Source organism: Polyangium sp. y55x31 (genome assembly GCF_029946505.1).
In the GTDB taxonomy this organism is placed as follows: Bacteria; Myxococcota_A; Polyangia; order Polyangiales; family Polyangiaceae; genus Polyangium.
Genome location: NZ_JARZHG010000003.1, coordinates 461,372 through 576,714, shown reverse-complemented (window position 1 = coordinate 576,714; position 115,343 = coordinate 461,372). Strand labels below are relative to the sequence as shown.

Annotated in this window: 89 protein-coding genes and 1 other RNA gene (1 of these 90 cut by a window edge); 47 read left to right on the top strand and 43 right to left on the bottom strand. The window is 68.8% G+C overall.

The genetic code is table 11. The features are described 5' to 3' along the window. Nucleotides 1-742 precede the first annotated feature (742 nt). From QHF84_RS08590 to QHF84_RS08565, 6 genes are all read left to right on the top strand, one after another. Complete coding sequence (locus QHF84_RS08590) at nucleotides 743-1,258, top strand: hypothetical protein (RefSeq protein WP_281312709.1); 516 nt, start codon at nucleotides 743-745, stop codon at nucleotides 1,256-1,258. Between the two features lie 257 nt (nucleotides 1,259-1,515). Further along, nucleotides 1,516-3,807: a bifunctional UDP-sugar hydrolase/5'-nucleotidase gene (locus QHF84_RS08585; protein ID WP_281312708.1), complete on the top strand. Its 2,292-nt coding sequence runs from the start codon at nucleotides 1,516-1,518 to the stop codon at nucleotides 3,805-3,807. Continuing rightward, nucleotides 3,804-5,234, top strand: coding sequence for a hypothetical protein (locus tag QHF84_RS08580; RefSeq protein WP_281312707.1), 1,431 nt, complete (start codon nucleotides 3,804-3,806; stop codon nucleotides 5,232-5,234). Before QHF84_RS08585 ends, QHF84_RS08580 begins: the two co-directional genes overlap by 4 nt. Before the next feature lie 29 nt (nucleotides 5,235-5,263). Beyond that, the gene (locus tag QHF84_RS08575) at nucleotides 5,264-7,087 is read left to right on the top strand and encodes a hypothetical protein (RefSeq protein ID WP_281312706.1); all 1,824 of its coding nucleotides are present in this window, start codon (nucleotides 5,264-5,266) and stop codon (nucleotides 7,085-7,087) included. Between the two features lie 19 nt (nucleotides 7,088-7,106). After that, nucleotides 7,107-8,171: a hypothetical protein gene (locus QHF84_RS08570; RefSeq protein WP_281312705.1), complete on the top strand. Its 1,065-nt coding sequence runs from the start codon at nucleotides 7,107-7,109 to the stop codon at nucleotides 8,169-8,171. A gap of 96 nt (nucleotides 8,172-8,267) precedes the next feature. After that, nucleotides 8,268-8,948, top strand: coding sequence for a hypothetical protein (locus QHF84_RS08565; protein WP_281312704.1), 681 nt, complete (start codon nucleotides 8,268-8,270; stop codon nucleotides 8,946-8,948). Here the strand turns inward: QHF84_RS08565 and QHF84_RS08560 are convergent. Next, nucleotides 8,945-12,544, bottom strand: a complete 3,600-nt coding sequence (locus QHF84_RS08560; RefSeq protein ID WP_281312703.1) for a PilC/PilY family type IV pilus protein — start codon at nucleotides 12,542-12,544, stop codon at nucleotides 8,945-8,947. The two genes, QHF84_RS08565 and QHF84_RS08560, sit on opposite strands and share 4 nt — an antisense overlap. Before the next feature lie 244 nt (nucleotides 12,545-12,788). Between QHF84_RS08560 and QHF84_RS08555 the strand changes: the two genes are divergently transcribed. From QHF84_RS08555 to QHF84_RS08545, 3 genes are read left to right on the top strand one after another with little or no spacing between them, the layout of a single operon-like run. Further along, nucleotides 12,789-14,135, top strand: a complete 1,347-nt coding sequence (locus QHF84_RS08555) for a DUF4215 domain-containing protein (protein ID WP_281312702.1) — start codon at nucleotides 12,789-12,791, stop codon at nucleotides 14,133-14,135. Then, nucleotides 14,132-15,850, top strand: a complete 1,719-nt coding sequence (locus tag QHF84_RS08550) for a prolipoprotein diacylglyceryl transferase family protein (RefSeq protein WP_281312701.1) — start codon at nucleotides 14,132-14,134, stop codon at nucleotides 15,848-15,850. The genes QHF84_RS08555 and QHF84_RS08550 overlap by 4 nt, the downstream gene beginning before the upstream one ends. A gap of 7 nt (nucleotides 15,851-15,857) precedes the next feature. Then, nucleotides 15,858-17,234, top strand: a complete 1,377-nt coding sequence (locus tag QHF84_RS08545) for a S28 family serine protease (RefSeq protein ID WP_281312700.1) — start codon at nucleotides 15,858-15,860, stop codon at nucleotides 17,232-17,234. 1 nt (nucleotide 17,235) lies between these two features. Here the strand turns inward: QHF84_RS08545 and QHF84_RS08540 are convergent, their stop codons facing one another. Both QHF84_RS08540 and QHF84_RS08535 read right to left on the bottom strand, forming a co-directional pair. Then, nucleotides 17,236-18,570, bottom strand: a complete 1,335-nt coding sequence (locus tag QHF84_RS08540) for a hypothetical protein (protein ID WP_281312699.1) — start codon at nucleotides 18,568-18,570, stop codon at nucleotides 17,236-17,238. A 54-nt stretch (nucleotides 18,571-18,624) separates the two neighbouring features. Then, the gene (locus tag QHF84_RS08535) at nucleotides 18,625-20,244 is read right to left on the bottom strand and encodes a peptide chain release factor 3 (protein ID WP_281312698.1); all 1,620 of its coding nucleotides are present in this window, start codon (nucleotides 20,242-20,244) and stop codon (nucleotides 18,625-18,627) included. Between the two features lie 528 nt (nucleotides 20,245-20,772). Between QHF84_RS08535 and QHF84_RS08530 the strand changes: the two genes are divergently transcribed. Next, complete coding sequence (locus tag QHF84_RS08530; protein WP_281312697.1) at nucleotides 20,773-21,015, top strand: hypothetical protein; 243 nt, start codon at nucleotides 20,773-20,775, stop codon at nucleotides 21,013-21,015. A 23-nt stretch (nucleotides 21,016-21,038) separates the two neighbouring features. Here the strand turns inward: QHF84_RS08530 and QHF84_RS08525 are convergent, their stop codons facing one another. From QHF84_RS08525 to pilM, 10 genes are all read right to left on the bottom strand, one after another. Further along, on the bottom strand, nucleotides 21,039-21,479 hold the full coding sequence (locus QHF84_RS08525; RefSeq protein ID WP_281312696.1) for a hypothetical protein: 441 nt from the start codon (nucleotides 21,477-21,479) through the stop codon (nucleotides 21,039-21,041). Then, complete coding sequence (locus tag QHF84_RS08520; protein ID WP_281312695.1) at nucleotides 21,476-24,292, bottom strand: MYXO-CTERM sorting domain-containing protein; 2,817 nt, start codon at nucleotides 24,290-24,292, stop codon at nucleotides 21,476-21,478. Before QHF84_RS08520 ends, QHF84_RS08525 begins: the two co-directional genes overlap by 4 nt. Before the next feature lie 18 nt (nucleotides 24,293-24,310). Beyond that, entirely contained in the window at nucleotides 24,311-25,036 is a 726-nt protein-coding gene (locus QHF84_RS08515) for a hypothetical protein (protein WP_281312694.1), read from the bottom strand. Nucleotides 25,037-25,159: 123 nt separating this feature from the next. After that, nucleotides 25,160-26,890 carry a MopE-related protein gene (locus QHF84_RS08510; RefSeq protein ID WP_281312693.1) on the bottom strand — a complete coding sequence of 577 codons (1,731 nt, stop codon included), beginning with the start codon at nucleotides 26,888-26,890 and terminating at the stop codon, nucleotides 25,160-25,162. A gap of 441 nt (nucleotides 26,891-27,331) precedes the next feature. After that, complete coding sequence (locus QHF84_RS08505) at nucleotides 27,332-29,110, bottom strand: hypothetical protein (protein ID WP_281312692.1); 1,779 nt, start codon at nucleotides 29,108-29,110, stop codon at nucleotides 27,332-27,334. 44 nt (nucleotides 29,111-29,154) lie between these two features. Next, the gene (pilQ, locus tag QHF84_RS08500) at nucleotides 29,155-31,506 is read right to left on the bottom strand and encodes a type IV pilus secretin PilQ (protein ID WP_281312691.1); all 2,352 of its coding nucleotides are present in this window, start codon (nucleotides 31,504-31,506) and stop codon (nucleotides 29,155-29,157) included. Nucleotides 31,507-31,551: 45 nt separating this feature from the next. After that, nucleotides 31,552-32,184 (bottom strand): pilus assembly protein PilP, encoded by a 633-nt coding sequence (locus QHF84_RS08495; RefSeq protein ID WP_281312690.1) that lies wholly within the window; start codon nucleotides 32,182-32,184, stop codon nucleotides 31,552-31,554. Beyond that, the gene (gene pilO / locus QHF84_RS08490) at nucleotides 32,181-32,825 is read right to left on the bottom strand and encodes a type 4a pilus biogenesis protein PilO (protein ID WP_281312689.1); all 645 of its coding nucleotides are present in this window, start codon (nucleotides 32,823-32,825) and stop codon (nucleotides 32,181-32,183) included. The genes QHF84_RS08495 and pilO overlap by 4 nt, the downstream gene beginning before the upstream one ends. Continuing rightward, on the bottom strand, nucleotides 32,825-33,463 hold the full coding sequence (locus QHF84_RS08485) for a PilN domain-containing protein (RefSeq protein WP_281312688.1): 639 nt from the start codon (nucleotides 33,461-33,463) through the stop codon (nucleotides 32,825-32,827). The genes pilO and QHF84_RS08485 overlap by 1 nt, the downstream gene beginning before the upstream one ends. Continuing rightward, nucleotides 33,460-34,518 carry a type IV pilus assembly protein PilM gene (gene pilM, locus QHF84_RS08480; RefSeq protein ID WP_281312687.1) on the bottom strand — a complete coding sequence of 353 codons (1,059 nt, stop codon included), beginning with the start codon at nucleotides 34,516-34,518 and terminating at the stop codon, nucleotides 33,460-33,462. Before pilM ends, QHF84_RS08485 begins: the two co-directional genes overlap by 4 nt. 261 nt (nucleotides 34,519-34,779) lie before the next feature. Between pilM and QHF84_RS08475 the strand changes: the two genes are divergently transcribed. Next, a complete protein-coding gene (locus QHF84_RS08475; protein ID WP_281312790.1) occupies nucleotides 34,780-35,820 on the top strand; it encodes a DUF882 domain-containing protein in 1,041 nt (346 codons plus the stop codon). A gap of 153 nt (nucleotides 35,821-35,973) precedes the next feature. Then, entirely contained in the window at nucleotides 35,974-36,819 is an 846-nt protein-coding gene (locus QHF84_RS08470) for a sigma-70 family RNA polymerase sigma factor (protein WP_348652847.1), read from the top strand. A 45-nt stretch (nucleotides 36,820-36,864) separates the two neighbouring features. Here QHF84_RS08470 and QHF84_RS08465 read toward each other — a convergent pair whose 3' ends face one another. Together QHF84_RS08465 and QHF84_RS08460 are read right to left on the bottom strand one after the other, a co-directional pair. Continuing rightward, nucleotides 36,865-39,423: a hypothetical protein gene (locus QHF84_RS08465; protein ID WP_281312685.1), complete on the bottom strand. Its 2,559-nt coding sequence runs from the start codon at nucleotides 39,421-39,423 to the stop codon at nucleotides 36,865-36,867. Next, nucleotides 39,420-40,757, bottom strand: coding sequence for a 3-keto-5-aminohexanoate cleavage protein (locus QHF84_RS08460; RefSeq protein ID WP_281312684.1), 1,338 nt, complete (start codon nucleotides 40,755-40,757; stop codon nucleotides 39,420-39,422). The genes QHF84_RS08465 and QHF84_RS08460 overlap by 4 nt, the downstream gene beginning before the upstream one ends. 77 nt (nucleotides 40,758-40,834) lie before the next feature. Between QHF84_RS08460 and uppS the strand changes: the two genes are divergently transcribed. The 3 genes from uppS to QHF84_RS08445 all read left to right on the top strand — a co-directional run bounded on the left by uppS (nucleotide 40,835) and on the right by QHF84_RS08445 (nucleotide 43,941). Continuing rightward, nucleotides 40,835-41,611, top strand: a complete 777-nt coding sequence (gene uppS / locus QHF84_RS08455) for a polyprenyl diphosphate synthase (RefSeq protein ID WP_281312683.1) — start codon at nucleotides 40,835-40,837, stop codon at nucleotides 41,609-41,611. Nucleotides 41,612-41,634: 23 nt separating this feature from the next. Continuing rightward, nucleotides 41,635-42,432: a phosphatidate cytidylyltransferase gene (locus QHF84_RS08450; protein WP_281312682.1), complete on the top strand. Its 798-nt coding sequence runs from the start codon at nucleotides 41,635-41,637 to the stop codon at nucleotides 42,430-42,432. A gap of 183 nt (nucleotides 42,433-42,615) precedes the next feature. Then, complete coding sequence (locus QHF84_RS08445) at nucleotides 42,616-43,941, top strand: Glu/Leu/Phe/Val dehydrogenase (protein WP_281312681.1); 1,326 nt, start codon at nucleotides 42,616-42,618, stop codon at nucleotides 43,939-43,941. A gap of 71 nt (nucleotides 43,942-44,012) precedes the next feature. Here the strand turns inward: QHF84_RS08445 and QHF84_RS08440 are convergent, their stop codons facing one another. Then, the gene (locus QHF84_RS08440) at nucleotides 44,013-44,933 is read right to left on the bottom strand and encodes a folate-binding protein YgfZ (RefSeq protein ID WP_281312680.1); all 921 of its coding nucleotides are present in this window, start codon (nucleotides 44,931-44,933) and stop codon (nucleotides 44,013-44,015) included. A 179-nt stretch (nucleotides 44,934-45,112) separates the two neighbouring features. Between QHF84_RS08440 and QHF84_RS08435 the strand changes: the two genes are divergently transcribed. The 4 genes from QHF84_RS08435 to QHF84_RS08420 all read left to right on the top strand — a co-directional run bounded on the left by QHF84_RS08435 (nucleotide 45,113) and on the right by QHF84_RS08420 (nucleotide 50,992). Beyond that, entirely contained in the window at nucleotides 45,113-47,101 is a 1,989-nt protein-coding gene (locus QHF84_RS08435; RefSeq protein WP_281312679.1) for a DUF4215 domain-containing protein, read from the top strand. 96 nt (nucleotides 47,102-47,197) lie between these two features. Next, nucleotides 47,198-48,499 carry a serine/threonine-protein kinase gene (locus tag QHF84_RS08430; protein ID WP_281312678.1) on the top strand — a complete coding sequence of 434 codons (1,302 nt, stop codon included), beginning with the start codon at nucleotides 47,198-47,200 and terminating at the stop codon, nucleotides 48,497-48,499. Nucleotides 48,500-48,578: 79 nt separating this feature from the next. Next, a complete protein-coding gene (locus QHF84_RS08425) occupies nucleotides 48,579-49,478 on the top strand; it encodes a tetratricopeptide repeat protein (protein WP_281312677.1) in 900 nt (299 codons plus the stop codon). Further along, complete coding sequence (locus tag QHF84_RS08420) at nucleotides 49,475-50,992, top strand: hypothetical protein (RefSeq protein WP_281312676.1); 1,518 nt, start codon at nucleotides 49,475-49,477, stop codon at nucleotides 50,990-50,992. The genes QHF84_RS08425 and QHF84_RS08420 overlap by 4 nt, the downstream gene beginning before the upstream one ends. 275 nt (nucleotides 50,993-51,267) lie before the next feature. Here the strand turns inward: QHF84_RS08420 and QHF84_RS08415 are convergent, their stop codons facing one another. Together QHF84_RS08415 and QHF84_RS08410 are read right to left on the bottom strand one after the other, a co-directional pair. After that, complete coding sequence (locus QHF84_RS08415; RefSeq protein WP_281312675.1) at nucleotides 51,268-51,777, bottom strand: hotdog fold domain-containing protein; 510 nt, start codon at nucleotides 51,775-51,777, stop codon at nucleotides 51,268-51,270. A 34-nt stretch (nucleotides 51,778-51,811) separates the two neighbouring features. Next, nucleotides 51,812-52,603 (bottom strand): EF-hand domain-containing protein, encoded by a 792-nt coding sequence (locus QHF84_RS08410; protein ID WP_281312674.1) that lies wholly within the window; start codon nucleotides 52,601-52,603, stop codon nucleotides 51,812-51,814. 177 nt (nucleotides 52,604-52,780) lie between these two features. Between QHF84_RS08410 and QHF84_RS08405 the strand changes: the two genes are divergently transcribed. After that, the gene (locus QHF84_RS08405; RefSeq protein ID WP_281312673.1) at nucleotides 52,781-52,966 is read left to right on the top strand and encodes a hypothetical protein; all 186 of its coding nucleotides are present in this window, start codon (nucleotides 52,781-52,783) and stop codon (nucleotides 52,964-52,966) included. 158 nt (nucleotides 52,967-53,124) lie between these two features. Here the strand turns inward: QHF84_RS08405 and QHF84_RS08400 are convergent, their stop codons facing one another. Continuing rightward, nucleotides 53,125-53,556: a hypothetical protein gene (locus tag QHF84_RS08400; protein WP_281312672.1), complete on the bottom strand. Its 432-nt coding sequence runs from the start codon at nucleotides 53,554-53,556 to the stop codon at nucleotides 53,125-53,127. Nucleotides 53,557-53,822: 266 nt separating this feature from the next. Here QHF84_RS08400 and QHF84_RS08395 point away from each other — a divergent pair, with 266 nt between their 5' ends. The 8 genes from QHF84_RS08395 to QHF84_RS08360 all read left to right on the top strand — a co-directional run bounded on the left by QHF84_RS08395 (nucleotide 53,823) and on the right by QHF84_RS08360 (nucleotide 60,215). Continuing rightward, nucleotides 53,823-55,082 (top strand): vitamin K epoxide reductase family protein, encoded by a 1,260-nt coding sequence (locus tag QHF84_RS08395; RefSeq protein ID WP_281312671.1) that lies wholly within the window; start codon nucleotides 53,823-53,825, stop codon nucleotides 55,080-55,082. Further along, nucleotides 55,079-55,777 (top strand): hypothetical protein, encoded by a 699-nt coding sequence (locus tag QHF84_RS08390; RefSeq protein ID WP_281312670.1) that lies wholly within the window; start codon nucleotides 55,079-55,081, stop codon nucleotides 55,775-55,777. The genes QHF84_RS08395 and QHF84_RS08390 overlap by 4 nt, the downstream gene beginning before the upstream one ends. Nucleotides 55,778-55,845: 68 nt before the next feature. Then, complete coding sequence (locus QHF84_RS08385; protein ID WP_281312669.1) at nucleotides 55,846-56,499, top strand: TlpA family protein disulfide reductase; 654 nt, start codon at nucleotides 55,846-55,848, stop codon at nucleotides 56,497-56,499. Between the two features lie 35 nt (nucleotides 56,500-56,534). Further along, on the top strand, nucleotides 56,535-58,925 hold the full coding sequence (locus QHF84_RS08380) for a bifunctional serine/threonine-protein kinase/formylglycine-generating enzyme family protein (RefSeq protein ID WP_281312668.1): 2,391 nt from the start codon (nucleotides 56,535-56,537) through the stop codon (nucleotides 58,923-58,925). A 167-nt stretch (nucleotides 58,926-59,092) separates the two neighbouring features. Then, nucleotides 59,093-59,314, top strand: coding sequence for a hypothetical protein (locus QHF84_RS08375; protein WP_281312667.1), 222 nt, complete (start codon nucleotides 59,093-59,095; stop codon nucleotides 59,312-59,314). Nucleotides 59,315-59,325: 11 nt separating this feature from the next. Continuing rightward, complete coding sequence (locus QHF84_RS08370; protein WP_281312666.1) at nucleotides 59,326-59,616, top strand: hypothetical protein; 291 nt, start codon at nucleotides 59,326-59,328, stop codon at nucleotides 59,614-59,616. Nucleotides 59,617-59,631: 15 nt separating this feature from the next. Continuing rightward, on the top strand, nucleotides 59,632-59,901 hold the full coding sequence (locus tag QHF84_RS08365) for a hypothetical protein (RefSeq protein ID WP_136932474.1): 270 nt from the start codon (nucleotides 59,632-59,634) through the stop codon (nucleotides 59,899-59,901). 17 nt (nucleotides 59,902-59,918) lie between these two features. Beyond that, entirely contained in the window at nucleotides 59,919-60,215 is a 297-nt protein-coding gene (locus QHF84_RS08360; RefSeq protein ID WP_281312665.1) for a hypothetical protein, read from the top strand. Nucleotides 60,216-60,226: 11 nt separating this feature from the next. Here QHF84_RS08360 and QHF84_RS08355 read toward each other — a convergent pair whose 3' ends face one another. Then, on the bottom strand, nucleotides 60,227-60,907 hold the full coding sequence (locus QHF84_RS08355; protein WP_281312664.1) for a YkgJ family cysteine cluster protein: 681 nt from the start codon (nucleotides 60,905-60,907) through the stop codon (nucleotides 60,227-60,229). 69 nt (nucleotides 60,908-60,976) lie between these two features. Between QHF84_RS08355 and QHF84_RS08350 the strand changes: the two genes are divergently transcribed. Beyond that, nucleotides 60,977-61,720 (top strand): glutamine amidotransferase, encoded by a 744-nt coding sequence (locus tag QHF84_RS08350; RefSeq protein ID WP_281312663.1) that lies wholly within the window; start codon nucleotides 60,977-60,979, stop codon nucleotides 61,718-61,720. 110 nt (nucleotides 61,721-61,830) lie between these two features. On the opposite strand, the gene QHF84_RS08345 is transcribed toward QHF84_RS08350, so the two are convergent. Next, complete coding sequence (locus QHF84_RS08345; RefSeq protein WP_281312662.1) at nucleotides 61,831-62,493, bottom strand: TetR/AcrR family transcriptional regulator; 663 nt, start codon at nucleotides 62,491-62,493, stop codon at nucleotides 61,831-61,833. A gap of 152 nt (nucleotides 62,494-62,645) precedes the next feature. Between QHF84_RS08345 and QHF84_RS08340 the strand changes: the two genes are divergently transcribed. The 3 genes from QHF84_RS08340 to QHF84_RS08330 are packed head-to-tail and all read left to right on the top strand — an operon-like array spanning nucleotide 62,646 to nucleotide 69,060. Continuing rightward, nucleotides 62,646-66,242 carry a BadF/BadG/BcrA/BcrD ATPase family protein gene (locus tag QHF84_RS08340; RefSeq protein ID WP_281312661.1) on the top strand — a complete coding sequence of 1,199 codons (3,597 nt, stop codon included), beginning with the start codon at nucleotides 62,646-62,648 and terminating at the stop codon, nucleotides 66,240-66,242. A gap of 26 nt (nucleotides 66,243-66,268) precedes the next feature. Next, nucleotides 66,269-68,194 (top strand): 2-hydroxyglutaryl-CoA dehydratase, encoded by a 1,926-nt coding sequence (locus QHF84_RS08335; protein ID WP_281312660.1) that lies wholly within the window; start codon nucleotides 66,269-66,271, stop codon nucleotides 68,192-68,194. Between the two features lie 41 nt (nucleotides 68,195-68,235). Then, on the top strand, nucleotides 68,236-69,060 hold the full coding sequence (locus tag QHF84_RS08330; RefSeq protein ID WP_281312659.1) for a PhnD/SsuA/transferrin family substrate-binding protein: 825 nt from the start codon (nucleotides 68,236-68,238) through the stop codon (nucleotides 69,058-69,060). Here QHF84_RS08330 and QHF84_RS08325 read toward each other — a convergent pair. From QHF84_RS08325 to QHF84_RS08315, 3 genes are read right to left on the bottom strand one after another with little or no spacing between them, the layout of a single operon-like run. Beyond that, complete coding sequence (locus tag QHF84_RS08325; protein WP_281312658.1) at nucleotides 69,057-69,611, bottom strand: TlpA family protein disulfide reductase; 555 nt, start codon at nucleotides 69,609-69,611, stop codon at nucleotides 69,057-69,059. The genes QHF84_RS08330 and QHF84_RS08325 overlap by 4 nt on opposite strands. Next, nucleotides 69,598-70,242, bottom strand: a complete 645-nt coding sequence (locus tag QHF84_RS08320) for a hypothetical protein (protein WP_281312657.1) — start codon at nucleotides 70,240-70,242, stop codon at nucleotides 69,598-69,600. The genes QHF84_RS08325 and QHF84_RS08320 overlap by 14 nt, the downstream gene beginning before the upstream one ends. Further along, the gene (locus QHF84_RS08315; RefSeq protein ID WP_281312656.1) at nucleotides 70,239-70,463 is read right to left on the bottom strand and encodes a DUF4911 domain-containing protein; all 225 of its coding nucleotides are present in this window, start codon (nucleotides 70,461-70,463) and stop codon (nucleotides 70,239-70,241) included. The genes QHF84_RS08320 and QHF84_RS08315 overlap by 4 nt, the downstream gene beginning before the upstream one ends. Nucleotides 70,464-70,753: 290 nt before the next feature. Between QHF84_RS08315 and QHF84_RS08310 the strand changes: the two genes are divergently transcribed. Then, the gene (locus QHF84_RS08310) at nucleotides 70,754-72,295 is read left to right on the top strand and encodes a hypothetical protein (protein ID WP_281312655.1); all 1,542 of its coding nucleotides are present in this window, start codon (nucleotides 70,754-70,756) and stop codon (nucleotides 72,293-72,295) included. Between the two features lie 9 nt (nucleotides 72,296-72,304). On the opposite strand, the gene QHF84_RS08305 is transcribed toward QHF84_RS08310, so the two are convergent. The 3 genes from QHF84_RS08305 to QHF84_RS08295 form a co-directional block, all read right to left on the bottom strand. Next, on the bottom strand, nucleotides 72,305-73,540 hold the full coding sequence (locus tag QHF84_RS08305; protein WP_281312654.1) for an aspartate kinase: 1,236 nt from the start codon (nucleotides 73,538-73,540) through the stop codon (nucleotides 72,305-72,307). Between the two features lie 88 nt (nucleotides 73,541-73,628). Continuing rightward, complete coding sequence (locus QHF84_RS08300) at nucleotides 73,629-75,974, bottom strand: hypothetical protein (RefSeq protein WP_281312653.1); 2,346 nt, start codon at nucleotides 75,972-75,974, stop codon at nucleotides 73,629-73,631. Nucleotides 75,975-76,106: 132 nt separating this feature from the next. Next, entirely contained in the window at nucleotides 76,107-76,703 is a 597-nt protein-coding gene (locus QHF84_RS08295; RefSeq protein ID WP_281312652.1) for an ABC transporter substrate-binding protein, read from the bottom strand. A 198-nt stretch (nucleotides 76,704-76,901) separates the two neighbouring features. On the opposite strand from QHF84_RS08295, the gene QHF84_RS08290 reads away from it, so the two are divergent. Continuing rightward, a complete protein-coding gene (locus QHF84_RS08290; RefSeq protein ID WP_281312651.1) occupies nucleotides 76,902-77,153 on the top strand; it encodes a hypothetical protein in 252 nt (83 codons plus the stop codon). 4 nt (nucleotides 77,154-77,157) lie between these two features. Here the strand turns inward: QHF84_RS08290 and QHF84_RS08285 are convergent, their stop codons facing one another. Beyond that, a complete protein-coding gene (locus tag QHF84_RS08285) occupies nucleotides 77,158-78,465 on the bottom strand; it encodes an ATP-binding protein (protein ID WP_281312650.1) in 1,308 nt (435 codons plus the stop codon). Beyond that, nucleotides 78,465-79,685 carry a type II secretion system F family protein gene (locus QHF84_RS08280; RefSeq protein ID WP_281312649.1) on the bottom strand — a complete coding sequence of 407 codons (1,221 nt, stop codon included), beginning with the start codon at nucleotides 79,683-79,685 and terminating at the stop codon, nucleotides 78,465-78,467. Before QHF84_RS08280 ends, QHF84_RS08285 begins: the two co-directional genes overlap by 1 nt. Nucleotides 79,686-79,814: 129 nt before the next feature. Between QHF84_RS08280 and QHF84_RS08275 the strand changes: the two genes are divergently transcribed. Genes QHF84_RS08275 through QHF84_RS08265 form a run of 3 tightly spaced genes read left to right on the top strand, consistent with a single transcriptional unit; the run spans nucleotide 79,815 to nucleotide 83,308 of the window. Beyond that, entirely contained in the window at nucleotides 79,815-80,951 is a 1,137-nt protein-coding gene (locus QHF84_RS08275) for a serine hydrolase domain-containing protein (protein WP_281312648.1), read from the top strand. Nucleotides 80,952-80,960: 9 nt separating this feature from the next. Further along, nucleotides 80,961-82,727, top strand: a complete 1,767-nt coding sequence (locus QHF84_RS08270) for an AarF/UbiB family protein (protein ID WP_281312647.1) — start codon at nucleotides 80,961-80,963, stop codon at nucleotides 82,725-82,727. Nucleotides 82,728-82,783: 56 nt separating this feature from the next. Further along, nucleotides 82,784-83,308 (top strand): hypothetical protein, encoded by a 525-nt coding sequence (locus QHF84_RS08265; protein ID WP_281312646.1) that lies wholly within the window; start codon nucleotides 82,784-82,786, stop codon nucleotides 83,306-83,308. A gap of 3 nt (nucleotides 83,309-83,311) precedes the next feature. Here QHF84_RS08265 and QHF84_RS08260 read toward each other — a convergent pair whose 3' ends face one another. Further along, on the bottom strand, nucleotides 83,312-84,049 hold the full coding sequence (locus QHF84_RS08260; RefSeq protein ID WP_281312645.1) for a M48 family metallopeptidase: 738 nt from the start codon (nucleotides 84,047-84,049) through the stop codon (nucleotides 83,312-83,314). A gap of 180 nt (nucleotides 84,050-84,229) precedes the next feature. On the opposite strand from QHF84_RS08260, the gene QHF84_RS08255 reads away from it, so the two are divergent. Genes QHF84_RS08255 through QHF84_RS08245 form a run of 3 tightly spaced genes read left to right on the top strand, consistent with a single transcriptional unit; the run spans nucleotide 84,230 to nucleotide 86,334 of the window. Beyond that, entirely contained in the window at nucleotides 84,230-84,925 is a 696-nt protein-coding gene (locus QHF84_RS08255; RefSeq protein ID WP_281312644.1) for a TIGR00266 family protein, read from the top strand. Nucleotides 84,926-84,959: 34 nt separating this feature from the next. After that, a complete protein-coding gene (locus tag QHF84_RS08250) occupies nucleotides 84,960-85,628 on the top strand; it encodes a TIGR00266 family protein (protein WP_281312643.1) in 669 nt (222 codons plus the stop codon). Between the two features lie 13 nt (nucleotides 85,629-85,641). Next, nucleotides 85,642-86,334: a TIGR00266 family protein gene (locus tag QHF84_RS08245; protein WP_136967734.1), complete on the top strand. Its 693-nt coding sequence runs from the start codon at nucleotides 85,642-85,644 to the stop codon at nucleotides 86,332-86,334. Here the strand turns inward: QHF84_RS08245 and QHF84_RS08240 are convergent. Beyond that, a complete protein-coding gene (locus QHF84_RS08240) occupies nucleotides 86,312-86,440 on the bottom strand; it encodes a hypothetical protein (protein ID WP_281312642.1) in 129 nt (42 codons plus the stop codon). The two genes, QHF84_RS08245 and QHF84_RS08240, sit on opposite strands and share 23 nt — an antisense overlap. 48 nt (nucleotides 86,441-86,488) lie before the next feature. Between QHF84_RS08240 and QHF84_RS08235 the strand changes: the two genes are divergently transcribed. Both QHF84_RS08235 and QHF84_RS08230 read left to right on the top strand, forming a co-directional pair. Continuing rightward, nucleotides 86,489-88,003, top strand: coding sequence for an FHA domain-containing protein (locus QHF84_RS08235; RefSeq protein ID WP_281312641.1), 1,515 nt, complete (start codon nucleotides 86,489-86,491; stop codon nucleotides 88,001-88,003). Nucleotides 88,004-88,013: 10 nt separating this feature from the next. Beyond that, a complete protein-coding gene (locus QHF84_RS08230; protein ID WP_281312640.1) occupies nucleotides 88,014-89,708 on the top strand; it encodes a hypothetical protein in 1,695 nt (564 codons plus the stop codon). 131 nt (nucleotides 89,709-89,839) lie between these two features. On the opposite strand, the gene QHF84_RS08225 is transcribed toward QHF84_RS08230, so the two are convergent. The 6 genes from QHF84_RS08225 to QHF84_RS08200 form a co-directional block, all read right to left on the bottom strand. After that, on the bottom strand, nucleotides 89,840-90,349 hold the full coding sequence (locus tag QHF84_RS08225) for an ATP-binding protein (protein WP_281312639.1): 510 nt from the start codon (nucleotides 90,347-90,349) through the stop codon (nucleotides 89,840-89,842). Continuing rightward, entirely contained in the window at nucleotides 90,349-90,918 is a 570-nt protein-coding gene (locus tag QHF84_RS08220; protein ID WP_272420719.1) for a SpoIIE family protein phosphatase, read from the bottom strand. Before QHF84_RS08220 ends, QHF84_RS08225 begins: the two co-directional genes overlap by 1 nt. 3 nt (nucleotides 90,919-90,921) lie before the next feature. Further along, nucleotides 90,922-91,602, bottom strand: coding sequence for an anti-sigma regulatory factor (locus tag QHF84_RS08215; protein WP_281312638.1), 681 nt, complete (start codon nucleotides 91,600-91,602; stop codon nucleotides 90,922-90,924). A 46-nt stretch (nucleotides 91,603-91,648) separates the two neighbouring features. Continuing rightward, the gene (locus QHF84_RS08210; RefSeq protein ID WP_170319789.1) at nucleotides 91,649-92,071 is read right to left on the bottom strand and encodes an STAS domain-containing protein; all 423 of its coding nucleotides are present in this window, start codon (nucleotides 92,069-92,071) and stop codon (nucleotides 91,649-91,651) included. Further along, nucleotides 92,068-93,075 carry an STAS domain-containing protein gene (locus QHF84_RS08205; protein WP_281312637.1) on the bottom strand — a complete coding sequence of 336 codons (1,008 nt, stop codon included), beginning with the start codon at nucleotides 93,073-93,075 and terminating at the stop codon, nucleotides 92,068-92,070. The genes QHF84_RS08210 and QHF84_RS08205 overlap by 4 nt, the downstream gene beginning before the upstream one ends. A gap of 316 nt (nucleotides 93,076-93,391) precedes the next feature. Continuing rightward, nucleotides 93,392-94,525 (bottom strand): alpha/beta fold hydrolase, encoded by a 1,134-nt coding sequence (locus QHF84_RS08200; RefSeq protein ID WP_281312636.1) that lies wholly within the window; start codon nucleotides 94,523-94,525, stop codon nucleotides 93,392-93,394. Between the two features lie 150 nt (nucleotides 94,526-94,675). On the opposite strand from QHF84_RS08200, the gene QHF84_RS08195 reads away from it, so the two are divergent. The 3 genes from QHF84_RS08195 to QHF84_RS08185 all read left to right on the top strand — a co-directional run bounded on the left by QHF84_RS08195 (nucleotide 94,676) and on the right by QHF84_RS08185 (nucleotide 99,243). Continuing rightward, nucleotides 94,676-95,458 carry a hypothetical protein gene (locus tag QHF84_RS08195; protein WP_281312635.1) on the top strand — a complete coding sequence of 261 codons (783 nt, stop codon included), beginning with the start codon at nucleotides 94,676-94,678 and terminating at the stop codon, nucleotides 95,456-95,458. A 20-nt stretch (nucleotides 95,459-95,478) separates the two neighbouring features. Continuing rightward, nucleotides 95,479-95,946 (top strand): hypothetical protein, encoded by a 468-nt coding sequence (locus QHF84_RS08190; protein ID WP_281312634.1) that lies wholly within the window; start codon nucleotides 95,479-95,481, stop codon nucleotides 95,944-95,946. 96 nt (nucleotides 95,947-96,042) lie between these two features. After that, entirely contained in the window at nucleotides 96,043-99,243 is a 3,201-nt protein-coding gene (locus QHF84_RS08185) for a DUF4215 domain-containing protein (RefSeq protein ID WP_281312633.1), read from the top strand. Nucleotides 99,244-99,264: 21 nt separating this feature from the next. Here QHF84_RS08185 and QHF84_RS08180 read toward each other — a convergent pair whose 3' ends face one another. Beyond that, a complete protein-coding gene (locus QHF84_RS08180) occupies nucleotides 99,265-99,540 on the bottom strand; it encodes an oxidative damage protection protein (protein WP_348652854.1) in 276 nt (91 codons plus the stop codon). A gap of 294 nt (nucleotides 99,541-99,834) precedes the next feature. Between QHF84_RS08180 and ssrA the strand changes: the two genes are divergently transcribed. Further along, nucleotides 99,835-100,182: a transfer-messenger RNA gene (gene ssrA / locus QHF84_RS08175) on the top strand. 12 nt (nucleotides 100,183-100,194) lie between these two features. Here ssrA and QHF84_RS08170 read toward each other — a convergent pair. The 3 genes from QHF84_RS08170 to QHF84_RS08160 form a co-directional block, all read right to left on the bottom strand. Continuing rightward, on the bottom strand, nucleotides 100,195-100,371 hold the full coding sequence (locus QHF84_RS08170) for a hypothetical protein (RefSeq protein ID WP_281312631.1): 177 nt from the start codon (nucleotides 100,369-100,371) through the stop codon (nucleotides 100,195-100,197). 743 nt (nucleotides 100,372-101,114) lie between these two features. Next, nucleotides 101,115-103,133: an ATP-binding protein gene (locus QHF84_RS08165; protein WP_281312630.1), complete on the bottom strand. Its 2,019-nt coding sequence runs from the start codon at nucleotides 103,131-103,133 to the stop codon at nucleotides 101,115-101,117. A 20-nt stretch (nucleotides 103,134-103,153) separates the two neighbouring features. Then, a complete protein-coding gene (locus tag QHF84_RS08160) occupies nucleotides 103,154-104,110 on the bottom strand; it encodes a hypothetical protein (RefSeq protein WP_281312629.1) in 957 nt (318 codons plus the stop codon). Between the two features lie 68 nt (nucleotides 104,111-104,178). Between QHF84_RS08160 and QHF84_RS08155 the strand changes: the two genes are divergently transcribed. Beyond that, nucleotides 104,179-105,099 carry a pentapeptide repeat-containing protein gene (locus tag QHF84_RS08155; RefSeq protein ID WP_281312628.1) on the top strand — a complete coding sequence of 307 codons (921 nt, stop codon included), beginning with the start codon at nucleotides 104,179-104,181 and terminating at the stop codon, nucleotides 105,097-105,099. Between the two features lie 29 nt (nucleotides 105,100-105,128). Here the strand turns inward: QHF84_RS08155 and QHF84_RS08150 are convergent, their stop codons facing one another. After that, complete coding sequence (locus QHF84_RS08150) at nucleotides 105,129-106,139, bottom strand: hypothetical protein (protein WP_281312627.1); 1,011 nt, start codon at nucleotides 106,137-106,139, stop codon at nucleotides 105,129-105,131. Next, a protein-coding gene (locus QHF84_RS08145) for a hypothetical protein (protein WP_281312626.1) crosses the window boundary here: on the bottom strand, nucleotides 106,130-115,343 show its 3' portion. It continues 1,517 nt past the right edge of the window; the window shows 9,214 of its 10,731 coding nt (coding positions 1,518-10,731); its start codon lies beyond the right edge, outside the window — the gene reads right to left on this strand; the stop codon is at nucleotides 106,130-106,132. The genes QHF84_RS08150 and QHF84_RS08145 overlap by 10 nt, the downstream gene beginning before the upstream one ends.

Sequence of the window (115,343 nt, the reverse complement as noted above, 5' to 3'; positions counted from 1 at the left end):
GTCGTCCGCACCATTCTTTGGGGGTGACTGCCGGCGCTCGCGCTATATCGCATGGGCGATCCTGGTTGACAACACAGATCCAGCCCCCTCGGGGAGCACAAATGCGGAGTGCGAGCCGTGCGAGTGCGAGGCGTCGGGCGCGTGTACCGGGTTGCCGCCCGCGTTACCTCGCTTGGCGCGCCAGCATTGTTTGTCCGACGGGCGAACGGGCGAAGTGATGGTGAGCGCCTTCCCCCCACCGCGCCCACGCCCTCCCCTCCTCCCGCCCTCACCCTCGCAACGCGCGTCCGCGCCTTCCCCCCACCGCGTCCGAACCATCTGCAACCACACCCGAGCGGTTCCCCCACCGCGCCCACGCCCTCCCCTCCTCCCTCCGTCACCCTCGCAACGCGCGTCCGCGCCTTCCCACCACCGCGCCCGAGAGTTTCACCGACCGCATCCGAACGGGACCCCGACGGCGCATGAGCCCTCGGCAACCGCGTCCGAGCCCTCCCCCAATCCCGTCCTGGCCCTCGGCAACCACGCCCGAGCGGTTCCCCCACCGCGCCCACGCCCTCCCCTCCTCCCTCCCTCGCCCTCGCAACGCGCGTCCGCGCCTTCCCCCCATCGCGTCCACGACCCTGACGCGACACCAACACAGCAATTTTCCGTCGAATCGCAGCGCGCCCTCGGGCGTCTCAGCACCGCCCTCACCCCAGTACGTCTCGCTCCTTGCCATCGAGGTGCGGGCATGGAGGTTTTCGTGAACGACATCATCGCTCCCTATACAGGCCCCGACATCATCGACCTCTCCAAGATCCGCCCGCGGCTCGTGGATCTGATCAATGGCACGCTCGCCGGCGCGCAGCGCGAGAAGCCCGGCTTTTCGGACGTCTTCGACGAGCTTTCGAAGGCCCTCCCGCAGTACGGCGAGACGCTCGGCATTCACCCGGGCATCTGGCCGAAGATCGTCGACAAGACCGCCACGCTCGACGAGATACGCGCCCTCAAGAAGGTCGTCCTCAAGCTCGCGGAGGTCCTCGAGGAGAGCGAGGTCTACTACGAGGACGCGCGCGAGGCCGACATCAGCCGCGTCGGCGGATTCGTCGACACGACCATCCGGCACGGCGACCCGTCCGTGGAGGCGGCGTTCCACAAGACGCTGGCGTATCGCTCGCAGTACGCCAGGAAGGCCGCCGACCAGCGCCGCAAGAACAAGCAGGCGCGGGACGAGCCGCCCGCCGAGCCAGGCACGGAGACCACGCCGAGCCGCACCTGAGCCCTCCCCCCGCCTCCCCTCCCCCCGTCCGCGAGATCCAAACCGCCCCGTTTGTCAAGCACTCCCGGGTGACGGTTCCGTGACGTCCCCTCCTCCTCACGACGCACAGCGGCGTGGCTCCGTCCTGGCACCTCGAAGCGCGCCGTTTTTCGCGGGCGTTCGGGCGAACCCTGGATCCTTTGCGCCTGTGGTGTGTTCTCCTACCACGTTTTTCCCTTGAGCCACGCGGGGCATCCTGCCTAGGTTACGCCCGCTCGATGCGCTTCCGACGTTTCTTGGCTCCCCTCTTGGCCGCGCCTCTGGTCGCGACTTTGGCCCTGGGCTCGGGCTGTGAGACGTCCGCGCCCACGCCGCGCCTCAAGGGTCAGACCCACCTGACCCTGATCCACACCTCCGACATCCACTCGCGCCTGTATCCGTACAACCTCCAGCTCGGCCAGGTCGACTCCGGCCTCGGGCTCGGGGAGGCGCTGAGCATCGCCAACGTCGGCGGTGCCGCTCGGATCTCGCATATCGTCGGCAGAGAGCGGGCCCGCGCCTCGCGCGTCCTGCACGTCGACGGCGGCGACTGCTTCCAGGGCGCTCCCATCTTCAACTTCTTCTCCGGCGAGGCCGAGATTCGCGCGCTCAGCGCCATGGGCACCGACGCGATGCTCGTGGCCAACCACGAGTTCGATCGTGGCGCCTTGAACCTCGGCCTCCAGCTCCAGAACTGGGCGAGCTTCCCGGTCCTCGCGGCCAATTACATGCTCGAGGATCCCTCGATGCCCGGCGCCTCGCCGCTCGGCGCGCAGCTCCAGCCCTACACCGTATTCAACCTCGACGGGCTGCGCGTCGGCCTCATCGGCATGGGCAACCTGTCGAGCATGACCTCGATCTTCGACGCGCCGAACCGCCTCGGGATCACGCCGCTCAACACCGTCGAGGTCGCGCAGTTCTACACCGATCTCCTCCGGCCCATCGTCGACGTCGTCGTCTTCGTCACGCACCTCGGCCTCGAGGTCGACGAGCGCATGATCCAGAATACGACGGGCATCGACGTCGTGCTCGGCGGGCACAACCACATCGTGCTCCAGCCGCCGAAGCGCGTGCGTGATTGCTCGGCGAATTTCGACGCCGAGGTGAACAGCTACTACATCGAGCTGAACGATCCGAACGCGGGCGGCGGCAAGGTCCGCAGGTACTGCCGGCCGCGCGACGTCGTCCTCGCCCATTCCGGCGCGTTCGCGAAGTACGTGGGCCGCCTCGACCTCGTCCTGTCGAACGAGCCGGCGGATTTCCCGGGCGAGACGAACGGCGTCTCGGACTACGATCCGGCGAACGGATTCGAGGTCATCTCCAGCGATTATCGCCTCTTCCCGGTGACGGAGGACGTCCCGGAGGATCCGATCGTGCTCGCGACGCTCGAGCCGTATGCGCAGAGCCTCGACGCGCTGGCGAACCTCGATTTGCTGGTGGGGTATGCGCGCGACGGGTCGCGGCGCTTCTCCACGAGCGGCGGCGATTCTCCGCTCGGCAACATGATCTCCACCGCGATGTGGCTGCGCCTCGGCGTGCAGACCGATTTCTCGATGACGAACACCACGGGCATCCGCGCCGATCTCGTGCCCGGGCCGGTGACCGTCGAGCAGATGTACAACATCTTCCCGTTCGACAACTCGATCTCGAAGATGCAGCTCTCGGGCGTCGAGGTGCAGGACCTCTTCGATTTCGTGGCGCGCAGGTCGGCCGGCCGCGGCTGCGTCTCGCAGGTGCAGATCGCGGGCGCCCGCATCGTGATCGATTGCACGCAGCAGAAGACGCCCGACAGCCCGCCCGGCGTCGCGACGAACATCTACATCGGCGCGCGAAACCCCAAGGTCGCTTGCACGAGCGACGCGCAATGCCCCGACCAGGGCCTCGGGAGCTGCGACGTCGAGGGCGGCGTCTGCTGGCAGCCGTTCGATCCGCTCGCGAGCTACGAGCTCGCCACGTCGAACTACCTCGCGGCCGGCGGCAGCGGCTTCCGCGTCCTGCAGCGCAACACGACCCAGTTCGACACGCAGATCCAGCAGCGCGACGCGCTCATCGATTACATCCGCGCCGGCACGCCGTGTACCATCCGTCCCCCCTGCCCCGCCGATCAGAATGGGAGCGGGAGCCAATCCGACGAGTGCTCCGCGCTCCTCGGCATGGCCGCCACGTGCACGAACGACGGCGTGTGCAACCACGACGAGCCCATCGGCTGCAAGGTCGACGCCGATTGCCAGAAGCTCGACAAGGACTTCGTCTGCGCCTGCCCCGAGTCCGTCATCGAGGGCGACGTCTGCGCCTCCGACGCGACCCGCCCCTGCGCGGCCGGGACGTGCGTGCTCCGGACGTGCCGTGACGACATCGCGGCGTTCCAGCGGACGGTCTGCGAGAATGCGCCGTCCGCCGCGATCGAGCGCGAATGCGAGCAGGAGCTCGCGCCCTGCAGGACCGCGGGCGAGACCTGCAAGTACCTCGCATGCGTGGATCGTTACATCGGAAACTTCTCCGATGGTCGCATCCGGATGGTCGGGCAATGAAAAGGACGGCAACTCTCGGGCTCGCCTCGCTCCTCGCGCTCGCCGCGTGCACCGATCAGGTCCCGCTGCCGGGCGGCGCGTCGACGTTTCGCGTGGTGATCACGCAGGTGAACGGCGCGGACGCGCCCTCCGAGGACGCGCCGCTGCCTGCGAACCGCGGGGATCGCGAGGACACGTGGGCGTTCGAGATCGAGACGCGCTCGCCTTATGGGGAGCCCGTCGATTTCGATGGCACGGTGCGGCTCAGCGTCGAGCCGGGCACGGTCCTCGGCGTCACGGGCGAAGGCGCGGCGGGGCGTAACATCAAGGTCGTCGGCGGCAAGGCGAAGGGCATTGCCACGGTCTCGGCCGTGTATGGCCCGGCGCGGCTCTGGGTCGAGGATCTCGGGTATTCGCCCGTGCCGCTCTCCGAAAAACCGGCCTGCTCGAACGGCAAGGACGACGACGGCGACGTGCTCATCGATTTCCCCGCCGATCCCGGCTGCGCGTTCGCCGACGACGACAACGAGGACGTGGGCACGTTCGCGGCCGGCATCTCGCCGCCCGTGCATTACGAGCTCCCGCGGATCAGCGACATCCAGGGCCTCGGCGCGACGACGCCGTTCCCGTACGAGGCCATCGAGATCAACACGCACCGGCCGAAGCCGCTCGTCGTGACGCGTATCGCGAGCGACGGGTTTTACGTGACGGACCTGTCGGAGCAGGCGACGGGGTACAACCACATCTTCGCGTTCAATTTCTCCACGCCGCCCGGGATGCGCGTCTGCGACCGCGTGACGTTCCTGACGGGCACCGTCGTCGAGTTCTTCGGCTTCACGGAGCTCTCGTTCCCCTCGTACGTGGTGAGTTACCCGCTCGAGGGGGAAGACACGTGTGAGGTGCCCGAGCCGGCCGTGCTCGAAGACGCCACGATCGGGAACTCGGACGCGATGGAAAAGCTCGAATCCGGCCTCGTGCGGATCGAGGGGTTCCGCGTGGCCACGAAGTTCGGCCCGAAGCCCGTGGTCGACAACATTCCGGACGCGGATCACTCGAATTGCGACCTCAACGGCGACGGGCAGGTCGATTTCGAGAGCCAGGCCGAGGGCGCGTGTTCGGACGCCTGCGCCGCGGATCCCGAATGTACGGAGTGGACCTCGTACTCGGCGCGCGGCAATTACAAGGTCTTCAAAGGCAACACGCAGATCCAGATCCAGACGGGCACCGCGGCGGGCTTTGATCCGACGGGGCACAAGGGCGAGGTGCTCGACGCGGTCACCGGCACGCTCCGCAATTTCTCCGGGGGTTCGCTCAACTGGACCGTCGAGACGCGCTGCTCGGACGATCTCGTATGCCAGACGCAGGGGTGCGTGAAAGCGACCGTGCCGTCCACGAAAGCCTGCGTACGCCTCCGGACCATCGACGACAACGATCAAGGCTCGAACTGAAGGACCCTCGATTGCTCATGCATTCCCGCATGCGACTCCGCAAGGCCGCCGCCGGCGCTCCCCTGGCCCTGATCCCTGCCCTCCTCCTCGCGGCCGCCGGCGCATCTGCCCAGCCGGTCCCGCCGACGGATCCGGCGGCACAGCCTGGCGGGACGAACCCCCCGTCCGCGGAGACGAACCCTGACGGGACGACGCCTCCGACGCCTCCGCCGACGACCGAGGCGCCTCCGCCGCCCCCCGCTGCGCCTCCCGCGCAGGAGCCCATCGTACCGTCCGTCGCGCCCATCGTGGCGACGCCTCCGCCGGTGAAGACGGTCGACAACGACCCGCCGGCGGTGCGTATCGGCGATTTCATGGATACGCGCCTGACGTGGGTCATGGGCGACGACGACGTGCTGCACCAGACGGGGCAGGCGCTGCCGCTCTCGCCCGATACCGCGATCGGCGATCGAAAGGCGTACCGCCTCTTCTTCGACAACCTGAACTCGCGCTTCGCCGGCCGCGAGAACCTGACGCACCTCGCGCTCTACAAGAAGCTGCCGGGGTTCATCAAGGGCCTCGACACCGAGGCGTCGATGGTCCTGCGCTTCGACCTCGCGTCGCTCGCGCGCGCGACGAACAACCTGAATCAATCGCTCTACGACGCCGGTTCGTACATCCGCGCCTTCTATCACACGGACGGCGACAAGAATGGGAAGCGCGGCCTTTCGGTCACGCTCTGGCCGCTCGACACCGACCGGTTCCGCCTCGGCTACCTCTACGACATCTCCTGGGGCGGCACGAACCCGTTCATCAATCAATCGATCTTCCCGCGCGTGCAGGGCGGCGCGCCCGGCGGAAAGGTCGAGTACACGGGCGAGAAGTGGAGCGTGTTCTTCGGCCTGAAGACCGCGACGATCGTGCAGGTCGAGCAGACGCTGACGCCGGGCACGAGCGAGGTCGAGGAGATCCGCATCGGCCAGACGAACTACGGCGTGCTCGGCGGCGGCAGCGTCGACGCGAACGATTACATCCACATCGACGTCGGCGGCGGTTATTTCCAGCAGGGCAAGTTCGATCTGCCCGACGTCGCGGGCCAGAGCGTCTACACGGCCGGCGCCTCGATGCGCATCCTGCTCCACGACAAGAGCACGCCGGTGCCGCAGTCGATCGATTTCGCGCTCTATCGGAACGACCCGAACAAGCCGATGATCATCTTCAAGCCGGAGACGTACAGCCCCGGCAAGACGTCGTGGTCGCTCGCGCTCGAAGGGACGAACCTCTGGCAGCGCCTCAAGGACTTCGACGTGGCCGGCGGGACCGCGATCCAGCAGGCGCGCGCCGCGGCGCTCCAGGCAAACGTGAAATCGGGCTTCTTGCGCGGCAGCTTCACGGCGATCTATCGCGATTTGCCGTACGTCCTGCGCAACCAGCCGAGCTTCATTCCCTTCCAGACGCTCCCGCGCGACGCCGCGACCTCGAACGAGTTCTTCCTGGCGCTCGCCTCCGATTATTACCTCCCGGCGCCGCGGCTCACGGTGGGTTTCGGCGCGGGCCTCCAGTTCCCGGCGACGTTCTCCACGTCGACGGTGGACAGCTCCAACGCCCCGATCGAGCGCACCGTCGTCATCCGCGAGCAGGGCAACATCGCCATTCTGCCCGTGAACCAGGGCGCGGTGCCGATCTTCCAGGCGCGCGCGAGCCTGAAATGGGACCTCTCGTCGATCATGTCGGCGCTCGTCTGGCTCCAGTACGTGCGCGACAACAACGGCACGTTCGTCGAGCGCGACCCGAGCGAAGGCACGCTGGCGCTCCGCACCTTCATCAGCCCGAACTTCCTCGGCTTCGGCGCCAGCGTCTCGGCGCGCTTCTGAGGCAAACGAGGGCCACGCCGTGTCGCCCCGGCTGTCCCTCCACCTCGACCGTCGCGACGCCGTCCACAGGCCCGGGGAGCTCATCACCGGGCGCGTGGAGATCGTTTGTCCGGAGAGCCGTCGTTGCGACGAGCTCGTGGCCTCGCTCGATTGGGACGTCGAGAGCCGCGGCGAGCCGTATGCCGTGAAAGGCGCGCCGATCGCCCTCGCCGCGGGCCTCGCGCTCGCGGCCGGCGAGCCGAAGGCCGTGCCCTTCGAGATCCCCGCGCCGTCCGGCCCGCTTACGTATCACGGGCACATTCTCACGGTGAGCTGGACCTTGCGGATCGAGGCGAAGCTCGGCTGGGCGTCACGCGAGCGCGTCGAGGCGCGTATTCTGCTCCTGCCGTGGACCGAGGAGGCGCGCGCGCTCACGGCGAAGAGTTATCGAACGGCGCCGTCGCGTCATGCGCTCGTGTACAACCCCGGGCCCTTGCCGGAGGCCACGCTCGGCAAGCGTGAAGAGCCGAAGACCATCGAGCATCCCATCGTGGGCGTGGCGCTCGCGGCGGCGAGCGCGGCGCTGCTCGTCCTGCGCGCGGGGGCCTTCGCGCGGATCCTCGCGCTCCTCCTGCTCGTCGGTGGGCTCTCGGCGCTGTTCGCGCACCTCCGGCGGCGCACGCTGCGCGAGCGGCTCGGCCCGCCCGAGCTCGCGGTGCATCCGGAGATCGTGCGAGCGGGCGAGACGATCACGGTCTCGGTCTCGTTCAAGCCGAGCCGGCCGGAGGTGCTGAAGGAGCTCATTTTTTCGCTCTCGGCGCAGGAGGTCGTGGTGCGCCCGTCGAGCGAGCCCGACGAGCCGCGCCATTATCGTCATTCGCTCCACGGGGAGCGGCGGCCGGTGGTCGATCGGGCGCGGCTGCGGCTGCCGCCGGACCACGTGACCGTGGTGCAGGAGAGCTTTCAGATTCCGCTGCGCGCGCCGCCCTCGTTTGGCGCGCCGAACAACGAGCTCTGCTGGGAGGTCTCAGCGACCGTGCGTACGTCCGACCTCGTGTCGTGGAAGCAGACCCAGCGGATCCTCGTGCACCCGCCTGCGCCCTGAGCGCCCGGAACGGCTCGACCGTCGCCTGGCTGCTTTCCCCGCGACAACGGGAAAGACGAGCCTTATGTTCGGCCGCCAGGAGCCGGAGCCCGAACGATGAGATGCCCGAACTGCCGCCAGGATGCGCCCACCATCGTGCGAGGAGCGCGCGCGTATTGCACGGCCTGCGGCGCGCCTCGCTCGCTTCTGGAGGACACGCCCGTCAACGTCGCGGGCCAGCCGTCGAAGATCGGCGGCGGCGTGGCGAGCGTGGCCGGATGGATCATCCTGATCACGGGTGTCCTCCTGGCGCTCACGCTCGGCGCGCTGATCGGGCTCCTGAGTCCGGCGGTCGCGTGGATCGTCGGCGGGTTTCTGGGCGCCATGAGCGTGCTGTTCGGCCTCGTGTTCATCCTGGGCGGGCGGCTGCTCTGGAAGACGGGCAAGGAGCGCGAGCGCGGGGCGCAGGAGCAAGCGGTCTTCGCGGTGGCGCGGCGTAATGCTGGATCGGTCACGCCGGCCGAGCTCGCGCGCGCGGTGAACGTCACCGAGGCGGAGGCCGACGCGTTGCTCACGGAAATGGCGAAACGCCCGGACGCGCGGGTGACGCTGGAGGTCGACGACGACGGGACGCTCCGGTATTACGTGAAGGACATCGCGGGCCCGCGTATCGGCGCGCCGCGGGTTCGTGTGGGGATGGCGGCGCAGGTGCCTTCGCATGCGGCCGAGGAGGAGGCGCTCGCCGAGGCGGAGGTGGGCGAGGAAGAGGCGCACGCGCGGGCCGAGCGGCGGCGTTAATCGAGCACGACGCCCCACGAATCGACCTTCACGGCCCCGCGCGGGCGCGGCAATGGTTTCGTGGTCGTGCGGGTCTTCGAGCCCTCGCTCGCCTCGCCGCCGCGCCCGGTCTGGAAAACGAGCTGGAAATCACCGCCCGTGGAGGGGCCGATCGCCGTGGTGGATCCGAGCCACGGATCGGGCACGGTCACGGGGGCATGACAGCTCGGGGTCCGCTCGACGGCGACGCCGAAGACGACGGTGCCCGGCGGCCGATCCTCGAAATAGCTGGTTTGGCCGGGCGCGAGGGCGGGGTCTTTCACGTACCGGGGGCAAGGCCATCCGGGCGGCGGGGTCGGGCCGTTTGGGCTGCAAGCGGTTTTGCGGAGGTAATCGACGCCCCAGACGGTGCCGTGTCCGTCGGAGCAGGCGGCGCCGGGGTTTCCTTCGGGCGTGAAGGTCGCGAAATAGGCGACGCCGTCGAAGAGGGAGATCGGACCCGTGACGCGCACGCCATTCTCGAAGGGGATCGTCCAGTTGTGCCGGGTCACGAGGCCTGCCTGCGAGGCGTCCTCCAGGATCGAGGTGACGCGCGCCCGGACACCTGCGCTTTTCGTGAACGTCTCTTGATCACCGGTGGAGAAAAGCACGACGGGGCGGCCGAGCGGATCGACGCTGACGACGGGCGGGGTATCGATGGGCTGGCGCGCCGAGGCCGTGTCGCCGGGGAGCGAATACGCGTCCCAGGCGAGGCGCGTGGTCCATTTCGACGGGTCGGGGCTCGCGAGGTCGATCCGATAGAGGTTTCCATCGGCATCCCCGACGTAAACGCGATCCGCGATTTGGCCGGGCATCGATGGGAACGGGGTCGGGATGCCGGTGACGGGTGCATCGAAGGAGAAGGGACGAACCTTTTCCGGTGCAATGGCGGGGCCATCCGTGGGCAAACCGCGGAAGGTGGCGAGGATCTCGCCGGTGTCGAGCCGCGCGATGGTCAAGGAGCGCGCGGGCAGGGCTTCGTTGCTGGCAGCGCCGTGGCATCGCACGGCGAGCGGGTCGAGCGGGGGCTGCGCGGGTTCGTCCGGCGCGACGAGTGAGCCCTGCACGAGGCGCGGGCAGGCCTTTCCGCTCGGCGGGCCGGCGTGTCCGCCCGGGAGCAGCGCGACCGCGACCTCCTCGATGTCGCCTTTGCCGTCGTCGATCGCGACCGTGGCAATGGCCGGGCGTGGCGTCTCGGCGCCGAAGAGCGGCGCGCCCGCGGCGTCCGTCGAGAGTTGCCAGAGGAAGTGCGGGGTTTCCGGGTCGGTCACGTCGAGCGCATAATAAAACCCGCCGCCCATGCCCCCGCCCGCGAGGAGCACGGTGCGCCATTCCGTGGCCGCCGCGCCTCCTTGGGCGTCTGCGCGCGTGCGGGAGAAAACGACGTCGCGGACGACGGGGCTTCCGTCGAGGAGGAAGGCCTGCTGCCGGTACGTCGGGAGGATGCCGGGGAGGACGTGCGGCGGGAAAAACGCCCACAGCTCGTTGTTCGCGAGCGAATCGACGCGCAAGGGATCGGCGGGGTCGTTCGCGGCGATCTTGAAGGCGTGGAGCTGCCCGTCGGTGGTGGCGACGAAGAGGACGGGCGGTCGTTTTTGCGAGGCGGGGTCGGAGGCGAATGCGGCATACGCTTCGTCGCGGAGGAACGAGCGCGGCGGGGTCATGACGGCGGGGATCGCGTGATAAATGCTGCCGAGCTCGTGGCCGCCGCGTGCATGCGGGACGAGGGGATCGCCGATTTCCCAGCGCATCACGGCCTCGGCGCAGGCGTTTGCCATGGGGGACGGGAGCGCGAGGGCCTTGCACGTCTCCGGGAGCGATCCCGGATCGATTCCGAGCGCGGCGGGCGAGAGGGCGAGGGCCACGGCGAAGCTCGTGCCTTCGAGCAGCCCCGTGGAAATGCCGCCCGTGGAGCCGAGGCCGTCGGTTTTCTGGAGGTGGGGTCGGATGCTGCCGCGCGACGGAATGGTTTGTCCGGCAGGATCGGCGAGGACCGTGAAGAAGCGCCGGGCGGGCAAACCCGTGGCGAGGTTGGCCGCGAAGTCGTCGCCTTTTTGCGGGTCGACGGAGGCGAGGACGGGCACCTCGATGCCGCCTTGTTTTTCGCAGACGTATCGTTTTCGTTCGAGGTTGCCGCTCCAGGGCTCGCCGGGCGGAGCATCGAACGACGTGACGAATTGATACCCCGCGGCGAGCGCGTCCCCCTGGGCCGTGGCGGCGCCGGCGGACGCGAAGACGGGGATCGTGCGGCTCGTGGAGCTCGACGAGACGAACGCGAGGACGGCGTCGAGGGCATTGCGGAGGGAGGGCAGATCCGAGGCGAAATACGCGCGCTCGGTGCCGCCCTCGTGCGCGATGCGCGCGAGGGTGCAGCAGGCCGCGAGGCTCCCGTCCGCATCCGCGCAAGGGCCGCTCGGATCGAGCAGAGCCGCGGGCGAGAGGGACGCGCAATCGACGCCACCAGCGCCGGAGAGGCCGAATCCAATGGCGAAGGTCGGAATGGGGTTCGCCGCGGTGGCGAGCTCGTGGGCGATCTCCCAGGGTTTGAGATAGGGGCATTTTCCGTCACCCGCAGCGCAGGCGTCACGCAGGTCGAGGTTCGGCTCGCCGTCGGAGAGGACGAGGACGAACTGCAGTCGACAGCCTCCTTTCGAATAAGGATCGTCGGCCGGGCCGAGAGGGACGCCGGTCGCGGGGTTTTTCGTGGTGTCATGAAGCAAGAAGTCCCGGGCGTCGGCCAGCATGCCGGCGAGCGGGGTCGCGCCGAAGGGGCGGAGCGCGAGGAGCGTGCTCTGGATTCGCGCATTCTGAGCCCGGACCTCGGCGATCGGCGCGTCGTACCCGCCAAACCCGAGGAGTGCACCCTCCCACGGCGGAGCGGCAGGGTTTTTCGCGCCGACCTCGAACGGCTGATCCGCGCAGCCCGCAGGATGGCCATGGGCGGGCGCGCCGCCGTCGTTCCAGCCGAGGAAATAGCTGTATCCGCCCTCCGCATCCGCGCCGGGGTGCGGGAGCGAATCGAAGGTCATGAGCCCGAACCGCACACGATCCCGGTAGGTATCGAGCAAGCCGTCCGCGTCTTGCCGGAATCCGGGCGCGTCGCAGGGCTTTTGTCGATGGTTCCATGCGTGCGTGCGGATCGCATCGTCGGAGACCGTGTACCAGGGCGAAGGCAAGACGCCGGGGCCGTGGGTGCAGCCGTTCGAGAGAATGCGGTGGAACGGGAGATGATATTTCGCGTCGGCGGGTGGGGTGCCGCCGATCGAATACTCGTCGAGGAACGCGGCGGAGCTCCGATCCTGCGAGGAGCACGAAAACTCCTGGATCGTGCCCGTCAGGACGGAAGCTAGCGTGGCCCAGCGATTCATGGGCGTTTTCGTGCCGGGAAGACACGCGGCGCCCGCCTCCTCGGGCGTCCGGCCGTCGGCCATGTTCTCCATCGAGCCGGAGGTGTCGATGAGCAAAAGGACATTGGGCAAGGGCGGGTTCACGTCGATCTGCGCGCGTGCGCCGCCGGCCACGAGACAAAAAGCGAGCGCGAGGCCCGAAGGGCCCAGAAAAGAAGGAAGCGAGCGCATCGGTCCTCCTCGAAAGGCGACTGCAATGGGCATGCCGCTCGAATGGCCCGCCATTTCCGAGGTGCGGGCAAGCGGGGGTCGATACGGATTGCGTAGCCTCGCAAAAACGTGCGTGGTCCGGCTGCCGCCATCACTCTGACTTGACGCGGGGCAGCAGGTAGGAGGAATCACGATTTCGCGAGGGGCTTGGCGCGTGGAAAAGGGTCTGATATTCGTGGATCGCCCGGGAATGAGGAAGGGGGCGGTGATGGTGCGGTTGGGGAGGTTCTGGGGGAGGTGCGGGGCGCTGGCCGCAGCCGCGTTGCTCGCTGCGGGGTGCGGAGAGGAGGCGCCGCCTTATGACGCGCTTCCGCTGCGAGACGCGCTCCGCGCAGCACCCGAAGTGATGGCGTCGTTGCCCAAGGAGACGCGACGCGAAGTGGCGCAGCGGCTGGAAGAGGCCGGGATCGCTCCCGCAGAGGAGCGGCTCGTGATCCCGCCGCGCGACGTCACGACGATCGACGCGCTCGCGAGCGCCGCGGACGAGGAGCGCGAGGAGCAAGGAAAGGACGCGCTCGTGCTCGGCGCGATCGAGCGAGAGGGCGCGGAGCTGCTGCTCGCGACGCGTGAAGCGAAGGAGACCGGCGACACGAACGAGGGGCCGCCGAAGATGCGGGGGCGGCCGGGGAACACGACGGCGGCGCTCGAAGAGGCGGCGCTCGAAGGGCGCGCTGGGCGCTGGGTGCGGGACCTCGCGAAACGCGCCGAGGCGAAGGAGATCGTGCGGACCACGGGCCTGCCGATGGGCGCCTGGGCCTTCGAGGACAAGGTCTACGTGAATGCGTCGTGGCTCGTCGCGCTCGCGGCGCTGGAGGAGGAGGGCGCGCAGATCGTTCCCGTCCCAGCGGTCGTGCCGATGCCGGAGCTGCCGGGATCGAAGCCTTTGTCGGTCGATTTCAATCCGTACAAGCTGCCCGACAGCGTGGAGGAGTGCTCGCTCGAGGTACAGACGACGTGCGGCTGCGCGGCGAGCGGGACGTGTGATCACGACGTGACGGATCCGACGTTCGCCGACGCGAATGCGGAGTGCACGTGGGTGAACCAGGCCGCGGCGAACGCGGCGGCGCTCTGCGTGCTCGCGCTCATGAACATCGATGGAGTGCGGGCGTGCGTGGAGTCGGGCGGGTCGCTCTGCGCGGCGCTGCCGGTGACGACGCGGGACGACGCGCTCGCGTTCCTGGCGAGCGAGAGCTGCATGGGCTTGCTCCAGCAATGCCTCTCGGACGGGAGGCTCTCGGGCGATTCGTCGGGCAGCGGCAGCTCGTCGAGCTGCGGGGGTTGCTCGGGCGGCTCGTGCGGCGGTTGCAACGACGATTGCTCGGCGTGCAACGACAATTGCTCGAAATGCAATGACAACTGCGCTGATTGCAACCAGAACTGCGCGGACTGCAACCAGAACTCGCAGGACTGCAACAACAACTGCAAGAACAGCCAGTGCGCCGTCGCGCGGCGGCCCGGGCGGTCTCCCCTGCCCGCGCCGGTCGGGACGGCATTCTGGCTCGCGTTGCCCGTCGCGTATCTGTATCTCCTGTCGCGGCGGAGGCGGCCATGAGGAGCCTCATCGTGGCTTGGCTCGAGCGCCACGGGCTCCCCGGGTGGCTCGCGCCCGATTACATGGTGATGGTCGGGCTCGCCGCGCTGCTCGGCGCAGTCGTGACGCAAAAGCTGTCGCGGCGCGATGGGGCCGACGCGGGGCTCGAAGGGCGGGCGCTCCTCGCGGCCTATGCCGGGGCGCTCATGGGGGGATACGTCTTCGAATGGCTGCGGGCCGTGCCGGAGGCGATCGTCGCGGGATCGCTGAATCCACTGGTGCACGCGGGGCGCGCGGCGTATGGCGGGCTCTTGATGGGGGCGCTCGGGGCGGCCTGGGTGCTGCGCCGCGGGGGCGCGAAGGCGCTTCCGTTCCTGGATCGGGCGGTCCCGCTTTGCGGGATCTCGTACGGGTTCGTACGGACGGGCTGTTTCCTCGCGGGGTGTGATTACGGCAAACCCACGGCGGGGCTGTTCGGGGTGCGTTTCCCGGCCTCGAGCCCGGCGGCGCTCGATCACGCGTCGCTCGGCTGGATTCCGCGCGGCGCGCCGAGCCTGCCCGTGCACCCGACGCAGCTCTACGAGGCCGCGGTGGGGCTCGTGGCGGCCGCCATCGCGTCGCTGTGGCTTCTCGGGCCCCGACGCGACGGGCGGGCGTTCGGGACGTGGATCGCGCTGTATGCAATCGGGCGGTTTTTCCTGGAAATGCTGCGCGGCGATGCGTCGCGCGGGACGTACGGGCCGTTGAGCTCGGCGCAGGTCGTGTCGATCGTGCTGCTCCTCGCGGTGGGCGCGGCGGTCCTGCTCGCGCGGAAGGGTCCGCGGTTGTCTCTGGCCTCGGCGATGCTGGCGGCAGCGGCGCTCGTCGTGCCGGAGGAAGCCGCGGCACAGCCGATGAAGACCACGCAGGCGCCCTCCGTGCAGTCGCCCAAGCAGCCGGCGGGACAAACCACGCCCGGGGCAGGGCAAAAAGCCGGCGCGGCGACGCCTTCGAATGTCCCGCCGCCGCCGCCCGTGCAGCAGGCGCAGCCGTATCCGCCGCCGCAGGGCTCGGCGTATCCTCATCCGTATCCGCCGCCGCCGCAGGGCGCTGCGCCCTATCCGTACCCCTATCCGCCGCCTCCGCAGGGCGCCGCGCCGTATCCGTACCCTTATCCGTATCCGTACCCGTATCCGCCGCCTCCGCAGGGCGCCACGCCGAACACGGGCGTGAAGTCGGTGCCGGCCGACGAGCTTCCGCCGGAGGAGAAGCCCGCGGATCCGCAGAAGGATTACAACAAGCTGCGCTTGGGCTTCGGCCTCGCGGGCGGAGGGTATTTCGCGCCGGGCAGGTTCGCGGTGAAGGACGGGGCGCTCGTGGATCTCGAAGCGACGTACCGCATCTCGACAGGGCCCCGGCAGCGCTTCGAGATCGGCCTCGAAGGGCGCTTCGTGGGGACGAGCGACGCGACGCAGTGGGGAATCGGGGTGCCGATCCGGTTCGTCACGGGGCTCGGCAGGTACTCGGAGATCGAGTTCACGGCCCTCCCGTTTTATTCGCGCGTGGTGTTCGACTCGGCCTATTTCGAGCCCGCGAACGGGTTCGGCTCGCGATTCCAGCTCGGCTTCGGCTTCCCGCTCACCTCGCATTTCGCGATCGGATTCACGCCGCTCGGCTTCGGGGTCATGGGGTCGGGCAGCGTGAACACGCTCTTCACGTACGAGCCGCGATTCTGGGTGAAGGTCGCGCCGCTTTGAGGGAACGATGATGTCTCGAACGATGCGGGGCGCGTTTTGCCTCGTCGCCCCGCTCACGCTCGTTTTTCTCCCCGCCTGCTCGGACGAGCCCACGAGCCCGCCGCCGGAGGTCGATGTCTTCGACCGGCTCCAGGCCATTCCGGGGATGGTGGTGACGGAGGAGAACTCGGGCGTCGAAGGATATCGTTACTTCGTGATGGAGTACGAGCAGCCGGCGGATCACGGCGCGGCGGGTGGGCCGGTCTTCCGGCAGCGGTTGCTGCTTCATCACAGGGACGAGGCCGCGCCTTTCGTGCTCGGCACGTCGGGGTACAACGTCAATCCCACGCGGCAGAGGATCAGGGAGCCGGCCAGTTTCCTCGGCGCGAATCAGCTCTTCGTGGAACAGCGGTTCTTCACGCCCTCGCGGCCGGAGCCGGCCGACTGGTCGCTCCTGACGATCGAGCAAGCCGCGGCGGATCACCATCGCATCGTGGAGGCGCTGAAGCCGATCTACACGGGGAAATGGATCTCGTCCGGCGCGAGCAAAGGCGGGATGACGTCGGTGTATCACCGGCGGTTTTTCCCGGACGACGTGGACGGGACGGTCGCGTACGTGGCGCCGCACAGCTTCGGCACGGCGGATTCACGGTACATCGATTTCGTGGGGGCGCTCGGGAGTCCGACCTGCAAGGACACGTTGCGATATTTCCAGCGGGAGGTGCTCGCGCGGCGCGAGGCGATGCTCGCGCGGATCGATGAGCAGGCCGCGATGAACGGGCTCAGTTACGAGCTGCTCGGGCGGGAGAAGGCGCTCGAAGTGGCCACGTTGCAGCTCATCTTCACGTTCTGGCAGTATTACGACGAGAGCGTTTGTCCCGAGATGGGACTCGTGCCGACGGACGATGACGTGTGGACGTTCCTCGACGAGATCGCTTCGCCGAGCCTGTGGTCCGACGAGGAGTTCCTCACGTACGAGCCTTATTACTGGCAAGCCGCCACGGAGCTCGGGTACCCGGCGGTCGAGGAGTCGAACGTCGCCGATCTCTTGCAGTTCCCCGGGATCGACGTGCCGGAGACGTACATCACGCCCGGCAAGACGCCGGTCTTCGATGCGTCGGCGATGCAGGACATTTCCACCTGGATCTCGGCGGAGGGAGAGCGGCTCCTTTTCGTGTACGGAGAAAATGATCCCTACACGGCGGCAGCCTTCGAGCTCGGGAATGCGAAGGACAGCTACCGGTTCCTCGCGCCTGCGCAGAACCATTCCGCGACGATCGTCGATCTGACGGAGGGGGACCGCGCGCAAGCGCTCGATGCGCTGGAAGCGTGGACGGGCGTCACGCCGGTCCTGCCGCCGGAGACGGCGATCCGGGCGCGGAGGACGCGGCGCGATCCCGATTGATTCACCAAACCCGCGTGGCGTCGGTCATGTTGATGTAGACGACCGGGCCCTCGCCCTTCGAGGCGAGGAACTGGTCGACGTACGTGAAGAACGCGTCGAGGCGCTCGAATTCGTACGGAGAGTAAAACTGCGTGGTCGCGGGGTGGAAGCCCGTCGAGACCTGCGTGGGCGTGGTGAGCGCATCGCCGCTCCAGTTCGCATCGAAGATGTTTTGTATCTCCTCCACGGCCCAGTAATCGACCATGCAGCCGTTGTCCGGGACTTCGAGCAATCCGAGCGCGGGGCCCTTGCCTCCGGCGACGATGCTGTCCTCCGTCGGAAAATATGGCTGGCTCGTGTCGCCGATGGGCGCCCATTGCGTTTTGTTGAACTCGTAGATGTCGTAGCCGATCCACTCGTCCATGAGCTTCCAGTTGTTCGCGGAGGAGTCGACCAAAAAGCCCGTGTCGACGAGGGCCTGCGCCACGTGTGTCTCCAGCGTCCAGGCGCCGGCGCGGAAGGAGGTAGGCTTGCCGAAGCCGACCTGCTCCCAGATCTCGTTGGCCTTGCCGAAGAGCGTTTTCCATTCGTCGCGGGTATAGGCCCCGAGGCGCACGGTGTAGCCGGTGGGATCACCGGCGGGATCGGCGACCGAGGGCGAGGTTTTACAAGCCACCCCCGCCGCCTCGACGAAGTTGCAATACGGGTGGATGTGGAGGCCGATCTCGTCGCGGTAGTCGTAGACCATGCTCTGGGCCCAGCTCACGAGGTAATCACGGCGCGCCTGGGGGACGGCCGGATCCGTGAACGTGTACGGGCCGATGAGGTGCGTGATCTTGAGCTCGGGGTGCGCCGCGTGGAGCTCGGTGTGGTGGTCGAGGACGCGGTCGTCGACGTCGGAAAAGTCCCAGTCGGTCGAGATGATCATGTAAAGGGCGTGGCCTTTGATGAACTCGGCGCGAAAAAAGGCCTCCTTCGAGCCGTGCACGGAGAGCATGAGGCCATGGGTGCCGATCGGGAGGTCGAGCGTCGGAATCTCGCCGAACGACTGGTTGGTGTCGGCGTCGAAGACGAGCGGGACGGGCTCCGCAGCGCCGTCGATCCAGGCGTCGACGAAGACGACGTCCTTGGGGGCCGTGACGCGGACCTCGAAGCCCTTCGTGGGCTCGGTGAGGCCATCACCGGCGAGGACGTAGCGCGGGACGCCGGTCACGGTGAATGCAGGGTCGTTTTGCGCCGGCGGATTCGGTCGGACGGAGGCGACGGGCGGGGGCGTCTCCGCGTCCGGGCCGCAGGCCGGCGCCGCAAGGAGCGAGAGTGCCGCGAGGAGAAGGAAAGAGGGAGATCGAAGGCGCATGATCCCTTGTATCATGCGCCGGCCGCGCCCCGAAGGGCGTCATGAGGCGCGCCTTCAGTCCGCCGTGGGCAATTTGAGCGCGCCCGCGCCGAGCTCGACGAAGCGGGTCTTCGGGAAGGCCTTCGCGCAGGTCTCGAGCTGCCAGTCGCCCTTGAAAAGGACGACGGGCTGGCCGTGGACGTCGAGCGCGCCATAACCATAAAGCTGCGATTCGAGCTCCGCGAGCGGCACGGGCTCGCCCTCGACCCAGCGCGCGATGTTCCACGAGAGGCGCTCGATCCGAACGTCCGCGCCGTATTCGTTGAGGAGGCGGTGCTTGACGACGTCGAACTGGAGCTCGCCGACGGCGCCGAGGATGGACTCGCCCTCGCGGCCCTCCGGCGGCCGGAAGAGCTGCACGCTGCCCTCCTGCGCGAGCTGCTCGAGGCCCTTCTTGAGCTGCTTGCGTTTCATTGGATCGACCATCACCACGCGGCCGAAATGCTCGGGCGGGAACTGCGGGAGCGGCGCATACTTGACGTTCGCGCCGTCCGTGAGGGTGTCGCCGATGAGGAAGATGCCCGGATCGAAGACGCCGATGATGTCGCCCGCGAATCCATCGTCGACGACCGTGCGCTCCTGGGCGAGGAATTGCACGGGGTTCGTGAGGCGAATGTCGCGATCGAGCCGGACATGGCGGACCTTCATGCCGCGCTCGTACCGGCCGGAGCAGACGCGGACGAACGCAATGCGGTCGCGGTGAGCGCGATCCATGTTCGCCTGGATCTTGAAGACGAACGCGGTGAATCGCTCGTCGTCGGGGGTGATCGCGCCCTTGTCGCTCGCGCGCGGGGCCGGCTGGGGCATCATCTCCACGAAGGAATCGAGGAGCTGCGGGAGGCCGAAATTCGTCAATGCGCTGCCGAAGAACATCGGCGTGACCTCGCCACGCGCGAGCTTGCCCATGTCGAGGGCGTCGCCCGCCGCGTCGAGGAGCTCGACGTCCTCGCGGAGCTGCTTGACACCTTCCTCTTCCACAGCCTGTTCGAGCTCGGGCGCGTAGAGATCGTGGGCCTGCATGGGCGCGATCTCGGCGCCGTGGGCGACCTGCTGAAAAAGAAAGACCTGCCGGAGGACGCGGTGGTAGACGCCCTTGAACTGGCCGCGGACGGTGATGGGCCAGGTGATCGGGTAGACGCCGATGCCGAGGACCTCCTCGACCTCGCCGATGAGCTCGAACGGATCACGGCCGGGCCGGTCCATCTTGTTGACGAAGCTGAAGATGGGCATCGAGCGGAGCTTGCAGACGCGGAAGAGCTTCTTCGTCTGCGCCTCGACGCCCTTGGCCGAGTCGAGGAGCATGATGGCCGCGTCGGTGGCCATGAGCGCGCGGTAGGTGTCCTCGCTGAAGTCGGCGTGGCCCGGGGTGTCGACGAGCGAGAGCAGGCGGCCCTTGTACGGGAACTGCAGGACGCTCGACTGGATGGAGATGCCACGCTCGCGCTCCATCTCGAGGTAGTCGCTGACGGCGTGCGCGCGCGCGCGCTTGGCCTTGACCGCGCCCGCGAGCTGGATGGCCCCGCCGTAGAGCAGGAGCTTCTCGGTGAGCGTGGTCTTGCCCGCGTCGGGGTGGGAGATGATGGCGAAGGTCTTGCGGCGAGCGATCTCGCGCTGGAGGAGTTGAGGGTCGGACACGGCGGCGCGCGCACCTTAGCACCGGTTCCGCCCAGGGCTACGCTCGCGAGGGCCCGCGGTCGGGGCCGAGGGGTCGCTTGGGCGCGAGCCTGGCGGGCGCCTGGCGAAAAACGGCGTCGCCACCCCGGAAGGCCACGGTTCGCGGGGAATTGCAGGGGTTTTGCCTGGCACGAGGCTCGCTCTGGCGACCACGCGTGCAAGCGACCGAGCGAAGAGCGGGGCGAGCCGCGGCGGGGGACGACATCGATCTGATCCTCCGTCATGTCTCGCGAAAGCTGCCCCACGCGGTCGCGCGGGCGCTGCTCGATTGCGAGGGGCCCAGGAAGTCCGTTCTGGTTGATCTTCGCGCCGCTGACCCGGGACGTGGACGCGGACAAACTGGCGGAGGTCTTGGGGATTTTGCGCGCGCAGTGCTCAGCCACGGAGTTCGAGGAGCTCTGCGCGGCCATGAGCGTCCTCGCGGAGACAAACCATCGTGTGAAAGGGCTCAAGGATGTGGTAGCTTCTGTGGGGTCCGGGAGGTTGGTCATGCAAAACTGGATCTTCAGGGAAGGACGCAAAGAGGGACGCAAGGAGGGGCGCCTGCAGGGACGCCTCGAAACCCTCGCCCACCAGTTCGAACGGCGCCTCGGGCGCCCCTTGACCACGCCGGAACGACAAACCCTGGCCGACCGACTCGCCAAGCTCGGCGCCGTTCGCGTCGGCGACGTCGTGCTCGATCGGTCGCCGGAGGAGCTCGCACGCTGGCTCGCGCCGCGGAACGAGGGGTGAGCACGCGTCGTTGCGTGGAAGGGTTACGCCTTCGCCTCGCCTGCGAGCTTCGGGCGCATGTCCGTGAGCCACGCGCGTGCTGCGGCCTCGTCGTGGCCGTGGAAGAAGTACCGGTCGCGGGCCCCGAGCGCGGCCGTCGCGCGCATGAGCATTTCGACGGACATGCGTAATGCAAAACCTCCCCCATAAAGAGCGAGGGCGCGAGGCGGGAGGCGAATGCGGTGCGACGACAATGCGACCTTCCGCGCACCGGCGGTCCAGGTCGTGACGCCCGAGACCGAGGCGAGCGTGAGCATGTAGGGGCGGCCCACGCACCAGGCCTCGAGCGCCTCGACCATCGGCTGGAGCTCCTCGCCGAGCTCGCCGCGAAGCTCGACATGAACCGTGTCCGGCGCCTCGAACACGAGCCTGTGCGCGCCGAAACGTAGCTCCGTGCCCACCGATGGATCCCCCGCCGTCGTCACGCGGACCGGAGTTTACGCTCGATCCGGCGTCTCCGCAGGAGAAAAAGCGCGGCAAGCGAGAGGAGGGCCGGCGAGGTCCCCGGAGCGTCGTCGGTCATCCGGCATCCACAGCCTCCATCGTCGAGGATCGGGCCCGAGGGTCGAGCACCACCGCCCGACGAGGCGCCGCCGCCCATTCCGCCAAGGCCGCCCGCACCGGCGCTGCCGCCAGCACCGCCGTTTCCAGCGATACCGCCCGCGCCTCCGCTTCCGCCTGCGCCACCGGCTCCGCCTGCGCCTCCGCTTCCGCCTGCGCCCCCGCTTCCGCCTACGCCCCCGCTTCCGCCGCCGCTTCCGCCTGCGCCGCCGCTTCCGCCTCCGCTTCCGCTTCCGCCTCCGCTTCCGCCTGCGCCTCCGCTTCCGCCTCCGGCTCCGCCCGCGCCTCCGCTTCCGCCTGCGCCTCCCGCACCGCCGGCCCCGCTTCCATCGTCGGTCACGATCCTCGCCCGGACGCGAATTCGATCCGTCGCGTCGTCCTGCGCCCCGTATGCGACGAGCACACTTCCAGGCGGCCCCGCACAAGCGATCGATGGATTTTCCTCCTCCGGCTGCGCGCTGATCACGAAAGGCATTGCATCCACGGGCGTGCCGTCGGCGTGCAGCCGAAGCCCCACGATGTCGTTCGCGCCGTCCGAGGGAATCGAATACGTGACGACGTGCCCCGCGCCGTCGAAGGCTACCGAAGGCGCACGCTCGGCGCCGGGCGTCGCCGCGAGCACGAGGCCGTTCGGATCGAGGACGACGCCCGCGGCCGTGACCCGCGCGGCGTGGATGTCGGGCGCCGTGGCGGCTCGGTCGTCGGACCAGACGACCAGGAAATCGTTGCCGTCGAAGCTGACCGTGGGGTTCGTCTGTGCATTCGGCGCGACCGATACGGCAATGCCCGCGCCGTCGAGGACCGCGCCGTTCGGGTCGATCCGGAAGGCGTAGATGTCGCCTTTCGTGTCAGAGCGAAGATCGGAGGCCACGGCGAGGTAGAGCGAGCCATTCGAGGCGAGGTCCGAGAGGAACTGGGAGCCCGGCGCGGTCGTGATCGGAAAGCCCTGGGGATCCTGCACCGCGCCGAAGGACGAGACGCGCGCGCCGTAGATGTCCCAGGCCGTGGCGCCATTGCGATCGTCGAGCCAGGCGACGAGCCAGGCGCTGCCCGTGGACGCGACGGACGGCGACTCCTGCGACGAGGTGCCCGTGGCGACGGGAAAACCGCCGGGATCGAGGACGCCGCCGGCAGGGGTCACGCGCGCCGCGTAGACGTCGGACTGGTTCTGGGTCGTGCGCCGGTCGGTCCAGACGACGAGGTGGTTTTTCCCGTCGAACGCGACGCGCGGATTCGAGACGGGGCCCTGCCCCGAAGCGACGAGGATCGCCGAGGCATCGAGGACCTGGCCCGCAGGGCTCACGCGGGCGCCGGCAATGGTGGTGCCTCCATTTCGCGCGTCCGCCCAGACGACGAACCAGTTCGTCCCGTCGAACGCCGCGTCGCCGATGCGCTCCTCGTTCGGCGCCGTGGAGAGGAGCGCCGGGGGCGTGTCGACGGCCGTGCCGCCCTGGATGATACGCGCGCCGACGATGTCGCGACCATCCCGGTCGGCATCCCAGACCGCGAGGGTATGGTTCGCGCCGGGGGCGAGCGCGACGGAGAGGTCGTCCGCGCCGCCTTTCATCACGGCGAACCCGGCCGGATCGAGGACCGTGCCCTGTGAATCGACGCGAGCGCCATAAAGATCGTATACGCCGCCGCCATTGCGCAGGTCTTCCCAGACGGCGACGAAGTTCACGCCGTCCCACGCGACCGACGGATATCGCTGGGCGCCCGCCGCGGCCGAGACGAGCACGCCCGCCGCGTCGAGGACGGCGCCGTTCGGATCGACACGCGCGCCGTAGATGTCGTACGAGCTTCCGCTGCGGTAATCACGCCAGACGAGGAGCGAGCTCATGCCATTGCTGGCGACGGCCGGGTACATCTGGCTCCCATTGACCGCGGAGACGGCGATGCCCGCAGGATCGAGGACGACGCCCGCGGGCGTCACGCGCGCCGCGTACACATCCTGGTTCGTGCCGCTGCGATAGTCCTGCCAGGCGACGACGAAGCTCGTGCCGTCCCAGGCGACCGCGGGGCGGCTCTGCTCGTTCGTGGCGGAGCCGATGGGAAGGCCGAGCGGGTCGAGCAGGACGCCATTCGAAAGGATACGCGCGCCGAAGACGTCGTTCGAGGTGCCATTGCGGAGATCCTCCCAGACGACGAGGACACGACTGTTTGCCGCGGCCATGGCCGGGGCGCGTTGCGCATTCGCAGCGCCGCCGACGACGAACGAGTCGCCGAGCGGAGTGCCGGTCGGTCCGAAGCGCCGCGCGCGAATGTCCCAGCTCGTATCGTCGCCCGGGACGCCGTTTTCCCACGCGACGACCCAGTTCGCGCCGTCCCACGCGGCGACGGGCGCGAAGTTGTACCCGACGGAGGGCTCGATCTCGAAGCCCTGCGGGTCGAGCGGCGCGCCCGAGGGGCCCACGAGGACGCCGCGCAGGCCCGACGCAGCGGCGTCCGCCGCGTGGTCTTCCCACACGACGAGCCAGTTCGTTCCGTCATAGGCGACCGCGGGGGTCGCCTGTTTTCCCTTGGAAGGACCATACACCGGCGCGTCGAGCGGGATCCCGGGCGAGACGACGCGGGCCGCGCTCGGGCCGACGTCGGGGAGGCGCGCGCCCGCGCCGAAAAAGGCGAGCAGGAGGGCGCCCGTGCCGCAGGACAAGGAGAGGAAGCGCTGCCGTGCCATGCCGGCAGGATACGATCGTCAGCGAGGTCGTTCGAGCGAGAAGGTCACCGTGACGCCGACGGGATCCGAGCTCGGGGCGCCGACGGCGCGGTTCTTGAGGAGCAAGCGGATGCAGGACGCCGCCTCCTCGGTGATGCCCTTCTTGCTCTCGATCTCGACGCCCTCGGCGCGGCCGCGCGCGCGGACGAGGAAGCTCACCTTGAGCGAGCCCTTCGCCGCCTCCAGGCCACCATTGTCGGCGATGCACTTGGCAATGCCTTCGAGGTTCGACGTGATGAACTTCTCGGCGCGCGGCACGTCGCCGCCCTCGAATTTGGGCGTGGAGATCGTGACGACCGGCGGAGGCCCGGGCTTGGGTTTTTCCGCGGGCTTCTCCGGCGGCGGCGGCGGAGGCGGAGGCGGTGGAGGCGGAGGCGGCGTCGTTTCGGGCGGCGGGGCCGCGTCCGCGCCGGCGTCCGGGGAAGGCGGCTCCGGTTGCGGGGACGGCGGGAGCCAGCCGGCGTCACGCTCGTCGGGGCGCAAGCAACGGACGAACCCGCGGTGCGGATCTTCGAGGGCGCCGTGGGGGCATTTCGACGGATCGTCTTCCGCCTTGCGGCCGAGCGCATCCGCCTCCGTGTCGGTCGAGGCGTGGCTCCGTCCCACCGGTTCGGCCTCCGGCATGGCCGCGCCGCACGCGCCCGCCGAAGCGAGGCCGAGGAGGGCCGCCGTGGCCGCGCGAAACCAGTTCGAGTGCGGACTCATCGGGGGGAACCTAGCCGCCGATGGGCGGGAGGCAAAGAAATCGGAGGCGGATTCTTGGCCCGGCGCGCGTAGACGCGGGGGGCGGGCCTCACGAGGCGCCGGCGGAAGGAGAGGAATGACGCCTCAAGGCGAGAGCTTGGCGACGAAAACGTCGTGCTCGCCCTGGTCCCCCGACGAGATCGTCCCGGTGCCGAAGTCGATGTTCGCCTCGAAATCGCCGGTGAGCACGACGTTGCCCATGGGATCCGTCGCCACCCCGGCACATCCGTCGCTCTCGGTCCCCGGGTCGCCGTATTGCTTGCTCCACAGGTGGGCGCCCGTGGGGCTCAGCTTCAGCACGAAGACGTCGGTCGTCGAGGTCCCGCTCGCCATCGCGCCGCCGCCGAGGTCCATGGTGCCCAAAAAAGCGCCGGCCACGAGGACGTTGCCAGCCGGATCCAGCGCGAGGCTCGGCGAGAAGCCCATCTTGGCGGGGGTCGTCGTGCCGTAGGTCCTGGTCCAGACGCACGCGCCGCTCGGATCGAGCTTCGCCACGTAGAAGCCGACGTAGTTCGGCGGCGACACGGGCCCGCACCCGAAATCGATGGGATTTACGTGGCTGCCGGAGATCAGGATGTTCCCTTGCGCATCAAAGGCCACCTCGTTGATGTTCTGCATCGCCGCGGTGCCGTACGCCTTGCTCCAGAGGTGGGTCCCGTCCGCGGAGAACTTCGCGAGCGCGACGTCGATGTCGCCCGCCGACGTGAGCACGCCGCCGCCGAAATCAACCGCGCCGTGGAGGTCGACGCCGAGCACGACCTCGCCCGCCGCATTGACGGCGACGGTCCGGCCGATCTGGGCCAGGTCGTCCCCGAATCGTTTGCTGAAGACGTGGGCGCCCGCGGCGTCGTAGACGGCGAGGTAGGCATCGGCGTACGAACCCTTCAAAGCGCCGCCGCCGAGATTCACCGTGTCTCCAAACACGGTCCCGGTGATCACGAGGCCGCCCGCCGGGGTCGGGGCGATGTCTTGCAGGTTCTCCGGCTCGGTGGATTCGCCGAGGACCTTCCTCCAGAGCACCACGCCCGTGGAAGCGTCGTGCTCGAGGATGAAGATGTCTTTGCTGGTGCCGCTGGGGACGAGGGATGTGCCCCCCACGGTCATGTTGCTGGAGAAGTATCCGGCCGTGAACACGTTGCCGGCCGGATCGAAGGCGACGGAAGTGAGACTGCCGTACGGATCGCCGTAGCTGAATTGCTGCTGCCATAAAAAGCCGCCGCTCGGGTCGAGCTTGACGAGGAACGAATCGGCCGTGCCCGTCACCGTCATCGGGCCGCCGCCGAAATCGATGTCGCCGCCCTCGAGCTGGCCGATGACGGCGATGTTCCCTGCCGAATCCGTGGCGATGCCTCGTGCGGACTGCCAATCCGCGTCGCTCCCGTATCCCTTGGCCCAGAGCCCGTTCCCGAGGGAAAGGCCGTCGTCGACCTGACCATTGCAGTCGTTGTCGAGCCCATCCGGCGCCTCGGGGCTCGGCTTCACGTTCGGCTCGCAGGTCATCACGGCGTTCGTGCAGGTCGAGGTGCCGGCCGCGCAAACGCCGGGGAGCGCGGTGTCGCACACCATGCCGGCGTCGGGGACGTCCTCGTCGACGCTGCCGTCGCAGTCGTCGTCGAGGCCGTTGCAGATCTCGGGGACGCAACCCTGCCCGCCGGCCCCGCCCGTGCCGCCGGCCTGCCCGCTGCTTGACGTGGACGCCGTGCTCCCGCCGTCGCCGCAGCCGATCGCGACGATCGCAGCCGTGCCGCACAGGCCGAGGAATAGGTGCTGGAGAGAAAAGGACGAGCGCTTGGGACGGTGATCATGCAAGGGCATGAGCCTCACGGTATCGAGCTTTCGGGAGATTTGCCAAGGCGGTTACCTGCCCAGCGCTTCCCGGCGGTGGACTCGTCGGATCGAGACGCGCTCCCCCGCTTGCAACGCGTGCAAACCGCTCTTTGCGTGTACCGGATGCCGCCTGCACGCGGTGCAAACGGCTCCATGACCATACAAAGTGCCGCCTGCACGCGATGCAAACGGCTCCATGACCATACAAAGTGCCGCTTGCACGCGGTGCAAACGGCTCCATGACCGTACCAAGTGCCGCTTGCACGCGGTGCAAACGGCTCCATGACCATACAAAGTGCCGCTTGCACGCGGTGCAGGCGGCTCCCGGACGTGTCGATCGGCGCTTGCACGCGTTGCAAGCGCCCCCTGGTCCACGCAAACTGCGATTTTCCGAGCGCTTCCGCTTGGTTGCCGATGCGCGTCAACCCCTCACGGCGAGAGCTTCGCCACGAACACGTCCTGCGTGTTCAGGTCGCCGGACGAGAGCGTCCCGAGGCCGAAGTCGATCGTGCCGCCGTACTCGCCCGTGAGCACGATGTTCCCCATCGGGTCCGTCGCCACGCCGTTGCATACGTCGGTCTCGTACACGAGCGGGTCGCCGTAGTGCTTGCTCCACAGGTAGTCGCCCGCGGGGCTCAGCTTGAGCACGAAGATGTCGGGCGACGAGGCGACGGCGTTCATCACGCCGCCGCCGAGGTCCATGCTGCCCAGGAACGTACCCGCCACGATGACGTTGCCGGCAGGATCCACGGCGAGGGTTGGCGCGTAAAACGCCTTGGCGGGCGTCGTGCCGTAGGTCTTCGTCCAGAGGCACGCGCCGTTCGGATCGAACTTCGCCACGAAGAACCCGGCGTCGTTCGGCGGAAACACGGGCCCGCAGCCGAATTCGAGGGCATTCTGGTGCGTGCCCGCGACCAGGATGTTGCCCTGCGGATCGAAGGCCACCCGGCTGACCTCCTGCGCGTACGAGGAGCCGTAGACATTGCTCCAGATGTGCGTCCCATCCGCGGCGAACTTCGCGAGCGCGACGTCGGTCAGACCCGTCGACACGAGCACGCCGCCGCCGAAATCGATCGTGTTCTGGACCTCGGCGGCGAGGACGATCTCGCCCGCCGCATTCACGGCGACGCCGCGGCCGTACTGGAACGCGCTGTCCACGAATCGCTTGCTGAACACGTGGGCGCCGGTCGCGTCGTACATGGCAAGGAAGGCGTCGGCGTGCGAGCCGTTCAAGCCGCCGCCGCCGAAATCGACGGCGCCGCCGTTGACGGTCCCGGTGACCACGACGCCGCCCGCCTTCGTGGCGGCGATGTCAACCGCATTTTGCGAATTGGTGGATTCGCCGAGGACCTTGCTCCAGAGCACCACGCCCGTGGCGCCGTCGTGCTTGAGGAGGAAGATGTCCCCGCCGCCGCCGATGGGGGTGAGGGACGCGCCTCCGACGGTCATGCCACTGACGAAGTAGCCGGCGGTGAAGACATGGCCGGCCGGATCGAAGGCGAGGGCATTGACGTGGCCGAGCTCGTTCGTCGCGCTGAATTGCTGTTGCCACAAGAAGCCGCCGTTCGGGTCGAGCTTGACGAGGAACGCGTCGGCCGAGCCCGTGACGGTCATGGTGTCGCCGCCGAAATGGATGTTGCCGCCCGTCATCGTGCCGATGACGCCGATGTTCCCCGCCGAATCCGTGGCGATGCGGAACCCGCTCTGCGAGGCCGCGTCACTCCCGTACCCCTTGGCCCAGAGCCCGTTGCCGAGCGCGAGGCCGTCGTCGACGAGGCCATTGCAGTCGTTGTCGAGCCCATCCGCGATTTCGGGGCTCGGGAGGACGAGCGATTGGCAGATGATGACACCGTGGTGGCAGGTCGTGGCGCCTTCCGCGCAGACGCCCAGATAGCCGGGGCTGCAACCGTCGCCGACGTCGGTGCCCTCCTCGTCGATGTCACCATCACAATCGTCGTCGACGCTGTTGCACGTCTCGGGGACGCAGTTCTGCCCGCCGACGCCGCCGGTCCCGCCGATGCCACCGGTCGGCATCGAGCCGCCCGCGCCGCCGCTCGGGCCCTCGGAGGACGTGCCCGAAGCGGCCCACGTGCCGGTGCCGTCGTCACAGCCGGCGATCGCGACGATCGCAGCCGTGCCCCAGATGCCGAGGAAGACGCGAGGAAGGGAAAAGGACGAGCGTCTGGTTCGGAGGGCGTTCGTGGTCATCCTGGTCGCCAGTTTTCTGGCTTCCCAGCGACCCGTCAACGGCCTTACTTCCCGAGCGCTTCTGCGCGGTTGACGATGCGCGGGGTGATGAAGATCACGAGCTCGCTGCGGCTGTCGCTCGACCTGCGGCGCTGGAAGAGGACGCCGAGGATCGGGATGTCGCCGAGGACGGGGACCTGATCGAGGTTTCGGCCGGTGTTGCGCGTGAAGATGCCGCCGATGACCGCGGTGTGGCCGTCCATGATGAGCAGATCGGTCTCGGCCTCGCGCTTCAAGATGGTGGGATCGCCGCGCGCCGAGGTCTGGTTGAAGTCGGGCTCGTCGCGGTTGATCTTGACGTGCATCGAGACGCTGCCGTCGCTCGTGACGTGCGGCTTGACGAGGAGCTGGAGCTTCGCCTCCTGGAACGTCGTCTGCACGCCCTGCGCGCTGATCTGCGAGAACGGGATGAGCGTGCCCTGGCTGATGCGCGCCTCGCGGTTGTCGAGCGTGAGGATGCGCGGGCTCGAGACGATCCGCAAAAGGCCACTCGCCTCCGCCGCCGAGAGGCGCACGGCGAGGTTGACCGTGTTGTCGATCGAGCCGAGCGTCATACCGATCGCGCCGCCGAGGCCCGTGCCCGTGACGGCCGGCAGGTTGACCGCGAAGTTCGGATTCTGGACGGTGTTCTGGAACGGCGAGAGGCCACCGGTGGGCGTGGCCTGATCACTCGCGCCGCCGGTGATGCCGATCTGCGAGGGGAAGACGAGGCCCGTGGGATTGCCAGTCGCAGGGCTGATGGTGCCGTCGCCGCCCCACTGGATGCCGACGTCGCGCAGGTAGCGGCTCGTGGCCTCGACGATACGCGCCTCGATGAGGACCTGCGGCGTCTGCGTGTCGAGCGCACGCACGAGCTCTTCGAGCTGGTCGAGGTTGCCCGCGACGTCACGCGCGACGAGGACGTTCGTGCGCTCGTCGACGGCGAGCGAGCCGCGCGGCGAGAGGAGATCTTTGCCACGCGCCTGGAGCTCCTTCGCGACGGCGTAGTTGACCGGGATGAGGCGCGTTTCGAGCGGCGCCAGCGCAAGCTCGCTCTTCCGGCGCGCGAGGTCGAGCTCGCGCTCCTTGTTGAGCTCGGCCTGAGGCGCGACGCGGATCATGTTGCCCTGGCGGACCATGCCGAGGCCCTTGGCCTGGAGGACCGTCTCGAGGGCCTGATCCCAAGGGACGTTGCGCATCCGGATGGTGACGTTGCCCTTCACGTCGTCGGACGTGACGATGTTGACGCGGCCGACGTCGGAGACGAGGCGAAGGACGTTGTGGATGTCGGCGTCCTTGAGGTCGAGGTCGATGCGCCGGCCCGTGAAGCGGCGCTGCTGCGCGAGCGTGGTCGGCAAGAAGCCCGCGGCCTCTTCGCCGTCCACCGTCGTCTCCGCGGCGCGCGACGTGCTCGGCGTCGCGGAGACGTCCTCTTCCCGCGCCACCGTGCGCACGCGTCGCGCAGCCCCGCCGTCGGCGCCGACGCCGCTGAGCATCGGGTGCGCCGCGCTGTCGGCGAACGTGAGGACGAGCGTGTTGCCTTCACGCGAGACGACGCCGACCGCGTCGTTGTTCGACGACTGAGGGCTCCGACCGCCTTCGCGGTCTGCGCCCCCAGACCCCCGGGGCTCCACCTCGACGACGACACGCGAGGCGTCGCTCTTGCGCCGATACGTGGAGATCGCCGTGATGGTGCCGCCGAAGGCGCTCACGTCGAGCTTGCGTTCGAGCGCGTCGGGCAGGCGCACGCCTTCGAGCTCGAGGATCGAGCGGCCGCTCGCCGAGGTCACGTGCGAGAACTTCACGCTCTCGTTGAGCTCGATCGTGACGCGATCCTTGCCCGCCTGGTGGTCGTAACGGACGTTCGTGACGGCCGCGCCGGAGGCATGATCGGCCTTGCGCTCCTCGGCCTTCGGCGTCGCAGGCGACGACGTCACCACCGGCGCGGCCGCGCGCATCGGCGCCGTCGCGTCCGCGGCCGCGAGGTCGACGACGAGGCCCGTCGGCGTGGCGCTGATGCGGTACTCCGCCGTGCGCGCGAGCTGCACGAGGACACGCGTGATCTTCTTGCCGTCTTGATCGAACGTCTGCGTGAGGACGCCGCCGACGAGGGCGTTGCCTTGCGTGATGGCCGCGGGCGCGCCCTTGATCTCGGCGCCCGAGACGTCGATCACGAGGCGCTTTCCGCCGCTGTCGACACGCGCGAAGAAGCGCGGCTCGGCGCTCGTCGTGACCGAGACACGAGCCTCGCCTTTGCCAGTCGATGCGAGCTTGACGTCCCGTACTTCGAGCCGCGTGTTCCCGTCGGCGAATGCCCTTGCGGGGACGAGGGAAAGGAGCGCCGCAAGAAGCATCGCGGAGCGCGGTTTCGTCAGCATGCCCCCGATGCTACCCAAACCGCGCGAAGTGGGCCTAGTTCGTCGCTACCGCCGGGCCTCGTTGCCCGCGTTTTCCTCGGGGAAGAGGGCGATCACTCGCGTCACGGGGGCGATTTCCGGGTGTGCCGGGTCCTCGCGAACAAAGACGACGTCCCCCTCGCGAATCCGATCGACACGCCAGTTGATGGCCACGTCGACCCCCGCAGGCCCGCCAGTGCGCACGATCTCGGGCTTGCCCACGTAATCACCGACCTTGACGACCCACCCCACGTTGGCGGGGTCGATGAAGAGCGCGCGCGGCTGCGAGCGCGTGACGAGGCCGGAGAGCTTGAGCTCGTCGAGCGCGTACCGCTCGATCACGACCGTCCGCTGCACCACGGCGCGGCCCTTGGCCTGCTGCGCGAAGACGCTCGCGAAGCCGCGGAACGGATCGCGGTTCTTTTCGGTCTCGGTGAAGTCGGCCTCGACGAACTCCCGTTGCGGCAGCTCCGGCTGGTCTTTCTTCGCGGCCGCGGCGGCCCCGCCATCCGTGCCCGCGCCCGCGTCGGGCCCGGCGCCGGGCGAAGGGCTCGCGCTCGGGGGCGGCACCCACATCTCGTCGTCCTCGCAGCCGGCGGCGAACACGAAGAGCGCAAGCGCGGCGAAGAGGACCCAGAGGAGCGAACGCGGGCTCTTCATTTCCCGGTCCCCCTTCGCTTCGCGCCGTCCTTGCCGTCGAGCCTGAGCGCGCGGAACGCGGTCCCTAGGCACTCGACCGTGACCTCCGGCTCGACGGGCTGATCGGGCTTCGCCGTGCTGGCCTTCGTCGACAGCTTCATCTGGATGTCTTCCATGTTGATGATGCGGTCGATCTGCCCCACGCCGTGGAAGAACTTTGCGATCTGGTGGTAGCGGCCGGTGAGCGTGAGCTTCATCGGCACCTTCGCGAAGAACTCCTGCGGGATCTCGTCGATGGGCGTCCAGCTCGTGAGGTTCACGCCGGCGATGGTGGCCGTCTGCTGGAGCGAGGCGAGGAACGCGGGCGTCTCGGGCTCGTCGGGCAGGATCTTCTTCGTCTGCTCGGCGCGCGCTTCGCTGCGGATCTTCTCGTCGCGATCCTTCTGGTAGGCCTCCCTCACGGCCTCGGCCGCGCGCAGCTCGCCGCGGAGCGTGCCTTCGCGTTGCTTGGCCGCGGCGAGCTCGTTCGAGAGGTCCTCGTAGACGAAGACGAAGAAGAGCGCGCCGACGAGCGTCAGGAACAAGAGGCCGACGCCGATCTTTCCGGCGAGGGGCAGGCGATCGAGCGACGAGCTGCCCGCCGCGGGGGCTTTGGCGGCCATCAGTACCTCACCTTGAGCTGGAGCGCGAAGCTCACGAGATCGATCTTCGCGGTGCGGTCCTCGTCCTTCTTTCCAGGCAAAAGCGTGACCTCGTAGAAATAGGGCGAGAGCTTGAGCCGCTGCGCGAGCTCGTAGACGTCGTTGCCGTCGCGCGCGAGGCCCTCGATGCGCACCGTGCGTTGCCCTTCGAGGTACGCCGTGATCCAGAGCCTGCGCGAGTCCCAGGACGGATTGAACACCGCGAGGGGGTTGTCCTTGCGCAGCTTCGCGAGTTTGTCCGGATCGGCCGAGGGCCCCTTGCCGGTCGTCAAGATCTGCGCGAGCTCGAGCAAGACCGCGGTCGGCCCGGTGCGGCCCGCCTGGAGCTTGGCGATCGCCTCTTCACGCGCGCGGAGCACGGCGAGGGCCTTCTTGATCTCGTCGTGATCGGCGACGAGGCGCTTGATGTCGTCGATCTGGCTCTTGAGCTGCGCGTTCGTGCGGTTCTGCGCGTCGAGCTCCTCGCGCTTCGACTGATAGAAGAGGAAGAGCCCCACGATCTCGAGCAGCACCACGGCGAGCACGACGAGCAGCCAGCGCTGGCTCGGGGCCCCCGTCGCCGCGCCGCGCTTGTGCGGCAGGAGGTTGATCCGGATCACGCGCGCTTCTCCTTGTCTTTGCGCATGGCGAGACCCAGGGCCACGCAGAGCTGCGAGCCGCGGGTGCGGAGCATGTCGGCGTTGACATCCTTGCCCTCGACGGTCACGCGCTCGAGCGGCTGGAGCAGCTCCACCTGCACGCGCGAGCGTCGCGAGATCGCCGCCGGAAGCGCGGGCAAGTTCGAGGTGCCGCCCGTGAGGTAGATCCGGTGCATCTCGGGCTCGCCGCTCGTGGCGAGGAAGAAGTCGAGCGAGCGCTGGATCTCGCCGGCGATCGTGTCGCAAACGGCGTCGACGATCGGCGGCACCTGGGCCGTCGGGCCGAAGGGCTGCGCCACGCTCTGGCACTTGAGCTCCTCGGCCTGTTCGAACGTCACGCCGAGCTGCTTCTGGATCTGCTCGGTGACGTAGTTGCCCGCGTTCGGGATGTCGCGCGTGAAGGAGCTCGCGCCGCGCGAGACGATGTTGATCGAGGTGAGCGAGGCGCCGACGTTGATGATCGCGAACGTCTGCTCGGCAGGGATGCCGCGGCCGTACTCGAAGAGGTTCTGGACGGTGAAGGCGTCGATGTCGAGGACGAGAGGCTTGAGCTTCGCTTGGCGCGCGACCTCGAGGTAGTCGCTCACCTCTTCGCGTTTTGCGGCGACGAGCAAAAGATCCATCTGCCCTGCCTCGGGCCGGCGACGGAGGACCTCGTAGTCGACGTGCACGTCCTTGATGTCGAAGGGGATGTGCTGCTCCGCCTCCCACTGGATCTGCTCGTCGAGCTCGCTCTGGGTCATCAGCGGCACCGTGATCTTGCGGATGATCACGGCCTGGCCGCTGATGCTGAGCGCGACCTCGCGCTGCTTGATCTTCGCGTCGGCGAGCGCGCGGCCCACGGCAGCGACGATGGCCGACGCGTTCATCACGTGGCCGTCGACGATGCTCTGCGGCGGCAGCGGGCAGTAGCCGGCCCGGACCAACGACAGGCCTTTGCGCCCTTCCTTGAGCTGGCACACCTTGATGGCGCTCGAGCCGATGTCGACGCCCACCAGGTTGTTTCCGTCCGCCATCGATCAGTCCTGGTCCTCGTAGCTGCGGCGCGCGGGGGCTCCGCCGGCCCGACCCCGGGAGGGGGTCCGAGCCAGCATCGCACCGCCGCCAATCCACGGCCAAAATAGTGCTTTACGCATCGAACGGTTCCGCGTACCGAAGGTAAGACAGCCTTGGGTGCGTGGTCGTAGCGAGCCCCGGGGCAATGTTGAATTCATCACATGGACGCTTTCGCCTCGAAACCAGCTCGATCTTCGTTCGGGCTCCGCTGCGTGGCCTTGATGGCCGGGGCGGCGGTCGCGCTCCTCTCAGTATACGCGGAGGCGGGGGACGTCGTTCACGTCGTTGCCAAGGGGCAGGTGCTCGTCCAGATCGCCAAGCGGTATCGTACGACGGTGGAGGCGATCCGAGCGGCAAATGGGCTGCGGCCCGGGCAGCTCCTCAAGCCGGGCCAGGAGCTCGTGATCCCCGAAAAGGGGAAAGAAGCGGAGGCCGCGAAGAAAGCAGCGGCCGGACGAGCGGCGAAGGACGCCAAGAAGGCGGACGCGAAGGAGAACGCCGCCACTGGCAAGGGAAAAAAGAAGGGCGACGCGAAACCGGCGAAGCCCGAGCCGCTCGTGATGAAGCCGAAGCGCCCGGGGTTCGTGAAGCTCGTGCGCGGGAGCGATCGGCTCGAGACGCAGCTCCTCACGAAGCACGGGCGGCTCGTGCCGTCAGCGCTCACGGGGCTCAGCAAGATGATGCGGCACGGGCCCTCGGGCTCGAAGACAGCCATCGATCCGCGCCTCGCCACGCTGATCGGCATGGTCAGCGATCACTTCGGCGGGCGCCCGATCCACATCACGAGTGGGTTCCGTCCCTACTCCCCCACCCAGTACACCAAGCACTCGAACCACAACCTGGGCAGGGCGATCGATTTCAGCATCGAGGGCGTGCCGAACACGATGCTGCGCGATTTCTGTCGGACCTTCCGCAATGCTGGGGTAGGTTACTACCCAAACAGCACATTCGTTCACCTCGACGTCCGGACCACGAAGGCCTTCTGGATCGACTACTCCAGACCCGGCGAAGCCCCTCGGTATGATTCCCCCGTGGCCCAGGCTTCGGCGGACGAGTCGACCGCGGACGTGGATCAAGCGCCTTCGGGCGCGACCCCTGCCCCCGCTGGGGCAGGAAAAGAAACGCAGCCTACACCCCCCTCGCAGGGAGGTGGGTCCGGGGATACCCATCCCCCCCCTTCGCAAGTCGTTGATCCTTCAACTGGAAACTCCAGTACCCAGGATCCGACGCCTCGAAATACGCCGAAGGCGGGTCAGAACTGACCCAGTCTCGGCGAGGCAACCGTAAGGATTTTCCTGAGAGTCTGAGGGAATTTCCTGGTGCAGAATGCGTGGTGTAGATTCGTCTGCGGTCCTTCTCTGGAGGACGGGACCAGTGTACGTTTGGGACGAGCCGCTCCTTGCCACCTCACAAGGATGTGCCACGAACGTTGCTTACATCACGAGGTCCCTGAACAGATGCAGCAGTCCTACTTCCACCGACAGGATGTTCAGGAACGAGACGCGACCGTCATCGCCCAGGCGGATCTGAGCGGGTGCACGGCCATGGTGTCGCCCTGCGCCCCGCAAGAGCCCGCCAGCATGGTCGGTCGCCGCTCGCTCCCCGAAGCCCCGCTGTCCGACGTGAGGCCTCGACGCGCCCGCGCAGTCCAGGAGGGGAGCCTGGCGCCGGTGTGTGCGCAAACCCTCAAGAGCTACCTGCCCCTCGTGAACCAGATCGTCGCGCAGATCGCGCGGCGCCTGCCGGCCAACGTGCTGCGGGACGACCTGCTCGCCGCCGGCGTGTTCGGGCTGCTCGACTCGCTCCGCAGAAACGGTGGCAACGGGGGCGAGACGTTCGAGTGGTACGCGCGCATGCGCATCCGCGGCGCGGTGGTGGACGAGCTGCGGGCCCAGGACTGGCTGAGCCGGCGACGGCGCGCCGCCGTGACGGCCGCGCGGGAGAGCGAGTCGAGCTCCGCACGGCCGACGTGTCTCGTGAGCCTGCATGACCTCACGCCGATGGAAGAGCAGGTGCACCTGATCGCCGAGGACGAGGATCCGGCGGCGGCGTACGAGGCGCGCGAGTCGTACCGCGCGCTCTTCCGGGCGATGGAGCAACTCCCCGAGCGCGAGCGGCAGATCGTCGGGATGCACTACTTCGACGGCGTGAAGCTGAAGGACATCGGCCTGCACCTCGGCGTGAGCGAGCCACGCGTGTCGCAGCTCCACGCGCGCGCCCTCGGGCGGCTGAAGATCCTCATCCAGCGGGCCGCGGCCTAGCCGCACCCCCCTCCCCTCTCCCGCGCGGAAGAGGGGCGAAGATGACTAGTTCGCTTTCGTAGAATCGAGCAACGTGGACGCGCGGCCCCGCATCGGGCTCGAGAGGGCGTAGAGCGTCGTCTGCTCGTAACGCGCCTCGGGAGGCGTTTCGCCGCCGGCGCGGTGGACGAAGGCGTTGAGGTGCGCGCCGCGATCGAGCGCCACGACGCGGCTGCAGCCCGCGTCCACGAGGGCCTCGGTCGTGGCCTCGTCCGTGTCGAAGGTCGTCGACGCGAGGAGGACCGCGCCGTCGCCGAGCGCGCAGAGGGCCGTGCGCGGGCGCATCGAGCCGACGACACGCGCCTCGGGGAGAGGCCTTCCCTCGTCCGCGGTGAGAGGGAGCTCGGTTGCGTCGGCGTCAGGCGTGGGCGTGAAGGCTTCGCTTTTGTCGATGCGCACGGGGCCATCGCCGACGACGAGCACGCCGGCGCCGGGGCCGAACTTGAGGCCGATGGAGCCGTCGATCGCGAGCCCTCGCGGGCCCTTGCGGCGGGCCGTGCCGAGGCCGACGGCGGCGAGGACGTGGGGCCGCTCGGCGTCGGAGAGTGTGCCGGGGAAGGTGCCGCCGAAGCGGTGCGAGAGCTCCTTCTCGCCGGCGCGGATGTGGAAGGTGAAGCGCTCGGGGGCAAACCACGCGAGGCGCACCTGCGCGCCGAGCTTGGAGACGGTCGCGGTGTAGATGCCCGGTTGCCAGAGCGGCGCGGGTTGCGTGCCCGGATCCGGCTCCCACGCGACGCCCTCGGGCAGCGGCGCGTCCGGGTTCGCCTTGCGCACGACGACGTAGACGAGCTCGGTGGGCGAGCCGCTGAGCGCGCGCGCGGGGTCGAGGGACATGCCGGCCGCGTGCGTGCTCGCGCCGATCTCGTCGCCCGTTCGCTGGAAGAAGCCGATGCCGGTGGGATCCGGGCTCGTGGCGAGCGGCAGGGCCTCGCGGCAGCCGGCGAGCACGAGCGCGCGCGCGAGGAGCTCGGCGGGTAGCGCCTCGCCCCAGCCGTAGATCAGGTGGCCCGCCTCGGTCACGCAGAGCGCCGAGCGATCGGCGAGGACCACGTCGGCTTCGGAGAGTTTTCCGATGTGGCCCGACGTGACGAGCGGCGCGCCGGTTTGCCGGAGGGAGCGGATCCCCGCCGGCACGTCCGCGCCGAAGGGCCAGGCGCCGATCGAGGGACGACCGAAGCGATCGACGGCGAGCGTGGAGGCGTCCGGGCGCGGCGCGAGGAAGGTGCGACGCTCGACGACGAGGCCGAGCGGCGGCGCGTTTGCCGGCGGGCCGCCCGCGAACACGGCGACGGCGGCGGGCACGTCGGCGGCCGGGATGCGGCCCTCGCCGCGCAGGCCCGTGGGCGTGCGCGGCGCGAGCGTTCCGGGCATCGGGCGGAGCTCGAGGCGCCGGCCATCCATCGCGACGAGGTGCACGACGGCGTGCGGGCGATCGGGATCCGGGCGGACGAGCGTCGTGAAGATCGCGGGCGGCGCCTCGGGCTTGCTCATCGGCAAGGGATGCGCCGCGGGCGCGGGGATCCACAGGCCCTCGCCGGGCAAGGTCCGGTCGCGCTTCGTGGCCACGCGCGGCGGCGGGAAACCTTCGTCCGAGGGCGTTTCGGTCGCCGGCGCGGCCGGGAGCTCCGGCGGCGGGGATGCGGTCGCCTCACGCAGACGGATCGCCGTGGTCCGGGCGCTCGTGGCGATCCGCTTCACGCGGCCGGCCGCGCCCTCGCCGATGAGCTCGCGCGAGGTCTCTTCGAGGAAACGCGACCACGGGGTCACGTCATGCGGGAGTCGCTGCGCCGCGAGCGCGTGCTCGTCGCGCGTGCCGGGGTTCACGGAGGCATCGGCGAGCGTCACCGCGGCGGGCAGCGCGGCCTCGCCGAGGGCCATGACGAGCATGTCCTCCGTGAGCTCGAAGCGCGCTTCCTTCGGCGGCACGCCGAAGAGCACCGCGGTCTCCCCGATGCCACGCAGCGCGCCCTCGGAGAGCCAGTTCTCCACGGAGGCGCGCAGGCGCTCGCTCCGGCTGCGCGCGGCTTGCGCGGCTGCATCACCCGCGAGATCGAGGATCGTGATCCCCTGGACGAGGCCGTCGGCGCTCGTCGCATACGCGGCCCAGCGGCCGTGCGCGACGAGGTCGTGCTCGTGCCCGAGCGGCGTGTTCGTCAGGTTGACGACCCTGCGCACGGCGACCGGCCGACCCCCGCGCGAGATGCGAACCTCCGCGCGGTAAAGATCGTTCGTCGGCGTAGCATTCGGCCCGCTCGGCCGCGCCGCGAGGAACAGCACGCGACGGCCGATCATGGCGTCGTGCACCAGCCCGCCGCGCTCTTCCCACACGAAATCTTCGGGCCGGACGGAGCCGCCCACGGAGGCGCCGAGCATGGCCGCGACCGCCTCGACGCTACGCGCGGGAGGCGCGGGGCTCGTGGCGACGCGGAAAAGGAGCGCGACGAGCGCGATCCCGAGGACGAACGGTCCACGGGAGCGCGCGTGCGCCGCGAGGGTCTCGACAAAGGTGCCTCGCGGCGACGTCGAGGCTTGCTGGGCAGGGGTGTTCTGGGATCGCACGATCACGCAGCGGCCGTGGTGATACCGAGGAGCACGCGAGCGCGATCGGGATCCACGATCTCGCGGCCGAGGCTCCTCGCGTAGGCGGCGGCGCGCGCGACGAGCGGCGCGCTGCCCTCCGCGAGGACGCCCTTCTCCAGGTAGATGTTGTCTTCGAGCCCGACGCGCGCGTGGCCGCCGAGCTTGATCGCGAGCTCGGTCATGGGCCGCTGGTGGCGACCGACCGCGGCGACGCCCCAGGTCGCGCCCGCCGGGATCTGCGAGCGCATGAACTGGACGACCGCTTCGCTCGGCATGATCGCGCCGGGCACGCCGAGCACGAACTGGAAGTGCAGCGGCTCGCCGATGAGGCCTTCCTTGAGAAGCGCGAGCGCCTCGTGGATGTGGCCGACCTCGTAACACTCGAGCTCCGCGATGCTGCCGGCCTCGCGGATGCGGCGCGCGATCGCGCGGATGTCGGGGCGCGTGTTCACGAAGATGTCGTCGCCGAAGTTGATCGTGCCGCAGTTCAGCGTGGCCATCTCGGGCTTGCACGCGAGCGGGCCGAGCCGCTCCTCGACGCTCATGCCGACGGCGCCGCCGGTCGAGGTCTGGATGATGACGTCCGTCTTCTCGCGGATGCGAGCAATCGCCTCGCCGAAGAGCTCGGTCGACTGCGATGGCGTGCCGTCGGCGTTGCGCACGTGCAGGTGGATCACGGAGGCGCCGGCGTCGCGACAACGAGCGGCCTCGTCCGCGAGCTCCTGCGCCGTGATCGGCAGGTAGGGCGTCTGCGCGCGCGTCACCTCGGCGCCCACGATCGCGGCCGTGAGCACGAGCGGCGACTCGGGCGGCGTGACGATCACGTGCGGAGGCGGCGTGATGATCGGGCGCGGCTCGGGCAGCTTGGCCACGAGCTCGGGGCCGGGCGACGAGAGCGCGGGGAGCACGAGGCGCGGCCGGCGCTGCAGCTCCTTCGGCACCACGCACGTGCCGATCGCCCGGCAGACCACGACCGGCTCGGCGAACGCGTCCGCCGCGGAGGGCGAGATCGCGGGATCACGCACGTTCGCGATGACCTTGCGGGCCTCGAAGGCCATCGTGCGCGAGGTGTTGCCGACCTTCGTGATGACGCCGGTCGCCTCGATGTAGTCGCCGGCACGGACGGGCGCGAGGAACTCGACGGCCTCGTAGGCGCGGAACAGCCCCTCGTCGCCGTCGAGGCGGATGAGCAGCTCCGTGGCGACATCGCCGAAAAGCCCGAGGATCCGGGCTCCATCGACGAGCTCGCCCGCGTAGTGGGCGTCGTGGGCTCCGATACGGACGCGAAGCGTGACGGTCAAACCTAGGCCGATGCTCATGGCGGGAGACTCAACAGTCGACAGTCGGTAGTCAACAGGGGAAACTGCGCCGCGCCTTTCGGGCGTTCGAGACTGTGATGACGTACGTAGACGCGAGCAACCTCCCACATCACGTCGGGATCATCATGGACGGCAACGGCCGCTGGGCCGAATTGCGCGGCGAACCTCGTGAGGCTGGTCACAAGGCTGGCAGTGCGGCGGTCCGGCGGGTGGTCCGAGCGGCGCGGCGGCTCGGGCTGACGGCCCTGACGTTGTACGCGTTCAGCGAGCAGAACTGGGCGCGGCCGATCGGTGAAGTGGACGCGCTGATGGGGCTCTTGCGCGAGTTTCTGGTCTCGGAGCGGGGCGAGATCCTCGACAACGAGATCCGGCTCGTGGCGATCGGCGACCTCGAAAGGTTGCCGCCGTTCGTGCGGGAGGCGCTCGATCCGCTGCGCGCGGCCTCGGGGGACAACCGCAAGATGACGCTCGCGCTCGCGCTCTCGTACGGCGGCCAGGAGGAGATCGCGCGGGCGGCGCGGGACCTCGCGATCGAGGCGCGCGAGGGCAGGCTCGATCCGCAGTCGATCGACACCCGGGCGATCGCCTCGCGCCTGCCGAGCCTCGGCGTCGGCGAGCCCGACCTCATCATTCGTACGGGTGGCGAGCATCGGATCTCGAACTTCCTCCTCTTCGGCGCGGCGTACGCCGAGCTCGCCTTCACGGACGTCCTCTGGCCCGACTTCACCGAGCAGGACCTCTTCGAGGCGCTCGCGAGCTACCAGCGCCGCGAGAGGCGCTTCGGTCGTGTCCTTTCGCATGCTACGTCTCCGCGCACGGCTTCGCCCCTCGGTGGCGGGGCCATTGGGGTTTGAACTTGGCCCGTAGTAATCTCGCGATGCGACTGCTCTCGGCAGTCGTCGCCATCCCCGTCCTCCTCGCGCTGCTCTACTTCGGCCCTCCCTGGGGCTGGGCGCTCTTCCTCGCGCTCGCGCTCGCCGTGGGCGCGCTCGAGCTGTTCGGCATGACGCATCCACTGGATCGCGCCTCGCGGATCCTCGGCGTCCTGCTCTCGCTCGGCGTGATGGCGACGCTCTGGTTCTTCACGACGAACGCGGCTGCGCTCGTCGCCATGCTCTTCCTCCTGCCGACGGCCGCGCTCTTCATCACCCTCGCGCGGCTCGGGTCGATCGAGACGGCGGCGCTCCGCGCGATGGCGATGGGGTTCGGCCCGCTCTACCTCGGCGGCGGCCTCGGCTCGGTCGCGCTCTTGCGGCGCGACGGGGGCCCGGGCTTCGTGCTGCTCGCGCTCGTGCTCTCGTGGTTCAGCGACACCGGCGCATACTTCGCGGGCCGGTTCCTGGGCAAACACAAGCTTTACGAGGCGGTCAGCCCCAAGAAGACGATCGAGGGCGCGCTCGGCGGGCTCGCGGCGGCCGTCATCGGCGCTGTCGTCGGGCACTATCTCTACTTGAAGAGTTTGCCCTTGAACCACGCGATCGTGCTCGGCCTCGTCGCGGGCGCGGCCGGGCAGGCTGGAGATCTCGCGGAGTCGATGATCAAGCGATCGGCCGGGGTCAAGGACTCGGGCGGCATCGTGCCTGGGCACGGCGGCATCCTCGATCGAGTCGATGCGCTCATGGTGACCGGGACGTTCACATACATCTACGTCCTCTTCTTCTGGCCTCGACCTTGATCGATCGAGTGACCACCCAATGACGCGTGTCGTCGCGCGGGCGCGATGTTGCAGCGCACAAATGGCAATTTTTTCGCAAAAGGGTCGATGACGCGCGTCATCGGCGAATGACGCGCGGCGCGCGCGCAGGACCGCGAAACAAAAAATGGATTTGGGCTTTGGCACGGACTAGAACGGCCACCCATGGATAACCAACAGACGGTGAGCACTGCCGGGTCCGTGAGCGTGCCGCCCGCCTCTGTCGAGAAGCACCACAAGTACGAGTTCTTCAAGGTCGTACAGGGCTATCTGGACGAGGCCGCCCGCGTCATCGATTTGCCCGAGTACATCAAGACGATCCTCAGCCAGCCGAAGAACGAGATCATCATCAACTTCCCCGTGAAGATGGATGATGGCTCGATCCGGCTCTTCAAGGGCTACCGGGTCCAGCACAATAACTTGCTCGGCCCGTACAAGGGCGGCATTCGTTATCACGAGGGTGTCACGCTCGACGACGTCAAGGCGCTCGCGGCGATGATGACCTGGAAGTGCGCGCTGATGAACCTGCCGCTCGGCGGCGGCAAGGGTGGCGTCAAGTTCGATCCGAACAAGGTCTCGCGCGACGAGCTGCAGCGGATCACGCGTCGGTTCTTCCACGCGCTCGGCTCGAACATCGGCCCGGATACGGATATCCCGGCGCCGGACGTCGGCACGGACGCGAAGGCCATGGCGTGGGCCATGGATACGTACATGAACACCGTCGGCAGCCTGTTCCGCCAGTCGGTCAAGGGCGTCGTGACGGGCAAGCCCGTCGCCGTCGGCGGCACGCTCGGGCGCGAGAAGGCGACGGGCCAGGGCCTCGTTTATACGATCCAGGAGTGGGCCGAGGAGCGCGACTTCCAGCTCGGCGGCGCGACGCTCATCGTGCAGGGCTTCGGCAACGTCGGTTCATTCACCTCGCTCATCCTGTCGCGGCTCGGCGCCTCGACGATCGCGGTCGGTGATCACACGGGTTACCTCTACAACCCCGAGGGCTTCAACCCGCACAAGCTCCAGGATTACGTCAAGAAGAACCGCTCGATCGCGGGCTACCCGGGCGGCAAGACCATCAGCCGCGAGGAGTTCTTCAAGATCAAGGCGGACATCTTCATCCCCGCCGCGCTGGAGAACCAGATCGGCATCGAGGAGGCGAAGTCGCTCCAGGTCAAGCTCGTGGCCGAGGGCGCGAACGGCCCCTGCTCGCCCGAGGGCGAGCGCATCCTGATCGATCGTGGCATCGACATCCTGCCCGACGTGCTCGCGAACGCCGGCGGCGTGACCGTCAGCTACTACGAGTGGGTGCAGAACAAGCGCTCCGAGCACTGGACGCTCGAAGAGGTCGACGAGCGCCTGGAGAAGGCAATGCAGCGCGCCTACCGCGAGGTCGTCGAGCTTGCGCGGCAGAAGAAGTGCTCGATGCGCGTCGCTGCCTACGCCGTCGCACTCCAGCGTATCGCCGCGGCCTACGGCGAGCGCGACATCTTCCCCTGATCCAATCTCGATAAAGGCCTTTGCGGCGCGCGTGATCTCGGATCCGCGCGCCGCTTTTTTTCGGCGATCCCTCAGGAAACGACGGCCGGCCTCCCTGCAACGGAGATCGCCGTGCCTTTCTGCGCTTGCTTGTACTTCACGTACCCGAGCGCGAGCACGCGGCCGTCTTCCCCCTTCGCCGTGCTCGTCACGTTTCCGATCACCTTGCCCGTGGGATCGGTGATCTCCGCGGAAGCGGGCACCTCCGCGTCGCCCTCGATCGAGATCGGGACGAGCTTCTTCTTCACGTGCCCGCGGTTCTGCAGCATGAAGACCGCCTCCTGCCCGAGGTAGCAGCCCTTCTGGAACGAGACCGCAAAAGCCTCGAGCGAGGCCTCCTGCGGATAGTTCTCCCCCGAAAAATCCTTGCCCCAGCGGCCGAGGCCGATCTCCACGCGCAAGGCTTCCCACGAGGCCTCGTCCGCGACGAGCACCGGCGGGGATCCTTTGCGCTCCAAGCGTCCGAGCGCGGCGTCGACGTCTTTGGGCTCGAACGCGAAGAGCGCCCCGCCCTTGCCCGACATGTCCACCGAGGCGGCGGCGAGCGCGCCATGCGCGCGCGCGAGCGCTGGCAGGTCCTTCGATCCCGGGCCGTGCGCGACGATCCAGGCGACCTCCTCGCTCGCGTCTTCGAGCTCGACGTCCTCCATGATCACGTAGTGATCGAAGTGCTCGATGAGCACCGCGATCCGATCCCGCGGCGCGCCCACGAGGATCCGGTCGTCGTCGATCAGGATGCGCAGCTCCGCGAGGATCTTGCCGGTCTTGGCGACGGCGAATCCATACGCGCCCTGCCCTGCTTTCAGCGGCGCGAGGTCGCAGGTGATCATCCCGTTCAGCCAGGTTTGTCGGTCCTTGCCGCGCACCGACAACGTCCCGAGCTCGGGCGCAGGGAGGAGGAGCGCGCCTTCGGTGAGGGCGCGGCGAAGCGTGGCGATGTCGTGTTCGCTCATGGCGTTCGGAATTTCATGGGGGTTCGAAGGGGAGCGGGGCAAGCCCTCGGGGTTCTTCGGGCTAGAGCGAGCCCGGAGAACCGTCAAGCCCTTGCCACGCGCGAGCAAGCTCGCCCGTTCGCGCTATATTCCATGATTGTCCCCAAAGGACACCCACCCCCCAGCAAAGGAGCTTGCCCATGCGACGCAAACACGCCTTGATTTTCCTCCCCCTCGCGGCCGTTTCTCTCGCCGGCGCCATCGCCGCCGGCTGCGGAGGCGGGGAAAACCCCGGCACGCCGGGCGGAACGGGGAGCGGCGGCGCGCCTGACGGCGGCGATTCCGGCGGCGGCGGTGAGGGCGGGGACGGGGGCTTCTTCGTTGGCTCCGGCGGCTCCGGCGGCGTGGGGGGCGCCGGCGGCGCGGGGAGCAGCGGCGGCGATTGCGACGGCGGGCCCTGCGGGCCGGTGTGCGGCAATGGGATCATCGAGCCGGGGGAGGTCTGCGACGACGGCAACGTGGACGCGGGGGACGGCTGCTCCAACGATTGCAGCGCGATCGAGAAGGATTACGCGTGCCCGATGCCGGGCATGGCCTGCGTGAGCACGGTCGTCTGCGGCGACGGCAAGGTCACGGGCGCGGAGACGTGCGACGACACGAACGCGGCGCCGGGGGACGGCTGCGACGCGCTTTGCCAGGTCGAGCTCGGCTGGCAATGCCCCGTCATCGGCGCGGCCTGCCAGGCGGCCGCGTGCGGCGACAGCATCCTCGCGGGCAAGGAGGAGTGCGAGGACGGCAATGTGGCGGCCGGCGACGGCTGCGACGCGAATTGCCAGCTCGAGGTCGGGTGGGTTTGTCCGCCCGGCATGCCTTGCAAGCCCACCGTCTGCGGCGACGCCGTGGTCGAGGGCAAGGAGCCTTGCGACGACGGCAACAACGACATGGGCGACGGCTGCACGCCGTTCTGCCAGCGCGAGCCCGACTGCACGATGGGCGCGTGCAAATCGACCTGCGGCGACGGCCTCAAGCTGCCGGGCGACAACGAGCAATGCGAGGACGGCAATAGCGCGGACGGCGACGGCTGCTCCTCGACCTGCCAGATCGAGCCGGGTTTTTCCTGCCAGGACGTCGCGCAGAACGCGGGCAATACGCTGGAGATCCCGATCGTCCTGCGCGACTTCAAGATCGCGCACCCCGATTTCGAGAACTTCAGCGGCAGCGACCTCGGGATCGTGCAGACCATGCTCGGCCCGGACGGCAAGCCCGTCTACGCGGGCAACCCGACGACGCCGACCACCTCGGGCAAGGCGAACTTCGATCAATGGTACCGCGACGTCGCGGGGGTGAATTTCACGGTCCTGCAGAAGCTCACGCTCACCCAGTTGCCCTCGGGCGCGTACCGGTTCGACGACTCGACGTTTTTCCCGCTGAACGGCATCGCCTTCGGCAACGAGGGGAACGCGAACAACTTCCATTTCACGAGCGAGGTCCGGTACTGGTTCGAGTACAAGGGCAACGAGCAGCTCGATTTCACGGGCGACGACGACGTGTGGGTCTTCGTGAACAAGCGGCTCGCGGTGAACCTCGGCGGCGTGCACGGGGCGCTCTCCGGGAGCGTCTTGCTCAACGCGGCGAAGGCGCTGGAGCTCGGGCTCGAGGTCGGCAAGATCTACGAGACCGTCGTGCTCCAGGCCGAGCGGCACACGTCGCAATCGAACTATCGGCTCACGCTCTCGAATTTCGTGAACACGAAATCGACCTGCCAGAGCGTCTGCGGCGACGGCACCGTCACGCCGAACGAGGCCTGCGACGACGGGACGAACGACGGCAGCTACGGCTCGTGCACGCCCGATTGCAAGAAGGGCCCGTATTGCGGCGATGGAATCGTGCAGGCCGAGGGCAACGAGGAGTGCGACGACGGCGTGAACTTGACCCCGTACGGCAATGGATGCGCGCCGGGCTGCAAGACGGCCGCGTCCTGCGGCGACGGCCAGATCGACAGCCTCTTCGGCGAGCTCTGCGACGACGGGACGAACGACGGCGGCTACGGCGAATGCGCCGCCGGCTGCACGCTCGGGCCCCGCTGCGGCGACGGCATCGTGCAGACGGGCTTCGAGTCGTGCGACGATGGAAACAAGACGCCGGGCGACGGCTGCGATCAGAAATGCGTGATGGAATCGCCCAAGTGAAACGCGTCCCGAGGGCGCCGGCAATCGCCATGAGCACTCCCCCGGCGCCTCCTCCTTCTTGAACCGCCGCGCGAGGCCGGAGTACGATGGCCTCGCGTGAACGCTCTCTCGCGATCGGAGCTACCGGCAGGCTCGACGTTCCACGGTCACTACCAGATCGTGCGTTCCGTCAACGCCGGGGCGATGGGCGTGGTCTACGAGGTCGTCGACCTCAAGACGCGGCGGCGGCGCGCGCTCAAGGTGATGCTGCCGAGCATCATCCAGAACGAGGAGATGCGCGAGCGCTTCAAGCTCGAAGCCACGATCACCGCGGACATCGTGAGCGAGCACCTCGTCGAGACCTTCGACGCCGGCGTCGATCCCGAGACGGGCGCGCCGTTCCTCACGATGGAGCTCCTCCAGGGCGACGACCTCGCGACGCTCCTCCACGATCGCGGCCGGTTCGCGCCGGCCGAGGTCGTGGCGCTGCTCTGGCAGGTCGCGCGTGCCCTCGACAAGACCCACGCCGCGGGCATCGTGCACCGCGATCTCAAGCCCGAGAACCTCTTCGTCACGCGCCGCGACGACGGCTCGCCGCGCGTGAAGGTGCTCGATTTCGGCATCGCCAAAATCGTGGCGCAAAGCGAGGCTGCGGACCGACAAACCCGCAATCTCGGCACGCCCCCGTACATGTCGCCCGAGCAGATCACGGGCGACGGGACGATCGGGCCGCGCTCCGATCTGTATGCGCTCGGGCACATCGCGTATGCGCTCCTCGTCGGGCATCCGTATTGGATGGACGAGTCGAAGACGAGCGAGACGGTTTATGCGTTCCTGATGACGATGATGCAGGGCGCGAAGGAGCCGCCGACGCAACGGGCGAAGCGATATGGCGTGACGCTCCCCGAGGCGTTCGACGCGTGGTTTGCCCAGGCAACCGACATCGTGCCTTCCGTGCGGTTCGAGCGCGCTTCCGAGGAGATCGCCGCGCTCGCGGCGGCGCTCGGCCTTTCGCATCCGTCGCCTCTGGAGGCCGAGGGGCACCGGCCACAGGCCCTCGCCCCGGCGGCCGCAATCGCCTCGGACAAACCCTCGTCGAAGGCCGGCGTGGCGGCCGTCGTCGCGCTCCTCGCCTTGCTCCTCGGCGCGTCGCTCGTCTTCCTTTTCGCGCGGCGGCCCGCGCAGGAGGAAACCCACACCACGAATGCGGCCCCGGCCGCGAGCCCGAACGCGGCGCCGCCCGAGCCTCTGCCATCCCCGCAGGCGCCGCCCGTGACCGTCGAGATGGTCCCGGTCGCGGTGACGGCCACGGCAGCCCCGACCGCGCCGGCCGCCGGCGCTTCGGCTTCGCCTCGCGGCAAACCTCTGTCCAAGCCAGCCCGCAAGCCATCCGTTTATGATCAGCTCAAGACTCTCTAGGCACTCCCGGCGCGCCGCTTGGCTCGGCCTTCTCGCGGCGGCCGCGTGGGCCCGTCCCGCGGCCGCCGCGGAGCCCAGCGTGCCGGATCCCGCGGCGCTCGCGCTCTTCGAGAGCGCGCGGGAGCTCGTGGAAAAGGGCGACTGGGCCGCCGGCTGCGCGAAATTCGAGGCGAGCTTGATGGTGTACTCGGCGCCGAGCACGATGCTCAACCTCGCGAAATGTTACGAGCACGAGGGCAAGCTCGCCAAAGCGTGGTCCGCTTACAAGAAGGCGCTCGTGCTCAATCAGGAGACGCCCGGCGCGGAGCGGAAAAGCGCGCTCGAGACGATCGCGAAGGAAGGCATCACCCAGATCGAGCCGAAGCTGCCGCGCGTGAAGCTCACGATCGTGAACGCGCCCGCCGGCCTTTACATCACGCGTAATGGCCAGGAGGTGCCCGCGGCCATGCTCGGGAGCGTCATTCCCGTGGACCCGGGCCCGCAGACGATCGCCGTGCAAGCGCCGGGGTTCCGCGCGATCCGGAAATCGTTCACCGCGGCCGAGGGCAAGACGGAGGAGATTGCGATCAAGCTCGAACCCGAGAGCGGCGACGCGGCCACGCCGGGCGGCGGGCGTATCCCGGCTTGGGCGTGGGCCGCCGCGGGCGGGGGCGTCGCGCTCGGCGTCGCGGCCGCGGCCTTCCGCATCGACCAGGCCCGCGTCGAGGGGCGGCAGGAGGGGCGCTGCAAGGGCGACCTCGAGGGCGGGTGCCCGCCGCTCTCGGAATACGATCCCACGGACGACAACGCCCGCAAAAAGCGGGATTTCGCGCTCTTCGTGGGCCTCGGCGCCGGGAGCGTGGTGGCGCTCGGCGCGGCGGTGACGGGGTTCGTCCTCGGGTCCCGGTCGCCGTCCCGGGGGACGTCGGCGGGGCCCGTGGTCGTCCCGTGGATCGGACCAAACGTCGCAGGTGCAGCCATCGGGGGTCGATTTCAATGAAATCCATCGTCGTTCTGGGCTCGTCGGCCATCTTCCTCGCGGCTTGCCTCACGCCCGACGCGGTCCCGTCGCCCGAGCGCGACGCGGGCGCGGGCGCGGGCGGACAAGGCAGCTCGTCGAGCGCGGGCGGCGGCGGGGCCGGCGGAGCGGGCGGCGCGGCGACGGGCGACGTCCAATGGGGAAAGTCGTTCGGCGCCCAGTTCAACCACCAGCGCGCCTCGGGCGTCGCTCTCGATCCCACGGACGACACCATCCTCCTCGTGGGGAACTACGAGGGTGGTTTCTCGTTCAATGGAACGGACGAGCTGCCGCATGCGGGGAACGGCGACATCTACCTGGCCAAATTCGACGCGATGGGCGGATTTCAATGGTCCGTCCGGTCCGGCGACTTCCAGCCCCAGTTCGTCAACGCCGTCGCCGTCGGCCCCGATCGAAACATCTTCCTCGCCGGCTCGTTCGAGGGGGAGCTCGAGCTGCCAAACGGCGTCAAGCTCCCGAGCACCGGCGGCCAGTCCGACGTGTTCGTCGTGCGGCTCAACCCGGAGGGCGCGCCCGTGTGGGCGAAGGGATTCGGGGACGGCGTGCAGCAGCCGAAGCTCGCGACGACGATCGCCGTCGATTCGAAGGGTGATACGATCATCGCCGGGTATTTCGAGGGATCGCTGGAGTTCGCCCCGGGCCAGTTGATCAACGCGATGGGCGGTCGAGACGTCTTCCTCGCGAAGCTCGACAAGGACGGCAACCCGCTCTGGAGCAAGCGCCTCGGCAATGGGAACCCGGGCGGCTCTCCGAACCATCTGCTCTGCCGCGTCGTGCTCGATCACCAGGACAACATCGTCCTGGAGACGGCCTTCTCGGGCAACATGAGCCTCGGCGCGCCGCTGTCCGACGAGGCGAGCCCGGGCAGCCGCGCCATGCTGCTCGCGAAATTCGACACGAACGGGGCGCCGCTCTGGCAAAAGGTCTTCGGCGCCGCGAATACCGAGCAACGCAGCCGCGCCCTCGCGATCGATTCGCAAAACAACATTCTTCTGACCGGCGAGATGGCAGGCACCATCAGCTTCGGTGGAGAGCAGCTCTCGACCCCGGCGAACGGCGATCCGGACCTGTTCGTCGCGAAATTCGCTCCCGACGGGGCGCACCTCTGGAGCTTCCGCGCCGGAAGCATCGGCCCGCAGGAAGGGAAGGCCATCGGGGTCGACGCCGACGACAACGTGATCGTCACGGGCAGTTATACCGGCGTCCTTCAGTTCACCGGCGACGACGCGCTCGTGAACAGCGGGATCGGCACAGGGGATTACGATCTCTTCGCGCTGAAGCTCGATCCGAACGGAAAGTACATCTGGGCCAAACGGTTCGGGGACGGGCCCAGGCAGGTGACCGAGGGAATGGCGGTCGATTCGAAGGGGAACACGATTTTCGTGGGATCGTTCGACGGGAAGATCACGTTCGGCTCCACGGAGCTCAAGAGCACCGGGTACGACGATATCTTCTTGATGAAGCTCTCGCCGTGAGTCACGCGCGGGCTCGCCCCGTGCTTCGCGGCCCCTGCGGCCATCCCTGAAGCCCCCTCCCCTGCTCCGGCCCCCGATTCCCCCCGGGGGATCACCCGTCCGGACCGGGGGATCTCACATCCGGACCGGGGGATCAGGTCTCCGGACCGGGGGATTGTACGATCGGATACGGGGGATCGGTGCCGGGAGGCGGGGATCTGGGTCTCGGAGGGGGGGATCCACGTCCCGGGAGGCGGGGATCGGGTTCCGGGAGCAGGGGACCCAGCGCGGGGCCCTCATTCCGGGGCATCCATCACGATCGGGTCCCCCTCCCCCACCTTCATCCACACCGCACTCTGCTCCCCCTCGTAACAGAGGTCACCTTCGTGCCGGAACTCGAAGGCATAACGCACGAATTGTTTCGTCGCGCCCCGCCGCGCGCGCACCTCGCGGCAGGTCGCGATGATCGGCTCGCCCGGCGGCACGAGCTTGCGGAAGACCACCTGGTAGAGGTGCGTCCCGTATCCGATCCAGCCCGCCGCGTGCCGCATTCCGTGCAGGTAATACGAATGAATGAACCCCAGCATCCCCGACGCGTGCACCATCGTCGCGCCGGCCACGTGCCGCGGGTGGCGCACCGGGTGCGCTCGTTGCGAGGTCGTGAACGGCAACGGTTTGTCCGTGGGCATCCGGCAGACGACGCGTTTGCCGGCGGGATCGAGCTCGACGATCGCGTCGAAGAGCAGGACCTCCGGGTCGTAAGGCAGGTCGGCGAGAAACGCTTCGTCGAACGGCTGAAGGGACATGGCCCCGCGTGGTAGCAAGGCCCCTCCCCGCGCGTCAACGCGGCTCTCGTCCCCTGCCCTCCGGCCGCATCCGCTCCCGCATCCGCCGCTCGAGCTCCGGGCTCGTGCCCTGCGTCTGCCCCGCCGCCGCCGGCACGAGCGAGACCCAGCTCCCGAGGAGCGCCGTCGCGGCCTGAGCCTCCTCCGGCGTGAGCTCGCCGTCCTCGTTCTCGTCCGCCGCCGCGAACGCCGCGCGCGCCGGCACCAGCATGGCCGCCTCGAACTCGCTCTCGTCGAGCGTGCCGCTCTCGTTCGTGTCGGCCTTCTCGAACGCGCTCGTCGCCATCCGCGCGGCGAACGCGGCGGCGCCCTCGTGCAGCTCACGGCGCGAGATCGTCCCGTCGCCGTCCTTGTCCACCGCGCCGAAGAGCGCGTCGACCGCGCGCTCGCTCGCCTCGCGCGCCTGCGCGGCCGAGATCGACTCGCCCCAGGTGACGCCGATCCGGGCCTCCAGCGCGTCGATCGACTCGCCGGTCATCTGTCCCGTCACCGCGCCGAGCACCCGCGACAAGGCTGGCATCGACGCCGACGCTTCTCGCGCCTCGTCGGCCGACACCACGCCGTCGCCGTCCGTGTCGGCCTGGAAAAACACGGCGCCGACGAGCATGTTGAGCTGCGACTCCGCCTCCGACCGCTCGATCCTCCCGTCCTGGTTCGCGTCGAGCCCGACGAAGGCGCGGTCGAGGATGTCTCCTCCTTCCCCACGCTGCTCCTGGGCTCCTGCCACGCTCGCCGCCGCGATCACCCCGAGCGCGACGATCCCTTGCGTGAACCTCCGTGCTGCCATGGCTCCCTCTCTCTGGTCGGTTCGTCGCGGCACACGCCCTTCGTGGGCGCGCGCCGCGCGCGACATGCCGCGGCAATTGTGGTGCCCGGGGCGGGCTTCACGCGGGCGCGCTCGCGCAGGCGCGGCAGGCTCGGGATCGCGGCCCCGACCTTGCAGCGCGGTCGGAAGGAGGTTGTCATGGCCGAGCAGAAGAAGGACCAGGAGAAGGGCTCGATGACGGTACAAGAGGCCGGTCGGCTCGGGGGCGAGAAGGGTGGGCAACGCGAGCGCGAGCTCGTGCAAAAAGGGCACGAGGCCGAGGAGGGCCGCGGCGGCGAGCAGGAGCAACGGGAGCAAAGCAGCGGCCGGAAGAGCAGCCGCTGAGCGAGCGCAGGCGGCGGACGCGAGGGATCGGCGCGTGATCGCCGGTCCCTCTTTTTTGGGCAATGACCATCCAGGACAAACGAAACGGGGAGCCGACGCGAGACGCGCCGCTCCCCTGTGTTCGCCCGGAGAAACGGGAGCTACTGGCCGCCGTCCTCCTACTTTTGCTGCTGCTGTTTCGGCTGCTGGCCCTGCTGCCGTTGTTGCTGCTGCTGCGGCTGGGCCGGGCGGAGCACCACGTCGAGCCGCACCTCATCCCCCTGGTTGTAGTTCTGGAGGGAAGCGGGCGGGAAATAGAAATCGAGCTGCCCTCGATCCGTCTGCACCTTGACGTCGCCCTTTTGCTTGTCGATGTCGACGATGCGGCCCGTCACCTCGTGGCGCCCGATCCCGGCCTGCGCCATCTTCTGGCCGCGCTGCTGCTGCTGCTTGTGCTGCTGCATGCCCTGCTGCTGCCCGGCGCCTTGCTGCTGCTGCTGCGCGGCCCCCTGCTGCGGCTGCTGCTGCTGCTGCGCGCCTTCCTCGGCCATCGCGAGCCCCGCCGTGGTGGCGAGAGCGGCCGCGGCCATCAGACCAAAGAGTTTCTTCATGGCTTTCCGTCTCCTCCGACCCATTCGACGCTCGGGAAGCCGGGCCATGACGAGCCTGGTTCCCCCCCCGAGGTCCCGGTGGGCCTCCGCCCTCCCCGCCTCGCAACGGTGGTGCCGTCCAGAACCGAGACGGATCGCGGACGCTCGCTCCTTTTCCAGCATGCCCGTCTGCGCAGACCCGGAACGCTCGGCCGCAAGCCCACGCCGGTCCCTGCTCACTCCAGAGACCGTTTGACGGGCCGGGGTCTCCGGCGTAAGCCCTCGACATGTCCGGCGCACCTCGTCGCTGGCCCTCGGCCCTCGCGCTCGTCGCATCGCTGATCGGGCTCGTCTTCGGCGGCCTCTCGACGCTCGATTACTCGAAGCACCTCGACCGCCAGGTCCACGACATCCACTGCTCGTTCGTCCCCGGGCTCTCCTCCGGCGGGGCGGGTGAGAGCGCTTGCCGCGCGGCCATGTACAGCCCGTACTCCGCGCTCTTCCGCGACCGGTACTGGGGCGGCATCCCGATCTCGCTCTTCGCGGTCGGCGCCTTCGCGTTCTTCGCGGCCTACGCGCTCTACCTCCTGCTCGCCGGGCCCCGGGCCCCGCGCCGCGCCGCCCAGTTCTTCGGCGCCGTGAGCCTCACGCCCCTCCTCGTCTCGGCGCTGATGTTCGCGATCTCGGCGCTCAAGCTCGGGCAGTACTGCAAGACCTGCGTCGGGATCTACATCTCGTCCGTCCTGCTCGCGATCGCGGGTGTCGTGATCCTGCTCGATGCCCGCAAGGGCGGCGCGGCGCCGGCGGCGGACAAGCCCGAGGGCGGCGCGGAAGGCGGGGGCGGCGGGCGGCCCGTGGGCTCGCTCTGGTTCGTGCCCGCCTGGCTCGCGGCGCTCGGGATCTTCACGATCACGCCGACCCTGCTCTACCTGAGCGCGCTGCCGAGCTACGCCTCGTACATCACGGGCTGCGGCAAGCTCGCGAAGCCAACCGAGCCGAACAACGCGCTCCTCAAGCACACGCCGGCCGGGGCCAAACAACAAGCGACGCTCTTCGTCGATCCGCTCTGCCCGACGTGCAAGGCCTTCCACAAGCGCCTCGAGGCCGACGGGATCTTCGAGCGCCTCGACACGACGCTCGTGCTCTTCCCGCTCGACAACGAGTGCAACTGGATGCTCGACCGCCCGCTGCACCCGGGCGCCTGCCTGGTCTCGAAAGCCGTGCTCTGCGGGGAGAACCGCGCGGTCGACGTGCTCGAATGGGCCTACGAGAACCAGGATCGGCTCCTCGAAGGCGCGAAGTCGCCGGCGGGGCTGCCGACCGTGCGCGCGGCGATCCGGGAGAAATGGGCGAACCTCGACGCGTGCATCGATTCGAAGGACACGAAGCTTCGGCTCGATAAAATGCTCCGCTACATCGTGGACAACAAGCTGCAGGTCTCGACGCCGCAGCTCTTCCTCGGCGACACGCGGCTCTGTGACGAGGACAGCGACATCGGCCTCGCCTACAGCATCCGCAAGCTCGCGCCGGACCTGAGGCTTCCATGAAATACGCTGGAATCATCGGAATCGTGGCCGGGTGCACGCTGCTCGCGGGGTCCGCCTTCGCGGTGCACGCAGAGGTAAAATCTTCGGCGGAGCGGCTGAAGACGGGGATCGCGGAGTCGGTGAAGCCCGCGGTGGCGATCGCGAACGACGCGGAGGCGCCGTATTGCACGCCGAAGTTCAAGGAAGTGCTGGCGCGCGTGATTCACGCGTGTGGTCTCGAAGGCGGGGCGGCGCGGCGCGGCTGCCAGCCGGCCGACGTGAAGACGCTCGCCTCGATCAGCGACGACGATTTCAACGCGCTCTTCACGCCGCTGAAGGAGCGCGGGGGCGTCGTGATGTACGACGACGGCTCGGAGAAGCTCGACGACGACGGCAAGAAGATGCTCGAGGAGCTCTGGGTCGAGCGCAAGGGCGCCCGGTATTTCTTCATCGTGGCGCGCGCCTCGAAGACGGGCACGCCGGACTTCAACCGGTCGCTCTCGCACAAGCGCGCGAACAGCGCGTTTTTCCACATCGGCGACAAGTTCAAGGAGCCCGATCTCGACAAGCAGGTGGGCCTGCTCTGGCTCGGCAACGAGTTCGCCCAGCTCGGCAAGGAATACTGCGAATGGAATGTCTCGCGGAAAGGCAAGCCCTGCGCCGCGGAGGCGATCAACCGGAGCGCGTTCGTGTCATGGGTCGATTGTCAATTGTGATGGGGGCTCCGGCCAGCCCTGCGGGCCGGCCTCTGCCCCCAAACCCCCGCGCCTTGCTCACTGCGTGCATGTTCTCGCTGGCCGTCGCGGCGTGCGAAAACGGAGGAACGGCAAAACCGGAGCCGCCGGTGACGGGCCGCAGCAATGCGGTCACGGCCCCGAACGGGGCGGCCGCGACGAACCCGGCCTCGGCCACGCCCTCCGCGAAGCCGAGCGCCGCGCCCGCCGCGCCTCGCAAGCTCTGCGCCGATACGACGGCGCGCCCGGCGCCGAAGGGTTCGCTCAAGACCGCCGCGGCCCCGGGCGCGACGGCGCTGCCCGGAAGCATTTCGTTCGGCGTCGGCAAATGGGTCTGGGTGAACCTCTGGGCGGCCTGGTGTGGGCCGTGCAAAGAAGAAATGCCCAGGCTCCAGAACTTCCAGAGCCGCCTGCGCAACGCCGGGGTGATGATCGACCTCGCGTTCGTCTCGCTCGACGACGACGAACGGCAGCTCTCGCGTTTCCTCGAAGCCCAGCCCGAGGCCGGCGTGCGCGCGTCCTACTGGCTGCCCGAGGGCGGCGGTCGTGACACCTGGATCTCGGCCCTCGGGGTCAAGGACGCGGGCAACCTCCCCGTCCACGCCCTCATCGCGCCGAGCGGGCAGCTCGCCTGCCTCATCCAGGGGGCCGTCGAGGAGTCCGACTACCAAGCGATCTCCGACATCGTCAGCGCGAAGCGATGACGCGCGGCGCCGGAAGCGGTAAGAGCTAGCCGCCCATGTCGGAGCCCGAAAAGAACCGCGATCCCTTCCAGCTCTGCGGCACCACCATCGAGGGCAAGTACCGCGTCACCCAGGTGATCGGCGACGGCGGCTTCGGCGTGGTGTACCGCGGCGAGCACATCGGTTTCGGCGAGAGCATCGCGATCAAGTGCTTGAAGCTGCCCGCGGAGCTCGGCGAGAAGCAACGCGCGCAGTTCCTCGAGCAGCTCCGCGAAGAAGGGCGGCTGCTCCATCGGCTCTCGCGCGTGACGTCCGGGATCGTGCAGGCGCTCGACGTCGGCGCGTTCGTCACGCAAAACGGCACGTGGGTTCCGTACCTCGTGCTCGAGTGGCTCGAAGGCGAGACGCTCGGCGAGCTCATCAAGCACCAGAGCAGCCGCGGCGGCATGAGCACGGCCGAGGCGATCGCGCTGCTCGAACCGGCGGCGCGCGCGCTCGCCGTGGCGCACGCGCAGAAGATCGCGCACCGCGACGTCAAGCCCGCGAACCTCTTCGTCACGGACGTCGGCGGCAAGCGCACCGTGAAGGTGCTCGACTTCGGCATCGCGAAGGTGCTCACCGAGCACGCGAGCTTCACCGAGGCGCTCGCCGCGACGAGGCAGGGCCCGACCGCGTTCACGCCGCGCTACGGCGCGCCCGAGCAGTTCAACAAGCAACGCGGCGCCACGGGCCCGTGGACCGACGTGTTCGCGCTCGCGCTGATCTTCGTGGAGCTCGTGAGCGCGCGCAAAGCGCTCGAAGGCGACGATCCGACGGAGCTCTACATCATCGCGGCGGATCCGAGCATGCGGCCGACGCCACGCGCGCGAGGCGCGAACGTGAGCGAGGCCGTCGAGCGCGTGATCGAGCGTGCGCTCAGCGTAGAGCCGAAGCACCGCTTCCCCGACGCGGGCGCGTTCTGGGACGCGCTCGTCGCGGCCGCGGCGGCCGAGGGCGCGGCCCGGGCCTCGTCCCCGGACAAACTGGCGGGCTCCATCCCGCCGACGATCCAGGAGTCTGCCGCGGACAGCTTGCTCTCGACGGCCGAGTTCGCCGAGAAGAAGCAGCTCGGCGTGGCGACGGAGCAGAACCGCGCGACGGGCAACATCCGGAACAGCGACGCGTTCGGCGCCACCGAGGCCGCGCCCACGGTGGGGAAGCCGGGCGCGAAGCCGGCGGGCCCCGTGACCACGCGGGATCGTGATCCGATGGCGGAGACGCCGCTCGGCGAGCGCCTGCCGCAGCCCTCGCAGACGGGCCCGAAGCAGCCGCCCGCGGGCGCGACGCCGCTGCCGCCCGCGAAGGACAGCACCGAAAAAACGGGGCTCGAATCGACGTCGACGGCCGAGGGGAAAGGCAAGCCGGTCTGGCCGTGGCTGCTCGGCGCGCTGCTCGTGGGCGGCGGGGCGCTCGGCTACACGCTGCTCACGATGGGCTCGCCCAAGGGCAAACCCACGCAAAAGCCCGTCGCGAGCGCGACGGCGACCGTGAAGGGCTCGCCCTCCGGCGGCCCCAACACCACGCTGCCGACGGCCCTCGCGAGCGCGAGCGCCAGCACGAGCGCGTCGGCGATGCCCTCGGCGTCCGCGGCCGCGCCGTTCGTGCCGCCGCGGGACATGGTCCTCGTCGCGCCGGCCTCGGCCAAGCTCGGCGAGGGCCCGGATCAGCGGCAGGTGACGCTCACGAAGGGGTTTTACCTCGACGCGATGGAGGTCACGACGGGGCAGTACCGCGCCTGCGTCGCGGCCGGGAAATGTCCTTCGGCCAAGCAGGTCGTCCTGCCGGCCGAGAGCGCGGCGCAGCTCATGGCGTCGGCCGACGCCGAGGAAGATCCCGAGGCGAAGGCCTCGCCCGAGGAGTTCGCCCAGGCGTGGACGCCGAAGTGCAACGACTCGCGTGACGCCACGGATCACCCGATCAACTGCGTCACGCACGCGGCCGCCGAGGCCTACTGCGCGTTCCGCGGCCGCCGTTTGCCCACGGAGGCCGAGTGGGAGCTCGCCGCGCGTGGCACCACGGCCCGCGCCTTCCCCTGGGGCGACAATGCGCCCACGTGCAACCGCGCCTGCTTCGATCGCAACGGCAAGTGCGTCGAGGGCAGCGAGGGCGTGGCGACGTGCCCCGCGGGCGGCAGGCCCCTCGATCGCACGCCCGACGCGCTCTACGACCTCGGCGGCAACGTGGCCGAGTGGGTCGCCGACGGCTACGCCTCGCCGCCGCCCGCGGGCACCGATCCCAAGGGCCCGACCAGCGTGCCCATGCGCGTCGTCCGCGGCGGCAGCTTCCTCGACCCGGCGAGCCGCATCCGCGCGAGCTTCCGCCTCGGCGTCGTCCCGAGCGCGGCGCACGTCACCATCGGCTTCCGCTGCGCGCTCGACGCGCCGGCCGAACCCACGCCCACGCCCTGATCCGCCCGTTTCGTCCTGCCTGAAGCGCGTTCGCCTGGGTACGTCCTCGTGCTCCATGGCACCACGCGCACGGGGTAAAACGTTGACATGGACGTAAAAGTTGGCGAGGGTCTACACGCGGCGGGGGGCCTCACGCAGGCTCCGCGCGATCACAGGAGCTTGTGCAGATGAGCAAATGGCTACTCAGCGCGGGCGCCTTCGTGGTGCTGTCGGGCGCCTTCGGATGTACGCCTCCGAAGGTCGTCACGCAGATCACGAGCGCTCGTGACCAGATGAAATTCCTGGTCGTTCAGGGCAACTCGCAGCAGGTCGTCAAGTGCCAGGTCGGCGCCGACGGCGCGCTCTCCGGATGCAAACCGATGCAGCTCGTCCTGCAGGACGAGGATTGAGAGGAGTCACCATGTCCCGCATCCCGATGGCGCTCGCCTCTCTTGCCCTCGCGGCCCTCGCGACGGGTTGTGTCACGCGCACGATCACCCGCTTCGAGGACAACCAGAAGAGCCCCGTGACCGCGCTCGAGGTCAGCAAGTTCGAGAACTACCTCTTCTTCGCGAAGAAGACGCACCAGTTCTACCTGTGCCAGGACACGGGGGACAAACTGATCTGCAAGCTGTCGTGTGACGGCGCGAACGATGTCGTCTGCCCGCAGGCGGGCGGCACGTATTCTGGCGCTACGACGAACGTCCGCTGAGAAAGGAGAAGCACGATGAAATCGATTCGTATCGCGCTCGTCGCGCTGCTCGCGCTCGCCGGCGTCGCGTGTGGGCCTCCGCCGAAGATCCTGACCTCGCAGACGTTCCTCGGTCCCGAGAAGGTGTACCAGGAGCGCATCCAGAACACGGGCCAGGTCGATCCCTCGACGAAGAAGCAGCTCTTCAACTTCTCCGTCACCGTGTGTGACGTCACCGACACCGGCTCCGCGAATTGCAAGGAGACCAAGGTGCTCGACAACGTCCTTCCCGAGAGCATTTACTGACAGGAGGAGCGATCGCCATGAAGAAACTTCTTTGGGCCTGCGCGGCGCTCTGCCTGCTGACCGGCGTCGGCTGCTCGAACCAGGTTCGTTACCGCACCGCGGGTCACTGGATGTCGACCCCGGACGGCAAGCCCGTCCTTTACCAGACCTACCTCGAGGGCACGTGCTCGAGCGGCTTCGCCGGCTTCGGCAAGGGCTGCTCCGACACGAACTCGAAGCTCAAGCGCTGCACGCTGAACCCCGACAACACGCTCACCTGCGTGGACGACACCACCGCGAACGCGATGCTCAACAAGGACCTCCCCGAGCGTTGATGCGAGGGCCCTCAATCGAGAGGGCCCCGATCGAACGCCTCGAGGATCTCGTCCCACGCGGCTCCGTCCCGGAGCCCGAGCGTCTCCCGCCTCGCCGAAAGACACGCCTCGCTGCCGGCCACGAATGCACGGCAGTCCCCGGGGCGAATCTCGTAAATCGTGCACCGGTTGTCCGGGCCGAGCAATTGGCACCGGCCATCGTCGGCCAGACGAAGCGTGACCCGCCCGTCCCGCGACCGTTTCACGTACGCCCGCCCCGTGAGGTCTCTCCGGCCCGCGGCACGGAAGCGCGCGAGGTCGTGCGCGTCGAGGCGCACGTCGGCGTCGTGGCAGCAGGCCGCGCAGGCCGTGCAATCGAGTGGCATCACCCGCGTCGGCCCCTCGAAGAGCGTGTCGCGCGCGCACCAGTCGAGCACGACGGGCCGGAAGCGCGGCCGGACCCGCACGAGGGCGAGCCCCGACGCCGGGCCGGTCTTCACGCGCCGAAATCGCCGCTGCTCCAGGGTGAGCAGGGCAGAGAGGCCGAGTTCGGTGAGCTTTCCCGCTTCGGTCAGCCCGAGGAGGATCTGCACCGAATCCCGGTCGTCCACGATCGCGGCGAGCCCGCCCGCGCGTACGTGGGCGGCCGCGCGTAGGAGCCTGCGCGGCGGGAACCTGCGCCAGACGGGGCGCTCCACGAGCGGCGCGGACATGCCGAGGCCCTATCACGTGCGCGGCGCCGGGAGGGGACGTTTTCCGGCGACGTGATTATGATCGGAGGGATGGCAGCCGAGCGCTCGGACCTTTCGAACCGGAAGATTTACATCATGAAGACGGGCGAGCCCGTGCCCAAGGTGCGCGAGCGCCGCGGCGAGTTCGCTGATCTCATCACGGGCGTCATCGGAGACGCCTGGAGCGGCGGCTACGACACGTTCGACGCCCGCGAGGGCGGACCGCCGGACATGCGCGACGCCGCCGCCCTCGTGATCACCGGCTCGGCGGCGAACGTGCCCGACCGCGAGCCGTGGATGCTCGCCACGGAGGGCTTCTTGCGCGAGGTCGTGGGCCTCGGCGTGCCCACGTTCGGGATTTGCTTTGGCCACCAAATTCTCGCCCAGGCGCTCGGGGGCGAGGTGCAACGAAACCCGCGCGGCCGCGAGATCGGCACGCGGGCGATCCACAGGCTCGCGGACGACCCGATCTTCGACGGCTTGCCCGAGGTCTTCCGGGCGAACGTGACGCACGTGGATACGGTCGTGCGGCTGCCGCACGGGGCAACCGCGCTCGCGAAGAACGACCTCGAAGACCACCACGCGATCCGCTTCACCGAGACCTGCTACGGCGTGCAATTCCACCCCGAGCTCGATGCCGACGTGATGCGCGGCTACATCGAGCACCGCTGGGAGATCCTCGCGGGCGAGGGCTTTGCCGTCGAGTCGCTGCACGCCGAGATCGAGGAGGGCGAGTTCGGGCGGCGCACGCTCCTCAACTTCATCCGCCACATCCTGCCGCGCCGCGCCCGCTGACGTGCGCGCCACGCGCGCTGACGTTACGTCATCACCGTAAAAACTGACTCGCGGGTCAGGTCGGGACGAACCCCGCGTGGGGTGTTGAATGACCGGCCGGTCTGCCGGCGCTAAGCGCTCTTTTTGCGGGCTTTGCGCGGCTTCGGGGGCACGGAGACGGGGGCCTCGGGGGCGCGGTCGATGCGCAGGAAGCCGCGCTGCAGGTAGCGGAAGAGCTGGTCGACGAGCTGCTCGCGGGGCCAGGCCTGGCCTCGGTCGGTGCTCTCGGTGAAGATTTCCTTGAGGGCGCCGATCGTGAACGTCGCGTACATCGTGGTGTCGCCTTCGGCCACGATGCCGAGGCGCTGGCCTTCGTCGAGGCTCATGCGGAGCAACGTCTTCACGCCGTCGTAGAAGGAGCGGATCTTCGCGGCGAAGGCGGGATCGAGGCCCGGCGCGAAGGAGAGCAAGAGCTGCGTGAGCGCCGGGTCGTCGAGCAGGACGGCCACGATGCCGCGGATGTTATGCTTGATCTGCGCCTCGATGTCGCCCTGCGTGTCGACGGTGAGGATCGCGCCGCCGAGGCGCGAGAAGAGCCCGTCGACGAGCTCCACGAAGACCGAACGCTTGTCGGGGAAGTAGAGATAAAACGTGCCCTTGGCGACGCTCGCCCGGGCCACGATGTCGTCGACCTTCGCCGCGTGATAGCCCTTCGTCGCGAAGACGTCGCGAGCCGCACGGAGGAGCTCGAGACGACGCTCGGCCTTGTCCATGCGGCGCTCGCCCTTGTCCATGAAGGGCCTTGTACCACCTCGCCCGCGTGACGCGCACAACGGATGAGCGCCCGACGAGCGGGCTCAGCCTTGCGGGGATCGGGTCACCATGTTACCCCATTCTGACTGACTGGACAGTCAGTCGGCGGCAAACGGCACGGGAGAGGGACCGCATGGAGAGACGTGACCCGGTGGTGGTCGGGATCGACGTGGGCTCGACGACGGTGAAGGCCGTCGTGCTCGATCCAGGGACGCTCGAAATCCTCTGGAGCGACTACCAGCGCCACCAGACCAAGCAGCCCGAGAAGGTGCTGGAGATGCTCCAGCAGATCGAGGCGGCGTTCCCGCACTCGCCGCGCGCCGAGTGGCGCGTGTTCATGACGGGCTCGGGCGCGGCGCCGCTCTGCCCCTCGCTCGGCGCGAAGTTCGTCCAGGAAGTCAACGCCGTGACGCTCGCGGTGGAGAAGCTCCATCCGGACGTGGGGAGCGTGATCGAGCTCGGCGGGCAGGACGCGAAGATCATCATCTTCAAGAAGGACGAGAAGACCGGCGACAAGACCGCGGCGCCGTCGATGAACGACAAGTGCGCCTCGGGCACGGGCGCGACGATCGACAAGTGCATGATCAAGGTGGGTTTGCCCCCCGAGGTCGTGCGCGAGATCCACTTCGACGACTCGAAGCTGCACCACGTCGCGGCGAAATGCGGCGTGTTCGCCGAGACGGACATCGTGAACCTCGTGAAGAGCGGGATCCCGTCGACGGAGATCCTGTGCTCGCTCGCGGACGCGATCGTCTTGCAGAACCTGTCCGTACTGACGCGCGGGTCAACCTTGAAACACCGGGTGATCCTGCTCGGCGGGCCGAACACGTACCTGCCGTTCTTGCAGGAGTGCTGGCGCAAGCGCATCCCCGAGACGTGGGACGAGCGCGGCTACGCGTGGCCGAAGGATCGGCCGATCGAGGAGACGATCTTCGTCCCGGAGAACGCGCAGTACTACGCGGCGTACGGCTCGTGCGTGTACGGCCTGCGCGAGGCGGCCGAGGTGGGCCTGTACGCGGGGACGGATGGGCTCGTCGACTACATGAAGAACGGGCGCAAGGCGCGGCTCGGCGAGAGCGCGGGGCCGCCGCTCGTCCGGACGAACGACGAGGTCGACGAGTTCCGCAAGCTGTACGCGATCCCGCGATTCAAGCCGATGCAGCTCGAAGCCGGGAAGGTCGTGCGCGGCGTGATCGGCGTGGACGGCGGGTCGACGTCGTCGAAGGCGGTGCTCGTCGACGAGGACGGCGAGATCGTCTGCAAGGCCTACCAGCTCTCGAAGGGCAACCCGATCCAGGACACGAAGGAGCTGCTCGCGCAGCTCCGCGACTACGTGCAGGGCCAGGGCGCGACGCTCGACGTGCTCGGCTTCGGGGCCACGGGCTACGCGGCGGACGTCTTGCAGGAGACGATGCGCGCGGACGTGAACATCGTCGAGACCGTGGCGCACATGATGAGCGCGGTGCGGTACTTCGGCGACGTCGACGTCATCTGCGACATCGGCGGGCAGGACATCAAGGTCCTGTTCATGAAGAACGGCGACATCGCGAACTTCCGCCTCTCGAACTCGTGCTCGGCCGGCAACGGGATGCTGCTCCAGGCGATGGCCGATCAGTTTGGCCTCAAAGTGACGGAGTACGCGGACACGGCGTTCCAGGCCGAGCTCGCGCCGAAGTTCAGCTACGGCTGCGCCGTCTTCCTCGACACGGATCGCGTGAACTTCCAGAAGGAAGGGTTCTCGAAGGAGGAGCTGCTCGCGGGGCTCGCGCAGGTCCTTCCGAAGAACGTCTGGCAGTACGTCGTGCAGATCCCGCGGCTCGCGTCGCTCGGGCGCAGGTTCGTCCTGCAGGGCGGCACGCAGTACAACCTCGCCGCGGTCAAGGCGCAGGTCGACTACATCAAGGAGCGCGTGCCGGAGGCGGAGGTGTTCGTCCACCCGCACACGGGCGAGGCCGGCGCGATCGGCGCGGCGTTCGAGACGCTGCGCGTGATCAAGCGGCGCGGGACGAGCACGTTCATCGGGCTCGAAGCCGCGATCGACCTCAAGTACCACACGAAAAACGACGAGGAGACCGTCTGCCACTTCTGCCCGAACGAGTGCAAGCGGACGTTCATCGACGCCGAGCGGCCCGATGGTTCGACGGCGCGGTACATCTCGGGCTTCTCCTGCGAGAAGGGCACGGTCGAGAGCGAGGACGCGATGCTCGCGCTCGTGGCCGAGCGGAAGAAGATCGCGAAGCAGTTCCCGAACTGCGTCGACTACGAGTCGAAGCTCGCGTTCAGGAGCTTCCACAAGGGCAACCCGATGCCCGCCGACGGGACGCCGATCAAGGACCACGTCGTGAAGAAGGGCCTCTTCAGCGTGCGTCGCGTGGAGACGACGCGGCCCTTCCGTCGCAGCGGCACCGAGGTGCAGGAGCGGCTGCGCCGGACGCGCATCGGCATCCCACGCGTGCTGAACCTCTACTCGACGGGTCCGTATTTCCGGGCCTACTTCGAGGCGCTCGGGATCCCGAAGCAGAACGTGATCTTCAGCGACGAGACGACCGAGGAGATGTGGGTCGAGGGCGGCAAGTACGGCTCGGTCGATCCGTGCTTCCCGTCGAAGGTGACGCAGGCGCACATCCACAACCTGCTGTTCCACCACCACACGCCGGAGAAACCGCTCAAGTACGTCTTCTTCCCGATCCTCACGCACGTGCCGAGCTTCGGGAAGAACGTGATGGACAACGCGAGCTGCCCGATCGTCGCGGGCGTGCCCGACGTGATGAAGGCGGCGTTCACGAAGGAGGTCGACTTCTTCGCGACGCGCGGGATCGAGTACCTGGATCCGCCGCTCACGTTCGCCGAGCCGCTGCTCACGGCGCGGCGCATGTACGAGTGCTGGGGTCCGCGACTCGGGATCACCGAGGACGAGAGTGATCACGCGCATCGCGAGGCGATGGCGGCGCTCGCGGCGTTCGAGCGCGAGCTGCAGGAGAAGGGGCGCGCGATCCTGGAGACGGTCGAGGCGGAGAACCGCGTGGCCATCCTGATGGTCGGCCGGCCGTACCACTCGGATCCGGGGCTGAACCACGGCATCCCGGAGGAGTTCCAGGTGCTCGGCTACCCGATCCTCAGCGTGCGCTCGATCCCGCGCGACGACGAGTACCTGCGCCGTTACTTCAAAGAGGAGTACGCGCGCGGACAACACCCGCTCGACATCAACGACGTGTGGCCGGAGAACTACTCGGCGAACAGCGCCCAGAAGGTGTGGGCCGTGAAGTTCGCCGCGCGGCACCCGAACGTCGTGCTGCTCGATCTGTCGAGCTTCAAGTGCGGCCACGACGCGCCGACGTACGGCATCGTGGACGGGATCGTGTCGTCGAGCGCGACGCCCTACGCGGCGCTGCACGACATCGACGCGAACAAGCCCGGCGGCTCGATCAAGATCCGCGTGAAGACGTACGCGCACAGCCTGAAGCTCTACCAGGAGTCGCTGGAAGACCTCGCGAAGAAGAAGGCTGAGCTTTCGCACAACATCGACAAGAAGCGGCTCGAGCTCTTGCAGCTCAAACAAAAGCAGCAGGCGGAGCGGCGGATGTCGGATCCGGAGCTGGAGAAGCAGATCATGGAGCTCTCGGCGAAGGTGCGGGCCTACGAGGCGCCCCCGCCGGCCCCGCCCGAGCCGCCGAAGGGCCTCGTTCAACTCAAGAAGAAGCGCGCCGACGGCAGCGTCGTATCGGTTTGACGTCGAAGGAGTTCAGGGAGGAATCGATGGAAACTGCAGTGCAGAGGACGCGGCTGCCAATCATGAACGGCGGCGCGAAGCAGTCCGTGGTCGACGAGGCCCTCGAGGCCGAGCTCCGCGCCTTCGAGGAGGCGGAGCGTGAGCGCCTCGGCATCAAGGCCGAGCGCAAGCAGTGGGTCGACTCGATGCTCAACCCGCAGGTGAAGCGGAGCGAGCGCGAGAACGTGACGCTCCTGATCTCGGGCCTCACGGCGGCGCAGGACTTCCTCGTGGAAGGCGCGCTCGGCGGACTCGGCTACAAGATCAAGAACATCGGCTGTCCGGACCAGGAAGGCCTGCAGGTCGGCAAGGAGTTCGGCAACCGCGGCCAGTGCAACCCGACGTACTTCACCGTCGGCAACCTGGTGAACTACCTGATCAAGCTCCGCGACGAGAAGGGTTTGACCAGCGAGGAGGTCGTCAAGAACTACGTGTTCCTGACGGCCGGCGCGTGCGGGCCCTGCCGCTTCGGGATGTACGTGACGGAGTACCGCAAAGCGCTGCGCGACGCGGGCTTCGACGGCTTCCGGGTGATGCTGTTCCAGCAGACCGGGGGCCTCTCGCAGGCGACGGGCGACGACGTGGGCATCGACATGAACCCCGCGTTCTTCGTGGGGATCGTGAAGGGCATCGTGTGTGGCGACGTGCTGAACGCGCTCGGCTACCGCATCCGGCCCTACGAGGTCGTGCCCGGCGCGACGAACAAGGCGCTCGAAGAGGCCAAGCGCATCATCTACAAGGCGCTGCACGACCAGACGAACGTGTTCGTCGCGCTCTACAAGTGCCGCAAGCTCTTCGAGGCGATCGAGGTCGACCGGCTGCGCGTGCGCGCGAAGGCGTCGATCATCGGCGAGTTCTGGGCGATGACGACGGAGGGCGACGGCAACTACCAGCTCCAGAAGTTCCTCGAGAGCGAAGGCGCCGAGAACGACATTCAGCTCACGACGGCGTGGCTGCTCTACAACGTGTGGGAGGTCCGTCACGACACGCAGGATCGCGAGGTGCTGCGCGGCGTGGACGAGGGGACGATGGGCCTCAAGGACCACCAGGGCGAGTTCGACGTGGCGAAGCGGATCGCCACGATGCGGCTCGCGGAGGGCGCGCTGAAGCTCGGCTTCCAGGCGTTCGCGCAGCCGATCGGCCTGCACGACTATCACCTGCCGGACATGGACCTCGTCGCGCAGGTGGCCGAGGACTACTACTCGAACGATCTGCGCGGCGGCGAAGGGCACATGGAGGTCGGCAAGCTGATCGTGAACACGGTGCGCGCGAAGGCGCACATCACGGTGAGCGTGAAGCCGTTCGGATGCATGCCCTCGTCCGGGGTCTCGGACGGCGTGCAGTCGCTGATCACCGGGAAGTACCCGGGCACGATCTTCTGCGCGGTCGAGACGAGCGGCGACGGCGCGGCGAACTTCTACTCGCGCATCCAGATGTACATGTTCAAGGCGCGGATCGCGGCCGAGCAGGAGCTCGAGCGCGTGCTCGCCGAAGAGGGCCTGACGATCGAGCAGGTGCGCGCGTTCCTCGACGCGAACCCGAAGTACAAGAGCGCGCTTTACTACCCGCCCCACCGCGTCGCGGGGACGGCGGCGAACCTGGTCTACGCGGTGGCGCCGCTCATCAAGAAGTCGGCCGCGGAGCGCGTGATCGACAAGGCCAAACACGCGGCCGAGGCGCTGCGCGACGTGGCCGTGAACGCGCCCGGGACGATCGCCGAGGTGTATCGGAAGGCGACGGATCCCGAGACGATCGCGAAGGCGCGCGAGGACGCGCTCGTCCTCCGCGACATCGTGCGCGGCAAGGCCATGGAGCGCTTCCGTCCGCTCCTGCAGCAGCTCTTGGGCAAGGCCGTGTTCGAGAACAACCCCGAGATCCGGACGACGACCTACGAGCCGATCGCCGCAGAATGATCCCGTCTTGACCACCGCGTGACCCCCTGCGACCGTGGGGCATGGTTCCGGGAGAAGAGAAGACGACCCTCGCCGTGGGCGTCGTGCTCACGTCGGATCCGGAGGGGTCACGCGCGTCGCTCGCCGCGTTCTGCAAAGCGCTGTCGGAGGCGACGGGCTTCGAGGTGCACGGCCTCGGAGGCTGGAACTACAACACACTGCTCGAAGCCCTGGAGACCGGCGAGGTCGATCTCGGCTGGTTACCGCCGCTCGTGGCGATGCGCGCGACGAGCCGCGCGCGCGTCATGCCGATCGTGCTGCCCGTGCGGAACGGGGCGTCGTCATACATGACGGCGCTCTACGCGCCGACGAACTCGACGCTGCGCGAGATCGGCGATCTCCAGGGGCTACGCGCGGCGTGGGTCGATCGGCAGAGCGCCGCCGGGTACATCGTGCTCCGGGCGCACCTGCGCTCGATCGGCGTGGACCTCGATCGCGCCTTCCGCGAGAACCTCTTCTTCGGCTCGCACGGCGAGGTGGCGCGCGCGGTGCTGCGGGGCGACGCGGACGTGGGCGCGACGTTCGTGCACGTGGAGCCGGACCCGAGCCATCCGCGCGGCGAGCGCATCGTGCGGGCCGGATGGGGCAAGGCGGACGTGCACGTGATCACGTGCGCGGGACCGATCCCGTCGGACGTGATGGCCGCGAGCGTGCGCGTGCCGGTGGCGACGATGCGCAAGGTGCAGCGGGCGCTCGTGGGCAGCGGAGACAGCGAGCTCGGTCGGGCCGCGCAGGCGCTCTTCGGCGCGGAGGGGTTCGTCGTGGCGCTGAGCGAGCACCTGGATCCGCTGGCGAAGCTCATCGCCAAGCAGGAGTCCGAGGGCTAACGCGCGATCGTCTGCGTCTGCGGCGTCTTGCCTTGTTCGAGGGCGCGCAGGGCCGCGTCGAGGGCGTCGGCATTCGCGAGGCCGAAGTTGCGGAAGACCTCACGGCCCTGGGGATCGAGGATGACGACGCTCGGGACGTGGTGGAGGCCCTGGAAAGGCCCGGCGCCCGCGATCGTGGCGTCGTCGGCCATGGCGACCGGATACGGCGGATCGACGACCTTCGCGAAGGCCTCGACGAGCAGCTTGTGGTGCGGCGGTTCGAGGACGACGAGGCCGGCGTTGATGCGCGGGACGTGTCGCCTGACGAGGGTCGAGAGGAAGCGGGCCTGCGCGTGGGACGAGTCGTCGTACGTCGCGACGAACCCGATCACGGTGTAGCGTCCCGCGACGGTCTCCGTCGACAAGGCGCCGCCGTCGAGCGTCTCGTACGAGAAGACGATCCGCGGGCCACGCACGAGCGGCTGCGTGGGCGCGTCGGGCGGAGGCGTGGACGAGCACGCGACCGGGGCCGCGAGGAAGGCGAGGAGCAAGGCGCGTCTAACGCGGATCATCGATCGCCTCGAAGTCGGCGTCGAAGAGGTCGGCGAACTCGCGCAGCGACGCGGGCAGCTCGCGGCCGCGACGGCGATGGGCGAGGATCGCATGCGCGAGCTCCTCGACGACCGGGGTGAGCGGCGTGGTCTCGAGCAAGACGCCGTCGACGACGGCGCCGCTGCGCGGGGCGTCGCCCTCGCTGAGAAGGCAGTCGTGTCGGGCCCAGAAGAAGCCTTCATCGGGCAGGTAGCGGCACCAGAGGACACGGACGAAGCGGAGGTAGACGGGCTGGACGAGCGCGACGACACGCGCGCCGCCGCGCGCCATGCCCGAGAGGGCGCGGATGGGCCGGCCGCGCCACGCCGCGGTGTCGCCGAGGATGATGGCCGCCTCCATGCGCGCGCGGCGCTCGGGATCGGCCTCGACGGCGAGGAGCGGGGCGTAGAGGGCGACGAGGGGAACGGACAAACCAGGCGCGTCCTCGGCGAGCGCGTCGAGCCAGGCGTCGCGGGCTTCGGGCGCGAGACCGGCGTAGACGTCGGCCGCGGCGAGGGCGGCGTCGGCGTCGTTGGCGAGCGCGCCGAGCCACTCGCGCCAGGCGGCGAGGATACGCGGCTCGGGGTTTCCGGGCTCCTGGGGCTCGTTCATCGATCACTCCCGGCAGAGGCCGCGGGATGGACGCGGGCGTCGATCTCCCGCGCGAGGTCGTCGAGCAGCTCGACGAGCTCTTTTTCGCGATCGGGCGGCGCGGCGACGAAGAGCTCGCCGCCTCGCTCGGCGAAGATCGTGCCGAGGCCCTCGCTCGCTTCGAGGATGCCCTTGAGAAAAACGACATCCGCGGGACGAACGTCGACGCGACGCACGAGCATGCCCGCCGAGGCTTCGGGGATCGGGAGCGCGCGTCGCCTCCGTGCAGGACCTCCGTGGCCAGGGCTTCGCGCGGCGGAAGGCGCTTGGTCGGCGTGAGGCGTGCAGGCGCGATCGGAGTGATGCGCCGTGTCGGACGGGGGCATGGGACGGAACAGGTAAGCACTGCCCGACGCCGGGATCCAGCACGGGTACGACCCTCCACGCGTGCCATGTCCGGACGGCCTTTCCAGCCGAGGAAGGAGCGCTCGCGCCGTGCTCGTCGGGGCAAAGGCGCTAGATTCGTGCCGCCATGTCGTACGGGAAAGACGATCGGGTCGCCGAAGTTGCTTGCGCTCCGCAGAGCCGGGATCGGGAGCCCGGGAGGGAGGACGAACCCGGGCGCGCGCTCGCGTTCGGGGCCCCGGCCCGCGCACCGCGGAAAACCGAGGAAGAGGACGACGACATGGACCTGCCGCCGCTCGACACGGACCCGGACGCCGGAGACGACGACGCGGAGGACGACAGGTTTGACGATGCTCTGCCGGATCTGCGCGATGACGGCGGAGATCCGCTCGACGACGCGAACGCTCAGGATCTCGATGTGGGGCTCGACGTCGAGGACGACGCGGATGCGGGCTCCGGGGACGACGCCGAGGATGGCGTCGACGTGGGATCGCTCGACGAGGATCTGGCCACGCTCGATAGCGAGGAGAGCGCGCTCGGCGAGGATCGGGAGGAGGGCGCGTTCGGCGACGACGACGCGGCGGATCTGGAGCTCGACGCGACCCAGGACGACGGCGGCGCGGAAGGGACGGGCGAGAACGCGGAGGACGACGTCGACGAGTCGGCGCTGCCCGAGCTCGACGAGAGCGCGAACGACGAGGTGGACGACGAGGCGCTCGCGGACGAGCTGCTCGAAGAGGCGGCGCGCGGAAAAGTGCCGCCGTGGGCGCCGAGCCGGTTCGTGGTGCTCGAAGGCGCCGGCGCACCCGTGCCATGCACCGCGGTGACGGTGTGCGGAGGGCGCGTGCTCGCCGCGGGGGACGTGGTGCTCGCGGTGGACGAGGGCGCGCACGCGGCGCGGCAGACGGGACTCGATACGCCGAGCACGGCGGTCGTCGCGACGGACGAGGTGACGGTGGTGGCGCTGTCGCGCGGCGGGCTGCTCGTGAGCCGCGATGGATGCGCGTCTGCGGCGCCGGTCGCAGGGTTCCGATCGGAGAAGGGCCCCGTGGAGCTCGCGGCGACGCCGGGGCGGATCTGGATCCTGCACGAGGGCTCGCTCTGGTCGATGACGGGCCGCGAAGGGAAACCGGTGCTCGCGCGGGAAGGCGGAGTGCGGGCGATCAAAGCGGCGGGCGGGACGCTCGTGGTGCTGGCGACGCGGCCCGAAGGCGCGGCGATCGAGAGGCTGCGCGGCGACGACGAGGCCTGGCAGAGGGCGCCACTCGAAGGCGCGGCGGCCGAGCTCGCCGTGGGGGCTCCGAGGCCGGGCCTCGCGGTCGCGGCGGCGGGGAAGCGCGTGGCGATCGTGTCGCCACGCGGGCTGCTCCTGTCGAACGACGGCGCGCATTCGTTCGAGTCGGTCGATCTGCACGACGTGATCGGGGCGTGCTTCGCGGGCGACGAGGAGGATGCGCCGCTCTACGCGCTGATGGCGCCCCCGGGCGACGCGACGTCGTACGTGGTGCGCGTGGGCGAAGACGGCGACGTGTCGCGCGTCGCGGAGCTACGCGGGCAGGACGGGACGGGCCTCGGCGAGGCGTCGATCGCGTGGGACGGCTCGCGCGAGCTCGTCTGGATCGCGAGCCGCCTCGGGCTCGTCGCGCTCGGCCTGGCGCGGCCGCACTGACAGCGGGGATCAGCTTTCGACGAAGGCGCGGTGCAGGGCGCGCTGCGCCTCGGCGAGGGCGCTCGCCGGGACGACGGCGCTGAGCCGGAGCGGCGTCGCGGTGAGGGCGCTCGGGGTCGCGGAGACAGCGCGGAGCGCGGCGAGGAAACGCGCGAGAGGCTCGGTCGTCGCGGCCAGGCCATCACCGACGACGCTGACGACGGCGACGTCCTCCACGAGCGCGAGCGACGGCAAGGCCCCCGTGAGCCGCTGCTTCGCGCCGCGCCAGTCGGGCACGTTGAGCAGCGAGACCACGAAGCTCGCGCCGCGCTCGTTCACCGCGAGGTCCTTCAAGGGCACCTTGGCCTCGCCGGCGACGCGGAGCAGATCGTCGAGCCTCGCCACGTCGGGCAGGCTCCCGAGCGCGACGTTGCCTTCGCCGACGACGGCGCGGGCGCGGAGATCCTCACGCGGGCCGAACTTGCGCACCACGGTCTGGCGGCTGCCCTCTTCCTCCGCGTCGAACGTCGAGCGCGCGTAGATCGCGATGTTCGCGCGGCGTGCCCACTCGACGGCCTGCGCGCAGACGACCTTCGCGCCGCACTCGGCCATCTCCTGCAGCATGGCGTGATCGAGCTCGGGCAGGTGCTGCGCGTCGGGCACGACACGCGGATCGGCCGAGTAGACCCCGTCGACGTCGCTGTAGATCTCGCATCGCTCGGCTTCGAGCGCGGCGGCGAGCGCGACGGCCGTGGTGTCGGAGCCGCCGCGGCCGAGCGTCGTGATCTCGCGCCGATAGCTCATGCCCTGGTAGCCGGCGATGATCACGATCTGCCCGCGCGCGAGCTCGTCCTCGATGCGGTGCGGCCGGACCTCGATGATGCGCGCGTCGAAGTGTCGGTCGTTCGTGAGGATGCCGGACTGCGAGCCGGTGAACGAGATCGCGGCCTCGCCACGCGCCTGGATCGCGATCGAGAGCAGCGCCATGGAGACGCGCTCGCCGGTGGAGAGGAGCATGTCGAGCTCGCGGCGCGGCGGATCGGCGGCGCCTCCGGCCTGGCTCGCGACCTGCCGCGCGAGCGAGAGCAGGCCGTCGGTCGTCTTGCCCATCGCGCTCACGACGACGACGACGTCGTTGCCCGCGCGCTTTGCGGCGACCACACGATCGGCCACCCGCCCGAGCTTCTCGACGTCGGCCACCGAGGAGCCGCCGTACTTCTGGACGATGATCGGACGCCGCCTTCCGTTCGACTCACTGCCTTGCACGAGGTACCTCGGGGAGAAGAGGGCGCGCGAGCGCGCCTTCGTCGACCGCTAGCACGACCGCCGTGGAAGGGGCAAACACGCGGCGAGGCTAGTCCTCCTCGCTCGCCGCCATCATTTCGTAAAGCTCCGCCTCGGAGGGCCGGCCCTCGGCCCGCGCCGTCTCTGCGAGCCGCTCGAGCACCGCGCGCCTGCGCGGCCAGAGCTCGCGCCGGACGTCCTCGCCGCCCTCCTCGATACGCGCCGAGAGAAGCGCGAAGAGCTCGAGATCGCGGCCGAGACGCGCGAGCGCGTCGGCGAGATGGAGCGCGACCTCGTGATCGTGTGGGTTCGCGCGGAGCTTGTCGGTGAGGCGCTCGACGAGGATCTCGTCGTTCTCGCCGTCGTCCTCGTCGACCATGGGCCCTTCGTCGAGCGGACGAACGGACTCCACCGTGGGCGCGGGAGGCGTGAAGGAAGGCGCACGATCCGACGGCGTGATCTCCTCGATCGGAGCAGGCGGGGGTGCGGCCTGGAGCGGAGGCGCGGGCGCGACACGGCCGAGCTCGGTCGCGATGCGACGGAAGGCGGCGCCGATCTGGCGATCGCGCGGGCGCAGCCGGATCGCGACGCTCAGGTGGCGCTGCGCGGCGCGCAGATCACCACGCGCGTTCTCCTCGATGTCGGCAGCTTCGACGAGCATCGCCGCCACGGCCGCGGCGCGATCGGGATCGTCCGGAGAAACCGCTTCTGCCGCTTCGCGCAGCCGCGCGAGCGCGAGCGAGGCGCCCGCGAGATCCCCGAGCTCGGCGCGCCATCGACCTTCGAGCGCGCGCGCCTCCGCGGTCTGCAAGAGCCCCGGCGGGATCGCACGGACCCGCGCGATCGCAGCGGGACGATCGGAGGCGTACTCGACGAGCGCACGCGCGAGCTCGATCTCGACCGAAGGCAACGTGCGCCCCGCACGCGCGGCGAGCGACGCGGCGCGCGCGAGCAGATCGAGAGCGCGCCGGCCCTCCCCCGCGGCGCGGAGCGACAGCGCGAGCCCGAGCGCTGCTTCCGGGCTGTCGGGCGCATACCGAAGCGCCCGCTCGAACAGCACACGCGCCTCGGCCACGTAGCTGCGCGACAGGAACGCATCGGCCGCGCGGCTCCAGATGCGATGCCGCGCCTCGGGCCCGCGGGCCGCAGCTTCGAGGTGCTCGGCGTCGGCCCGCGCGCCCTGCGCGTCTCCGACATCGAGCCGCGCTTCGATCCGCGCCCAGCGTGCATCCTCCAGGCTCGGCGAGCGCACGACGGCTTGATCCAGTGCATCGAGCCGCGTAGCGAGCTCCGACGAGATCCGCGCGACCTCGAGCCACACGAGCGCCGCGAGCGGCCCGAACGCCTCGGCGTGCGCGGCGCGCGCGTAGGCTGCGATCGCCCCGCCTTCGTCGCCGATCGCCGCGAGCAGAGCGCCGCCGAGCAGGCCCGCGTCGATCGCTGGGATCGCGTCGACCAGCGTCGAGAGCGCGGCCTCGGCTCGCTCACCCTCGGCGACGTCGATCCAGGCGATCCGCGAGGAGATCTCGGGGTGCCGCGGCGCGCGCTCCAGCGCGAGCAGATACCGCCGGCGCGCCTCTTCGAGATCGCCCGCGGCCGCGATCGCATCCGCCTCCGCCGTCAGCTCGGCTTGCTCGATCGCGCGGATCGCCGCGGCCGCGAGCGCAGGCGGCGACGCGGTGGCATCCGCGCGCAGGGACAAACTCCCCTCCTCCGCCGCCGGCGCTTCCCACCGCGCGCCGTGCACCGACGGCGCGCGCGCGCCGGCCGCCGGCATCACGTGCCGCACGAGCGAAGCCACGGCGTCGGGCAGGATCACCGCGCTGCCTGCGAGGCGCCCGAACGGCCGACAAACCTCGGCGAGCGCACGCAACGCGAGCACATGCGGCGGCGCGCCGAGGCCCACGCCGCGCGCGCGCTCGGGCACGAGACGCACGTCTCGCTCGTTCGGCGCGATCACCACGTCGAACGCGAGTGCCGCGCGCCCGAGCCGCATCCCCACGCGGAGCCCCAGCTCCGTCGCGACGATCCCGATCTCGGGCGTCCCTTCCCCGAGCACGCCTCTCGCGCGCGGAGCCACGAACGCCGCGAGATCCTCGGTCCTCGCCGACACGGCGAGCCGCCCGAGCACGCCGCGTCGATGCCGGAACCGCGTCACGCCGCCCGTGAGATCCACCGGGAAACGCACGCTCGGCAGCGCGATCGCGAGCTCGTCCACGACGAGCGGCCCTACAACGAACGGCGCATCGAGCTCGATCGATAGCGTCCCGCGCTGCACCGAGAGCAGCAGGATCGGCCGATCCGTCGGGCGAGGCTTCGCCTCCGCGCCGCTGCTCCCCGTCGTCGTGGGGACGCGGAGCGGCTCAGCGCGTCCGAAGGGGCGCACACGCCCTCCCGGCCCGACACCAAAAGCCACGCGCCCTAGCCTACCAAAGAGCCGCGCCGCGCCGCGAATTTCCGAATGGAAAGGACCTTCGACCTTCGAAAGGCAAACGGCCCCCGGGCTCGTTCGCCCGAGGGCCGCGCGTTCATGGGGTCGAAACCTGCTTCAGACGTCGCCCTTCGCGATCTTGTCCTTCATCTTCTTGATGAGCGCCGGGAAGCCGTCTTTCTTGACGATCTTGGTGAACTGGGAGCGGTAGCTCGACACCAGGCTCACGTCGTCCGTGATGATGTCCTTCACCCGCCAGGTGCCGTTTTTCTCGGACATCACGTAAGCGATCTCGACCGGCTCGCTGCGCGCGTCCTTCCTGGACACGGCGCGCGTCTTCACCACGATCGCGTCGCCCTTCTTCTCTTCGGCCGTGTACTCGATGTTGAAATCGAGCGTCTTCTTGAGGTTTCGCTCGTACGACTTGCGGACGAGCTGCTTCAAGAGCCCGCTGAACTCGGCCTTTTCGGCGTCCGTCCGGGCCGCCCACTCCGAGCCGAGCGAGGCCTCGGCGAGCGCCTGATAGTCGAGCAGCTCGTCGAACATCGCGCTGACCTTCGCGTCGTTCGAGGGCTTCTTGAGGAGATCGAACAAGGCCGTCTGCTTGGCCTTCACCACGTCCGTCGCCGCTCCCGCATGCGCGAGGCCCGCGGCGCCCGCGAGCGTCACGGCGAACGACAAGACCAACGCGCCGACAAAGTTCGTTCGTTTCACGTTCCAGCTCCTCCTGCCTCCACCGCCTCTCGCCGCCCGGGCGCCGCGGAACTGCAGGCAGACGTCCATGCCCCCCGTTTATTCACCTTCCGTGCCACAAGCCGGATCTAGCCGATTCCAAACCTCTGCGCAGGCACCTGTGAACAGCCGGCCACGACACGCGTGGCGCCCCTGTCGCTCGCGGGGCACCATCGGGCCATGAAGCGCCGCCCGATCCTCTTCGCAGCGGCCCTCGCCGGCGCGATCGGCTTCTTCGGCCTCGGCTGGCTCGCGTCGCGCGGGTTCGGGCCTCCGGAGGCGCCGCCCGCGCCCCGCGCCCATGGAGCCGCCGAGCCGGCCGACGCCGGCCCGCACGAGCCGCTCCTGCTCCTCGACGCCGCGTCCATCGTGCTGCTCCCGGACGCCTCGCTGAAGATCGATCCGCCGGTCGCGCCCTTCGAGTCGCCTTGATCGCTCAGCTCGTCGCGAGCGCGAGCTCCTTCGACGCCGGAATCCGCACGCGAAACGTCGTGCCCTTCCCCGGCTCGCTCTCGACCTCGATCGAAAAACCGTGGTCGTCGAGGATCCGCTTCACCACGGCGAGACCGATGCCCATGCCCTGCGATCGCGTCGTGAAGAACGCGTCGAAGAGCCGCTCGCGCGCCTCCGGCGGGATCCCCACGCCCCGGTCCTCCACCGCGAGCGCGACCGCGCCGCCTGCACCCGCCTCGATACGCACGACCACCTCCGTGCCCGCGGAGCTCGCCTGGATGGCGTTACGCAGGAGGTTCCACACGACCTGCCGCATCTGCGCCATGTCGGCCTCGATCTCGAGCGAATTCGGCCCCACGAAGCGCAAGGGGACGTCGCGTCCGCGGCCCGATTTGCCGGCCAGCACCACGACGTCGCGCGCGGTCGCGGCGAGATCCATCGGCGCCTTCGAGGGCGCGCGCGGGCGCGAGACATCGAGCATGTCGGTCACGAGCTCGTTCAGGCGCGTCGTCTCCCGCTCGATGATCGCGCAGAGCGCTTCATCCTCCGGGCCGAGCGTTCCACCCGTCCGCAAGAGCTCGATCGAGGCCACGATCGATCCGAGCGGATTGCGGATCTCGTGCGCGAGCCCCGCCGCGAGTCGGCCGAGCGCCGCGAGCCGCTCGGCTTGCTCGGCGCGCGCCGTCGCCACCTCGAGCCGCCCGCCCGTGACGCGCAGGCGCTCGGCCAGGTAACTGCCGAGCAGCGCGACCACGCTCATGGCGAGCAGGTTCAAGACGAGCGGGAACGCGACCTCCGACCAGTCCGTCGCATACGCTTCGAGCGGCTGATCCGGCGGCGGCTTCAGGTAGCCCTGCACGAGCAGCATGCAGATGAGCGCGTACGACGAGGCCCCTGCGATGAGGCCGATGAGCGCGCCGCGCAGGCCGAGCAGGATCGCGCCGCAAAGACACGTGAAGCCGTAGAGCGAGGTCGCGCCGCTCGTCGCGCCGCCGGAGACGTAGACGATCATCGACCACGCGACCTGATCGACGAGCATCTGCCCGTACGCGAGCAGCGGCAAACCTTTTCCGAGCCGCAGCACCGCGGCGTAGACGCCCGTCAGGGCGAACGCGACCGCGAACGTGAGCATCGCGATCCGGCTCGAATCCGCGCGCGTGCCGATGCCGCCGAGGTAGATCGTGGTCATCACGACGAGCACGATCGTGAGGACGATCAGGCGCAGCCCCGTCAGCCACGCGAAGCGGACCGCGAACGAGCTCTCGGCGCCGTCGCGGAGGCCGAGCCGCATCACTCGCCCTTGATGTTGCCTGCGAGGCTGAAGATCGGGAGGTACATCGAGATGAGCACCACCCCGACGACCGCGCCGACGACGACCATGAGCAGAGGCTCGAGCAGCGAGGTCAACGCCGAGACCGCGACGTCGACCTCTTCCTCGTAGAAGTCGGCGATCTTGTTCAGCATCGTATCGAGCGCGCCGGTCTGCTCGCCGACGGCCACCATCTGCACGACCATGCCGGGGAAGACTTTGATCTCCTCGAGTGGCTCGGCCATGTTCCTGCCCTCGGAGATCTTGGCCCGCGCGTAGACGAGGCCCTCCTCGATGATCACGTTGCCCGCGGTCTTCGCCACGATGTCGAGCGCGTCGAGGATCGGCACGCCCGAGCCGAGCAAGGTGCCGAGCGTCCGCGTGAACCGCGCGACCGCGATCTTCTGCATCACGGGCCCGAAGATCGGCACCTTCAACATGAGCCGGTGGACGAAGCGTTTGCCCTTCGGGTTCTTGTAGAACCGGAGCGCGCCGAACACGAGGCCGATGGAGCCGACGATCGTGAAGGGCAAGGCGCTGACGAACGCGCGCGAGGTCGCGATGACCGCCTTCGTGAGGCCCGGCAGCGCGTCCTTCGCGCCGAACTCGGCGAACATGCCCTCGAAGGCCGGGATCACGAAGGTCATCAGCACGACGATGACCACGATCATGATGATGATGACGGCCGTCGGGTACGCCATCGCGCCGCGCACTTGCCGCGCGAGCTTCGCGCGCTTCTCGATGTAACCCGCGAGGCGGTTCATGATCGTGTCGAGGATGCCGCCCACCTCGCCGGCTTGAACGAGGTTCACGAAGAGCTCGTCGAAGATCTTCGGGTGCCGGCGCAACGAGTCGCTGAACGTCGCGCCCTGCTCGACGCTGTTCTTGATGTCGCGCAGCGCGACCTGAAAGCGCGGATTCGGCTCCTGGTTCGAGAGGATGTCGAGGCACTGCACGAGCGGCAGGCCCGCGTCGATCATCGTCGCGAACTGGCGCGTGAACTTGACGAGGTCCTGCGAGCTGACGCCGGAGCCGATCGAGACGTTCTTGAGATCGAGCCCTTTTCGCTTCTGCGTGATCTTCGTCGGGTTGAGCTGCAACCCGCGCAGGCGCGTCTGCACGGCGGCCTCGTTCTCCGCATCCATCACGCCCTTGCGGACCTCTCCGGTCCTGGCACGGGCCTCCCATGCAAACTCGGCCATGGTTTCTTGCTCGACTCCCCGGCTTACCAGGATAAGGGGCGAGCGCGCTCGGGGTCAAAGACGCGGCACGTTTGATCGAACCGCGGGATCGTTGACACCCCCCACCCCTCGGGCCCGATCCTCACCGGCGTGAAGACCCCCGCCATCGACCTCACGGCCGCCGCGCGCCTCGTCGTCGAAGATCACCACGCCGCGCCGTGCGCCGTGGTCGCAGCCGCGAAGCGAACGAGCGCGGGCTGGAGCTACGGCGCAGGCGCAGCAGGCGTGCTCTCCTTCGAGGAAGGCGCAGAGCGCGCCGATCTCGATACGCCCTTCGATCTGGCCTCGGTCACGAAGCCGCTCACCGCGCTCGTGATGGCCCGGCTCGCTCGCCAGGGTTTGCTTGCTCGCGCGGAGTCGCTCGCGGATCTCGTGCCTGCGCTCGCAAAGACGCGCTCCGCGCGCGTCTCGCTCGACCTCCTCTCGGCCCATCGCGCGGGCCTCGACGCGCACGGATCGCTCTACGGGCCGCTCGTGCGCGGCGAGCCCATCGACGTCGAAGCCGCGCTCGTCATGGCCGCTGAAGCGCGCCGCGAAGACTGCACGGGTGATCCGCCGCCCGAAGGATTTCCGCCGGTTTACAGTGACCTCGGATACGTGCTGCTCGGCGTGGCACTCGCGCAGCGGAGCGGGCTCGATCTCGACGCGCTCGTGACGCGCGAAGTCACGGGAGCGCTGGATCTCGAAATCGGATCTGCGCGCGTCCTGCGCGGAAAAAATCCTTCGTTCGATGCGCGTGTCGCGCCGACGGAAATCGTCCCGTTTCGCGACGGCCTCGTGCGGGGCGTCGTGCACGACGAGAACGCTTGGGCGCTCGTGGGGCATGCGTCCGCAGGGCACGCCGGGCTCTTCGGGGATGCGCGCTCGGTCGCGCGGCTCGGGATCGCCTTGCTCGAAACGCTCTCCGGCGATCGCCGCGACTTCCTCGATCCCGACGATCTCGCGCCGCTCATCCGTCCTCGCCCGGGCGGCTCGCTCCTCGCGGGCTTCGATCAGCGCAGCGGCGACGATCCGAGCTCCGGCGCGCGGCTCGGGCCGCGGACCTTCGGCCACCTCGGCTTCACGGGCACGAGCCTCTGGATCGATCCGGACGCGGGTTTCGTCGGCGTTTTGCTCACGAACCGGGTCCACCCGACGCGCACCGCGCTCGCCATCCGGCGCGCCCGGCCGGCCGCCTACGACGCCATGTTCGACGCGATGGTGGAGGCCTCGCAAGCCGCGGGATAAGCTCGCCGCGTGTCGCAAGGTGCCCCGTCCCTCCAGGAACAGCCGCGCGCGAGCATCGTCGCGCCCGCGGCGAAGGCGCCTTCGAAGCCCACGAAGCGTGGCGCCGGGCCGCGTGGCATCCGGCCGAAGGGACGGCAAAGCTACCGCTTCATCCGCGCGTACTACGCGACCTTCGTCGTCCTCGGCAGCTACCTCTGGTTTTTCTTCCTCGGGCGCTGGTTCGGCCAGGCGTGGCTCGACGCGCGCATGGCCGACGTGCACGGGCGCAACGCGCGCCGCGTGCTCTCCACGATCGTCGAGCTCCAGGGCCTGTTCATCAAGGTCGGGCAGCTCCTCAGCATCATGGCGAACTTCCTGCCCGCGCAGTTCCGCTCGGGCCTGGAAGCGCTGCAGGATCAGGTCCCGCCGCGGCCGTACCGCGAGATCGAAGAGCGCATCGAGCGCGAGCTCGGCAAGCCCATGGGCGAGCTCTTCGAACGCTTCTGCGAGGAGCCGCTCGCGAGCGCATCGCTCGGCCAGGTGCACGAGGCGTGGCTCAAGAACGGCACGCATGTCGCGGTGAAGGTGCAGCACCGCGACATCGACGAGATCGTGCGGCTCGATCTCACCACGATCCGCCGCATCATGCAGATCGTCAGCATCTTCGTCCCCGTGCAGGGCCTGGACGCCTACTACCACCAGGTCCGCTCGATGATCCTGGAGGAGCTCGATTTCCAGAGCGAGGCGCGGAACATCACGCGCATCGCCGACAACTTCCTCCGCGATCCCACGGTGCGCTTCCCGCGCCCGGTCGAGGGCTACTGCACGAGCCGCGTGATGACCACGGACTTCGTGCCCGGCGTGAAGATCGGCGACATCGCCGCGCTCGACGCGCGCGGCATCGACCGCAAGGCCCTCGCCCGCAAGGTCGTCCAGGTCTTCTGCCAGCAGATCTTCATCGACGGCGTCTATCACGCCGATCCGCACCCCGGGAACATGCTCGTCGCCGACGACGGCGCGCTCATCCTCCTCGATTTCGGCGCCGTCGCGGAGCTCTCGCCGCAGATGCGCGAGGGCATCCCCGAGTTCTTGGAGGGCGTGATCCGCCGCGACACCGATCAGCTCATCAAGGCCATGCGCAAGATGGGCTTCCTCTCGCGCACGGACTCGCCCGACGTGAGCGAGAAGGTCATCGAGTTCTTCCACCAGCGCTTCCAGGACGAGGTGAAGATCGACACCTTCAACCTCAAGGACATCAAGCTCGACCCGCAGAAGGGCATCGAGAGCCTCGTCGATCTGCGCAAGATGAACATCGGGCTGAAGGAGCTCTCGGGCGCCTTCCACATCCCGCGCGACTGGGTCCTGCTCGAGCGCACGATCCTCCTGCTCACGGGGCTCTGCACGCAGCTCGATCCCGAGCTCTCGCCGATGGAGGTCATCCGGCCGTACTTGCAGGACTTCGTGCTCGGCAACCGCGACTGGGCGCAGATCGCGGTCGAGGCGGCGAAGGACATGGCCCTCAAGGCCATCACGATCCCCGAGGACCTCCGCAAGTACCTGAGCCGCGCGAACCGCGGCGAGTTCGAGCTCCGCGTCAAAGGCCTGCCGAGCGCGGCGCGGCTCGTCTACACCGGGATCCGGCAGCTCATCTACACGGCGATCGGCATCGCCTCGGGCTTCGCCGCCTTGCAGCTCCACCTCGCCGGCCAGGCGCACCTCGCCCGCTATTGCCTCTACGGCGCCGCGGGCGCGGGCGTCCTCCTCCTCGGCAGCATCCTGTTCGCGCGGGCGAAGTAGGGAGATTTCGCTTTCCCCCGTTGACGGTGGCCCAGGACGAACGTCAACGTTCGCTCATGAGCAGCGAGGTGCGGGACAGGCTCGAGGCCGCCCGGAAGGCAGCGGAAGCCGAGGTCGAGCGGCTGAAGGCAGAACACGACAAACTCGCCGAGAAGATCGCGCGGCTCGGCGACGATTCGCCGGATCGCAAATCCGAGCTCCGGCGCCGCAAGGCCATGGTCGTCGACGCGCGCGAGGCTTTGAAGGACGCCGACGCCGCGCTCCGCTTGTTCGAAAAAACCGGCAAGGAGCACGCGATCGTCGCGGAGGGCACGCGCGTCGTCGGCTCGGTCGCCGTCCGCGTCCCGCCGGGCACCTCGCACGAGGCGCGCGGCCGCGCGATCGACGACGAGCTCGCGGGGCCGCTCCACGACGTCGCCGCCGAGCTCGGCGTGATCCTCGCGGCCGCGCCTTCGCGTTACACCCGCGAGCGCCCCGGCCGCGACGCCGAAGGCCGCACGGTGCTCGACGTCTTCGGCCGCGTCGAAGGCGACACGCTCGTCCCCGCGGTCAGCAGCGCCTCGCGCAACGGCCGCGTTTGACGTTCACTTTCCGGCGCGCATCCGCTCGCGAATCGCCTTCGCGCGCTCGGCGCTGTCCGGGTGCGTCGAAAGGAACTCCGGCACGGGCGCGGATTCGAGGCTCTCGAGGAACCGCGCGAGCCCCTCGGGGCTCTTCTTCGCGCGGGCGAGCAGATCGACCCCGAACGCGTCGGCCTCTTCCTCCATCGAGCGGCTGTAGCTCAGCGTGTCGAGCTCCGAGGCGCCTGCGATCACCGTGGCCGTGATGTCGTTCAGGTCGCCCACGACGAACGCGATCGTCAGCCCGAACAGCGCGTTTCGCACGAGGGATCGCACCCCGTGTCGCTTCACGGCGTGCCCGATCTCGTGCGCGAGCACGCCGCGTAGCTCCTCGTCGTCGTCCTTCGACCGATCGAGGAGCCCCGTCAGCACGAAGACCTCGCCGCCGGGGAGCGCGAATGCGTTCACCTGATCGTCCTTCAGCACCGTGATCCGCGGCGCCACGAGGATCCGCCTTTCCTCGTCCGTGAGGCTCGATCGCAGCTCCTCGAAGATCCGATCGACGCGCGCCTTCTGCTCCTCGGTCGGCGTGCCGGAGAGCCCGTGCTGCGCGCGCATCGCTTCGCCTGCGGTCTTTCCGATGGCCGCGTCGGCGTCGGGCGGGATCGCCGCGACGATGGCCGTGGACGCGCATCCTGCGCATCCACGTGCGGCGAAGATCAGGCCGACGATGGCGAGGAGCAAGATCCCTAGCTCGGCCACCAAGCGCTTCGGGCTGTGCCCGAAACCCGTACCGGACGCACCTTGCCCACTTCCCGCTTCCGCTCCCGACATGTCTCCGTTATACCCTGGCCGCTTCTCGGCCGCCCGTGGGGGGAGCGCGTCGAAACGCACGCCGTCCCGGCCGAAAGAACTCCTCCCGAACGAAGGGGAAGGATTCGGATGCAACACATCGTCAAGTACGAGCCGACGTTCTCGATGCTCCAGGTGAGCCTCGCTCCGGGCGAGACGATCATCGCGGAGGCAGGGTCCATGGTGGCCCGCTCGAGCAGCCTCACGATGGAGGTCAAGCTCAACGCGGGGAAAAACGCCGGTTTCTTCGGCAAGATGAAGGCCTTCTTCATCGCGATCATCCGCAAGATCGTTGGTGGTGAAACCTTCTTCGTGAACCACTTCTCCGGCCCGCAAGGCGGCTGGGTGTGGCTCGCGCCCGCGCTCTCGGGCGGGATCAAGGCCATCGAGCTCGCCGGCAACTCCATGATCTTCAGCGCCGGCGCGTTCCTCGCGAGCTCGGGCGACATCGACCTGAAGATGCGCTGGGGCGGCCTGCGCGCACTGCTCGCGAAGGAGGGCGCGTTCTTCATCGAGGCCTCCGGGAACGGCAAGGTCTTCGTGACGAGCTACGGCGCGATCGACGAGATCTACTGCAACGGCAGCTACATCGTCGACAACGGCCACATCGTGGGCTTCGACTCGTCGCTCAACTTCAAGATCAAGAGCGGCGGCGGCGGCCTCCTCGGCTTCATGGCCTCGGGCGAGGGCATCGTTTGCGAGTTCCAAGGCCAGGGCAAAATCCTCATCCAGTCGCGCAACACGAGCGCGCTCGTCGACTGGCTCACGCCGATGTTGCCGCCGTGAGGCGAGGGGCAAACGGAGACAAGGACGAACAGCGATGCAAGTGAACCTTCTTTACCGCCCGTCCCAGTCGCTCGCGCAGTGCTGGCTGCAGAACGGCGAGTCCGTGGTCGCCGAGAGCGGGGCGATGGTCGGCATGTCGACCAACGTCCAGATGCAGACGCAGTCCGGCGGCTTCATGAAGGGCCTCAAGCGGCTCTTCGGCGGCGAGTCGTTCTTCCGCAACACCTTCACCGCGCAAGGCGGCCAGGGCGAGGTCCTCTTCGCCACGCCGCTCTGCGGCGACATGGCGGTGCTCGAAGCCGGCCACAAGCAGTGGTGCATCCAGAACAGCGCCTACGTCGCATCGAGCCCCTCGGTCGACGTGAAGACGCGCAGCGGCGGCTTCAAGGGCATGTTCTCGGGTGCGGGCCTCTTCCTGCTCGAAACGTCGGGCATGGGCCAGGTCATCATCGGCACGTTCGGCGCGCTCGAACAGGTGCAGGTCGATGGCAGCATGGTGATCGACACGGGGCACCTCGCCGCGTGGGAGTCGACGCTCACCTACAAGGTCGGCAAGAGCGGATCCGGCTGGATCGCCTCGTTCCTCTCGGGCGAGGGCCTCGTTTGCCACTTCGAGGGACAGGGCACCGTGTACCTGCAGTCCCGCAACGCCGCCGAGTACGGCTCGACGATCGGCGCTCTCTTGCCACCGCGCGAGCAGTGAAGAGGTCCTAACCGTGCGACACGAGATCCGTCACAACCCCGACTTCGGCCTGGTGCAGGTCCATTTCGACCAACCCGGCGAGCAGATCATCACCGAGAGCGGCGCGATGGTCGCGCGCGACACGGGCATCGAGATGAAGACGAGCTTGCAGGGCGGCATCGGCGGTGCCCTCAAGCGCAAGCTCCTCGGCGGTGAGAGCCTCTTCCAGAACACGTTCACGGCGACGGCGCCGGGGCAGAGCATGTGGTTCGCGCCCGCGCCCGAGGGCGCGATCGTGTGCATCACGATGCAGCCGGGCATGGAGCTCTTCCTGCAATCCGGCGCCTACCTCGCCTCCACGCCGGGCGTCACGCTCGACACGAAGTGGCAGGGCGCGAAGGGCTTCTTCTCGGGCGGCCTCTTCCTCATCCGCGCGTACGGCCAGGGCTACCTCTGGTTCAACTGCTACGGCGGCGCACACGTGCTCGACATCGGCCAGCAGTATTACGGGTACATCTGCGACAACACGCACATGGTCGCGTTCACGCAGGGCCTCCAGTACAACATCAGCAAGGTCGGCGGCCTGAAGAGCCTCTTCCTCGGTGGTGAAGGCCTCGTGTGCAACTTCCAGGGTCAGGGCCGCCTCTGGCTGCAGACGCGCAACCCGAGCTCGCTCGCATCGTTCCTGCACCCGTTCCGCCCGGTCAAAGCGAAATCTTCGGGCTGACCGTGCGCGCGACGAGGCCCGAGAACACGACGGTCTCGTCGCGCACCTCGCCTGAGAACCCCTCGCCCCCGTCCACAAACGAGCATTGCGTTCGGCGGGGATCCATCGGTAAAGTACCTCTATCCGTCGAGCCACGCCTCGCGGCAACCCGTCTATGTGGAAGCTAACGATCGAGGACGACGAGGGGAAACAGACCGTACTCCCTCTCGCCCACGACGAGTACGGGCTCGGACGCGGCGAAGGTAACTCGATTCGCCTGACCGACCGCAACGTCTCGCGTAAACACGCGCAGCTCAAGCGGAACGGCCAGGGATGGTCGATCTCCGATCAGTCGAGCTACAACGGGACCTTCGTCAACGGCGTCCGTGTCGTCGGGGAACAGGCGATCAACGGCGGCGACGTCATCCAGCTCGGGGACTACCGAATCGAGCTGGTCGACGAGTCGAAGGTCGTCCCCACGCAAGACCCGACCGCGCAACAAGGCGCGCTCGCGCAGGTGCCGGTCCATCAGAGGCCGAACCGCCTGGTCGTGGTCGTCGGGCCAAACCCCGGCGCGGAGTACCCGCTCGATCGCGAGCACTTCACGATCGGCCGCGCCGAAGAGGCGACGATCTCGATCAACCACAGCTCCGTCAGCCGCCTGCACGCCGAGCTCATCGCGCTCGGCAACGGTCGCTACGAGATCATCGACAAGGGCAGCGCGAACGGCATCCGCATCAACGGCGTGGAGCTGAAGCGCGGCATCCTCGAAGCGGGTGACGCGCTCGAGCTCGGCGACGTGCGCCTGCGCTTCGTCGGCGCGGGCAAGATCTTCCGCGCGGGCATGGGCCTCGGCGTCGACGGCCAGGCCATGCGGCCGATGGGCTCGTTCGACAACGTCGCGACGAGCGTGGGCACGCCCGCGCCGCCGCCGCGTGGCCCGAGCCTCGGCAAGCTCATCGGCATCGGCGCGGTGGTGGGCCTCGTGGTGATCGGCGTGATCGTCGGGATGACCCGCAACACGACCACGACCACGACGAACACCGTCGAGACGCCGGAGATGAGCGCCTTCGAGGCGCAGGTCCTGAAGGAAGCCAAGGAGCTCGTCGACGCGAAGGACTTCGATCGCGCGCACACGAAGCTCCAGGCCATCAACGACAACTCCCCCGTCCGCGAGAGCCAGCCCTTCAAGGACATCGAGTCGAAGTGGGCCGACTGGATGTTCAGCAAGGCCGATCAGCTCGAGGACGTCGCCGAGAAGAAGCGCATCCTGCAGCAGATCGCCTCCACGCCGAGCGTGAGCGCAGATCAGCGCAAGAAGGCCGCCGATCAGCTCCACGCCCTCGCCGGGCCGGAGCCGACGGCGACGCCGCCGAACAACGGCGGCGGCGTGTACGTCCCGCCAAACCCGGGCGGAGGCAGCTTCAACGGCGGCGGCACCCCGGGCAGCACCACGGGCGGCGCCGCGCCGGTGAAGTCGTCGGAGCCGGCGGCGCCGACGCAGACCGCGCCGCCCCCGCCAGGACAGTTCGACGAGGCCGCGATCCGCAAGGGCCTCGAGCCGAAGGTCTGGTCCGGCAAGGCGAGCGAAGCGGACATCAAGATGCTCATCGCGATCTGCAGGCACCAGCGCGACACGGCCTGCAAGGACCGCGCAGTCGCGATGCTCAAGCAAAAGCAGGGCGGCTGAGCGCGCGCCGATGACCGGTCGTCGTCGGCGCCGCGCGGAAAAACCCGCCCCGCGCGCGCAAGCCAAGAAGTCTCTCCCGAACGCCCGAGCGCCCGAGGCGACGCCGAAGGCGGCCCCTGCGCCGCAGGAAGCGCCGCAGAACGCGCCGCTGGCCAAGGACGCGTCCGAGGCCAAGGAAACGCCCAGCGTCGCGCCTTCGGCCACGGAGGCGGCGGCGCGGCCCGCCGCGGCGACGGACGAACCCGAGGCGCCGCGGATCAACGGGCTCTACTCGCCGTCCGCGATCGCGCTCGTCACGCTCGCCGCGCTCGTCGCGCTCCCCTACTTCTTCCCGTCGCTCGCGCGCTTGCGCTTGCTCACGCCGCTGCCCGAGGGCGAAGGCCTCGTCGCGGTGTCGTCCACGCCCGAGCCCACGGCCTCCGTCGGCGAAACGGCGCTCGCGATGGAGACGACGGAGCAGGCCGAGCTGCGCCAGCCCGAAGACGTCGCGCTCCCGCCCGCCGCAGCCGAGATCGTGCCCGCGGCGAGCACCACCGAGACGGGAAAACCCCCGCGATCGATCGAGGATCCCTCGGGCCACGCGCTCGACGCGTTTTACGGCCGCCTCGCCGCCGTCGAGCGCAAGGAGCCGAAGGCGATCGCGCGCGTCACCTACTTCGGCGACTCGATCGTGGCGAGCGACTTCGTCACGGCGACGTTGCGCCGCAAGCTCCAGCGCCGCTTCGGCGACGCGGGCCATGGCTTCATGCTCATGGCGAACGCCTGGCCCGGCTACTTCCACAACGACGTCGTGCGCTTCGCGGCGCCGGGCTGGCAGGTCAGCCGCGTCGTCGGCCCCTACGCGAAAGACGGCTTCTACGGCCTCGGCGGCGTCTCGTTCCGCGCGCAAGGCAAAGGCGCTTTCTCGCGCTTCTCGACCACGAAGACCGGCACCTTCGGCCGCGCCGTCTCGCGCTTCGCCGTGAGCTATCTCGAGCATGAAGGCGGCGCGCCGATGACCGTGAGCATCGACGGCGCGCCGCGCGAGACCATCGAGACGCGCGCGGAGACGTCGGCGTCGCGGCATCGTGTCTACGAGGTCCCCGACGGCCCGCACGAGCTCGAAGTGCGCGCCGAGGGGCCGGGCGTGCGCGCGTTCGGCGTGACGATGGAGCGCGACGTCCCCGGCGTCGTGCTCGACGCGATCGGCATCCAGGGCTGCCGCATCCGCTTCCTCGACAAGAGCGACGACGCGCATTTCGCCGAGCAATTGAAGACGCGCGATCCTGCGCTCACCGTCTTCCAGTACGGCATGAACGAGAGCGAAGACGGCGAGCTCTTTCCGCTCGATCAGTACGAGTCCACGATGAAGGCCGTGCTCGTGCAGGTGCGCGCGGCGTTGCCGCAGGGCTCGTGCTTGCTCGTCGGGCCGATGGATCGCGCCGACAAGAAGGGCACGGGCTATTCGAGCCGCCCCGTCGTGCCGAAGCTCGCGGCGATCCAGCGCAAGGTCGCGGCCGAGGTCGGTTGCGGATACTGGGACACGCTGAGCGCGATGGGCGGTCTCGGCTCGATGGGCGTGTGGGTGCAGCGTGGCCTCGGCGGGGCCGATCTCGCGCATCCGTCGAGCGCCGGCGCCGAGGTGCTCGGCGGCTGGATCTACCTCGCGTTGATGGAGGGCTACGAGGCCTTCCTCGCGCGGGGCGGACGCGCCGCGCCTCGCTGAGCGAGTTAGCAGCCTGTGGAATTATCGTCGCGAGCGCCCCGAAGCTAGGGCGACGGAGCGAGGAATCCTGAAGGATTTCGAGCGATGTCGACCGACGATTCGGGGCGCGCAGCAGATAAGTCCACAGGCTGTTAGCGCGCGCTGCTCGGCCCCGACGCCGGGTACGGGCCGGAGCCGCCGCGCGGCGGATCGAGCCACTTGATGCAGACGACGCGCAGGCCGCGGCTCGGCACGTTCTCCATCTCGACGTGGCTCATCATGCGCGCCACGGCGCCGAGCCCGACGCCGAGCCCCTGCCCGATGCGCCTCTGCGTGCCCGGTTCGAGCCTGCGCCCCTCGGAAAAACCGTCCTCGAACACGCTCGCGGGGTTGTCGATGCCGGGGCCCGCGTCCTCGACGACGATGCGGATGCCGAGGCGCGGTTCGGTCACGGTCGAGAGCGCGAGCGTGCCTTGCCCCGCGAACTTGGCGACGTTCGAGACGAGCTCGGCGATGCAGATCGCGACCTCGCCCTGGGCCTTGGCGTCGAAGCCGATCACGGCGGCGTACCGGCGGCCCTCCGCGGCGCACCAGAAGCGATCGTGCTCGTTGCCGATGTCGAACGAGAGCGGCTCGGGCACGATCGGAGCAAGCTTCGGCATCAGCGATCCAGGTATCGCACGACCACGCACGTCGCGTCGTCGTGAGACTTGCGATAGCCCTCGAGGACCGAGCGGGCGATCGCCGTGGCGCTCTGATGCTTGACCTGATCGATGTCGAAGCTGCCGGAGATGCCGTCCGTATAGAGCGCGAACATGTCGCCGTGCACGAGGCCGTAGCGGAAGATCCGCACGTGGCGGATGCCGCGGCCGAGCACGCCGCGCGCGGGCAGCGGCTGGATCTTTTCTTTGCTCCACGAGCGGAGCGCGACGTTGCCGACGCCTGCGACGTCGAGTGTCGCGGTCTGCATGTCGACGCGCGCGAGCATCACGGCGGCGCCGCGCGTGCTCGCCACGGCCCTGTCGGCGCCGCGCAGGAGCATCTCGAGCGGCTCTTCGGCGTGCTCTTCGATGTACTTGCACAACGTCGAGGCGGCGAGCGCCGCGTGGGGGCCGTGGCCGAGGCCGTCGGCGACGAGGATGAGCGTGCGGGGCTTGCGCTCAAGAATGAGGTGTGCGTCGCCGCAGACGGTTTCCCCATCTGCGGGGCGCTCTGCCGTGCCTATATCCACGGGCTACTCGGCGTACTTTCGGATGCGGACCGTGGTGCCGAGGCCGGGGTGCGTGTCGAGCTCGAACTCGTCGACGAGCCGCTTGGTGCCGCGGAGGCCTGCGCCCATGCCCCATTTCGAGCGGTAGGCGCCGCTCAGGATCAACGCCGGATCGGAGATGCCGGGACCCTGATCGCGGGCCACGACCTCGATGCCGCGCTTCTTGCCTTCGATCCGCCGGATCCGGATTTCGCCGGTCCCTGCGTACTGGAAGATGTTACGCGCGAGCTCGGAGACGGCCGTCGCGACCTTCGTCTGGACGACCTCGGAGAAGCCGAGCTGCTTGGCCATGTCCTTGCCGAGCGTGCGGGCACGAACGACGTCGTGCTCGGCGCGGATCGGCACGCTGATGCCATCGGGGCGCGACTCGGCCTGCTGCTGCGGGGGCTCCATGGGGATCGATGGAGCGTTCTCCACGGCCACGAGCGCGAGCAGGCTCTTGCAGTTCTGGAGCTTCTCGGGCTCCTGCAAGAAGATGTTCAAGCCCGGACCGAGCTGCTGGACGAGCTGCGGGATCTCGGAGCGCGCGAGCATCTCGAGCCTCACGTTCGCTCGTCTTGCGGCGGACGTGAGCAACGAGCGGCTCGTCGGCTCCGAGAGGTACCGCCGCAAGATGGCGAGGATTTCCCCCGCGATCTCGTTCATCGATCGCGCCTCCTCCTCCACCACCGCGTCGTCCGGAAGACGTGGGTCACGCCTCGCCCTCCCACTCGTCCCCTTCGCCGGCGAGGTCGTTCGGCAGCCCCTCGGGCTGGAGTGAATCGAGCAGCGCGAGGGCGCGGTCGAGGTTCAGCGCGGTGCGCACGCCGGGCAGCTCCATGCCCATCTCGACGAGCGTCATCGCGACGGCCGGCCGGAGGCCGCAGACCACGGTTTCCACGCCCATCAGCCTCGCCATGACCGCGAGGTCGCGCAGGCTGCGCGTGATGTAGCTGTCGAGCACGTCGACGCCGGAGACGTCCACGACGAGCCCGCGCGCGTCACCACGCTCGCAAGCGGCCGCGACGTCCTGCTGCAGCCGATCCACCACGGTGTCCGAAAGCGCGGTCTGGATCGATACGATCAACTTTCCAGACAGGCGTACGATCGGGATCCGCTGCGTTTCCATCATCATGACCATCGGGCCCTCCTGGCCTCGCCCTCGCTCACCGTGTTTTGCCCGGTATCCTCGGCATCGAGCCACCGCAGACAGTAGCGAAGTCCGTGCTTCAAGTTTCGCAACGTCTCGAGCTGGCCAAAGTTGACGTCGAGATCGACCAACGTTTGCGCGACCGCGGGCCGGATACCGGTCAGCACGCAACGCGCGCCGATCAGCCCGACGGCCTTGACCAGCTTCATGAAGTGATCGGCGGTCGAGGTGTCGATCACCTCGACGCCCGTGAGATCGATGATGACGAACCGCGACTGACTACGCACGATCTCGTCGAGCAGTCGCTCCATCATCTCCGCGCTCCGCCGTGAATCGACGACGCCGATCACGGGCAGCGCGAGCACGTCCTCCCAGAGGGTCAGGATCGGGGTCGAGAGCTCCTGCACGGCCATCCTGAGCCGCGCGATGAGCTCCGACTTCTCCGACTCGCTGGCGACGAGCTCCTTGTTGCGCAGCGCGACCTCTTCCTCGAAGTTCTTGCGCGCCTCGCTGTTGATGAACACCGAAACCGCGCCCGTCTGCTTGCCGGACGCGTCACGCAGCGGCGCCGAGTGCACCTCGAGCCATACGCCGTCGGGGACGTTTTCGTTGCGGAAGTAGAGCTCGGCCGTCCGGACGGTCTCGCCGCGGAGCGCGCGCGCGTGCGGCAGGTCCTCCACCGGATAAGGCGTGCTCCTGTCGGCGTGCAGGTAGATGGCCCCGTCGCCCCAGTCCTCCACGGGCAGGGCCGTGGGCTTCGTCTCGGGGACCCCGAGGAGCCGATCGGACTCGGGGTTGCCCATGATCACGTTGCCCGAAAGGTCCGTCGCCCACACCGCGATCGGGAGCTGCCGGAAGAACGCGCGCAGCGACTCGTTCTCTGCGCGCAGCGAGGCTTCGGAGCGCTCACGCTCCTCGAGCTTCTGCTGAAGGGCCGCCAATTCGGCCTTCAGCCGCTCGATCTCCGAACCTTGGTTACCCTCTTCCAAACTCGCCTCCGACGGAGCCGACGACGCACGCGCAGACGCTCAGGATATACACGAACCGCAATCGGAAGACGACTGCTGCCGGCACCGGCACGCGAAAAGGATCTTCGCCATGGCGGCGAGCTGTGGGAAACCGCACCCGAGCACAAGTTCGCCCCAAACAAGGGAACGAATAAGGGAAACGAGCCGCGGGAGAAGACGAAGAAGCGTCAAGCCATCGCCGCTTCGTCCACGTCGTTCTCGTCGATAGCGCGTGCGGGACGCGCGCGGGCCGCCGGAAAACTGCTACCTTGTTCCGATCGTGCTCTGCGCGTTGCGGCTAAAATCCGCGCTTGCGCAGTTCGGCCACCACGTCGGCGTAGAAGGCTTTGTGCTTCCAACCGTTGCCGATGCCGGGCGCGTCGCCGAAGAGCTGGCCGATCTCGTCGAGGTGATCGACGGGCAAGCAGCCCCAGAACTCGCCGCGCTTCGAATCGACGACGCGCACGAGCCCGTCGTTCGGATACGGATCGCCGAAGCCACCGTCGAGGATGGTCTCGAAGAGCGAGAGCAGCGGATCCACCGTGTCGAGCTTGCCTTGCCACTCGTCGATGAACGGCAGGGAGACGTCGGCATGGCAGACGTTGTCGCCGTAGTGGAGATCCGTGCGGCCCGCGATCGAGGCGTAAAACACGGTGGGCTCGTCCGGATGCGCCTTGTTGAAAGCGGCAATGCCGGGCTGGCTGAATAACTCGAGGGGCTTCCACACGTTCGTCTGCTCGCCGAACTCGTCGTAGAGCGGCGCGCCGATGAGCTCGAGCAGATCACTCACGACGGCCTGCGCGTCCGGATCACTCACGAGATCGAGCGCGATGTCCGCGACGCGGGATCCGCCGTGCGGCGTCGCGACCGTGACCACGCTGGCCACGAGGTCGGGCCGGAGGTTCGCCGCGACGCGCGCGTCGAGCCCGCCCTGCGAGTGGCCGATGATGTTGACCTTCGCGTGCCCGGTGATCGCGAGGATCTGCTCGATGTGCTCGACGAGCTGCGCGCCGCGGTAGTCCGAGGTGTTGAACGGATCGACCGCCGGCGTGAACACGAGGACCTCGCCCTGCGACGCGAGGTGGTCTTTGACCTCGTAGAAGTAGGTCACGAACCCGACCCCGGCGAAATCTTCGAACCCAAAGAATCCGTGCGAGAGCACGATCGGATACGGCGGCCCGAGCTTCACCTCGCCTCCGCCCGAGCCGCCTTCGCCGCTCGAGCTCGACGACGACACGGACGACGCGCCGCCCGCGCCCCCTCCGCCCACGCCCGTGAGCACGCCCCCGCTGCCCCCGTTGCCGCCGGACGGTAGCCCGCTCGACGTGGTTTCTCCGCTCGAACCACAAGCGGCGGCGAGGCCCATCAAAACGAGCGCGCACGTTGGCCACGCGCGCGCGGCGAGCTTCCGATCGAGCAAGCGCATATCCATCCCTCCAGAGGCGTGCGAAGGCAGCCTGACGAGCGTCGAACGACGCCCTCGTCGCGTCAAGAATGGCCGGCCCTGGGAAGACGAGCTTCCACCCGCCGAAGCGCCGACTTTACGCCCCGACGCGCGGGACGTTCGGATAGCTTGGAGCGCATGCACGTGGCCTTTCCCGACCCCTCGCGCCGTGGCGCGTGGTGTTACGTCCTCGGCGCCGCCGCGCTCGCGATGGCCCTCTCCGGCTGCGGCGGATCTGCCGAGCCTGCAAAAGACGCGTCGCAAGAGAAGAAGCCCGCACCGAAGGTCGACGTCGGCGACGGCCTCGACGCGCCGAAGGAAGAGCCCGTCGCGTTTCCCACGGCATGCGCGAACGAGGGCTCGGACCTCTGCGTGCCCCCGAGCGCCTTCGTCACGCGCCTCTGCGCCGCGGCGATGCCGGAGATGGCGCTCGCCCTGTTCGCGAAGGGGACGCCGTGGGTGCGTGGATATCTGGCCCGCGCGACCGAGGCGTGGGACGCCTCCGGAGGGCCGTCTTCGAGCAGCAAGCTCGAGTTCGACGAGGAGGTGATCATCCTCGTGAAGCGAACGCCGAACACGGGCGGGATGGTCGTGAGCGGCGCGAGCGGCGGCAGCTACGACGTGCTGCGCTGGAACGGGAGCTGCGCCTCGCTCCAGGCCGAGGAGATCCGAATGCGCGTGCCGCCCGAGCCGCTCCACGCCGAGATCCCGTGGCGCAAGCTCGACGACGACGTGCAAAAAGCGCTGCTCGAGGACGAGAAGATCGCGACCCGCGCCGCCGAGCACAAGAAGGAGTGCAAAGGCGTCTCTGCGGGCCAGACGAACCCGAAGTGCGAGAAGGCGCAGAAGGCGTTGGGGAAGGCGATCGTGGCGTTCGTGCGACGCGGGGGCGCGCTCCCGCCGCCGCCGACATTGCCGTGAAGGGGGACGGGGAGGCCAGCATGTCGAGGCTCGTGGCATGTTTGGGGATCGCGGCGATGACGCTCGTCGCCGCGCTGTCGAGCGGCTGCCGGCAGGACGACGATCCGGACGGCGCAAGCGAGCTCTGGACGCGGATCCAGGACGCGAAGTACCGCACCTGGGAGCGCGCACCGGGCTACGAGACGCGGAAAAGTTCGAGCGCACGGCACGGATCGGCGGTCGAGATCTTCATGAACGACGTGGTCGCGGATGCGCTCGTTGGCCCGCAGATCACGGCCTGGCCCGACGGATCGCTCCTCGTGAAAGACGGCTTCGACGACGACGGCAGCCCGCACATCGTGGCCGCGATGGAGAAGCGCGGAGGCGCGTGGTTCTTCGTGGAGTGGAGCCCCGAGGGGGAGTCGCTCTACTCGGGCACGCCGTCGATCTGCACCGATTGCCACGCCGTCGGCGCGGACATGGTGCGCGCGTTCGACTTCCCGCCGTGACCCGCGGCCCGCCGCACGAATTTGTTCTGAACACGTAACGGTTTGTCCGATAGTGGGACGCCGGACGGACCGGCCACAGGTGCGGGGGTTTGTCCCATGAAACGATCACGCTGGATGTCGGTGGTGACGCTCGCGACGGCGGCCTTGCTCGTCGCGTGCGGAGACGAGGAGCCCGAAGGCTCGGGCACGACGAGCAGTTCGAGCAGCAGCGGCGCGGGATCGGGCGGGGCCGGCGGCGTGGGCGGGACCGGTGGATCGGGCGGGATCGGAGGTTCGGGCGGGATCGGAGGTTCGGGCGGCGAAGGCGGCACGGGGGGAAGCGGCGGCGCAGGCGGCGTCGGCGGCGTCGGCGGCGCAGGGGGAGCCGGCGGCAGTGGTGGTTCGGGCGGCGAAGGCGGCGCAGGGGGCGGGGGCGGCGCGAGCGTGGTCTGCGGAGACGGAGCCGTCGAGGGCGCGGAGGCATGCGACGACGGGAACACCACGACCTCCGACGGGTGCGACGCTCAGTGTGCCGTCGAGCCCGGATTTTTCTGCGACGGCGCGCCGAGCACGTGCAGCACGCTCTGCGGCGACGGCGTCCTCGCGGGAATCGAAGCCTGCGACGACGGCAACATGGCCCCGAACGACGGCTGCGACAGTACGTGCGCGGTCGAAGTTGGTTGGAGCTGCAACGGCATGCCGAGCGCGTGCGCGACGAGCTGCGGCGACGGCATCCCCGCGGGCGCCGAGGCCTGCGACGACGCGAACCCCGCGGCGAATGACGGCTGCGAAGCGTGCGCGGTCGTGCCCGGCTGGACCTGCACGGGCGCGCCGAGCGCGTGCGCGACGAGCTGCGGCGACGGCATCACTGTCGGCAACGAGGCCTGCGACGACGGCAACACCACGGCGAACGACGGCTGCAGCGGCGCCTGCGCCGTCGAGACCGGCTGGACCTGCACGGGCGACGCGCCGAGCGCATGCGCGGGCATCTGCGGCGACGGGCAGAAGGTCGTCGCGGAGGGCTGCGATGACGGCAACACCACGGCGAACGACGGCTGCAGCGGCGCCTGCGCCGTCGAGCCCGGCTGGACCTGCACGGGCGCGCCGAGCGCGTGCGCGACGAGCTGCGGCGACGGCATCCTCGCGGGGAGCGAGGCCTGCGACGACGGCAACCTCGCGACCGACGACGGCTGCCTGCCCTCCTGCCAGGTGCCCTCGGGCGACTCCTGCGCCGAGCCTCTCACGCAGAAGAACGCGCTCCTCATCGGCAACGTGCACCGATGGACCCTCACCCAAGGCAGCGTCGCGACGACCGACGGCGCGTTCGCCTGCGACCCGAACGGCATCGGCCCGGACGCGGTCATCAAGTACGAAAAGACGTCCCCGGACCTCGCGAACGGCGGCAAGCTCCTGCACGTCGAGGCGCGCACGCCCGAGACCGCCACGACCGGTCTGCTCGACGTCGAGGTCATGAGCGGCACGTGCGACCCCACGCTCGCCGTGTCGGAGAAATGCCTCTGGTACAAGCAGACGTGGGGCGCGAACGTCGACGGTCCGCCCGGCACCTATTTCGTTTGGGTTGCAAGGAATGCCCCCGGCACCCCCTTCCCGCCCGTCGTGGTGACGATCGAGGAGATCGATCCCGCGGCCGCCGAGGGCGAGGGTTGCTTCGCTCCGTACACGACGTCGAGCGCGAACTACACGCCGCCCGCAGAGCCCGAAGACCCGCACCTCTGGACGCTCCCGGACACGATCAACGCCTTCGACATGGCCGCGACCTGGGGCGAGCCTGGCTCGATCTCCTGCGACGACCACGCGACCTACGGCGACATCCACGGCGTCGATGCGGTCATCGAGTACGACAAGTCCTCGCCGACGAGCATCCTGCAGGTCGAGGTCCAGAACCTCGACCCGGTCCTCACGCAGAGCGCGCTCAACGTCGAGGTCCTGAACGAGTGTGATCCCGAGTCACCGACGAAGGTCTCGTACAACTGCCGCGCGAACGCCGACACGCACAACCTCACGGTGAACGCGCCCCAGGGCCCGCTCTACGTCTGGGTGAGCACCGAGGCGACGGGCCAGGATTTCAACGGCGCGACCGTGAAGATCCGCGAGCTCGACCCCGGCCTCGGCGAGAGCTGGCAGACGGCGGAGCCCCTCCCGGCAGGCACGGTCCCGATCAACCCGACGTCGACGATGCGGCTCGACCCGCCGAGCTGCTTCCCCGCCGGCGTGAACGTGCACTGGTACGTCTACACGGTGCAGAACGGCGGCCTCGCGCTGACAGGGGACCCCCTCGGCACGCTCGCGCTCTTCGACGCAGACAACCAGCAGCTCTTCTGCGGCCCCTCGAGCCCCCTCGCGAGCCTCGGCGGCGCCTACCCGCCGGGCACGAAGTTCTACGTCGCGGTGCCCGTGGGCGGCGCCATCACGTCGCTCGCGATCACGGACATCGTCTACAACGGCGTGAAGACGCCTGTCCCGCTCGGCGTCACGTTCCCCTCGACGGCGTCGTCGGCCTACGGGATGGCCGTGAGCGACACGGAGGTCTTCGTCGGCGGCGTGAGCAAGGTCTTCCAGTTCCCGATCGCGGGCGGCGCGCAAGCCGTCGAGCGAGGCACGGCCGACGGCGTCACGACGACGCACCTCGGCTACGACCTCACGTTCGCCGGCGGCCAGCTCTTCAGCGTCGACAGCACGACCTCGACGAGCGCGAGCCGTCTCTTCCGCATCCTGAACGGCACCACCTGGGGCCCCACGACCTGGGATCTGACGCCCTCGTACCCCACGAACTCGCCCTCGTATGCGGTGACGTTCGATGGAACGAACGTGCTGCTCGCGACGCGAAACACCGCGGGAAAGACCGACTTTTACGCGTTCTCGCCGACGGCGCCGAGCGCGCCCGTGCTCCTCGGGACGAACACGAGCGTCGACTACGTCGTGGGCCTCGCGGCCGACACGCAGTTCCTCTACGTGGCAGGCAGGACCGTGGGCACGTCGAGCGAAGGCGTCTACCGCATCCCACGCGCGTCCATCACGAGCACGGCGACGAAGCTCGCGACGATCGACACGAGCACGAGCTGCACGAACGTGGAGATCGACGACCTCGTTTCGCCGCAACACCTCTACGTGCGCGCGAACGGCGGATTCATCCACGCGGTCGTGGATCCTGCGGGCCCTGCGTTCACGCACATCCCGAGCATCTCGACGCTCGGCGACACGACGGATTATGCGATGACGTTCGATCGAGCGACGAAGACGCTCTACTTCGTGGAGACGGCAACGGTCGCGAACGGCGCGGTCTGGAAGCTCCAGTGATCCGCGCCGCGCGCTCGCCGGCTACTTGTTCTCTTCGGGCTTGAAGTCGGGCGGGAGCGCAGCGCCCTCGCCGAAGAAGTACTTCTCGCACTCGGTCATCCAGATGCGCTGACCGTGCTCGCTCATGAGGTCGAGGCGGAACTCGTTGATGAGCATCTTCGAGTGCTCGAGCCACATCTTCCACGCCTGCTTGGAGACGCCATCGAACACACGCTGGCCAAGGGGCCCCTTGAAGGGCGGCTTCTCCAGCCCTTCCGCCTCCTGACCGAGCTTCACGCACTGCACCATCCTCGCCATGTCGACCTCGCTGGGAAGAGCCTTCACCCGGCCGAGGGCGCCCTTCCGGCGCCACCCTGGGGCTGCTCTCCGTCTAGTCGAGCCCCGAAAGGTCGTCGAGGGGCGCGCCGAACCGACGACGACGTTGACGGCCCCGATCACGAGTCCCATGCACGAAGGAAGCCGGGCCGGGTCACACGCGCCGAGCTCGCCCGAGCACAAAAACCCGAGGCGCCCGACGGAGGGGTTGACGTCAAAGTGCGGTGTCCTATGCTTTCGTGGCTCGGACCCCTCGAAGGTCCGAGGTCACCACGAGGGGGCGATCGGCTTCGACGTGGGGACCGAAGGTTCATCTGCGTGCTGGCGGCTCCTGCACCGCCTACCAAGCGGGACGTTATACGTGCGAACGACAACGCATACGCTCTCGCGGCCTAAGAACCGACGATAGCCGCCCGACGGAGAGATCGTCCTGGTATCCGAAGGGTGTCAACCACGAGGGCTGGACTACGCGAGGGCGCCCTCGATAGCGCAGTCGAGATTAGCGAGGGATAGGTCGCGGCCGAATCCGCGGACCCAGTCGCAGGGGATACGGCGACTACGCACGTGAACGAAGGTGAACTGTAGGCCTTGCGGACCCGGGTTCGATTCCCGGCGCCTCCACTCAAATTTGCCGCGTTACTTCATGTTTCTTGACCGGATCGTGCCCAAATCGTGCCCAGACCGATCACCTCGGACCGGGCCGTCGAGCAGGAGCACGGCGTCCCGCCCCACCTCCGGCGAGAGGTGGGCGTAGCGCATGGTCATGTCCATCGTCGTGTGACCGAGCAGCTCCTGGATGGCCTTGAGCGGCACGCCCCGCATGACCTAGTGGCTGGCGAACGTGTGCCTTAGCACGTGCCAGCCAATCAGCCGGAGCCCTGCGCGCCTGCAGGCCCGCCAGAGGGGGTGCTTGCACTCCCCCTTGGTCAGGTGGCGCCCGCCCTTCCCAGGAAAGACGAGCCCTCCGGCGAAACGTGAAGGAAGCGCCCGGAGCGCCGTGCGCGCCTCGTCGGAGAGCGGCACGTCGAAAATCGAATTCCGGCTCCGCCGTAAAGAGAAAGCCAATGCGAGGAACGGTAGGCCCGCGCATGGGTGGCCGCCAGGAGGCAGGCGCGGGGATGACGCCGCAGGCTCGCTCTGCGCATTGACTTAGCGGGACGCGAATATCAATCGGCCGTCATAGCCGTCGCGCGAAAGGGGGGCTCGACCGGCGCCGATGGATCCGGCCCGAGCGGCGGCAACATCAGCGGCGGCTCGGGCGGCGCCAACAACACGCTGTTGAAATCGTGCCGCAATACATGGATGCAACACGTCGCAAGAATGCACCGACCAATACGAAGTCACGCCGGTGTGCGCGCCGAGCCCTGACCCGTTCCCCGGCAACCGCTGCTACACGCCGTGCACCTCGGTGAAACGGATATGCCGGGACGTGGGTTGTGGCTCCGACCAGGAATGAATCAATGTGCGGGAAGTTCGCCGATCACCTGTTGAAGGTGTGCCGGTGACGCCCTCGGTCGTTCGTCGCGGGAGGCGCGCCGGGCCGCGCCCGCCGTGATTTACCGGAACTCCGCCGGCACGGAGCGGCCGAGCTTGCGATATTCGCCCGCGAGGCCGCAAACGACGTCCGCCATCTCGATGGGCCTTTTCTCCTCGCGCGCCAGCACGGCCGCCGTCAGCACCACGTTGCGGATGTGCCCGCCCGATAGATCCACCGCGGCCGCCAGGCGATTCAGGTCCCGCGGCGCGATCCGGTGCGCCCCGCCGAGGTGCGCGAGCCAGAGCGCGCGCCGCTCCTCCGGCCCCGGCAGCGGGAACTCGATGATCGCGTCGAGCCGGCGCGCGAACGCCGCGTCGAGCCGGCTCTTCGCATTGCTCGTGAGGATGGCGATCCCGTCGAACGACTCGATGCGCTGCAGGAGGTAATTCGTCTGCGCATTGGCGAACTTGTCGTTTGCGTCGCGGACGTCGGTGCGTTTGCCGAAGAGCGCGTCGGCCTCGTCGAACAGCAAAACCACCTCCGTCTCCTCCGCGCGCGCGAAGAGCTGCGCGAGGTTCTTCTCGGTCTCGCCGATGTATTTGCTCGTCACGGACGCGAGATCGACGCGGAACAGCGGCAACGCGAGTTGCGTGGCGATCCAGGCCGCCGCCAGCGTCTTTCCCGTGCCGGACGGCCCGACGAAGAGCGCCCGCAGGCCCGCGTGGTAACGCGCGCGCGCCGAAGGACCGAGCCCCTCGGCGAGCTCGTCGCGGCTGCGGCATCGAAGCAAGAGGACGCGCAGCTCCGTGCGTAATGCCTCCCCGAGCACGAGCGCGTCGTCGCCGATGGAGTCCGCGATCGGCTGCGCCAGCGCGCCGAGCCCGCCGCCTTCGCTCGTCCGGCTCGCCGCGAGCACGTCCTCTTCGAGTGGTTTTTCCCGACCGCACAGCGTCGCGTGGTGGCGGGCGATGCGGCCGATCTCGGCGATGCGCCCGGCCCGGTGGCGGTGCGTGATCGCGAGCTTCTGCGCGAGCTCTTCCCCGCCGATCGCATCCCTCCAGAGCGGCTCGCGCTCGGCCCGCGAGGGCCGCGCTGGCGTGAATTCGAGCGGCGAGAGCTCGCGCCCGTCGATATGGCCGTCGGACCCGCAGAGGACGAGGACCGGGCCTCCGTAATGGGCGATCGCCGGTATCTGCTTGCGCTCGCCGGGCGCAAGATCGAAGCAGAACACGGGCAAGAGCCGCCTCGAAAAGAGCCACGGCCCGAGCCCCGCGGTCCGGTCTGTCTCGACGAACGCCGCGCGGCCCCCGAGCTCCGCGGCGATCACGGTCGCGATCGTGCGCCCCTCTGCGCCCGGCGACGCGCGAAGGACGAGCGCGCGCCGCGCCGGCCCTGCCGCCGCGAGCGCCCGCGCGTGTGACCGCGCCTCCTCGTGCAGCGACGGGTGCAGCGGGACGGCGGACAAACGGCCGAGGCCGATCGTCGTTCCCGGAAAAACTTGGTCTCGCCCCGCGAGCGCGAGGACAAGCGGCAGAGGCACCACGAGCGCCCGCTCCGGCAGCGGCGCGGCCTCGTCGCGCAGCTCGAGCAGCCCACTCGAGAGCGCCGCGCCCGTGAGGACGATGTCCATCGCGCGCGCGCCCTCGCTCGTCGCCTCGGCGAACGCCTCTGCGACGAGCCCGAGCGTCGGCCTCGCCGTGTCCGCGCGCCCGAGCGCGTGCGCGACGAGCCGCCCCACCAGCGGATCCTCGTCGACCGCGGCAGCGAGCGCGATCGTGAGCGCCTCGACCAGCGACGAACCGAGCGCTCGCGAGAGATCGAGCAGCGGTCGCTCGGCCGGCGCCGGTGCTTCGAGATACGCGGCGAGCGAAGTCCTCCACGAGCCCGTCGGCGCGACGGCCGCCGTGAGGTGATTCCGCAAGATCGTGGCCTCGGCTCCCGCGTTCACGTTGCCCGAGAGCGTCGTCCGCGCCACGGCCGCGAGCGCGAAGGTTCGGAGCGACAAACCCGAGGTTGTCGAGGTCGTCGGCTGGGAAGCGCTCGTCGTCGCCGTCGGCTGGGAAACGAGGAGTGGGTCCGAGGTGGTGGGTTTGCTCATCGCAGGTCTCGCGGGGTTCGTCAGGGCGTGATGCTTGCGAGGCTCGAGGGCTCGGCGCCGATGTCGAACGTGACCGACAGGCCGGGCGGCTCCGTCGAACGAAAATGAACCTCGAAGGCGGCCGCGCGCTCGACGTTCAGCGCTCCGGCGATCGCGCCGAGGCGCGTGCCGAGCGCGGGCAGAGGGTCGAACGTCGTCCACACCTTGACCACGTCCTCGATCGCGACCGCGTGGTACTCGACGCCGACCTCGCGCGAGAGCCCCTCCGGGCTCGCCACGAGCCGCGCGGAAATGGCCCTCCCGGGCGCCGCGAGCGCGCCGTACGTCTTGACGAACCACCTCCGCTGCGGCTCGGTGACGCCGAGGGCGCGCATCACGCCCTCGACGCGCCTCGCGCCGTCGTCGAGCGGCTGATCGGCGCGCAGGACGAACGCCATCCGGCCATGGCGACCCCGGGGATCCATTTCATCGGACACGGCGTCTGCGCTCGCCTTCAAATGGGCGCCGAGATCGAGCAGCGAGGAGGCCGCCCCCGTGGACAAACCCGCGCAACTACCGCCGAGCAGCATGCCAAGCGCGGTCGCCAGGCTGAATCCCCCCGGCGCGCTCCTCTTTTCGATCGCGAGCGAAACCCCCTCGTCGCCGAGCCCGATCGTGACCGCGACGGGTCCGCCGTGCTCTTCGAGCCCGCTCGTCGCGGGCGGCGAAACATCACCGCCGGCCCCGATCGCCGCGAAGAGATCGCCGAGCCGCTCGCCGAGCCCGCTCCCGTCCGCCGGATCGCCGCGCGTGACGAGCGCGATCGACGCGAGCCCGGACGCGACGCGTACGACGAAGCAGCGCTCGAGCTCGGGCGCGAGCGCTACGAGCGCGGGCACGATCGGCCGCACATCGAGGCCGAGGCTCGTGGCGGCGAGGGAGAAGCGGGCGGCTCGTTCGGCGGCGCGCTCGACGGCGGCTTCTTTCGACGCGGACATGGGCAGAGTCTCCAGGTCGTTCATTCCACGTCTGGGCGATCGCCCTCCGCGGTGATAGAGGAACATACATGCTCTCTCCGGACGATCGCGACGCGTGGCTCGAGCTCTTGTTGCGTGATGTGGCCGAATTCAACGCGCAGAGGGAAAAGCTCGCGCCCGGAGTACGCATCAATCTTCGGGGCGCGGATCTCGCGGGGCGCGATCTCGCGACCGCTCGCCTTTCCGGGGTGGATCTGACAGGAGCGCGGCTCGCCGGCGCGCGCGTGCGCGCCATGTTGCTCACGATGTCGAGGCTCGAGGGCGCCGATCTCACGGGCCTCCGGGCGGCCGACGACGATCCGGGCCAGCTCGAGCGCGTCGAGCTCCTCCGCCTCCTCTGGGACGACATCGATGCATTCAATCGCCGCCGCCCCGAGATTCTGCACTTCGTCCTCGTCGATCTCTCGGGCGCGAACCTCGTCGGGGCCGACCTGCACGAGATGGAGCTCGGCAAGGCCAGGCTCTCGGACGCCGATCTCTCGGGAGCGAACCTCGATGATGTAGGGCTCTCGGGCGCGAACCTCGAAAGGGTACGCTGCACGGGCACCGTCATCCGCTACGCCAATTTCACGAAGGCTCGCCTCACGGGCGCCGATTTCACGGGCTCCGAGCTCCTCCGCATCGACATGGACGACGCGCTCGTCGACGCCGCGACGTTCGAGCGGACGAAGATCGTGGGCTCGGGGCTCCAGCGCATCGCCGGTCGAGGCGCCTCGTTCCGCGGCTCTTCGTGGAGCCAGATCGACCCCATTCTCGCCGCGCTCCCGGAAGCCGATTTCACGGGCGCCACGCTCGAGAGCGTCGAGTTCCTCGAGACCAACCTCCGCGGCGCTCGATTCACGAACGCCACGATGCGCGCCGTCACGTTCCGGCGCGCGAAGCTCGAAGGCGCCCACCTCGACGCCCTCGGCGGCGAGCCGCCCGTCTTCGAGGACGTCACCGGGAGGTGACGACGAGGATCGGCCGCGCGCCGGCGCGGTCAAGATCGCACCATCACGGAAGCGCGGAGGACGGCAGGCCTGCGGACGTCCCTGCGCCATTCGATATGGTATCTCTCGCTCCCGATCGTCGTGTAGACCTCCCCCTCGTCCTCGCTCGGATCGGGTTCGGCCTCCCGCAACGTGCGCTCGCAGAAGCCGAGCCAATTCACGGGTTTCATCGAGGGCGGCGTCGGTATGCCCAGGCGAAACCAATCGATCGACACCCACGCGTCGAGCACCCCCTCGCCTTCGGGCGCGTCCGGAATGTACCTCTTGCGCGCCGGATCCCGCAGGTAGCGAAGGAGCGCCACCCCGGCGTCGTAATACCCGAGGAGCGCCGTCAATCGAGCCTCGACGAGCCATTGACGTTTTTCCTCTTCGCCGCCCTCCTCGAACAGGCCCGCGGCATCCATTTCGATGAGCAAGCACGTCCGCCCGCCCAGCTCCGTCCCCTCGTCCCGGGGCGTCTTCGGGGTCTTGCGCGCCACCATGTCGAGCTCCGCGGCCCGCTCGTCGAGCTCGATCGCCGTGCTGCCCGTGAGCAGGGAAAACGGCGGCTCCGTGGGGGTGTGGGGCGCCTCGGGCTCGGCTTCTCCCGACGGCGGCCGCTGTCCTCGGAGCTCACCGAGCTTGCGCAGGATCCGGAGAAGGGTCTTGCCCGGCAGGATCATGTCGGCGCTGGTGAACGTCGTCCCGATGATGAATGCATCCGTATCGTCGAGCGTCCTCCCGCCGAGGTTGCGCCAGTTCAACCGGTCCGCGTACGCGACGTCCTCGGGGCGCACGGGCGTGGCGCCCATCGCCTGGGGGACGTTCGTGCCCCGGCGCTGCATGATCGATTCTTCGAGGTCGGACCAGCCTCCCGTGAGCGCCGTGTTCACGACGTACGCCAGCGTCGAGCGCGGGTCGTCGCGTGGATGGTCCGTGGCGAGCAGCGGCCCTGCCTCGGTCTGCTTCAAGCGGAGCCGCAAGCCATCCACGTCCAGCGTCAAGTCGTCTTTCAGAACCATCGTGCGTCCAAGTATACGGTGATCAGGACGAACTGGTAGGCCGTCGCCGGCGCATTCGGGGGCACCGCCTCGTAGTACCCGCCGAGCTCGACGCCGTCTTTCGTCGCAGCCGTGCCTTTGCCGTCCTTGTCGCGCCCGAATCGATCGTTGTCGTCTCTGGGCTTCACGCTCGCATGCCATGCCACCAGCGCATCCTCGCCGAGGCGCAGGACGGCGGCCGGATCGTCTGCGGTCGTCTTGGGTTGGTCGGCCTTCATCCATTTGGACATGTCGCACATCGAGCCGCCCGGCCGCTCGTCCGGTTTCGTCGGCACCTCGCCCGGGCCCTTCCAGCGATATTGCTCGTACAGATGCACGCCGGTGCCGTCCGGGAGTGTTTTGCTCTTGATATGGACCAGTTCGATCTCGGGCCGGTGCGCGAGCCATTCTTTGACCCGTTTGTCGTCGTGTCCTCCCGAGAGCCCGCGCTCCGTCCACAATTCCTCGGTCTTGTGGAGGTCCCTGGGGTACATCAGGTGCTGCATGACGTGCGCATCCAAGAAGACCGTCCCTGCCTGCGGCCGCGGCCCCGCCTCGTAACGCCGGTATGCGGCCTCCGCCTCCCTCTGCTGGACGGGCAGCGCCAGGTCGTCGTGGATTCGCTCCACGAGTTCATCGGGCACCCCCGCCTTTCGCAAGAGCTCGAGCTTCTTCGGCAGGTCGGCCGGGTCGCGTAGCCCCATGGCCTCGAGCATCCGGCCACGCCGAGCGACCAGGGGACGAAGCTCGTCCTCTTTCTCTTTGAGAGTATTTTTCTGCGAGACGATGCCCTTCTCTCTCTTATTTATCTCATTTTCGAGCTCCTGGATCTTGGCGGGGTCGGCTCCTGCTGTCTTTTTCAACTTGTCGAGCTCGACGCGGTCGGCGGCGAGGAGCTGCTCGTTCGCATCCAGGCTGCCGCGGATCGTCTCGATGTTCCGCTCCTTCTTCGGTATCCCATCGTGCAGCGACACGAGCTCCTCGACGGCCGCGCGATCGTGCGCGGTCATATCGGTCTCCGTGCTGCCTTTCTTCCACACCTTCGCTTGCTGTTCCTTCCGAATGGTCTCCTTGGACGCCTCCGGGTGCTTGTACACGATGTCGGCGACCTCGGACAGCTCGTGCACGAGCACGTGCGGGACTTCCTGGTTGGGGTGGAGGCGACGTCGCACGAGGACCTGCGCGGTCCACTTTCCGCCTTCGTATTTCACGATGACGCGTCCGGGGCCCGATTCGTCGACGCCATTCTCTTCGTGAGGCCCGGGCGGCAGCACGGCGACCGCCTCGAGCGTCACCTCGACGAGAATGGTCTTCGAGGGGTCGTCCGGGTGGGGCACGGCGAGCTTCAGTCCGTCCGGCGCATCGACGATCTGGCTCTTGTGCACGAGCTCGCGCCCCGATTGCGCGGCCTTCTTGGCCCAATCCGTGAGCTTGTCGTTGTTGACGCTCCCCTTGCCCTCGTAGACGTCCTTCCCGTACGTGCCGCCCGCGCCCTCGTTTTCCGTGCCTGGCGGCGGAGCCTTCTCTGCGGCTTTTCCTCGCGCCAATGCCGTCGCCGCCTGCGTGAGGTCGATCAAAACGCGGCGCAGCGCCGCGATGTCGAGCTTCCCGTCGGGACCGACGAGCTCTTTCATGGGCTGCTTGCGGAGCGCCGCCTCGATCGCGGCCTCGTCGAACGTCGTGGGATCGGAGCGCATCGACTTGAGTCCGTGGATGGCCTCCAATGCAGCGATGATCGCCTTGAGCTCCGCGACGCGCTCCGGCCCGAGCGTGCCCGCCGCGCCGTCGAGCAGCTTGGGGATCTCGAGGTGGCGGAGGCTTTCGAGGTAGCGGCCGAGGTATTTCGATGTCTGCACCGCTGCGCGGTCGGGCTCCGATCCGTAATGGTCGGGCGAGAGGTCCTTCAGCGCGTCGCCGAACTGCTCGCGCATCGATTGAATCATGTGCGCATCGCTGAGCGTCTTGCCCTCTCCGGCCTGCCCCCCGACGACGTGCAAAACCGCGCCTTCGCTGTTGTAGACCTCGTTGGCGTAGAGCGCCGCCACGGCCATTTGCGTGCGGATTCGAAGGGTCAACTCGTCGACGGAACTGCGCAGCTCGTCGTTGTTCGGGTCCTTCGCCAGCGCTTCGAGCGCGGCGTCGCGCTCCCTTCGCCACGCGTCGACTTTGCCCAGCGCCTCGGCGTAGAGCTCGTTCGCCGCGCGCAGCCGGACGTCCGCCGCCCCCGCGTGTTCCGGCCCGTCCGCCTTCGCATCCGCCTCGATCTTCGCCGCGCGCGCGTCGATTTTGGCTTCGGCGTCCAGGAACCGCTTCTGTGCCTCCTGCATCCGGGCTGCGATCTCGCTCCGCATCTCCGGTGGCGCGAGCTCGAGCTCTTTTTTGGTGTATTCGTTCCACGCCTCCTCGGCTCGTTTTTGCGCCTCCTTCCGAGAGAGCCCCTTCTCCTGCGCGTCCGGACCGATGTACCGGCGGACCTTCGCGAGGGACATGATGTCCTGCAGCCGGTCGTTGTCGTGGCGGACCTGCACGTCGTCGCTAATGAAATCGGGCGCGTACCCGTACGCGCGGTGCATCGCCTCGCCGTAATCGTAGACGTTCGTGTCGAGCGCCGTGGCCGACTCGGCACCGAACAACTTGCGCGCCGCCTCGTTGAACTCCGCCACCACCTTGGCGATGTTGTGCTGCTTCTCGCCCGCCTCGCCCTTTTTCACGAGGTGCTTCGCGATGAGCTGCAAATCGTAATCGGAGCTGAGAGACGTGCTCCCAACCGCGCGCAGCTCGATGCCGTATTTGTCGCCGAGCTCCTTCAGGGTCCTGTCGACCCACATCTCTCGCGCGTCGACGATGGCCTGCGCGCTCGCTGGATCGTTCTTGTAAGCCGCCTTGATGTCCGCCCAGCCCTTGACGTCCTTGAGCGCCTCGAGCGCGTGCTCGGGTGAACGCACCGGCCCGTGCTGGTCGTAAATCTCGCGCGGCTTGCGTTTTCCGTGTCCCTCCGCAGTTGCGGACGGGGGCCGATGAGCCGCCGAAACGCCCTCGATCCGGAAGGGCGCGTGCGGCGTCTGCGTGTCTCCGCGCGCGAGCGGCTCTTTTGCGCTCTTTTTCGTCGTCTCCGCGTAAAACTCGTGCTCCCCGACCGCCCTCGCCTTCACCGCGATCTTGGCGAACCTGTCGCCGGGTCGAATGTCGCTGGGTTTTTCGACGTGCTTTCGCCCCTCGACGGGGTCCTCGCTCATCGCTTTCGCGACGCGCTCCATCTGCGCCGGCGTGGGTTTCGGCGCCGATGGGTCCGGTTTGACCACGATCACGACGTCGAGCGCGTCTCCGTCCGCGAATGTGAGCTCCGCCGTGGCCGGTGGTTTGCTCGGACGAACCGTGCCGCCGCCCGTCACGTAAATCTCGACGGTCCCCTTGATTCCTGCCGCCGCGAGGGCTTGCGCGCCCTTTTTCGTGAGCGTCTCGACGGAGCCCGGCGCGAGCCCGTGCGCGAGCCTCCGCTCGTGCTCGTTGCGCCCCGCGTGCCGCACCCCGCGTGCCTTCATGTAGGCCAGAAGCGAAGCTGGATCGACCCCGGCCACGCCGTGATTTGCGCGGGCCAGCGCTCTGTAAACATCGAGCGCCATTCCCTCGAGCGACATCTGCTCGATTTGGCCCTCGTCGCGGGCCTTCTTCGCGCGCGCCTCCGCCTCGGCGATCGCCTTGTCGACGTGATCGATGACCTCCTTCTGGTGCTTGCGCAGCCAGGCCTCCGGCTTGGGCACCGCGGCGTTTCCGCTCCAATGCGCAAAGTCGAGGTCTTCATCACGCCGGACGTGCTCGAGATAGGCTGCTCGCTCGGCGTCCGTCAGCAGGTTTGGATGATTTTCGAGCCTCTTCTCCGCGTCGCGCACCCGCTCTTCCCCGCGGTCCTGCTTCTGCCGCCGGTAGGAGTCGTGAATCGCGTCGGCGAAATCCTCGAACGAGACGCCAGGCTCGCCGTGCCTCGCCTGGACGAGCGCCTGGTATTCTTGGACGGCGAGCGCGTCGAGGTGCTCCTCGACCGTCTCCTTCCGGCCCTCCTTGCGCGCTTCCTTGTACGAATCCCTCGCCCTCGCGATCACGCTCTCGTGGCGCTCGGCGACGTCGGCCCGGTGCTGACGCAGCCAGATCTCCGGATCTGCGACCGCAAGGTCCTCGGCGCGACCTGGCAATGCCTCCGCGTTGCGCTGGCCGCGCAGCGCGTGCATCATGTACGACTCGTGCTCGGCCGGGGTCATCCTCGGGCCGCCCGAATCTTCTTTCGGGTTCGTGCGATATGGGCTGCCCGTATCGCCCTTGCCCTCTTCGGGCTTCAGGCCGCGCTTCGTGAGCAATTCGTCCGCGCGCTTCACCCTCCGCGTCGCCATGAGCCGCTCGCGGTGGTGGAACATCCATGTGTCTTTGATCCCTTGCGACAAACCACCGCCGAGGTGCTCGAGGTACCTGTCGCCGATGTTCCCGCTGCTCCTGTAGGTCTCCTCGCTCGTCATCAGCTCGACGAGCGCCTGGAGCGGCGCCTGCTCCACGTTGCCGCGCATCATCGCGATCGCCTGCGCGCGCGCGGCCTTTCCTTTCGGCGACGCTGCGGCGACGAACCGATTCACGTCGCCAGGTTTGCCCGCGGGCACGGGCGCCGGCGGCGGGTGAGCCTTCTCCGGCAGATTGAGCTTCTTCCGCGCCTTCTCCCCGAGCTTACCTGCGCCTTGCGAAAGCGAATGCTGGAGCGCACCCGTGACGAACGCGTGCCAGGCCTCGCCGGGCACCGAGGCCAAACGCTCCTTCGCCGCCTTCAGGTTCCGCTGCCATCCCTCGTTGAGCCCGTGTTTGACCAGATCAAACGGGTTCAAGAGCGCCGCCGCGCTCCCTGTGAGACCATTGAACGCTGTATCGGCGGCCCCGTAAATGCCCTGCTCCGCAGCTTCGATCAAGAACTGCGTCGCTGGCGGCATCTCCTTGATGGATTTCTGGATTGCCGAGAGGGCCCCTGCCATCTTGCGCGTCTCGGCGATCCTCGCGAGCGCGCTCCGGGCCCAGTATCCGCCGAGCGCCGTCACCGCGCCCATCACCGCGTCCGTCGCGATCGATTTGAGCCCCTCGTTTCCGAGCTCGTAATCGCTGCCCTCGATTGCCTCGTGCACGAGCGCGCCCGCCGCCGCCGAGCTCGCGCCGATGAGCGCGCCCGCGAGCGCCACCATGAGCGGGCCTGCCGCGCCCGCGGTCAATACCGTCACGACCGCGGCCACGAGCGTGCTCACCACGGTCGCGGCGATGTTCGCGACCTTCGCCTTCGCTTGCCGGAACTCCTGCAGCGCCTCTTTGGCGCGCTCCGCGGCCGGCGCGATCTCCTCCTCGGCCTCCGTCTCGGTGACGTCGCCGTAGAGCTCGCCTTTTTCTTTTTGCGTGACGCGCGCCTTGCGCAGCGCGGCCCGGTACTCCTCGTTCGCGATGTCGAGCGAGCCGCCACTCACGCCGAAAGACGCCTGGAAATCGAAGCCCGCGTCGCTCGTGCCGTCGCGGGTCCGCTGGAGCTTGTAATCGTCCTGGAAAAACTCGAACTGCGTCGTCGCGGCGCGCGTCGGTCCCTGGATGAGCGCGAGCTCCGCGCTTTGCTCTGCATCGTTCGCGCCCTGCGGCGCGCCGATCGCCGACGCGATGATCGCGGCCGGCAGCCCCGGGATGCGGTCCCGCACGAGCTTGCGTAGGTCGGTGTATTCTTTGTTGTCTCGCGCGCGCCGCTTTTTCCTGTCCTCGGCCGTGTAGTCGGCGTCGTCCGCGAAGGCGCCGCCGGTATGTTTCAGGACGAGATCGTCGAAGCTCTTCGAGACGTCGATGACGTGACCCGCGAAGACCGCGCGCGCCACCAGGGTGCGCGTGTGGTAGGGCTCCGGCGGCTTTTTCGGCTCCGGCTCGGGCGCGGCCTTTTCGTTGACCCCGGACACACTTTCGACCGGTGCGGGCGGCGGCGCGGCATTCCCGTCGGGGCCTTTGGGCCCTTCGGCCGCCTTGGCGGCCGCGCTCGTATCGTTCGGCTGTCGAACCTCGTCGCTCGTCGGCGGCGTGCTCGCCTCGGGCCCTTTGGGATTGTTTTTCTCAGCCTCCTTTTTCTCGGCCGCCTCCTCCTCTTTGCGCGCCGCGACCCACGCGTCGTATTTTGCCTGGAGCGTATCTTCCGCGCTCCCGCCGGGCGGCGGCTTCGCGCGGGTGACCGAGGTCCATTCGTGGATCAGGTGCTCGTTCGAGGCCCCGCGCACCGCGGCCAGCATTCCCTCCTCGTCGTCGTCGATCCCCAGTTGCTCTTTGAAATACGCGTCGGTGGGATCCTGCTCTCCGAGCACCGCCCTGCCAATCACGTCGCCCGCGTTCACGTCGGACGGCGTACCGCTGCCCGATTTCGCGAGGTTTGCCCTCACCTCGACCTCGGCGTCCTGCCATACCCGCTTGCGCGCCGCGGTATTCTCCTCTTTGGACGTCGTGCCTACCTTCGCGAAGAGATCGTCGTCCCCGTACGTCTTCTCCTTTTTCTTGCCGTCCGTCTTCGCCGGGGGCGCGGCGGGTTTTGTTTCCTCCGTCTTCGGCTCGCCCGCCGGTTTCTTCCCATCCTTTTGCTCGATCTTGCATTCCGTCCGGTAAACCGCCTGTGCTTGCCGGAGCGTCGCATTCCAGGACATCATCGACGCCGCGACGAGCCCCGTTTTCGCTTGGTGCTCGATCACGCGCAGCCGCGCCTTGGCCTTCGCCATCGCGTCGTTCGCGCCCGCGATCGGGTCCGGTGCGCCGGTCGATTCAATGTCGAAATCGAGGATCCGCTCGATCATCTCGAACCGAGCTGGGTCGTGGCTGCAAGCCCTGCGCACCTGCTCGACGAGCGACGCGTCGGCGAGCAAGGCCCGGAGTTGCTCCGGAGACAACTGCACCAGGTGATCTAGAATCTCCTGCGCGTCCGCGTGCCGGGGCGCTCCTCGGGCGCCCGGCGAGGTTTTTCCTGCGGATTGGCCTCCCCCGCCGGCGTAATACGTCGGATAGGGGCGCGATTTCGCCTCGAGCGCCGACAGGTGATCCTCCCCGCCCTCCGCCGGGTTTTCGGCGGTCGTGCCATGGAGGATGTTCATCGCCTGCCGCATCTCGCTCGGGTCGTCGAGCATGTCCCCGAGCTTCATCAAAAACTCGGGGTCCTTGCGCAGTCGTGCCCGATCCGCGTCGGACAGCGTGCGGAGCTTCGGCAGAATGGCCCCGTCCGCGTCGCTCCAATCGCTCCCCGTGAGCACCTGATCTTCGGGCGCCGCCTCGCCGCCGTGCAGGACCATCGATTGGATCTCGGACATCTCGGCGCCCGAGAGCTCCCCGTCGATGATCGCTCGCAGGTTCGGATCCGCGAACGTGCGCACGCACTCCTCGCGCATGCGCCGCATGATCTCCGCGCCTTTTTCCTCCTTCGACCTCTTCTGGAACGCCTCGTCCGCGTCGACCTCCTTCACGAGCGCGGCTTTTCGCCGGCGCATGTAGGCGCGGATGTCGTTGCGCATCCCCTCTTCGTGCGTGAAGCTGAAGAGCCCCGAGACGCCGCCCGTGCCGTGGGCGCGCGATTCCATGATGTCGACGATGTCGGCCTGATTCTTCAAGCCCTTGTAGATTCGATTCCACTCGACGTCACGGCCGGCGCCCCGCAGCGCCGCCATCGTCCGCCCGTCGGCGAGCGCGGCGCTCCTGTCTTCCGGCTTGGCGCTCTCGATCGCGCGGAAAATCGCGTCCACGTCGCCCGCCTCGGCGAAGATACGTAGCTTGACGGCGAACGAGCTCTTGCCCTTCTCGGTCAGATCGAGCAATCGCTCCACCTCGGCGCGGCTGCCTTGCAGCCCTCCCTGGCCCTGCGGCACCCGCTTTGCCTGGTGGGATTGCACGAAGAACCGTATATCCAGCCCTCCGCTCGCCTTGCGGAAATGGGCCTGGATGAGGCGCTGCTCCTCGGGCAGGTACCCCGCGAGTTTGTCGCCGATGATCTGGGCTCGCGGGAAGGGTTGCTTGAGCTCGGCCTGGATCTCCGAAGCGATCTGCTCCGCCGTCTTCTCGCTGAACTCCGGGGAGACCGAGAACCTGTCCTTGATCGCGAGTTCGTCGACGGCGACCACGATCGGCGCGGCCTCGACGGGCCCGCCCATTTCGGTGAGGATCTGCTCCTTTTTCTTGCCTTGCGACAGGTAAGGATCGTTCGCGACGCGCTCGGCGGTCATCACGAAGTGGTGCGCGACCGTGATTCCATACTCCGCGCGGTAAAACGTCTCGAGCTCCGCCGCAGCGTCGGGGTCCGCGTCCCCCTCCTTGTTCGGGGGCAGGTTTTCGGGCTTCGGCGCCCTCGCCTCGGCGTATTTCTGCCCGATGGCCGGCGAGTTGTAACCGTTCGCCCGCTCGAGCAACGAGAAGAGCTCGCCCGCGGCCTTCTTCCGTGCCGCCTCGAGCATCGCGCGGCGCTGCGCGGTCGTGTCGTCGCCGTATTTGCGTTGGTCGATGGCCTCCTGGTTCATGCCGACGGCGGCGAGCGCGCCGGCCCTCTCCTCAAGCGTGGTCCTCTTCGTGAGATCGACGGTCAGCGACCCGCCGAGCTCCTGATAGGCCGCCTCGTGGAGCACGTACAAATTGGGCGGCCCCTTGCCCGTCAGGTCACCGACCTCTTTGAGCTTCGCCTCCGTGACGTGGGATTTCAGCTCGTCGAATGCGGCCTGGATATCGCTGAGGTCGGCGTACGAGAACTCGTTGACCTCGTCGTAGATCTTCTGCGCACACTTGTGGATCCAGAACGTGACCGGCTTGTCGTCCGCGAGCACCTCGCGCAGCGCCTGCTCGAGGCCGGCGGTCTTTCGTGGCCCTGGGAGATCGTCCTTGGATTGCGCGGCGTCGGTCGCCGCCGAATCGGACCGGATCCCGAGCACGCGCTCGCATTCGGCGAGGTTCGCCCCCGCGTCGATCCCCGCGTTGATCTTCGCGCGCAGCCCCGCGCCGTGCTTCTGCTCGTAGAGCTCCAGGAACTTCGGCCCCGGCGCGATCTTTCCGCGTCGTACGATCGTGACGTGAGGCTCCTTCGCGACATCGGCCTGAAACCCGTGCAGGATGCCGAGCACGTTGCTGTCGGATACGTACGTCCACGTATCGAGCTGGGCGTAGAGCTCGTCGATC

What these genes read in the sequence shown, in the direction of transcription:
- QHF84_RS08460 (WP_281312684.1), bottom strand. Translation starts at nt 40,757, where the DNA reads ATGAGCATCGGCCTAGGTTTGACCGTCACGCTTCGCGTCCGTATCGGA.
- QHF84_RS08440 (WP_281312680.1), bottom strand. Translation starts at nt 44,933, where the DNA reads ATGAGCGAACACGACATCGCCACGCTTCGCCGCGCCCTCACCGAAGGC.
- QHF84_RS08180 (WP_348652854.1), bottom strand. Translation starts at nt 99,540, where the DNA reads ATGGCGAGGATGGTGCAGTGCGTGAAGCTCGGTCAGGAGGCGGAAGGG.
- QHF84_RS08290 (WP_281312651.1), top strand. Translation starts at nt 76,902, where the DNA reads ATGAAGCGCCGCCCGATCCTCTTCGCAGCGGCCCTCGCCGGCGCGATC.
- QHF84_RS08165 (WP_281312630.1), bottom strand. Translation starts at nt 103,133, where the DNA reads ATGAGCAAACCCACCACCTCGGACCCACTCCTCGTTTCCCAGCCGACG.
- QHF84_RS08435 (WP_281312679.1), top strand. Translation starts at nt 45,113, where the DNA reads ATGCGACGCAAACACGCCTTGATTTTCCTCCCCCTCGCGGCCGTTTCT.
- QHF84_RS08285 (WP_281312650.1), bottom strand. Translation starts at nt 78,465, where the DNA reads ATGCGGCTCGGCCTCCGCGACGGCGCCGAGAGCTCGTTCGCGGTCCGC.
- QHF84_RS08505 (WP_281312692.1), bottom strand. Translation starts at nt 29,110, where the DNA reads ATGACCACGAACGCCCTCCGAACCAGACGCTCGTCCTTTTCCCTTCCT.
- QHF84_RS08265 (WP_281312646.1), top strand. Translation starts at nt 82,784, where the DNA reads ATGAGCAGCGAGGTGCGGGACAGGCTCGAGGCCGCCCGGAAGGCAGCG.
- QHF84_RS08580 (WP_281312707.1), top strand. Translation starts at nt 3,804, where the DNA reads ATGAAAAGGACGGCAACTCTCGGGCTCGCCTCGCTCCTCGCGCTCGCC.
- QHF84_RS08190 (WP_281312634.1), top strand. Translation starts at nt 95,479, where the DNA reads ATGTCGAGGCTCGTGGCATGTTTGGGGATCGCGGCGATGACGCTCGTC.
- QHF84_RS08340 (WP_281312661.1), top strand. Translation starts at nt 62,646, where the DNA reads ATGGAGAGACGTGACCCGGTGGTGGTCGGGATCGACGTGGGCTCGACG.
- QHF84_RS08470 (WP_348652847.1), top strand. Translation starts at nt 35,974, where the DNA reads ATGTGCCACGAACGTTGCTTACATCACGAGGTCCCTGAACAGATGCAG.
- pilM (WP_281312687.1), bottom strand. Translation starts at nt 34,518, where the DNA reads ATGGCGGACGGAAACAACCTGGTGGGCGTCGACATCGGCTCGAGCGCC.
- QHF84_RS08510 (WP_281312693.1), bottom strand. Translation starts at nt 26,890, where the DNA reads ATGCCCTTGCATGATCACCGTCCCAAGCGCTCGTCCTTTTCTCTCCAG.
- QHF84_RS08255 (WP_281312644.1), top strand. Translation starts at nt 84,230, where the DNA reads ATGCAACACATCGTCAAGTACGAGCCGACGTTCTCGATGCTCCAGGTG.
- QHF84_RS08450 (WP_281312682.1), top strand. Translation starts at nt 41,635, where the DNA reads ATGCGACTGCTCTCGGCAGTCGTCGCCATCCCCGTCCTCCTCGCGCTG.
- QHF84_RS08400 (WP_281312672.1), bottom strand. Translation starts at nt 53,556, where the DNA reads ATGAAGAAACTCTTTGGTCTGATGGCCGCGGCCGCTCTCGCCACCACG.
- QHF84_RS08550 (WP_281312701.1), top strand. Translation starts at nt 14,132, where the DNA reads ATGAGGAGCCTCATCGTGGCTTGGCTCGAGCGCCACGGGCTCCCCGGG.
- QHF84_RS08395 (WP_281312671.1), top strand. Translation starts at nt 53,823, where the DNA reads ATGTCCGGCGCACCTCGTCGCTGGCCCTCGGCCCTCGCGCTCGTCGCA.
- QHF84_RS08320 (WP_281312657.1), bottom strand. Translation starts at nt 70,242, where the DNA reads ATGAACGAGCCCCAGGAGCCCGGAAACCCCGAGCCGCGTATCCTCGCC.
- QHF84_RS08230 (WP_281312640.1), top strand. Translation starts at nt 88,014, where the DNA reads ATGACCGGTCGTCGTCGGCGCCGCGCGGAAAAACCCGCCCCGCGCGCG.
- QHF84_RS08375 (WP_281312667.1), top strand. Translation starts at nt 59,093, where the DNA reads ATGAGCAAATGGCTACTCAGCGCGGGCGCCTTCGTGGTGCTGTCGGGC.
- QHF84_RS08405 (WP_281312673.1), top strand. Translation starts at nt 52,781, where the DNA reads ATGGCCGAGCAGAAGAAGGACCAGGAGAAGGGCTCGATGACGGTACAA.
- QHF84_RS08330 (WP_281312659.1), top strand. Translation starts at nt 68,236, where the DNA reads ATGGTTCCGGGAGAAGAGAAGACGACCCTCGCCGTGGGCGTCGTGCTC.
- QHF84_RS08350 (WP_281312663.1), top strand. Translation starts at nt 60,977, where the DNA reads ATGGCAGCCGAGCGCTCGGACCTTTCGAACCGGAAGATTTACATCATG.
- QHF84_RS08325 (WP_281312658.1), bottom strand. Translation starts at nt 69,611, where the DNA reads ATGATCCGCGTTAGACGCGCCTTGCTCCTCGCCTTCCTCGCGGCCCCG.
- QHF84_RS08310 (WP_281312655.1), top strand. Translation starts at nt 70,754, where the DNA reads ATGTCGTACGGGAAAGACGATCGGGTCGCCGAAGTTGCTTGCGCTCCG.
- QHF84_RS08385 (WP_281312669.1), top strand. Translation starts at nt 55,846, where the DNA reads ATGTTCTCGCTGGCCGTCGCGGCGTGCGAAAACGGAGGAACGGCAAAA.
- uppS (WP_281312683.1), top strand. Translation starts at nt 40,835, where the DNA reads ATGACGTACGTAGACGCGAGCAACCTCCCACATCACGTCGGGATCATC.
- QHF84_RS08345 (WP_281312662.1), bottom strand. Translation starts at nt 62,493, where the DNA reads ATGGACAAGGGCGAGCGCCGCATGGACAAGGCCGAGCGTCGTCTCGAG.
- QHF84_RS08280 (WP_281312649.1), bottom strand. Translation starts at nt 79,685, where the DNA reads ATGGCCGAGTTTGCATGGGAGGCCCGTGCCAGGACCGGAGAGGTCCGC.
- QHF84_RS08585 (WP_281312708.1), top strand. Translation starts at nt 1,516, where the DNA reads ATGCGCTTCCGACGTTTCTTGGCTCCCCTCTTGGCCGCGCCTCTGGTC.
- QHF84_RS08410 (WP_281312674.1), bottom strand. Translation starts at nt 52,603, where the DNA reads ATGGCAGCACGGAGGTTCACGCAAGGGATCGTCGCGCTCGGGGTGATC.
- QHF84_RS08380 (WP_281312668.1), top strand. Translation starts at nt 56,535, where the DNA reads ATGTCGGAGCCCGAAAAGAACCGCGATCCCTTCCAGCTCTGCGGCACC.
- QHF84_RS08515 (WP_281312694.1), bottom strand. Translation starts at nt 25,036, where the DNA reads ATGAGTCCGCACTCGAACTGGTTTCGCGCGGCCACGGCGGCCCTCCTC.
- QHF84_RS08355 (WP_281312664.1), bottom strand. Translation starts at nt 60,907, where the DNA reads ATGTCCGCGCCGCTCGTGGAGCGCCCCGTCTGGCGCAGGTTCCCGCCG.
- QHF84_RS08360 (WP_281312665.1), top strand. Translation starts at nt 59,919, where the DNA reads ATGAAGAAACTTCTTTGGGCCTGCGCGGCGCTCTGCCTGCTGACCGGC.
- QHF84_RS08240 (WP_281312642.1), bottom strand. Translation starts at nt 86,440, where the DNA reads ATGGATCCCCGCCGAACGCAATGCTCGTTTGTGGACGGGGGCGAGGGG.
- QHF84_RS08475 (WP_281312790.1), top strand. Translation starts at nt 34,780, where the DNA reads ATGGCCGGGGCGGCGGTCGCGCTCCTCTCAGTATACGCGGAGGCGGGG.
- QHF84_RS08365 (WP_136932474.1), top strand. Translation starts at nt 59,632, where the DNA reads ATGAAATCGATTCGTATCGCGCTCGTCGCGCTGCTCGCGCTCGCCGGC.
- QHF84_RS08565 (WP_281312704.1), top strand. Translation starts at nt 8,268, where the DNA reads ATGAGATGCCCGAACTGCCGCCAGGATGCGCCCACCATCGTGCGAGGA.
- QHF84_RS08335 (WP_281312660.1), top strand. Translation starts at nt 66,269, where the DNA reads ATGGAAACTGCAGTGCAGAGGACGCGGCTGCCAATCATGAACGGCGGC.
- QHF84_RS08185 (WP_281312633.1), top strand. Translation starts at nt 96,043, where the DNA reads ATGAAACGATCACGCTGGATGTCGGTGGTGACGCTCGCGACGGCGGCC.
- QHF84_RS08155 (WP_281312628.1), top strand. Translation starts at nt 104,179, where the DNA reads ATGCTCTCTCCGGACGATCGCGACGCGTGGCTCGAGCTCTTGTTGCGT.
- QHF84_RS08160 (WP_281312629.1), bottom strand. Translation starts at nt 104,110, where the DNA reads ATGTCCGCGTCGAAAGAAGCCGCCGTCGAGCGCGCCGCCGAACGAGCC.
- QHF84_RS08495 (WP_281312690.1), bottom strand. Translation starts at nt 32,184, where the DNA reads ATGAAGAGCCCGCGTTCGCTCCTCTGGGTCCTCTTCGCCGCGCTTGCG.
- pilO (WP_281312689.1), bottom strand. Translation starts at nt 32,825, where the DNA reads ATGGCCGCCAAAGCCCCCGCGGCGGGCAGCTCGTCGCTCGATCGCCTG.
- QHF84_RS08370 (WP_281312666.1), top strand. Translation starts at nt 59,326, where the DNA reads ATGTCCCGCATCCCGATGGCGCTCGCCTCTCTTGCCCTCGCGGCCCTC.
- QHF84_RS08540 (WP_281312699.1), bottom strand. Translation starts at nt 18,570, where the DNA reads ATGCGCCTTCGATCTCCCTCTTTCCTTCTCCTCGCGGCACTCTCGCTC.
- QHF84_RS08250 (WP_281312643.1), top strand. Translation starts at nt 84,960, where the DNA reads ATGCAAGTGAACCTTCTTTACCGCCCGTCCCAGTCGCTCGCGCAGTGC.
- QHF84_RS08390 (WP_281312670.1), top strand. Translation starts at nt 55,079, where the DNA reads ATGAAATACGCTGGAATCATCGGAATCGTGGCCGGGTGCACGCTGCTC.
- QHF84_RS08195 (WP_281312635.1), top strand. Translation starts at nt 94,676, where the DNA reads ATGCACGTGGCCTTTCCCGACCCCTCGCGCCGTGGCGCGTGGTGTTAC.
- QHF84_RS08445 (WP_281312681.1), top strand. Translation starts at nt 42,616, where the DNA reads ATGGATAACCAACAGACGGTGAGCACTGCCGGGTCCGTGAGCGTGCCG.
- QHF84_RS08215 (WP_281312638.1), bottom strand. Translation starts at nt 91,602, where the DNA reads ATGAACGAGATCGCGGGGGAAATCCTCGCCATCTTGCGGCGGTACCTC.
- QHF84_RS08150 (WP_281312627.1), bottom strand. Translation starts at nt 106,139, where the DNA reads ATGGTTCTGAAAGACGACTTGACGCTGGACGTGGATGGCTTGCGGCTC.
- QHF84_RS08520 (WP_281312695.1), bottom strand. Translation starts at nt 24,292, where the DNA reads ATGGCACGGCAGCGCTTCCTCTCCTTGTCCTGCGGCACGGGCGCCCTC.
- QHF84_RS08575 (WP_281312706.1), top strand. Translation starts at nt 5,264, where the DNA reads ATGCGACTCCGCAAGGCCGCCGCCGGCGCTCCCCTGGCCCTGATCCCT.
- QHF84_RS08315 (WP_281312656.1), bottom strand. Translation starts at nt 70,463, where the DNA reads ATGCTCGTGCGTCGCGTCGACGTTCGTCCCGCGGATGTCGTTTTTCTC.
- QHF84_RS08530 (WP_281312697.1), top strand. Translation starts at nt 20,773, where the DNA reads ATGCAAAACTGGATCTTCAGGGAAGGACGCAAAGAGGGACGCAAGGAG.
- QHF84_RS08420 (WP_281312676.1), top strand. Translation starts at nt 49,475, where the DNA reads ATGAAATCCATCGTCGTTCTGGGCTCGTCGGCCATCTTCCTCGCGGCT.
- QHF84_RS08225 (WP_281312639.1), bottom strand. Translation starts at nt 90,349, where the DNA reads ATGCCGAAGCTTGCTCCGATCGTGCCCGAGCCGCTCTCGTTCGACATC.
- QHF84_RS08545 (WP_281312700.1), top strand. Translation starts at nt 15,858, where the DNA reads ATGATGTCTCGAACGATGCGGGGCGCGTTTTGCCTCGTCGCCCCGCTC.
- QHF84_RS08235 (WP_281312641.1), top strand. Translation starts at nt 86,489, where the DNA reads ATGTGGAAGCTAACGATCGAGGACGACGAGGGGAAACAGACCGTACTC.
- QHF84_RS08200 (WP_281312636.1), bottom strand. Translation starts at nt 94,525, where the DNA reads ATGGATATGCGCTTGCTCGATCGGAAGCTCGCCGCGCGCGCGTGGCCA.
- QHF84_RS08415 (WP_281312675.1), bottom strand. Translation starts at nt 51,777, where the DNA reads ATGTCCCTTCAGCCGTTCGACGAAGCGTTTCTCGCCGACCTGCCTTAC.
- pilQ (WP_281312691.1), bottom strand. Translation starts at nt 31,506, where the DNA reads ATGCTGACGAAACCGCGCTCCGCGATGCTTCTTGCGGCGCTCCTTTCC.
- QHF84_RS08210 (WP_170319789.1), bottom strand. Translation starts at nt 92,071, where the DNA reads ATGATGATGGAAACGCAGCGGATCCCGATCGTACGCCTGTCTGGAAAG.
- QHF84_RS08560 (WP_281312703.1), bottom strand. Translation starts at nt 12,544, where the DNA reads ATGCGCTCGCTTCCTTCTTTTCTGGGCCCTTCGGGCCTCGCGCTCGCT.